A 115,343-nucleotide genomic window follows, 5' to 3' on the forward strand; every position below is an offset into this window, starting at 1 on the left:
TTTGAAACATCAAGAGCTAGTCCAAGAATTTCCCGGAATAGATACACTTTTTGCGGAGTTGAAAAAACAACATGTGGAAATTGGCATGGTGACTTCTAAAACACGGTATGGTTGGAAGACACAAGTTGCACAATATAAATTTGCCAACCAGAGTGATAAAGTAGTTGTTGCGGAGGATACCGAGAAACATAAGCCTAATCCCGATCCAATCTTGGCTGGGATGCGTAAGTTCCCCGGAATTTCTAAAAGCCAGTTTTTGTACATTGGGGATGCACCCTATGATATGCAAGCAGCACATGCAGCTGGGATTGATTTTGGAAATGCAAAGTGGGGATCAATTCCAGGTGCCAATTTTAAAGATGCAGAATATATTTTTGAATCACCGTTAGAGGTTTTAAAAGTTTTAAAAAAGAAGTAAATGCATAATATGAGATGGAGGAAGTATTGATGATCAAACAAGAGATGACTAAGGAAGATGAGATTAAGATTCAAGTTGCAAAAGAGTTAGTGGAGTTCCGACTTCGTAAAGGTTACACACAGACCCAATTGGCAGAAAAGGCCGGGAAACGCCAATCCCAGATTGCCAGAATGGAAAGTGGTCGGGCAAACGTTTCGTTTAAAACGTTAGATGAAATCGTGGGCCGTGCAGGTGGAAAAATTACATTGAAGATTGTGGACTGATAACGTCTAAAGGCGCCAACTAAATTTCATAAAATCAAATAATACATAAAAACCAGCAAACAGGTAAAAGAAATTTCACCTTGTTTGCTGGTTTTTTATTTTTGTACTAATGATTTAAATCAGTCTTTGATAACTCTTCAACTTGAGTTTCAATGTCTGGAATTTTTTCGACTAAGAAATCGGCAACCGTTGAAGTTAGTTCCTTACCTTCAGGAGTTAGATTCAACCAATGGACTCGGCGATCATGTGAATCTGCATGATCAACAATATAGTGTAAATTAAATAAAACCCGGATTTTGCGAGAAATAGCAGGTGAACTGGATCCGAAATGATTGCCAACTTCGCTAACGGTGGCTTCTTGTTGCTTAAGAGATAAGATGTAGGCCATGATTCGATACTGTTCAAAGCTAATTGAGTATGTAGATTTTAAATGACTATCAGTTTGTAGAAACAAACGATACATTTTGGAAAAATTGGCAAATTCCATTGGGTTTGACTTCAACATCATATTTCCTCTTCCTTTATAATGATTGCACGGTAAAAAAGTTATTGTCTAATAATATTCAAGGCCGTTAATGTAATTGAAACACAACTATATGTTTTTTGGCAACCCCAGAAAGGCTTAATTAGTAAGAAATATTCATAGTTTTTAAAAGATATAACCGCTAAACGGGAAAAAGTTAATAATTGCAAGGCAAATTTACAAAGAATACCCATAAAAATAGACTGGCACGTTGTATTTTTACAACAATGCCAGTCAAAGTGTGATAACTAAAACTGTTATATTAAATCTGTCATATTTTTTGAAAGGGTAGCAATTATCTGTTTTTCGATCTCTGGCAGATGATCATCAACGAATTCCTTTAGTTCATTAATTGTGGAGATTCCTTTGGGAGTCAGCGTTATCCAATGCGTTCGACGATCATCTCCGGAAACATGGTCTTTAATTAAATTTTGTTTGTACAGCGTACTTACTTTTCGAGAAGTGGCAGAAGTATTTGAGCGAAATTCTTTTGCGAGAATGCTTACAGTTGTTTCCTTTGGCTGGATGCTGGAAATAAAGTGTAAAATACGAAATTGTTCAAAACTAACAGCAAATTTAATTTGTAAGTCATTATCTATATTTTGAATCATCGCATAGACTTTTGAAATCACTTCATAATCGGGATGGACAGTAGCCATCATGATTCCTCCTTTATGTCGCAGATTGTTACGGCACGAATTATTCTAATCACTATATATATTAACATTGTTAAATGAATTAGTGGTTATTTTTTGATATTTGAGCTAGCGCCTTATTACCTACACTACGCCGCAAGTTAGAAACACACTGGCGCGAAACGTGATGTTTGGCTGCTATTTCATTATTTTTAAGATGCAGGACATAGCAATCTTTTAAGAAATTCTGTTCAGCAAGTGTGCAGCATTGGTAGAGTTCTTGAAATAGTTGATCGGTATAAATGGCGTCAAAAGCTAAATCACCTGATGATTGTGGTTGTGCATCTAAAGTTTCTTGATCAAATTGAATTTTTTCTGCTACTCGAGAAGTCTGTCGAATTAAGTCTAGTAAACGCCAATAAACGGCCTGATAAGCAAATACGCGAAACTTCTGGGGATCATCGGCAACTAAAGAAGGGTAACGGGCGTATGCCTGAACGAAGGCTAAATAGCCTTCTTGAATAAAATCATCGTAATTGGTTTGGACTGGTGAAATGTGTAACCGTTTGGCCGCTCCAAATATAATTTTTTCGTTGTCGTCTTGTAATAAAAAATTAAAACCTGCTTGAATCGTTTGTTTTTCCAATTCTTGAATCTCCTTGTAAGCTAAGATCCAAGGGCCCTTGGTCATTAATTAGAATATAAAAAAATTAATTAGTTTAAAACGATAGAAAGTGCGTAACGACCAGGTAAAATTTATTTGAGAATGCTTTATAGTAAAAACGATGTAAATTTCACGTAATGGTATATACCTATAATAAAACAAGAAATAAAAAGCAGATTTAAATGAAAACAATTAAATATTACACATAATTGGACAAAATACTCATGAAAGGGTTTACAACTTGTAACTCACATCTTATACTGAGATTGTAATTAAATTATGGGAGGGTGATTATTTTGAAGAAATTTATGGATTGGATTCAAAATGTTCTAATGCCACCTTTAGCAAAGGTCGGAAATAATAAGTATCTGGTTTCGATTCGTAACGGGTTAGTTATGACTTTGCCAGCGGTTATTAGTGGATCAGTATTTTTAATTATTGGAAACATCCCTATTCCAGCATGGACAGCGTTTATGAAGCCGTATATGGGAGCCATTGGCGTGGCGGTGAATGGATCGTTTGGGATTATTTCATTATTATCTGTTATCGGAATTGGATACGAGTTATCTAAAAATCTTGATCTTGATGCCATCAATGGAGCTGGATTGGCGACGATGGCATTCATAATCGTTTCTTTTAATAATAAAAATGTGTTGGACACAGCCAACTTTGCCTCAACTGGATTATTTACTGCTATTATTTGTGCTTTTGTATCTGTTTTGATTTTGAACTTTTTTGTTAAACGAAATCTTGTTATCAAGCTACCAGCTGGTGTACCTGATGCTGTGAGCCACTCATTTGTTTCGTTAGTACCAGGATTTGTTATTTTACTTTTGTTTTGGACAATTCGAGTACCACTTCACTTTGATATAAATGTTTTTATTCAAGATATTTTCCATCCATTGTTGTTTGCAATGAATAGTTTACCCGGAATTATGTTCTATACTTTATTAGTAAGTCTGCTTTGGGTCGGCGGTATTCATGGTGATATGACTCTTGAAGGAATTGCGGATCCAATTTTTCTCCAATTTGTAACAGCAAATGGTGTAGCTTGGGCTCATCATCAGGCAATTCCTTACATTACGTCATCTGGATTCTCCAGTTTGTTTGTAAATGTCGGAGGTACTGGCGCCACGATAATGTTGGTCTTTTGGATGCTTTTTTCTAAAAGTAAAACATATCGCGAATTAGGAAAAGTTGCGTTTCCGAGTGCGCTATTTGAAATTAATGAACCGGTTATCTTTGGATTTCCAGTTGTTATGAATCCCATTACCTTAATTCCGTTTGTCCTTCTTCCTCAAGTTCTAACTGTAGGAACCTATGGATTAATGGCCTTACATTTGTTACGACCTGCAGTCACTATGGTGCCATGGACAATGCCACCAATTATTGGCCCATTAATGGCAACTGGATGGGACTGGCGTGCCGGTGTTTGGTCAGCAGTTGAATTGGTCATTGCTGGAGCCGCATATTATCCATTCTTTAAAGTAGCCGAAAAACAAATGCTAGAAAAAGAAACGGCTAGTGATGCAGCATAACTGTGCTAGTATAGAAGGAAAATGAATTATGAAACCAGGAAAAATTATTTTATTAGGCATTATTGGAGCAATTGTAATCGGTACGTTAGCAGTGTTTACTACGTTGTTACCAGCTACTTTTATTTCACAGCAAAACCTGATTGATATTATCGGGATTGTGATGTTTGCCGGATTCGGCTTTTACATTGCAAAAAAGCGGGATAAAGCAAAAAAATAAAAGGTGGTGTTGGATATGAATGAAATCGTAAAATTAAATGAAAAAGATTTAGATGAATTCTATCATCTGTACCTATATGCATTTAATAATCAAGATAGTGAGGAACGCCGAGCTTTTTTCGATGACCGTTATAATCATTCACAGGTGTATGGAATTCGCCATCGTGATAAATTAAGTAGTGGGATGTTGAGCATTCCGTTGCAGGTTAATTTTCATGGAGTTACCTATAAGATGAATGGAATTGGTGATGTAATGAGCTACCCAGAATTTGGCGGGCATGGTGCCATTACTGATTTAATGCGTCAGGCTTTTTCAGACATGCGTGATGATGGCGTTTCTCTTTCCTATCTAGCACCTTTTTCCTATGACTTTTATCGTAGGTTTGGCTATGAAGAGGTATTTGATCGGGCAGTTTATCAGATTAAAAATACTGATTTGCCACGAGTTAAACTATCTGAAGAACGAGGAACGTTTTTAAGACTGTCATTAAGTGAAGCAATCTCTTTAATTGATGAAGTCTACGAGAACAATGAACAAAGTCGTAATGGTGGATTGAAACGTGAACCCTGGTGGTGGCAATATTTGAGCTTAAAGCATCCTCAGTGGCAAGTAGGTGTATATTTGGAGAATGATAAAAGTGCTTCTGGTTATGTTATCTATGAAGCTGCGGGAGATACTTTTAAGATTCAGGAGCTTATGTATACTAATCAACTAAGTTATCAGTATTTACAGCGGTTTATATGTCAACACGAGTCCATGTTTGCTAAATTTGAGTATGCAGATGGTGATCCCAAAGGGTATCCGGACGTAATGGCTGATCCTTATACAGTGGATGTCCATATTCGCCCTTATATGATGGCTCGGATTATTGATTTACAGAAATTTGTGAATGATTATCCGTTTATTCAAAAAGTGAAAACAGTGCGATTAGCTGTCAAAGATGATTTGATCCCGCAAAATAATGGAATTTGGCGTCTGAAGGTCAATGTAAATGGCACAAGTTTTGAAAAACTTAGTGATAATGAACAGAATATGGCCGATATCCATCTAGATATTCAAAACCTAACAAAAGCATTTATGGGTTATCGTCGATTAGGCCATTTAAAACGCGTTGGGGCTATTAATGGAAATTTTGATTCGATTCATAATTTAGAAGGTGCTTTAACTGCAGAGTCACCCATGCTGTGGGATTATTTTTAATAAAATACGATATTTACAAGCAAAAAGCTGGGAAATTTCCAATAATTCCCAGTTTTTTGCTATTTTTGATGTAATTTTATGATTCTATAGGTTTAATGTTCATGAAGGTTGCAACGCTTTCTATTTTGGTTGAATTACAGAATATTTCAAAAACGGGTAAAATCGATATCTCTCTGAAATATGTTTGTAAAAAACGGAAGGTAGTATTAAACACATAAATTAAACAACCAAAAAACTTACACACAAACGAGGAGTCTATACATGACATTAAGAAGCAAAATTACAAAATTTTCCGTAGCATTATTATCAACTGTAACCTTGGGTTCAACTTTAGTAACTGCAGCAGCAAGTGCTGATTCAGTTTACACAGTTAAATCTGGCGACACACTTTCACAAATTGCTTACGACTTAAACAAGAGTAGTGATTATTCAGCATTAGCAACAAACAACAAAATCAAGAACGTTAACTTGATCTATGTTGGCCAAAAATTGTTGCTTAAGAGCGATGGTGAAGTTAAGGTTGCAACAAAGAATGAAGTTAAATCAACACCTGCAGTTAAGAGCGTTACAGCAACAAAATCAACTGCAAGTTCATCAACAAACAAGCAGAGCTCAAACACATCAAGTTCTAAGACTTCTACAAATTCATCAAGTTCCACTAGTTATACTGGTAGCAACATGAAGGAATACGTTTTAAGCCAAATGGAATCAAGAACCGGTGTTTCTTCTTCTACTTGGAACATGATCATTACACGTGAATCAAATTGGCAACCAACTGTTCGTAACAGTACTAGCGGTGCTTATGGTTTATTCCAAAACATGCACATTAGTAGTGGTTCCGTTGAACAACAAGTAAATGCTGCTGTTAGCTTGTACAAAGCACAAGGCATGGCTGCTTGGGCCCTTTAATCTAAAACTGAATGTCGAACAGCTTCAAGATTTCTCTAATGGAAATTTTGAGGCTGTTTTTTTGTTGGATCAAGAGTTAAAAGTAAAGCAAAAATACAATTAAAGTGATGATAAATAGGAGAATTCGAAAAAAATCGAGTTTTTTTGTTATTTTTAAATCATTTTTGTCATTTTACTAAATCGATAACCATGGGATCCGTGGCTGGTTTCGGCCCTGCTAGTTACAAAACATTTCAGAAATACCCTAAATCGATATCTCCTTGAAATATGTTTGTAAAAAATAGAGGGTAGTATAAGCACATAAATTAAATAGCAAACAAAAACTTACAAACAAACGAGGAGCTTATACATGACATTAAGAAGCAAAATTACAAAATTTTCCGTAGCATTATTATCAACTGTAACCTTGGGTTCAACTTTAGTAACTGCAGCCGCAAATGCTGACTCAGTTTACACAGTTAAATCAGGCGATACGCTTTCAGGGATTGCATACAGTTTAAATAAAAACAATGACTATTCAGCATTGGCAGCAAACAACAAAATCAAAAATGTTAACTTGATCTATGTTGGCCAAAAATTGTTGCTTAAGAGTGATGGTGAAGTTAAGGTCGCAACAAAGACTGAAGTTCAATCAACACCTGCAGTTAAGAGTGTTGCCGCAACTACCCAAACAAGTTCATCAACTGCTAACTCTAACTCATCAGCAAACACACAAAGTGCAAGCACAAAGAGTACAGCTACTACTAGCACCACATCAACAACAAGTGGTAGTGATTCATCAGCTAAGGCATGGATTGCTAACAAAGAATCAGGCGGTTCATACACAGCTACTAACGGCCAATACATTGGTAAATATCAATTGAGTTCATCATACTTAAATGGTGATTACTCAGCTGCTAACCAAGAAAAGGTTGCTAATTCATACGTATCTTCACGTTACGGCTCATGGACTGCTGCTAAATCATTCTGGCAAGCAAATGGTTGGTACTAAAATTAAATTTAAACTTTCAAGTTTCGCTAAAAACAACCCGTCTAGGGTTGTTTTTTTGCTTAAATATAGCACTCTAAGTCGCTTTGAAAAGGCGTTAACTGCGCGATGGTAAACGCTTTTCATTGAAATAAGGTTACAGAAAATTACAAGAATCTCAAAACAGATATATTTGTGAAACCTGTCTGAAAACTGCAGTCTGTAAGATAGCAAACGTTGGTTAATAAAAAGGCATAAAAATAAGAGGAGAGTTTTATTTATATGAAGTTAAATAAATTCACAAAATTTTCAGTAGCATTTCTATCAACTATTACATTAGGTACACTTGCTTTAACAACTGCAGCAAGTGCAGATGAAACTTATACAGTTAAATCTGGTGATACACTTTCTGGAATTGAATACAATTTCAAAAAAGATGCAAATTATCAAGGATTGGCAAATGACAATAACATTTCAAATGTTAACTTGATCTACGTGGGCCAAAAGTTAGTAATTAAGAGCGACAGCGCAAGTACAACATCTACAACTCCAGCTGCTAGTTCACAAAGCACACAAACTAATCAGAATACTCAAAGTAGCGCACAAAGCTCACAGAACAATGCACAAAGTTCTTCTGCTTCAACGCAACAATCAGCTCAAACTACTCAAAGCACTACACAGAGTCAGTCAGCTAACACACAAAGCACAAATACAAAGAGTTCAGCTTCTACTAGCACCACATCAACAACAAGTGGTAGTGACTCATCAGCTAAAGCATGGATCGCTAACAAAGAATCAGGCGGTTCATACACAGCTACTAACGGCCAATACATTGGTAAATATCAATTGAGTTCATCATACTTAAATGGTGATTACTCAGCTGCTAACCAAGAAAAGGTTGCTAATTCATACGTATCTTCACGTTACGGCTCATGGACTGCTGCTAAAGCGTTCTGGCAAGCAAACGGCTGGTACTAAACAGAAAAATCTGTTTTTCGTGCATAACAAACAATAAAAATTCGTTCAATAATCTAGAGATAATCTCTTAGATCGTTGAACGAATTTTTTTGTTTTAAAAACTAAATTTTAAGCAATGGCTAATATCGTAAAGTTGAGGATAAAGAGAGCTGAGACAATCCAGATAAGGGGATGAACCTCTTTTGCTTTTCCAGTAACCAGTTTGACAATACAGTAGAAGATAAAGCCTGCGGCGATTCCGTATGTGATATTGTAACAAAACGCCATAAAGATAGATGCCATAAATGCAGGAACGGCTTCTTCAAAACTATTCCAATTAATTTCTTGAAATGAGCTCATCATCATAATCCCGACAATGATCAATGCAGGAGCGATTGCGGCATTAGGGATGACTGAGAGTAATGGAGAGGCAAAGCTGCTTAGTAAGAAGAGGACGGCTACTGTGACGCTTGTTAAACCAGTTCGTCCACCAGCACCGATCCCAGCAGAACTTTCTACGTAGGTTGTGATGTTAGAAGTTCCGAATAATGACCCGACCCCAGTCGCAATTGAATCGGCAAACAGCGCCCGATCTAGTTTAGAAGAAAGACCCGGATTTGATTCGAGGTCCTTTTCATCCTCCGCGGAAAAAATCCCAGTGCGACGGCCAGTACCAATGAAGGTACCAAGTGAATCAAAAATATCAGATAAACTAAAAGAAAGGATGGTCATAAAGACTAAGATTAATCGGTGACTATCATTAAATAGCGAGCCCATTCCTTTAGATGAAAAGGCCGCTAAGAAAGTTGTTTTCAAAGCTTCAATTGAGTTTACTAAGGAATTCGCGTCAGAAATATGTAAATTCGTCACACCCATGGGGATGCCAATGATGGTTGTGACAATAATCCCGATTAAAATACTTGCGGGAACTTTTTTAATTTGTAAAATGATCGTGAGGGTAATCCCGATAAGAGCTAGAATCACACTGGGGTTGTTGAACATAGACATTGATGGCGTAATTCCACCACCTGTGACCACGCTCGTAACACCGTGGCTGAAATGGGTAACGGCGGAATTATAAGCCTGACCGTTAATGGAGACAATACTACTAGAATCACTAGAAAATTGAATAATATTAGCATTTTTTAAACCTAGGTAAGCAATGAAGACACCAATTCCACCACTAATTGCTAGTTGGATGGTGTTGGGAATGGCTGTAATCAGCATTTTTCGGAGTTTGGTAATGGTGATCACAATGTTTATAACACCACAAAAGAAAACAAGTGCTAGTCCTTCTTGCCATGTAAAGCCAAGTGACATAACGACTGTATATGTAAAGAAAGCTTGCAGCCCAACTCCAGGAGCTAACGCATAAGGCACGTTGGCAAAGAGCCCCATGATTAGAGTTCCTGTAACAGAGGCAATAATCATGGCTAAAAATACGGCTTGAGCCGGCATCCCGGTTTGACTAAGGATTTGCGGGTTCAGGAATAAAATATATGACATCGCGAAGAAAGTCGTGATTCCGGCGGTAATTTCTGTTGAAACAGTAGTCCCATTCTTCTTTAGTTCAAAAAAATTTGACATGATTTTCCTCTTTTCTTATGATGTATGTTTATCATAAACGATTTCAAAAGATAAATCCACACAAAACACGTAATAAAATGCATTAATTTATTTAGATAGTTCGTATATTAATTTAATCATTGTGGAATACTAGTTAAAAATTCCATTTAAAACCCTAAAATACGATTTAAAAAGTCGTGAAATTAGCTTGTGCAGATAAAAATCATGGTTTTATTCATTGTAATTAGTACTCAACAAGTTATAATATAAACTTAACTAATAACTATAGAAATCGGTTTCATATCTGAAATGGCGGTTTTTGAGGAGGCTTCATACATGGAACATTCGCTAACTAAGGGCAGTCCAATTAAAGGAATTATTTTTTTTAGTATTCCATTATTTTGGGGGAATATCTTTCAACAGATTTATACGCTGTCAGATACCTTAATTGTCGGGCGAGCGGTTGGTGTAAATGCCTTGGCTGCCGTTGGGGCAACGGCTGGTTTAAGCGGACTGATCATTGGGTTTGCACAAGGAATGACGGTTGGTCTCTCAATTTTAACCGCGCAAGAGTTTGGGACTGGCGACTTAAGAAGCGTAAAAAAAAGCTTTGCGAATAGTATTTGGATTTGTATTGCAGTGAGCGTAATTCTTACCATCATTGGTGTTGGACTGGCGCGACCATTGCTAGTCTTGATGCAAACGCCTAAGGTTCTTTTAGACGGGGCAGAAACTTTTATCGGAATTATGTTCATGGGATTAGCAGTTACCGTATTTTATAATTTATTTGCAAATATGTTGCGAGCCTTGGGAAATAGTCGGACTCCCCTCATTTTCTTAATTATTGCTGCCATCACCAACGTTATTTTAGATATTGTATTGGTAATCGGTCTAAACATGGGCATTGCAGGAGCAGTAATTGCAACTGTGACTGCTGAACTATTTTCGTGTTTGCTATGCGTTTGGTACATCAGACGTCATATTCCTGAATTAAGTTTAAGACTTTCAGATATGAAAATTGATCGTGATATGATTAAACAAGAACTGAAACTTGGCTTGCCAATGGGATTTCAGGCTTCCATAATTTCGATTGGGTCCATCATTTTACAGGTCTCTTTAAACCAATTAGGGGCACAATCGATCGCGGCCTATACAGCTGCTGGGAAAATTGACTCATTAGCTACGCAACCAATGGTGTCATTAGGAATTACCATGGCGACTTTTACGGCTCAAAACTTTGGGGCAAAGAATTACGAGCGAATTTTAGTCGGAATTAAGCAATGTTTGATTGCGACCGTCACCTTCAGCTTTATTATTGCGGTTGTCATTATTTTGAACAGTAATGCGCTGGTCAATCTCTTTATTGGAAACTCAGCGCCTGAAGTTACGAGGCTGGCTCACACCTATTTCTTGGTTGTCAGCACGAGTTACTTCTTACTCTCGATTCTTTTTGTGGTACGATATGCATTACAGGGACTTGGACGGAGTTTTGCACCAACAATGGCTGGTGTGGCGGAATTGGTTTCACGGATTTTTGTCGGAATTGTGTTGGTACCTCAGTTCGGCTTTATCGCAGCTTGTTTCGCAAGTCCCTTGGCCTGGTTAGCTTCCGTTGCAGTTTTGATTGTGTCATTTATGAGAACGATGCGAAACTTACGTCGTGTGGATGGTCTACATGAAAATGTGACGCTAGATAATGAAAATGAGTAGGGTAAGAGGAGAGCGTTATGAAGTTTTCAACAGTTATTTTATTAATTTTAGATGGTTTAATTGTGCTTGGACTAATTGGGGTTGTCATTAATCAAATCCGGCAAGGAGACTTTTCTGACAAGTTCTGGATTGGCATTGTTGGAGCAGTGGCCTTTGGTTATTGTGGGAATTATTTATTAAAAGTTTCGAAAAATACCAAAAAATAAAAAGTGACAAACTGAGATTATTCGGTGAGTTTCGAAAATATCAGTTTGTCACTTTTTTAATTTGTACTCGTTAGATTTTTAACAGATTTAGCAATCGCTAATTCTTCATTAGTAGGAATCATTAATACTTTAACGGAGGAATCATCCGCACTAATAACGCGTGGTCCCTTGCCGTTTTCATTGCGTTCTTCATCAAGTTTAATCCCCAGAACTGCTAAACGGTCAATAACATCAGTCCGTAGAGAAGCTTGATGTTCGCCAATGCCTGCGGTGAAGGTGATCACATCCAAACCACCCATTTCAGTAAAGTAACCGCCAATATGTTTAACCGCCGAATTAATAAACATGTCGTAGGCTAGTTTGGCACGGGGATTTGTGGATGAATTTGAAACAATATCGCGCATGTCGGCTGAAATTCCGGAAACGCCTAGTAAGCCAGATTTTTTGTTAAAGATGTCGATAATTTGGTCGGCGTCAACATGGAGTTCATTCATCAAGAAAGGCACGACGGCGGGGTCGACAGAACCCGAACGAGTGCCCATTGGCAGACCTTCGAGGGGAGTAAATCCCATTGAGGTATCGAAAGGTTTACCATTTTGACTAGCCGTGATTGAAGCACCACCACCAAGATGAAGTGTGACCAATTTTAGATCATGATAGTCCTTTTTTAAAAAGTTGGCAGTTTCATGTAAGACATATTCATGACTAATGCCGTGTTCGCCGTATTTACGAATTTGGTACTTGGTTGAATACTCATAAGGAATTGCATAAAGGGCAGTTTCTTCGGGCATGTCCAGATAGAACTGACTGTCAAAAACGGCAATCTGTGGTGTACTGTCAGGAAGGACATCCATAAGCGTTTCGATACATTCTACTTGGACCGGATTATGCAACGGTGCGTATTTGTTGAGAGCTTTTAGCTGAGCAATGTTGTCCGAAGTGATTTGTGTAGGATGTTTGAAGCTTGTCGCTCCGGCAACTACACGGTGTCCAACAGCGGCAATTTCAGAAACATCACTAATCAAATGGAGATGTTTAAGCTGGTCAAACAACAGCTCGACACCTTGTTTGTAAGTTAAGTTGCTGATTTGCTGTGTGAAGTCCTCGCCATTGCGGACAATTGTGAAAATGGCTTCAGGAGTGTTCATCCGTTCCATAACGCCTTTATTAATGAGAGAAAGGTTGTCGATGCTGAATAACTGCCATTTAAGTGAGGAACTTCCAGCGTTGATAACTAATATTTTTTTCAAAATTAAATTTCGCTTCTTTCAATAATGATTTTTTTAATATATCCAAATTAAATTAATGAAGGCCAAACGTATAAAGTTACCTATCGTTGGGCCTCTAAAAAGTGTAGCACATTTTTGAGAACGATAGGCAGTAGTTAAGGTAAAGAAAATGAAAGTAAAGGTTTTCTTAAAATAATGTGGGCTTCGAAAGGGCTTACTTGGTATAATAAAAATATGAGTAGAAATTATTGGGGGAGAGATGTTCAATGGCAACTTTAAATGATGTCGCAAAAATAGCTAACGTTTCAAAAATGACGGTCTCTCGTGTGATCAACCATCCAGATAAAGTTACAGAAGATTTGAAACAACTTGTTTATCAGGCCATGCGTGAAGTAGATTATCATCCAAATACCGCAGCAAAGGCGCTGGTAAATAATAGTACCCAAATTATTAAGTTCTGCGTATTGGAAGATATTGATACAACGGAACCCTATTATATGAACTTGATGATTGGGATCGCCCGTGCGCTAGACGCTCAACAGTATTCTTTACAACTGGTCACACGGCGGAATTTTGATATTGGAAATTGTGATGGCTATGTCGTGACTGGCATGCGAAAAAAGGATTTTGATTGGATCGGGGATTTAAAAAAGCCATTGGTAATCTTTGGTGAAAATCGGTTTGGATTTGATTTCGTGGATACGAATAATAAGGCCGGGACATTTATGATTTCTGATTTGGCCGTTAAACGTGGATATAAACGATTAATTTTTATTGGGATGGATAGCCATGAATCGTTTGAATACTCACGCGAAGCTGGTTATTTACAATTGATTCAAGAAAATCAAATGGTTTCAGAAATTCATCGATTCGATAATCATAGCCATCTTTCCCAACAGTTTGTGATCGACAATTGGGATAGTTTTGGCCCTGATACGTGTTTTATTTGTGCCTCAGATCGACTTGCTTTGGGTGCAGAACGGGGCATTGAAAGTTGTGGAGGTTTAATTCCAGTAGATTATGGTGTGACTGGATTTGATGGTGTATTTTTAAATCAAGTTGCCTTTCCACAAATTACGACTGTTAAACAAGCAATTGTTGAAATGGGGATGGCGTGCGGTGAAAAGTTGCTTGATAAGATTACAAATCATATTGAGAGCGATGGTTCGTTAATGTTTGAACCGAAAATTAGTATGGGCGGCACTATTCGCGAGCTTTCAAAATAATGTTATCGGTAACATTGCCAATAGGCCTTGCAATTAGCAGGCTTATTTTTTATGCTTTCAATGAAAAGGTTTTCAAAGAGGAGCGTTTGTGATGGGTGCATGGTATAAAAAAGCAGTGATTTATCAGATTTATCCGAAAAGCTTTAAAGATTCTAACAACGATGGGGTGGGTGATCTGGCTGGAATTACTGAAAAGCTAGATTACGTTCAGCAACTGGGAGCAAACACAATTTGGTTGAATCCAATTTTTGTTTCGCCACAAGTTGATAATGGCTACGATGTTTCAAATTATTTTGCGATTGATCCGATCCTTGGCACGATGGATGATTTTACCAAGCTGGTCACTGAGATGCATAAGCGAAAAATGTATTTGTTGTTGGATTTACCCATCAATGATACGTCGGATCAACATCCATGGTTTCAAGATGCAATAAAAAACAAAGATAGTATTTTTCGCGAATATTATATTTGGGGTGAAAATAATGGTGAGCGCCCGAATAATTGGGGATCATTTTTTGGCGGCAGCGCCTGGGAAAAAGATCCGAACGGAGGAGCGCAGTATTACTGTCACTTATTTGACAAACGGATGCCTGATTTGAATTGGCAGAACCCTGAAGTCCGTAAATCAATGGCAGATATTGCCAAGTTTTGGATTGATAAGGGTGTAGATGGTTTTCGTTTGGACGCGTTCATTCATATTGCGAAAGCTAATCTTCAGCAAAACATTTTGAATCAAGACACCGAGTTCCCAATGGACTCGTCACCTTATGCCAATTTACCAAACGTCAAAACTTATTTGCAGAATTTTATCAAGCTTGTTAAGGATGACAATCCGGAGGTGTTTTTCCTCGGAGAAGCGTCGTCGGCTGACGCCTATCAAGCGGCTGAGTATACACGACCTAATCAGTTTGGCTGCGATATGGTGGTTAGTTCTGATAATTATGGTGAAATTTATCCATTTAAAGATCCCAATATTCCTAAATTTTTTCAACCACGGCAGCTAGATTCTACTCATTTGAAGGAAACATTTTCCGTGTGGGAAGCAGTTCTTGAAAACCTAAATTGTCAAATTAAGTTAGAAAGAAGTTAATACCTCATTTGTGATATGTTTCATAAAAATTTCAATAGGCGTTTTATAGCCTAAAGACTTACGTGGAATATGATTTCTTCTTGTACTGATTTGTTGAACAAATTTGTCAGGTAAATTACGAAAATCTAACGATTTTTTAAGGCCATCTTTTCGAAGAAGACCATTATTATTTTCATTAAGTCCTCGCTGATTAGGTGCACCAACTTGGGCAAAGTATGTGCTAATATCGTGTTTGTTGGAAATTTCTTGCCAATTAGCGAATTCTTTACCATTATCAAAAGTAATGGATTTAAAAAGATGTTTGGGTAAATTTGAAAGCCAATGGTCCAAACACAAGGTCACATTTTCTGCATCCTTATGATGAGAATTTAGTACAATGGCCAGTTTGGAAATGCGTTCTACTAGGGTAACAACCGCCCCTTTATGATTTTTACCTTGAACTGTGTCACCTTCCAGGTGACCAAACTCTTTCGTATAGCTAGGGTAATCTTGATATCTCTGATAAATATCACGGCCCAATTGTCCTGCTTTACCACGCCGTTCCACATATCCATTAGGATGACGTTTACCTTTCATTGGTAACTGATGGACATCAAAATAACCACGTTTGAACATTCTGTAAAGTGTTCGAGTATTACAGCTAATCTGGTGTTCTGAACGACCGATGATCGTGTCAGGTGTCCAACCATCTTTTATGCGTTCGTTAATGTAGTCAGTCTCGTCAACGGGCAAAATAATACGCTTACGCCCACATTTGGCCTTGTTTTTGATGTAGCGTTCCTGATAATCAACAACGCTTAGGCCATCTTCTAAAGCGTGATAAACATGATAAATTGTTTGTTTTGAGCGCCTAAGGTGCTGAGATACTTTATAAGCTTTTTCACCATTTTTCCAGAATGCATATATAGTTGTGAGTTCAGTTGTGCTAAGATGTTTGTAGGTCATTTGTGGTCATCACTTTCTATTTTATTAGCGTAGAATGAAAGCTTACCACAAATGGCTTTTTTGTTTTTTCTAACTTAATTTTACAAACGGCGAAATATTAGTTTACCAGCCTTAACGTGGGGAAATCACGATATTAGTCGTGTTTTGAATCGCTTGAACGTGAACGCGGGAGATGAAGATTTTCCTAAAGCCTTAGCGGTTTGTATGTATTTGCAACGGGGAATTCCAATTATTTATTATGGCGAAGAGATCGGGATGCGTAATCTGAATTATAAAAAATTAAAGGATTTTCACGATCAACGGGCGATGGACTTAATTCAATTATTGCAAGGGCTTGGTTATGCGGATGACGATATTATTCAATTGCTTAACCAACAAGACGAAATGACTGCTCGTGGACCATTCCAATGGAAAAACGAGAAATATGTCGGTTTTTCACAACATCATCCTTGGAATTGGGCAGATCATAATACAGTGACTGCAGAAGATGCTGAATCAGATAGTGAGGGCCTGTTAGCCTTTTACCGGGCGGTTTTGAAGATTAAGAACACACCATTGTTTTCTGAGGGAAGCTATGTGTTATTGAATACAAAGACAAATATTTATGCATATGAACGCGAACTGAATGGTCAAAAAGGATTTGTGGTGGTTAATTTAGGGAAGCAGCCCGAAAATTACCGAATTCCAACGATCAAAATTATTCACACCATTTTGGCAAACAAAGCAAATTCATTAGTGGATAACGTAGTGACAATGGCAGCGGGTGGCAGCATTGTGGTCATGGAAGAATAAAAATCAGAAAACTTAAAATAGGGGGATTTACTAATGGCAGATGACACAAATATCGAATTACGCAAAACACAAATTTACAGTGTTTTTGTGAGGAATCACACGCAAGAGGGAACACTAAAAGCTTTGGAGAAGGATCTTCCAAGAATTAAAGATTTGGGAACAGACTTTGTTTGGTTATTACCCATTAATCCGATTGGTAAGGTAGATCGAAAAGGTAACTTGGGTTCACCATATGCCATTCAAGACTATCGTAAAATCGATCCTACGATAGGGACTTGGGATGATCTCATTCACTTGGCACATCAGATTCATCAATTAGGGATGAAACTGATGATTGATATTGTGTATAACCATACATCAAGAGATTCTGTTTTGTTGAAAGAACACCCTGAATGGTTTTTACATGATGAAGCAGGGCATTTGTATAACAAGAATCCTGAATGGTCTGATGTGGCGGAGCTTGACTACAGCAACAAAGGATTGTGGGACTATCAAATTGAAACTTTGAAACAGTATGCAGAGGTTGCGGATGGCTTTCGCTGCGATGTTGCTCCACAAGTACCGCTGCCATTTTGGTTAGCGGCTCGTAAAGAAGTTGGTGAAGTTAAGTCCGATCTCGTTTGGTTAGCGGAATCAACGGGAGGAGATTACATTCGCGAGATTCGTAGCAAAGGGTTCTGGATTTCTTCAGATGGTGAAATTTATCGTGCTTTTGATATGGCGTATGATTATGATATCGATCAAGATTGGCATGATTATTTGGCCGGGAAGACAACTTTAGCTGATTATGTAAAAGTATTGAATCGACAGGACTTAACTTATCCGGCCAACTATATTAAAATGCGGAATCTTGAGAATCATGATAATTTGAGAGCACATAATATCATTCCAAATGAGAATGATTTAGTTAATTGGACTGCTTTTTCCGAGTTTCAGAAGGGTGCCACGCTGGTATACGCGGGGCAAGAGCACGGATTGGTGCATACACCATCTCTATTCGAAGAAGACAAACTTCAGTGGAATACTGATATGGATTTATCAAATCTAATAAAAAAGATGCATGAATTAAAACAAGATGATGTACAAATTGACGGTAAATATAAATTAATAAGTGAACAAAATGATATCGTGCAAGTACAATTCGCTAATAAAAATAAAACTAGAATTGGAATCTTTTCCCTACGAAGTAAGAATGGTATAGCTAAAGTACAACTTAAAAGTGGCTTGTACCGTAATCTAATAGATGATTCGGACATAAGAGTAAATCGAGGGATTATTAAAGTGGCTCAGAACCCTATCGTTATTGAAAATGAATAAAATTGTTAACGGTAACATCAAGAAAGCGGTTGCAACTGTTACTCAGACGTATAACAATAAAGGTGTTCAAAAAAATGTTTGATTGACTTATTTAGGGGAGGCATTTTATAAAAGAAAAGAGTTTTCGAGTGAATGTAGGGTAGTAAATATCGTTTTAGTTAAGCAACGAAAAATATAGCAAAGAAGGAAAATAAAATGAAGAAGAGTACAAAATTATTAGTCGGTTTGACGAGCATGTTGTCATTATCATTGTTACTTGGCGGATGTGGTAATTCATCTTCCAAGTCGACAACAATTCAATTTTTTTCAACCAAAACAGAAAATGCCGGAACGTATAAACAATTAATTTCTCAATTTGAAAAGAAAAATCCAAATATTAAAGTGCAATTATCATCACCAAGTAACGCAGGAACAGTTTTAAAGTCTGACTTGGCCAAAAATTCAATTCCTGATGTTATGGCAGTTGGTGGAGATGTAAATTATCAGCAAGTACAAAGAGCTGGTGTTTTGGAAGATTTAAGTGGTGAATCGTTTACGAAGACGACGATGCCTGCGTACCAAAAAATGATTACATCAATTTCCAAGGGAAGCAAGCTAGATGCAGTACCTTATGCAACTAATGCATCTGGTATCGTTTATAATAAAACATTATTTGCTAAGGCTGGAATCACTAAAACTCCAACTACATGGAATGAATTAATTGCTGATGCAAAGACCTTAAAAGCACATGGTATTACACCATTTGAATTACCTTTCCAGGATAGTTGGACCACAATGGGAGTCTTCAACCAGCTGGATTCAAACATGATTAATGGTTCATGGATCAATAAACGACTGGCTAATAAAACAACATACTTGAGTTCACATAAGGCGGTTGTGCAAAAATATTTAACTCTTAGTAAGTATGCACAATCTGATTACATGGGTACTTCGTACAACGATGGGACAAAAGCTTTAGCTGAAGGAAAAGCAGCCATGATGATCAATGGTAACTTTGTAATTCCACAAGCTAAGCAATTAAAGAAGAATGTCAAATTAGACATGTTTAAGATGCCTGTTAATAATGATAGCAGTAAAAATAAAGTTACATCAGGTATTGATGTTGCGTTTGCTATCTCTAAAAAATCAAAGAATCAAGCAGCTGATAAGAAGTTCGTTAAATTTTTGATGAGTAAAAAGAGTTCGCAATTATATAATAAACAGCAATTCTCTTTCTCAGCAATTAAGGGCGTTGCACAGAAAGATGCTTCACTTGAAGGAATTTCTTCTTACCTGACTAAAGGTGATGTTGTAAATTATCCAGATCACTATTATCCAGATGGCTTTGATATGACTGCAGTTCTTACACAAACAGGTGTAAATCAAACTAAAGGCATGAGCGATTCTAAAAATATTACAGCAACTTTAAAAAAAGCTGATAAAGCGTTTGATTCGGCAAATGTAAAGGATTAGTGATGAAATAATGAAAAGTAGGAAAAAAGGGAAAAAGATACCGTTCACTTATTATATGATGGTTGTGCCAATTGGTATTCTATTTTTCATTTTCCACACGGTTCCATTTCTTCGTGGAGTGTTTTATAGCTTTACTAACTGGACCGGCTATGGTTCATGGAAGTTTGTTGGACTAAAAAATTATTTATATATGTTTGGAAATGGCAATATTACAGACGCGTATTGGTTCACCTTCAAGTTTGCCTTGTTTGCAACCGTGTTAGTTAATGCAATTGCGCTTGCTATTGCTATTGGATTGAACAGTAAAATTAAGTTTCAAAATTTCTTAAAAGCAGTTTATTTTTTGCCTTACATGTTAGGAAGTTTAATTGTAGGATTCGTGTTCAAGTTTATTTTTGGAAATTTGATTCCACAATTTGGACATTTTATGCATTTTCCCGCTTTATACAACAACATATTAGGTACGACGCATGCTTGGATTGGAATTTTGATTGTTACTATTTGGCAAGGCCTAGCATTTAACACATTAATTTATTTGGCAGGTTTACAGTCTGTAGATCCGGAAATATATGAAGCTGCATCACTAGATGGAGTTGGACCATGGCAGAAGTTCAGGAACATTACATTTCCACTGATTGCCCCATTCTTTACTATTAATTTAGTGCTGTCAGTAAAAGGTTATCTGATGGTATTTGATCAAATTATGGCAATGACTAACGGTGGACCCGGAAATAGTACGACCTCCATTTCAGTTGAAATATATACTCAAGGTTTTCAAGGATCACAGTTTGCTATTCAATCTGCCAATGCAGTGGTGCTATTCTTGGTAGTTCTTGTAATATCACTGATTCAGTTAAGAATCTTAAATAAACGAGAGGAGAAATTAAGCTAATGCAAGCAAATGTAGAAGTGAACAATAATGCGCCTCGACCAAAGAAACATGCAAAAAATAAACACATTAACTGGACGCTTACGAGTGTTTTAATGGTCATTGCGATATTTGCAATACTCGGTCCAATCTATATAACAATAGTAATTGCATTAAAGGATCCTTCACAAATGACAAATATCCTTTCTTTGCCTAAAAAACTACATTGGGAAAACTTTGCTAATGCCTGGTCAATGACCAATTTTCCCCGAATGTTTTTTAACACCTTATTTATTACCGTGGTAAATATTATATTTACGATCTTTACTAACTCAATGGCAGCTTATGTAATTACTAGATACAGGTTAAAAAATAAATTTTTTAATATGATGTACTACTATTTTATAAGTGCCATGTTTATTCCATTTAATGTAATCATGCTTCCTTTGGTAAAAGAGGTAAGTGCATTTCATATGGATAATATCATTGGAATTACTTTTCTATATATTGTGTTCGGGTTACCACAAAATATCTTCCTTTATTCAGGTTTTGTAAAAGGAATTCCGACAGCTTTGGAAGAAGCTGCAATTATGGATGGTGCAAAGCCGTATCAAGTATTCTTTAAAGTGATTTTTCCATTGATGAAGCCAATGCATGCAACCGTAGCAATTCTTTCGTTTATGTGGACCTGGAATGATTTCTTAATGCCACTGGTATTATTGAGTGATCCGCATCAGCAAACTTTGCAATTGGCGCAATATGTTTTTCAAGGGCAATTTGCTACACAATATAACTTAGCGTTTGCTTCGTATGTATTGGTGTTATTACCAGTGTTACTAATGTATGTCTTCTTCCAGAAATATATTATTGCTGGTGTAACGAGTGGTTCTGTTAAATAAATATCAACATAGGGACGAGGAGAATGTTGTGAAAAGTGAAAGTAATGAACATTGGTGGCAATCAACAGTTGTTTACCAAATATATCCAAGAAGTTTTCAAGATTCCAATGGTGATGGAATTGGTGATATACAAGGAATTATTAGCCGATTAGATTATTTGAAAGAACTTGGAATTGGAGCAATTTGGTTAAGTCCGGTTTACAAATCTCCAAATGCAGATAATGGTTATGATATTTCAGATTATCAAGATATTATGTCCGAGTTCGGAACTATGCAAGATATGAACAAATTGATTAATGAGGCAAAAACCCGACAAATTAGAATTGTGATGGATTTGGTTGTGAATCACACTTCTGACGAGCACAAATGGTTTGTTGAGGCAAAAAAGTCAAAGGAAAATCCGTATAGAGATTTTTACATTTGGCGAGATCCAGTGAATGGTAAAGAACCCAATGGTCTAAAAGCTTCTTTTGGTGGAAGTGCATGGAGTTTTGACAAAAAATCCGGTCAATATTATTTTCACCTGTTTAGTGAAAAACAACCAGATCTTAACTGGGAGAATAGTCAAGTGAGAGATTCGATTTGGAAAATGATGAATTTCTGGATTGAAAAAGGAATTGGCGGATTTAGAATGGATGTTATTGATTTAATTGGCAAACAACCAGATCAGTTAATTACTGAAAATGGTCCAAGACTCCACGATTATCTTCAGGAAATGAACTCTAATACGTTTTCTGGAAAAGATATGCTTACGGTTGGTGAAACGTGGGGAGCAACTCCTGAAAATGCTGAATTGTATTCTGACCCAAGTCGGCATGAGCTTTCAATGGTGTTTCAGTTTGAACACAGTATGTTAGATCAAAAGAAGAATGGAGAAAAATGGGATTTAAGAGCACTTCAAGTGAAGGATCTAAAAAAGGTGCTATATAAGTGGCAAACGTCTTTGCAACACGGGTGGAACAGCTTGTTTTGGAATAATCATGATTTACCAAGAATTGTTTCCCGGTGGGGTAACGACTCTAAAGAGTATCGGGTAAGAAGTGCTAAAATGTTTGGAATTATCTTGCATATGATGAAAGGTACACCTTATGTTTATCAGGGCGAAGAAATTGGTATGACAAATTACCCTATAAAGAATATTTCTGAAGTGGATGACATTGAAAGCATCAATATGTATAAAGAACGAGAAGCTAGGGGATATAAGAAAGATACGATTATTCGAGCTATTAACAAAAAAGGTCGCGATAATGCCAGAACACCGATGCAGTGGAATAATACAAAAGAAGCTGGATTTACAACTGGTGTTCCTTGGTTACATGTGAACCCAAATTATAGTGAAATAAATGTTGAACAAGCATTAGAAGATCCCAAATCAGTTTTTTATACTTATAGAAAATTAATTAACTTGAGAAAGCATTACAAAACAATTGTTTGGGGTAATTTTATAGAAATTAAAGAGGTTCCGGAAAACGTATTTGCATATGTAAGAGAAGACAAGGATCACAAATTTATAGTAATTGCGAATTTTGATCAGCAAAAAAATCTGATTAAGCTACCAAAGTATGGTATCCAAAAAAATATAATTCTTGGAAATTATGACGAAGAGATGGTTGATTTAACCAGTTATGAATTGAGACCATATGAATCCTTTGTGATTAAAGTTAAATAGGATCTCTTGAAATTTTATAACAATTTAATGATAGACAATTACCAAATTAAAATCTAAAGGGGATGTCATAATGGTTGAGATTAATTTAAAGCATATTTATAAAGAGTATGATGGGAATTCATCATATTCAGTAAGTGATTTTAACTTAGACATTAAAGATAAAGAATTTATTGTTTTTGTTGGTCCTTCTGGTTGTGGAAAATCCACAACTTTGCGAATGATAGCTGGGTTGGAGGACATTACTGATGGTGATTTGGTAATGGACGGAAAAGTTATGAACGATGTAGCTCCCAAGGATCGAGACATTGCAATGGTTTTCCAAAATTATGCATTATATCCAAATATGACGGTATTCGATAATATGGGTTTTGGATTAAAAATTCAAAAGATGCCTAAAGAAGAAATTCAAAAAAAAGTTGAGAACGCAGCTGAGATTCTTGGATTAACTGAATTCTTACAGCGAAAACCGGCTGCACTATCAGGTGGTCAGCGACAACGAGTTGCATTGGGAAGAGCGATTGTGCGAAATGCAAAATTATTTCTTTTAGATGAACCTTTGTCAAACTTGGATGCAAAGTTGCGTGTCCAGATGAGAACGCAGATTGCACAACTACATCAAAGATTACAAACAAACATGATTTATGTTACTCATGATCAGGTTGAGGCCATGACTATGGCTGATAGGATTGTAATTATGAATGAAGGTAAAATTCAGCAAGTAGGAACTCCTGCACAGCTTTACAATGAGCCAGTCAATAAATTTGTGGCAGGTTTTATGGGATCACCCGCAATGAATTTCTTTGATGCAACTTTACGTGATGGTCATGTTATTAATGATAAAGGCTTAAACGTTGTTGTTCCGGAGGGACGATTAAAGAAATTAGTTGATCAAGGATATAATAATAAAAAATTAGTTGTCGGTATTCGGCCTGAGGACATTCATACGGAACAAGTTGCAATTCAGTCTATGCCTGATTCGGTAGTAGACGCGACTGTTGTGGTTTCTGAGTTATTGGGGGTAGACTCAATGCTCTATTCTAAGACAGGAGATACAGAGTTTGTTGCGCAGGTTAATGCTAGAGATTATCATGAGCCTGGTGAAAATGTAGAAATGGCTTTTGAAATGAGTAAAGCACATTTCTTTGATATGGATACAGAAGCAACTATTGAATAAACATTATAAAAGGGATCGGGCGTAAGTCTTGCCTGATCTCTTTTTAATAGAGGAGGAGCCAGTTCGACTAGCCAAGCTTGGCATAGATCGGATGGGAGTCTGTTTCCAAGAATAATATTTTGCGAGAAAAAAATTATAGGATGAGGAGGAGTAGCACTCATGCAACGAACTTTTGAAATCGATCCATGGAAAATTGTTACGCATGACCTTGATAAAAAGAATAAACGGCTTCAGGAGTCCATGACCAGTATTGGCAATGGTTATATGGGGATGCGGGGGATGTTTGAAGAAGACTATTCTGCTGATACACACTCCGGAATTTATATTGGTGGAGTTTGGTATCCTGATAAAACAGTTGTTGGTTGGTGGAAAAATGGTTATCCAAAGTATTTTGGGAAAGTTATTAACGCGGTGAATTTTGACAAGGTAAATGTTTGGTTAGATGATCTAAAAGTTGATTTAGAAAAGATTGTGATTAAAGATTTTGAATTATCTTTGGATATGAAAACCGGAATCTTAACTCGTCGATTTACGGTAACTGAACAAAATAAAAACGTGCGTTTTACTATTCAACGTTTTGTAAGCGTTACCCAAAAAGAGCTTTTTGATGTCAATTATCGAATTGAAAATTTAGGCGATCAGCCTGTCACAGTCAAGGTTGTTTCTGAAATTGACGCTGATGTTTTCAATGAAGATGCGAATTATGATGAAAAATTCTGGAATTTACAGACAAAAGAACAAACTTCTAATGCTGGCTATTTAATTGCAGAAACAAAGCCTAACAACTTTGGCACGCCACAATTTACGGTTGGCATGGAAATGACCCATAAAACAGATCTCAAATCTGTTGAGCAACCAGATGCTGACCAGAAGGTAGTCAATGAGTTTACAGGTAAACTTGAAGCCAAACAGGCGGTTGCGTTTGAAAAACGAGTGGTTGTCGTCACATCTCGTGATTATGATGATGAGGCTACTTTAAAGGCTGGAATGCAGGTTTTAACAAATAAAGTTTCTGATGAGCCCTATCAAAAACTTGTGGAAGATCAGTCGCAGGCCTGGGCAAAACGCTGGGAAAAAGCAGATGTGCAAATTACTGGCGATGATGCCGCTCAACAAGGCATTCGGTTTAACCTATTTCAATTATTTTCAACATTTTATGGTGAAGATAAGCGCCTGAACATTGGGCCTAAAGGATTTACTGGTGAGAAATATGGCGGTGCTACTTATTGGGATACCGAAGGATTTGCTATTCCATTATATCTGTCGCTAGCGGATAAAAAAGTGTCGGAAAATTTACTGGAATATCGCTATAATCAATTGGCAGAAGCATTTCACAATGCCCGTGAACAAGGCCTTAAGGGTGCGTTATATCCGATGGTAACGTTCAATGGGATTGAGAATCATAACGAATGGGAAATCACGTTTGAAGAAATTCATCGAAACGGCACAATTGCCTATGCCATTTATAATTACACGCGCTATACCGGTGATGAAACATACTTAAAAACTAAGGGCATTGATGTTTTAACGGCCATTTCACGATTCTGGGCTGATCGGGTTCACTGGTCAAAACGGAATGGTGTTTACATGATTCATGGCGTTACAGGACCCAATGAGTATGAAAATAATGTGAACAATAACTGGTACACTAACTTGTTGGCACAGTGGACTTTGAAGTATACATTGGCATCACTGAAAAAAGTGAGTTCTGAAAAGCTAGGTGAACTTGATGTTTCTGAAACCGAAAAGGCACAGTGGCAAGATATTATTGATAAGATAGATCTTCCTGAAGATAAGAAGCTAGGAATCTTTGTTCAAAACGACTGTTTCTTAGATAAAGATTTAGCACCCGTTTCGTCGATTCCAAAGGATCAATTACCAATTAATCAGCACTGGTCTTGGGACAAAATTTTACGGTCTCCATACATTAAACAGGCAGATGTGCTCCAAGGAATTTGGTATTTCATTGATCAGTTTCCTGAAGATGTTAAGAAACGGAACTTTGATTTCTATGAACCACTAACGGTACATGAATCCAGTCTTTCCGCTTCTGTTCATGCCATTTTGGCGGCTGACTTACATTATGAAGACAAAGCAGTTGAAATGTATGGCCGGACAGCTCGGTTAGATTTGGATAATTATAATAATGATACCGTAGATGGCCTCCATATCACTTCGATGACTGGTAGTTGGTTAGCAATTGTTCAAGGATTCGCAGGAATGCGGGTCAAAGACGATACCTTGTCCTTTAAACCATTCTTACCGAAAAAATGGACTTCCTATCAATTCCGGATAAACTTCAGAGAGCGATTAATTGAAGTTCAAGTAAATCAATCTGGAACTAAGATTCATTTATTGAAGGGTGACCCATTAGGTGTGAAATTAAATGGGAAAGCTTTGAATTTAGTGGGAGGTCAATAGTATGCAAGGTGTTTTGTTTGATTTAGATGGGGTTATTACAGATACCGCAAAATTTCATTTCAAAGCTTGGAGCCGTTTGGCTAAAGAAAAATTAGGAGTGGTCCTACCAGCTAGTTTTGAAAGTGACCTTAAAGGAATTAGCCGAATTGACTCCATGAACCGAATCTTGAAATTTGCCAAAATGGCAGACAAATATTCGGCAGCCGAGGTTGATACAATGGCCCAGTATAAAAATGACTTGTATCTAAAAGAGATTGGCAAACTGACCCAGGCCGATATTTTACCTGGCATCGAGAATCTTTTAGATGAATTGGCAGCAAACAAAGTAAAATTGTCAGTTGCCTCAGCAAGTAAAAATGCGCCATTCATTTTAGAAAAGCTAGGGTTGCGTCAGCAATTTGATGCAATTGCAGATCCAGCCAAGGTAGCGCACGGAAAACCGGCTCCAGACATTTTTCTTGAAGCGGCGGCCAAAATCAATGCAGATCCAACACAGTGCGTGGGGATTGAAGATGCAAAAGCTGGCGTGCAAGCAATTAAGGCTGCAGGAGCAATTGCAGTGGGTGTTGGTAATCCGAGCGATTTGGCCGAAGCTGATACGGTGGTTTCCAGTACTGAAGAATTAACGTATTCAGTGTTAGCACTGGCTTTTCAAAAATAGACATTAAAAAATCCTGCAACTTTTTAAAAGTGCAGGATTTTTTAATGGAATCAGTTGAAGGTATACGTATTTTGATAAATCAAAGGATCTCCGGGTTTAATAACAATGTTACCAAAGTCTGGGTGATTGGGTGCGTCTGGTAACATCTGAGGTTCTATCGCTAAGCCTAACTGTGACGTCATTTTTCGATTGCCATCAACCAAAAAGTCGCCTTCAAAACCGGTTGTGGAAAATAGAATCATGGCATTAGAATTGGTGTGAATCGCAACCCGGCGACCAGATTGGGGATCAAACAATTCTAACTGGGGATGACCATCTGTGATTTGATTTAGTTTAAAAGGGGTGTCTAATCCATTTGGGAGTTTTGCGAGTTGTTTACCCAAAGCACCAGTTTTTCGGAAGTCATAAGGTGTATCAGCTACTTGAAGAAATTTTCCGGTTGGCACTTTATTTGTATCTGTTTCGGCAATAGCATCTGCCTGTAGGGTTAATTGGTGATTATCGATTCGGTCTTGGGCATTCCCTGACAAATTAAAGTAGATATGGGTTGTTGGATTGAATAAGGTTGTCGCATCAGTCTCGCCAAAATAAGTAATTGTGAATTTATTAGTTTTATCCAAAACAAACATGGCAAAAATTGTCAGTCGTCCTGGGTAACCATTTTCACCGGCTGGACTTACATAACGCAAAACGACACCCACTTGTGTTTCTGTCTTAATGAGTTTAATCAGACCCCAATACGAGTAGCTAATGGAGGGGTGAGCACCACCATGGATATGATTGGGATCACTATTTTTATCCAACTGATGGCCTTCCCAAGTAGCATTGCCTAAACGTCCGGCAACTCGCGCAATGCTTGCGCCAAAATAGTCATGGTGCTTCGCATAGTCATGAGAATGCATGAATCCCAAAGTAATGTTGGCGACATGACCGTCTTTGTCAGGGGTATTAATGGCAATGACAGTGGCTCCAAAGTCGCTAATAATGACTGAAATATTATGGTCATTGGTTAAAGTGAACCAAGTGGATTGATTATGAATTTGTTGGGAAATTTTCATTGTAGCGCCTCCGAAAGTATCTTTTTAAATATTTGAAATTATAGCCTAATTCAAGAATACCGCAATCGCTTACAATAGTGAAGGGATAGGGATAATTAAGAAAATCAAATTTGGGAGTTGCGTTTGCGGACGGTAACGCCTAAACTAAAACCAACATTAGAACATATCGGGGGCATTTTGATGACAATTAATTGGAAACAAATTTTCTTTAATTTTTTGAAATTTATTGGGATGTTTTTTATTTATCAAATTGGGACCATCCCGCTTCAAATGGCTTCTGAGTTGCCAAATAATCATTTTTTTGTGCTGGTTGCTTTTGTGATGTATTTAATTACGACAGCCTTTATGTTAGTTCTGTTTATTCAGATGTATACAACGCAACTTAAAACAAAAAATCGCGGGCAGTTTGGTCGCACGAAGCCTACGAAAAAAATTGTGGGTTTTATGATAATAATTGTGATTGTGTGGGTTTTATTTATTGCTTTTCAAATCTGGTTGAACCGAGCTAATGCTTTACCACAATCAGAGAACCAGCAAACGGTTATCGCTTTTGCGCAAGCTGTTCCTTGGTGGATGGCGCTGGATGCCATCGTTTTCGCACCGATCATTGAAGAAATTTTGTTTCGAGGTTTTTTCTTTAATTGGTTTTTTAATTCATCTGACAAAAAAATTCAGTTTATTGGCGTATTTTTAAGTGGGGCCGTTTTTGGCGCTGTGCATGATATTAGTAGCATCCTCGGATGGCTAATCTATGCAATGATGGGATGGTTATTGGCAATTACGTATGCCTATACTAAAGATATTCGCTATAATATTGGGCTGCATATGTTTAATAACCTAATTTCAATGATTTAAAAGATAATCGGGATAATTGAAACCGATTCCGATGAAAGCCATAATGGATGTAAGACAGGTTTCAAAATTTATAATATGAGGGAGTTTTGTTCATGGAAAAACACTGGTGGCAAGAAGCAGTCGTCTATCAAGTTTATCCGCGAAGTTTTCAGGACACAAATGATGATGGAATTGGTGATTTGAACGGCGTAACTGAACATCTCGACTACATTAAAAAATTAGGGGCCGACGTGATTTGGCTGAATCCAATTTATCAATCACCGAATGATGACAATGGCTATGATATCGCAAATTATGAAAAAATTATGACTGAGTTTGGCACGATGGCCGATTTTGATCGGCTATTGAAGGTAGCTCACGACAAAAAACTAAAAATTATGATGGATTTGGTGGTTAATCATACTTCTGATGAACATCATTGGTTTATGGAAAGTCGTAAGAGCAGAACCAATGACTTTCGGGACTATTATATTTGGCGTGATCCTAAAAATGATGCTGAGCCTAATAATTGGCAAAGTGCCTTTAGTGGCTCTGCTTGGCAATTTGATGAGCAAACGGGGCAATATTATCTGCACTTGTTCTCAAAAAAGCAACCTGATTTGAATTGGGATAATTCAGATGTTCGAAAATCGGTATTTGAAATGATGCGCTTTTGGCTTGATAAAGGGGTCGACGGTTTTCGAATGGATGTAATTAACCTGATTTCAAAGCCGGAAGGATTACCTGATGTGAAAACAGAAGGACAAGCGAATTTAGCAGCTAATGGGCCTCACGTGCATGATTACTTAAAAGAAATGAATGAGCAAGTTCTGTCAAACTATGATGTGATGACAGTGGGGGAAACTCCGAATGCCACAACGAGGGATGCAATTCGTTATACTGGTTTTGACAGCCACGAGCTAGAGATGGTTTTCCAGTTTGAACATATGGGTTTGGATGGTAATGAAAATCCAGCCTTGGGAAAATGGAGCACAAACTCCGTTAAGCTTACGGATTTAAAACAAGTTATGTCGAAATGGCAAATTGATTTAAATGGTAAGGCATGGAATTCGTTGTATTGGAATAACCATGATCAGCCTCGTGTGGTTTCTAGATTTGGAAACGATCAAGCCAAGTATCGGGTGTTATCGGCCAAAATGTTGGGCGCAACGCTGCATTTTATGCAAGGAACTCCCTATATTTATCAAGGAGAGGAACTTGGAATGACCAATGCCAAGTTTAAGAATTTGGACCAATATCAAGATATTGAAAGCTTAAATGCGTATCATGAATTCGTTGATCAGAAACAATTAACCACGGCTACCGAGATGTTGAAGTATTTACAGCATTCTTCTCGTGACAATGCACGAACACCGATGCAATGGGATGAAACCGAAAATGCGGGCTTTACCAAAGGCACACCATGGTTGGCTGTCAATGCTAATTTCACAAAAATTAATGCCGCTCAAGCTGTCAATGACGAGCAATCTGTGTTTAATTTTTATCGAAAAATGAATCAGTTACGTAAACAGTATGACATCATTGTCTATGGCGATTATCAATTGTTAGACCCGGATGATGACCAAGTTTGGGCGTATACTCGTCGCCTAGAGGATCAGGATCTCCTAGTGATTAGTAACTTTACAGAACGGACAGTGAAACGCTGGTATGACCTGAGTCAACAAAGTAATAAAGTTGAGTTAATTGGTAATTATTCAGATGATCAAAACGAAACGTTGCGGCCATATGAATGTAAGGTTTATCTCATTCAATAGTTTTTTTGACTTTTCGCATGCATTTTGAATAATTAGTTGTATAATGATACTTTATGAAATGAAATCGCTGAGAAATCAGTGTAGGAGGTTTGAAATGCTTTACCAATACCCAACATTAGCAAAAATTAATGAAACAGGACAATCAATTGAAGTGAGCAGTCAAAGTGTGATTCAGAGCCTGCCAAATTTGGCCGGTGTAGATTATTTTGTGAAAGATAAGAATCGTCATGATTACTATGTCTTTATTGATTGTGGTGAGCAGGGTGGAGCAGTTGTTCATACCGATAACTACAGTGATTTAGGGTTTGTTTTGATTGAGACACCACTATCCGATTTTTATCTAGATATCGATCCTAAGACAAATCTAAACGAAATGTATGATGGGGCTGGAATCGTAACTGATTTTACTGATGCAGTGGAAGAAGACGAAATAAAAGCGGTGTTGACCAAATATCAAAATGCCTCTGATGAAGAGTTGGAAGCAAGTGACGTTTATCGGGAATTGGATAAATACGTCAGCAAGTACCTAGAACTGGATGAAGAGACTGAAAAGAAAATTAATCTTTCGATTATGCGAGTAGCAATTCTGAAACTCACGCAAAGTGGTGTGGAAGAGTAATCTAAAAAACAACAAAAGCGATCAATTCAGAAAATCTGAGTTGATCGCTTTTTATTTTGGAAAATTATTAGTCGTTTATGTTATCTTCGGTGGTGTCTGTAGATGATTCATCATTTTGAAAATCAGGAATTAAATCTTTGTCGTTTAACTGAAGAAGCAAATTGTAGAGCGCCCCATAAAGATTAGCATCACTCTTAAAGTTAGCAGTTAAAATTTCCGGAGCATCTAAGGTTTTTCTTAATAAGGTATTTTCATCGCGTAGTAGTTGTAATTGATGCTTAATTTCTGGAACCAGAATGCTCTCACTACTGATTCCGCCACCAATCACATAGCGGCTCAGGTCCAAAACTGCTTGGGTATTTATTATAATATAGGCAATTCTTCTGCAATATTGTTCGAAAATTTGGCGCGCCTGTTCTTCTCCATTTTGAATTGCCTTAAAGACCCGCATGCCGTCTGTACGATCACCAAAATCAAGGGCAGTGGCAATCTCATCAATCATCTGGACTGCGGAACCTGCAGTAAACATTAAATTGTTGGGATCGTCGGTAGTTCCATTAATTTGCGAAAGCATAAAGCTAAGTTCGCCACCTTGAGCGTTTGCCCCGTGCCAAAGCTTGCCATTTAAAACAATGCCACCTTCTACGGAAGTACCTAAAATAATAGCAGCTCCGTTTTGGATATCTTTCAGATTTCCCAGCCATAATTCTGCCAACGCTGCTGATTTACCGCTATTTTCCATACTGACAGGTAATTTATAGCGTCGGGTGATAATTTTTCCTAAGCTCAAGCCATGCAGCATTGGAAGAGCTCCGCCATGGTAAATGATTTGTTCTTTTTGGTCGATTCTACCAGGCACACTAAAAGCTACTCCTTTAATGTTAGGAAGCACTTCATTAATGACTTCGTAGATTTTTTTCAAGAAACTGTCCACACTATCGCGGGGCGTATTAAATTTGGATTTTACCTTTAAACTACCACTATGATCGATTAACGCATATTTGGTGTAAGTTGCACCAACATCGATGCTGAGGTAATCCTTTTCTGGTTTGTAATTCATTAATAATTGCTCCTTCTTTAACTCATAATGCTATTATAGCGCAATTGGTAGCGATGTCACAATTAACGGTGGATATTACATAATAGTATGTAGTGCGGGTAGTTGATCTAGTTATTTTCTTACAGAACGATCCAATTTTTGCCTTACGTGCCTTAAATTAGCAGCGTGACATATTTTGAAATTTAACGGGATTTTATTTGCTATTCTGGTGTAACCCTTTATACTAATAAGTAACTAAATGCGTAATTAAATAGTAGGGAGAAATGTATGAAAACAGCAATTGTAACGGATAGTTCGGCTTATCTTACTGATCAGCAGGTTCGTGAAAATGACGTTATCGTCGTCCCAATTACGGTAATTTTTGGTCAAGAGATGCTCTTAGAAAATATTGATATTGATGATCAGCTGTTCCATGAAAAGCTTCAAACTTCAGGACTGATGCCTTCAACAACTCAAATTACTTTGGGGCAGATGCAAGAAGTGTTTGATAAGTTAATTGCAGAGAATTATGATGAAGTAATTTGTATTCATTTATCTAGTGGAATCACAAGTTTTATTGAGAATTTAACCGAATATGCTAAAAGTATTACGGAAATTAAAGTGTTACCATTTGACTCGCGAATGACCAGTCAAGGGGAGGCCAATATGGTGCTATTGGCTGCTAAGTTACGACGAGAAGGAAAAACAGGGGAAGAAATCATTCCCTTTTTGAAGCATCTTCGAGAGACGACAAAAGTTGACTTTATGGTGGATAATTTAAGCTTTTTGATGCGGTCTGGGAGGATTACCAACCGATCCGCAATTATGGGCAACCTGTTACGCATTAAGCCAATTTTGGATATGAATGAAAAAGGTCAGATTGTGATTCAAAGCAAGGAGCGTACGCGGAAACGCGCTCTCCAAAAAGTTTTGGAAAACTTACATTCAGATTTAGATCGAGGCGCTGAAGATTTTCGAGTTTCTATCATTTATGGTGTGGATCATGAATTGAGTGCTAAATGGGAAGAAACCATCCAGCAAGAATTTCCCGCTGCTCAATTTGAGAGCAATCAATTGGGACCAGTAATTATGTCACACACAGGCGAAGAAATTGTTGGTGTGATCTGGGGTAAAGACTGGAAGAAAATGGGTAATGAGGATTAAATAAAAGAATTGGCAAAACTCATCTCGAGTTTTGCCAATTCTTTTTGCTTACAATTTAAAATTCTTCATACACCGCAGGGTCTTGATTTTTATTGCGGCCATCTGGACGATCCAGATTAGTAATTGCTTCCATTTCTTCTTCAGTCAATTCAAAGTTAAAGATATGGAGGTTTTCCCGTTGGCGTACGCTAGAACTAGACTTTGGAATTGGCAGAACGCCTAATTGAATTTCCCAACGGAGAATTACTTGTCCCACAGTTTTATGATGGGTGTCGGCAATTTTTTGAATGACCGGGTCCTCTAAAACTGAACTTGCGCGTCCAAGAGGACTCCAGGCTTCAGTAATAATGTGATGATCAGCGTCGTATTCTCGTTGTGGTCCTTGGGAGAAATAGGGATGGAGTTCAATTTGGTTTACAGCTGGGGTGACACCTGTTTCATCAATTAAGCGATCAATATGTTCTGGTAAAAAGTTAGAAACGCCAATTGAGCGAATTAGGCCCCATTTTTTGGCATCTATTAAAGCCTTCCAAGCCTCTACGTAGTGATCCTCCTTTGGATTTGGCCAATGAATGAGGTACAAGTCAAAGTATTTTAAGCCGGTTTGATAAAGAGATTCCTGAATAGTTTCTAGAGCTTCATCATACTTGTGATGACGGCCTGGTAGTTTAGAAGTAATCATAATTTGTGAGCGGGGAATATCACTTTGACGAATAGCTTCACCAACTGCGCCATGATTTTCATAGTTGTAGGCTGAGTCTAATGCGCGATAACCATTGTCTAAAGCGCTCCGAAAGGCATTGACACCAGGAGCTCCGTTTAATTTGTAAGTACCAAAGCCGATCTGGGGAAAAACAGCCCCGTCGTTTAGTTTGAGTTGTGGAATTGCATGGCTCATAGTTAACATCTCCTAAATTTAGAATAATTGATTAATGAAAACGCTCTATAGTTTATAGCATAAGCCAAATTAAGGATGCATGCAAAAGATAGTCTCGAAAGTTTACTTGCCTATGCTAAAAGAGGTAGCAGAATTTTACCAGATATCATATTTAATATAAGCAATAATAAATGATGATCATAAGCAGTTCTCTTGAAACGAGCAATGGAAATTTGCTATGCTAACCTTGTAGATAAATCCCATCTTGGATGGTGAAAAGTCTATGTTGGCAACTAAGTGATCACTAGTTGAAATTGTTGGTATCTAGACAAAAAATAAAGGAGTGAACAGCGATGTTTGGATGGCTATGGGCTTTAATTATTGGTGGAATTATCGGAGCAATTGCCGGTGCACTTACAAGTAGAGATTTACCAGCAGGGTGGATCGGAAATATTGTCGGTGGATTGGTCGGAGCATGGTTAGGCCAGTCCTTGTTAGGTACATGGGGACCCCAATTAGCAGGAATGGCACTGGTTCCTTCTATAATCGGTGCAATTGTTGTTGTATTAATCGTTTCTGCAATTTTTGGGATGAGAAAGACAAAATAAAAGTAAACGAAGTTGGTCTACTAATCAGGAATTTTTTTGAAAATTACGAGGAGTCCAGCAACCGAAATTTATTTACAGTCTTGCTCAAAATTTTATGTTTTAAATCACAAAAAAACGTCCTTCAGCGGTTGCTGAAAGGGCGTTTTTTAGGGTCTCTGTCAAACTGTATTGGTAGAGATTTTTGAAGGCATGTTCACTTCGGTGAATGTGCTTTTTGTTTACTCATGAATTAAACTGATACGAATGAAGAAGCTATGAATATTTCGAAAACCAAAACAGCTACGCTTTAATACCTTGATTTTACGATTAAGTCCTTCAATAGGACCGTTAGAATACGGATAACGACAACTGTTGAGCACTGCTGAGCCGTTCTTAACGAAGGTTGAAATGGTGACGTCCATTTGATTACCAGCTACTTGGTAGTTGGTAATCAAATTTTTAAATTCCGTGGCATCCTTTTGGTGAATAGCGGTTAGAATGCCTTGATAAGTTTGATACACAGTTTTGAATTCTGGAAATTCATCTAAGGCAAGGTCGATGGCGTTCTGTTGGGTCATATACTCGTTAATGCCTCGTAAATAGATAAGCTTAGTGTCATTGATTTTCTCTTCTGCCAAATGAAATAAACGCCATTGAGATTTAAGGATGCGGTAAATGCGTGAATGCTTATCTTGAAAAGTACGGATAATACGTGTACGTTCATTGTCTAGTGCACGACCAGCAAGCTGAATAATGTGGAAACGGTCAATAATCGTGACAGCATTCGGGAATAAACGATGAATAAAGCTAGCATATTCGGCGTTCATATCAATAGTAATTGTTTGAACTTTCGCACGTTCTTGAACTGAATAACGAGCTTCAAAGTAATCAATGATATCCTTACTGAGACGATCTTTGAGGGTCACAATGCGGCGATGACTAACGGCATCGCAACAGTTAAAGGACATTAGATGATTACAGGAACGAAATTCATCGAAACAAAGATTTGGCGGAAGTTGCTTAACACGGTAAGCCAAGTGAATATTTGCATTTAAAATACGTTGAACACTACTTGGTGAAATGCCACAAATTTTAGCGATTTCTTTACTGGTCAGCATGTCACGAGCTAGCACAATGACCTGATGTTTAACATTGTGGGTAAAAGTTTCATTACGTCTAACGAGGTTAGTTTTAGCTCCACAGGTTTTTAAACAATGTTGGCATTGATATCTTTGTCGTCTTAGCTGCATTTCATAACGTCCGCCTGATAAGGTTCCCAACCTTAGATGACTAACGTGGGTACCGTTTTTAATTAGACTTTTATGGCCACAATGGGGACATTTCACAAGCTGATAAGAAAGGTTGGCGTGAACGACATGAATTCGTTGTCCATTCGGGCAACGTTTCTTGGTAACACCAGTTACGGTTATATTTGGGTCTGTCATTTCAAACAAGCTTAAGATAGAATTAGTTAGGGACATCTGTTTTTCCTCTTTTCGATTTTGTTTGGCGATTAAATCGTAGCACAAAGAGGACAGATGTCCTTTTAATTTTCAAAATAAAAACTGGTATCAGTTATTCACCAATACCAGAAAGTGTAGACCCGTTTTTTAGTTGTTTAAGCATGTGCGTGTGACACGTCGGCAGCTGTTTCTTCGCCGTAATTTGTTTCTTCTTTAATAAGACGAGCACGTTCTTTTTTGTTATACCATGGAGATGTTGTAAATGCCAAAACATCATTGATCAAGTAGATTGAGCTATTTACAAACATGGCAAGTGTTGCTGATCCTTGACGGAATGAAATGAACCAGAGAACCATTTGAGCAAGTCCTGAAGCAACCCACCAGAAGTATTGGTTGTTGAAACGTAGGAAGCAAATCACACCAGCTGTTAAACTGATCGAGAAGCTAATTGCATCAACCCAAGGACGAGGATCGTTGGTGAAGGTTCCAATTAAGTATCCTGAAACAAAGTAAACAACGATGGTTGAAGCAATTGCGACAAACCAAGTTTTACCAGTGAACTTACGAATCTTAGAAACCATGTTGACGTTCCAGCTTGAACTCAATAAAACAGGTAAATCAAGGGTGACAACATAAGCCAATTGTTCAGCCATACTTAGGTAGTTTTTGGCGGCTAAACCAGTTACAATAAAACAAATTGCTGATAAAATTCCTAACCAACCGTTAACAGATTTAGCAGCGTTAATTGCTAAAATACATAAAACACCTAAAGTTGTTCCGATGAAAGTTGTGATGGTTAAAGCTGTGATTGGGGCACTGACTAGAGTCATAATCTGACAGCCAAGACTGAAGAAAAATAGATAGTAGTTTTGTTGAGGCCACCCCTTCAATTGATGTGCCAAAAAGTGTAAATAATTAGACATTTGCTTCTCTTCCTCTCTTGTTTCTATGTATATGGCCATATACTATATGTTCTGATTTAAAAATCAATCAACACTATATATTGTATTACGAAATAAATTAAATGAAAGACTTGAATTTAATTTTTTTTTGGTGTAAGGGAAACAAAACGATAAAAGATGAATAAGTTTTAAACTTTTCTTTTGGTTAAATTCCTTCTAAAATGAAGATAGAGAAGTGAGGTGAAGAGGATGAATTTCAGCTATTGGGGCAGTATTTGTTTAGCTGTTTTTGTGACATTATGGTTAACTGATCGACGTCGTTTTTTAAATGGCTATTTTTTTACTGCTAGTGTGATATGCTTTTTCTTTGCCGGTTGGCAGTGGCTTGAAGCAACACAAGCTCCCTGGATGCAAGTGTTATTAATGATTAGCAGCTTGGCGTTTACAATAATTATTCCGATTGCTCTGGCTCTTTTTGCGTTAGCTTGTATTATTTATAGTCGGCGATTAATCCAAGAAGTTGGCGTTCATCCGGGATATCGATTGTTGGAAATGGTTGGTTTTATTATTTTAGCAATGTTTTTTCTTACCTTACTTAATTTATTTATGTTTCATAGTTCACTGCTTTGGGTTTTATTGGGGATATTTTATTTATGGACAGCGTATTTCATGATTGGTTTTATTTCATACGCAGTAGCTTCCGTTCTCGATGAATTGCCAGTTCGTTATGCAGTGGATTTTATCGTCATTTTGGGGGCGGGCTTGTTGCCTGATGGAACTGTTTCTAAAATTCTGCAAAAACGCCTTGATAAGGGAATTGCTATTTATCGAAAACAACTAAAACGTGGTGGTCATCCTCAATTTGTGGTTTCTGGTGGTCAGGGGACTGATGAGATTATATCTGAAAGCCAGGCGATGAGAGATTATTTGATCGAAGCTGGAATTTCAAATTCGAAAATTATTCAAGAGGACCGATCTACATCTACTTATGAAAACTTGCGATTTTCGCAAATCTTGATGACAAAGGAAAAGGTCTTTCACCGAGCCGTTTTTGTAACCAATAGTTTTCATGTCTTTCGCGCGGGTTTAATTGCTAAACAGTTGAATTCTACGATGACGGGAATCAGCGCACCTACAACCATGCACTATTTGCCGTTTGCAGCATTTCGAGAATATTTGGCTTTAATCGTTATGTTTAAATGGATTAATGTTTTGGCATTGATTATGACAACTCTGTGTTATTTAACCTACTTGTTAATAACGCATTAGGGGGAACATGGTATAATGTAGCCAAGGAGGAGAAAATCATGACCTTACAATTAAAAATAAAAAAAAGCCTAGTTGGCGTAGTTGCAGTGCTGATGTTAGTTTCCTTAGCCGCATGTAGCAGCACCAGTAAACAAAGTGGAAATGCACACAGTTCTTCTACATCATCTAAGTCCGAAAAAACTAACCAACAAAAAGCCGCCGTTTTATATATGAAAGCTCAAAAACAAATTGAGGATGGCAAAACCGATAATGCGTTGGCAACGTTGAAGTCCGCCCAGAAACTTGATGAAACAAACGGAAAAGTTAGTGAGCTGTTATCGAATGTCCAAAATTATCTTGCTGCTAAAGAGGCGTTGAACAATGGCGATACAACGTCAGCAAATTCTAGTTTAGCCAAGATTACCTCTGAGCAAGCGAATAGCTCAACGTTAAAATCACAAGCCAAAAGTTTGGGAGATCAAGCGACTCAATTACAGAATGCCAAAAAATATTATCAAAATGCCTATGACGCCGTTTCTAACGGGTATTACGAGACCGCAACTGCAGATCTTGCCTTACTTAATAATTTGTCATCAAGTATCAGTGGGGTAAAAGCCTTACAGGATCAAGGGAAAGCTTTAACTAGTCAGATTAATTCAGCAACTAGTAATTCGTCTGCTAGTCAAAACTCAAGTTCCAGCACAACAACCAGTTCATCTTCAGAACCAATTGGCAATTTAACGGATAAGGAAACAGATTCGGTTATTTCTTCGTTCCAGAGTGCCGCCGGAATTGCAAATCAGGCGGGTCTCTCATATGGAGTAAACCAGATTGGCACTAATTATTACCAGATTGAAGTGCGTCAAAATAATTCATCTAATACAGTTGGAAGTTTGACTGGCATGTATCGATATAATGCCCAGACCGGCAGTGTTTCTAAATTGAATACGATCAGTGGCGTTTATGAAAAATAGTTTATTTAACTAACCTGTACTATCTTAACCAGACATAATCTGTGTGGTTGGAATAGTCAGGTTTTTTATTTTGATAATTTTTATAGTCCAAAACAGAAAAGTTCATTATTTTCAATATTTTTCTAGAAGATTGGTCAAGTTGATCAATCTTTTTTTGCAAACGATTTACTTTGAAATACATAACAGCCTTATTGTATTTATAAGAGAATAATGAGCATTTATCTTCCATTGGTCCTTTTTTTTCGATATGCTTAAATTATCAAACAGAGAAGGAAGTGAAGCTAATGGAACCGGATTTGAAGGATCCTCGTTATTTATACCATGAGGATGGTTTTGAAAAGCAGAACCAAGAAACACCTGCTCTTCAAGCCGAAATGAAGCCAATTCCTGATTGTGGTGAAAACAGTTATCGTGGAAATCACAAGTTAGAAAATCGGCGTGCCTTAGTTACAGGTGGTGATTCTGGAATTGGACGGGCCGCAGCAATTGCACTAGCCCGTGAAGGCGCTGATGTAGCAATCCAGTACTTTCCTGGAGAAGAACGTGATGCACAAGAAGTTGCTCATTACATTGAAGAAACAGGGCGTAAATCATTGTTGCTGCCAGCTGATCTTCGCCAAGATGATGTTCCCGCAGAAATTGTGCGAAAAGTGTTGGCAGAGTTTGGTGGACTAGATACCTTAATTTTAAACGCTGGTCAGCAAATCTCCCAACCTTCAATTGAAGAGCTCCCGATTAAACAAGTTCAGGATACTTTCCAGGTGAATATTGTCTCGATGTTTGCCCTAGTTCAGGAGGCTTTACCACATTTGCCGCCAGGCAGCAGTATTGTGACGACAACTTCGATTCAGGCTTTTAATCCCAGCGCGCATTTAATGGATTATGCCGCAACCAAGGCAGCCATTGCTAATTTTACAGTCACTCTTGCCAAGCAACTGGCTGACAAGGGGATTCGAGTTAACGGTGTAGCGCCTGGCCCAATTTGGACACCTATTCAGCTAGATCAGGGGCAACCCAAAGCTGCCCTTCCAAAATTTGGTCAGGATTCATTATTAAAGCGGGCTGGACAACCAGTGGAGTTAGCGCCAGTTTATGTTTTCTTAGCTTCGAATGAGGCTAGTTATGTGACTGCCCAAATCTACGGGGTGACAGGTGGAGAAGCCATTAATCTATAGGAGGACAAAGTTATGAACAAATGGTCCAAAACGTTATTTATTATTTGTTCGCTAGTGCTTCTGCTGCTTTGTTTGGTGGTTATCTCTTTAACATGGCCGTGGGGATCTAGCTCGATGTTTTTAAACGCAATTAGAGAATTCTTCTTTACCAATTACTATGCCCATAGCGCGCTTTTCTGGTTGGCATTAGTGATTGCGGGTCTTTCTCTAATTATGCTGATCGTCGTTGTATTTTTACCACACAACAAGACAACGTTTAAACTAAAAGATGACCGAGGAAAATTAACTCTTCATAAGAAAGCCATTGATGGTATTGTGCGATCAATGCTTAACGAAAAAGATTTTATCGGTGATCCGAAAGTAAATACGACGGCGACTAATCGGCGGATTCAAATTAATGTTAGGGGCAATATCAAACGCACCTCAGACTTGGTAGATCACACACAAGAGTGGTCAAATCGGGTAGAGGAGCGTGTGCAGAATTTAGTTGGCTCTAATCATAAAGTTAAAGTGAAGGTGAAGCTGGAACGTTACCAAACAAGAGGAACTGCTACATCTTCCGGCCAGCCCCGCGTAGAGTAGGAGGACTTACATGCAAGAACTCATTGATAAATACAAACTTTCCATTATCGGTGGCATTATTGGTTTGATTTTGGCGGTATTATTGGTCACAATCGGATTTTTCCAAACTCTTTTGCTAGTTATTTTAGTAGTTTTGGGTGTTGCCGTCGGGATGTATGTAGATAAAACAAAGCTATTGGAAAAATACTTGAACAACAAAAACTAGGAGGAATTTAATCATGAAGGAAAAAGACGTAATGCAACCAAACAGTAAGAACGGTATTCCTAATGGAAATAACGTAAAAAACTCAGGGCGACCAACTTCATCACAATCAAATAATGATCATCAAAATGATGTGTCAGTAAAAGGTGAGTTAACTTATGAAGATAAAGTAGTGCAAAAGATTATTGGCATTGCTTTAGAAGAAATTGATGGTTTATTAACCGTTGATGGGGGCTTCTTCTCTAACGTCAAAGACAAACTGGTTAATAACGACGATGTGCGTGCCGGAATTAATACAGAGGTCGGTAAGAAACAAGTAGCCGTGGATATGGATATTGTGGCGGAATACGGTACAGATATTGAAGATATCTTTGAACAAATGAAAAAAGTGATTACGCGCGAAGTAAAAGAAATGACTCATCTTGAAGTCATTGAAGTAAATGTGAACGTGGTGGATGTCAAAACGCGTGAAGAGTACGAAAATGACAGTGAAACCGTTCAAGATAAAGTAAAAAGTGCGGCAGACACGACAGGTGATTTTGCCTCCAGAAAAACGAATGATGCCAAACGGGCGATGAATCAAGGTCGTCATAAAATGGACGAAAAAAGAGAACCACGAGTAGAATAAAAGTAAGTGAATAGGGCTTGGAAGACAAACGCTGGTTTGTTTTCCAAGCCCTTTTTCTGTGCATACGCAATGGAGATGACAAAATGGTCACAAAAGGATTACTAATGAAAGCAATACCAAAATTTTAGGCTCTTTGTCAAATCCTGTTGATAGATGAATTTGGGACACTGTTAGAAGTTATGCAACTTCTAACAGTGTCTTTTTGTTTGGTTTGGTTCTCATTTGTTGTAATTTAACTCTTGAAACTAAGTGGTGATAATTTTGGAAACCGAAGGCAGTTCTTTGAATTTGCTTAATCATTCTATTGATCCCTTCAATTGGACCATTAGAATACTTTGATTCACTGGCATTGAGGACTATTTCAAGATTCTTTTTAAATGTGGTTAAAACATCTTTCATTTGCGAGCTAAGCTTATCGTTGTTATATAAATATTGAACAAGACCATCTTTGTCGTGATTTTTAAGACATATCATAATGCCTTGCATGGCGTTATAAGTATTTAACAGTCTTTCATCAACATCTAGACCTAACTGAACTCTTTCGAGTTGAGTTACTTGTTTCCTAAGGTGTCGATCGAAAAATGTTTTTTTAATCTCAAGCTCATCGAAGTGTTTTAAATAAAGTTTCCAGGAGAATTTAAGCATCCGATATTCCTTGGATTGTTTCTTGTATTCTTTCATAATTTGAACGCGACTTTGGTTAAAAGATCTAGTCATCATCGCAACAATATGAAAACGATCGACAATTATTTTGGCATTTGGAAATACCAATCTGGCGATATCTTGATAGTAACTATTAAGGTCCAGAGAAACTGTCTTTACTTGCTTTCTAGCGGTGCTGTCAAACTTATTAAAGTAATCAATAATAGTTTGTTTAAAGCGATCCGGTAGGATCTGTTGAATTTCATGATCACCATCACCGTTAATACAAAGAAAGTGGAAATCGCCGCCAACACCACGAAATTCATCCATAGATAAGTGCTCAGGTAAAGAATGATAATTTCTCCGAAATAGATCATCATAGTTGTCTAAATAGCGACAAACGGTACTGGGAGAAACACTATTGTCTAAAGCAATACTAGTCTGAGTACGATCATCCTGAAGATGCATGAATATTTTTTGTCTGGTAGCTTTGGAAATATTACAATACTTATTGACGAGGTCTGTTGTTGCCATTACCGAGTTTCCACAATTTTTACAGATTAATCGTTCTTTATGAAGTTCAAGATAGACGGGCTCACTAGCGTTGGCCGACGGATATGAAACGCGTGACACATAGTGTCCGTTATGACTAAAGTTTTCAAAACCACATTGAGGACACCTTGTATAAGTGGCTTTTACATTGGCAACATAGACTTTAGCAGGTTTTGATTTTATGAATTGATGCTTATAACTGAAAAAAATAACATTTGGGTCTTTAATACTGAGTGAAAATTTTATATTATTATCTATAGGGTTCATGGTTTCTCACATCCTTTGATGATGCTGTAGTGGGTGGATTTTTTTGTGTGTGGGGACCTGTGGGCCTCTTTTTTTTTCAAAAAAATCCTGTTAATAGATTACCACATTGGTAGTTCATCAACAGGAAAAAGTATAGAGCCAAATTTTATGGTAAGGTAGAAGGTGAAAGTAAGAGACAGAACGCAAAAAAGGTTGAGGTGAGAACGGAAATTATGTATAAGGCGGATTTATTAGAAAAAACGCAGCAAATCTTATTCAAAATAATAGAAACACTTTACTTAAATGATGGTCCCGTTTCAAAACAAACTTTGACGCAAAGCTTCAAATTATCGCCAGCTACTTTAAAACGTTATTTAGAGGATTTGCAAACTGATGTACAGCCCTTAATTGATGAAAAAAAGGTTTTATTTACGATCGGAACTAACACAGCAGAGTTTGAGTTGATTCAAAATTTTGCCTTAGATGACTGGGTTTTTAAACGTTATTTAAAGGAATCACCTAAATTTCAAATTCTGATGACTTTATATGAACACGGAAATGTCACAAACTTTCGATTACAAAATGAGCTGAGTATGAGTGAGGCCTCTTTGTATCGCGCGGTAAAGCAACTGAACAAGATTCTGAAAGAATTCGAATTATCTATTCATAATGGGCGTGTTCAAGGTAGTGAATTACAAATTCGGTTTTGCTACTATACATTATTTCAACTAACAAATTATTTCCCACCCAAAATGAGTTTTGATATCGATAAATTTATCGATGAGCTTCAAGAAGGTCTCCATTTCTATTTTCATTCAGAGGCGGTTCATCGGGTTGATTCATGGTTAATCATTTCACAACATCGCCTCGAGTCTCAATCTGAAATGAATGTTGAAATTCCCAGACGTGTTAAAGAACTATATAAGAAAAATGAGTTATATCAACAAGTTCGTAGCTGCTATCATGAAGCCTTTCATATGCGATCGGCTGAAAAAGAGCAATTTGAGGCGGAAGCTTTGTGTGTGCTGTTAATTAGTATGTCCATTTTTAACAGTAAAACCAATGTGGCGCGGCGCTTCTATGATATTTATAGTTCTCAAAAAACGCAATTAGCGGATTTTGTGGAGGAGATGAATCACACCATTACCGGTACTTTGAAAGTAAGTCGAAGCCAGTGGCCCTTTGAATTAATGAAATTAGTATTTGATATTTGCGCACGACCATTCTGTTTTAAGGGGAATCTAGAATATATGGATGAAATTTACGCGAAGTACTATGTCCATAATTTCTTTACTCAAGAAGCTAGAACGGTTGTTAAGGAACTTATGCAAATTTTTAAAACGCATGCCTCCGTTTCGCTTCGTTCCTTGATTAAACAAAATGAGGTTTACTTTCAGCGCCGCTTATTATTTGTTATTCGTGATTTTCGATATCAACAAAAAAAAGATATAGATATCGGGGTGGATACAACATTTGACTACTATATTAGCCAATTAATTATCGATTCTGTACGTCAAATTTTCAAAAAAGAAATTCGGGTAAAAGTGACCTATTGCAATAATCCCTTTATGGTTGTCAGATGAAATAATATAATTCATCTGATTATCATGGAGGGCTTTTTCTATGCCTAGATCTAAATACACAGCGGCTGAAAAATTAGCGATATTGACGGAATTTAAACAGTCAAACTTATCTTTAGGTAACTTTGCCAAACACAATAAGGTTGCAACCCAAACTGTGAAAGATTGGCAAGTAAAGTATCAAAGTGGCGGGACCGAAGAGCTTTCCGAAGCCCATCATAACAAGCATTACTCTAAGGAGTTAAAACGGGAAGCCATTAGTGATTTTTTGAATGGTGAAGGCACGTATCGTGAAATAGCTATAAAGTATGGATTACGATCAACGACTCAGATACTCAATTGGGTTTCCAGGTATAATAGGGATAAACAAATAACGGCCTCGCCGTTTAGAAAGCAGGTCCCTATTATGAGTCGTAAAACCACCTTTAAGGAACGTATTGAGGTTGTCGAATATGTGACAAGACACAAACATAGTTATGCTGAAGCAGCCGAACATTTCGCTGTTTCTTATCAGCAAGCACGCTCATGGGTACTTAAAACAAAACAAGCTGGCTATGAAGCTCTGATTGATAATCGTGGACATCATAAACAACTAAGTGAACTAACTGATTTAGAAAAAGCTAATTTGCGAATCCGACAACTAGAATCAGAGTTGAAAGATAAAGAACTTATGGAAGCCTTCATAAAAAAATTTCAAGAAATTCAGCGCAGGGAGTGAATAAACAGCATCGACTGGCATATCAGGCCATAAGTGAAGTCAGTCAGGGGAAACAAGGAGCGGTCACCAAACTACTTAAAGTTGTCGGCGTAAGCCGTCAAGCTTATTACAAAGGAATTAATCGCCAAATAACATCTTGGGAAAGACAAGATAAAGTACTTAAGGAGCGTGTCCAATACTGGTTTGATTTTCATTTTCAAGGAATAGGAGCTGGGAATCTTCTTACTAACCTAGAAAAAGATAACCAAGTCACTTTTGCTGTGACACTTAAACAAGTGAAACGAATTATGCGTGAACTCGGATTACGCTGTGAAATCAAGGTTAAGAAACATAATCGGGTTAAACAGTCTGATCAATATATCCTGGATAACACTTTAAATCAAAGCTTCAAAGTTACGGCACCTAATCAAGTTTGGTTATCAGACTCAACTGAATTAACCTACGGTGTAAATGGTGAGCACAAGGTACGTTTAAGTGGTGTCTTAGATTTATACGGGCGAAAACTGTTAGCCTACAATCTAAGCCTGACGGAGACTAGTGCAGCCGAAATTCAAGTATTTCAGCGAGCTTTCAATCAATTTAGTAATGCTCATCCATTAATTCACACAGATCGAGGATCTGCTTATACTTCTGGAGCTTTCAATAATTATTTGGCTCGTTATAACGTGACACGTAGCATGTCAAGACCAGGCACTCCATACGACAACGCTCCGATGGAACGTTGGTGGAATGAATTTAAACTTCGTTGGATGGCTCGCCATCCGTTGGCAAAAACTTATGAAGAACTAGTAAAACTTGTAGAAGATGGAATATATTATTTTAACCACCATAACCGTTCAGCAATAAGAAATGGCCTCACTCCAGATGAATACTGGAATGAAGCCATTTAGAAACAAACTTAAATTTATATTATTTCATCTGTCAACTTGACAGGGCCTAGTGCATATTATCAACCTGGGAATGCTTATGACTTAGTTTTAACAAATTATCATAAGGAACCATATGATGATACAGACTATACATATTGGTTGACAAACCTAGGTACCAAGCATGATTTGGAGCTAATAAAAAAGATTGTAGAAACCAATTTTTATGCACAAACACCGGTGCATCATTTGATGTTAAAATAACTAAATAAACTTATAAAACCAAAAAGTGCTAATTATCGAAGCTGATAGTTAGCACTTTTTCTGTATTTTAGGTATTAATACGCATGTTTATTATTGTTGTCAGTTCCATTTACTATCAAAAATAATTAGTTAACTAAAAAAAATTGAAATCGCTGTCATAGATATCCTGTTATGATTATCTTGTAAAAAGGAAGTGGAATTCTACAAAGAGAGGTGATGGTTGTGAAAAGAATTCTTAAGTCATTACTTGTATTTGTTACTTTGGCTAGTATTTTTGGATTCTATAGTCATCGGAACACTTATGCAGAAGAAGCCGATCCAATGTTTAGTCTCACCGTTGCAAAATCCTCAGTGAATGTTGGGGATACGGTCGAGGTCAAGGCTACTCAGCTACGAGAATTGACAGCGGATTCGGAGAACTTTACTTTAGTGGTGCCAACGGGGATGAAACTTGACCAAACAGCGCTTAAGCAGAATGGTCAAGCAGCAAGTTTTCAGTCACACCAGGAATCAGACAAGTTGATTCTGACAGTAACAGGTCAAACAGCTAAAAGTTTTACAATTCCGCTAGTTGCGGAAACAGCCGGAACATTTTCAATGAGTGTTTTGAGTGCAGATCAATTAGTTACAAGCAACGTGGTGCAAACAACTGCGATAGCTGCACCAGTGGAATCATCAAGTTCCTCTGCATCAGATACGCAGGCCGATTCGACAAGCTCTTCAGCAATTTCCGAGAGTTCATCAACCGCTTCCAGTAATGCAGAACAAACAGAGAGTAACTCAAGCGCCGACGTCGTTTCGGAAAGTAGTTCTTCAGAAACAAACGCAGAATCTTCATCAAGCTCAGCAGAGAAAAAAGAATCTGCAGTCAGTTCCAGTTCTGAATCAAAGAAGAAAATTTCGGGGAGATCATTAACAACTGCGTCTATTGCTTTGGATCAAAGTAATAATATAGTTCAGCTTTCTTATCTTTATTATTACAACCAGAGTACAGGACAACCAATAAGCGGCTCTATAAAGGATTCTGATAAAGAAGCTATTAAAGTGACTTATAAGGTAGTAAAACAGTCAGGTAATGGACCTGAAGCCCCAAATTCTAATGTTGAGCAAAGCTTTGGTACGATTAATACAAGCGGTGGCGGTAAATCAGACAAATTTAGTTATATGATTCCTGCTAAAAATCTACCAACATATAGTAGTTCAATAGTAGGCTCGGTTTACAGATTAGTTGTTACATTTACAGATCCTGCAAAGAATATTCGTAACGCCAATTTTCGAATTGTATATATTGCTGGTGAGTTAACCCTCACTGCTCCAAGCAACATTAGTTTTGGAACAGATCTAGACGCTGCGGCTACAGGAACAAAAGTATATATGCCAAAATCAGTCACCGGAAATGCCTTGGCGGTAAAGGATACACGGACCATTCCATCAGGGGTAATAATGAACGGGTGGAGCGTAACAGCCACATTGTCTAAGCAAATGACAAGTACAACAAGTGGTGGTGTTCTCACAAATAGTCTCCATTATATCAATGACGGAACTGATTATACGTTAGGAACAGCAGCAGCTCCGGTAAAAAGTTTGGCAAAAGCCGAGCCGAATACCACGACCAATATTTCTGGTGCTTGGGATAGCAAAAACGGGCTAGCTTTTGAACCCACAGCCGGGCAACCAGTAGCTGGAGAATCTTATGCTGGCGCGGTTACTTGGACTTTGCAAGATACGCCAGGAAATTAGCAAAGGAGATGAGGTCACGTGAAAAGAGGTTTGCTACTCACAATATTGACGATTACGTCAATGTGTTTGATAAATTCACCGATTCGCGGTGATACCCATGTCTCAGAGGTTACGTCGGAAGGGCGCGTGGGTTTTACAAAAGTTGATCCACCAGCACCGGTGCCAGTTGATCCAACAGATCCACCAAGCAAAGTACCAGCAGAAAATTTAGTACCCGCCAAAAAGGTGCCAACAAACAATGGATCAGATACAGAGATTCAGTCAACGGTTCCAGTTTCAACAGCAAAGAAGCAACAATTCTTACCGCAAACTGATGAACAATCAGATGGAATTTTACAAGTGTTTGGTAGTTTAGGATTTGTCGTAATTGGTTGGTATTGGATGAAGAAAAGATCAGGTAAGCAGGCACGGTTTTAAAAAATAATGTGATGTAAGTTGATAATAGGATTTTGCTGAAAGCACAATAAGTATTGAAAATGAAAAGGAGCCAGTCCGACTAGCCGCTTTAGCGGTGTAGCGAGGATGGACATCCGTGTTGATAGTAGGATTTTGCGAAAGCAAAATAGACATTGAAAAATGAAAAGGAGCCAGTCCGACTAGCCGCTATAGCGGTGTAGCGAGGATGGACATCCGTGTTGATAATAGGATTTTGCTGAAAGCAAAATAGACATTGGAAAATGAAAAGGAGCGATACTCATGATTAACAAAAAATTATTACTCTCAGTTCTTAGCGTTGGTACTCTTGTTTTAGGAGCGGTTGCCCCGGTTACAGTTTTGGCAGCAGAAAGCCGAGTAGAAAATTCTACAGCAACAGCTACTTTTACAGAAGATAACACAAATCCAGTTGACCCAGTTGATCCAGGAAATCCAACAGATCCAACAGACCCAGAAATCCCCGGAACCGGTGAAACCGGACCATTAACAATTGATTATGTTTCTAACTTTGACTTTGGGACACACCCAATTCCAACTTCAGATACAACTTATACAGCAAAGGATTCTACAAAAGCCGATGGGACCGAATTTGCGAACTATGTGCAAGTCAGTGATCGTCGCGCTGGAACCCCTAAAGGTTGGAGTTTAACGGTTAGTGAAAATGCACAATTTAAAGACACTACAGGTAGTGAATTGAGTGGTGCTGCACTGAGTCTTGGAGTAGGTACAGACAAAACAGCTTCTACTCAATATCCAGCATCAAATGATACAGTTGATTCAACAACAACCACAACGGCATTAGCTCCAGATGGCTCAACAACAAGTGTTATGGATGCTGACGCAGGTGGTGGTTCTGGAACATGGCTTGATGTTTTCGGAGAAAAAGGTGCTTCAACAGTTAAACTAATGGTTCCAGCCGCAGCTCATCCAAATGCAGATAGCTACAGCACAACATTAACTTGGAGCTTAGCAGATACACCAACAAATTCTTAATCTAAACTGGTAAGGGGGTCGTCACTGTGAAACGCAAAAATTTATTCTTGATTTTAATGACAATGGTATTGGGGATATTACTAACTATCCCAGTCTCTGCAAGTGAACTAACTTTTGGGGTAGAAGCCAATCTACCAAAAAATCAAGTAGATAAAAGTGTTACGTACTTTGATTTAAATTTAAAGCCTGGAGCTACACAAACTGTGACAGTAACAGTAACTAACAGTTCTAAAAAACAGGTTAAAATTGAACCCGAGGTCAACACAGCGACGACCAACTTGAACGGGACAGTTGAGTACCAAAGGGTTGCCAAGAAAAATTTTGATACAAGTTTAAAATATTCTTTGGCAGACTATGTCAAACCAGTGGAAAAAACAGTTGTTTTAAATGCTAAACAATCTAAAAAGATTCACCTAAAAATTACAATGCCCAAAGAAAAATTCAATGGTGTTATGGCAGGGGGATTGCGGCTTCAGGATAAAAATTCAGCAATTACCAAAAAAACGAAAAAAAGCAAAGGGACAACGGTTCAAAATGAGTATGCTTATCTCATTGGAGTAGTGTTACAACAGAATTCTAAAAAGGTACAGCCAGACATGAAATTGGCAAGTGTCAAACCTGGACAAGTTAACTTACGGAATGTGATAAATTCCAAGCTGCGAAACGTGAAATCTACGTACCTCAACAAGTTATCCGTAAATGCGAAGGTGACAAAAGATGGCAGCTCGAAAGTGCTCTATCATCAAAAAACGGCAAACATGCAAATGGCTCCCAATTCTGTATTCAGTTACGGTCTCCAATTAAATGGGCAAAAGCTAAAAGCGGGAAAATACGTGATGGACATCACGGCTAAATCTAAAAAACAGACTTGGCATTTCAAGAAGACGTTCACCATTACCCGTGAAAAAGCAGCTAAATTGAATGCTAAAGATGTATCGATTAAAGAAGATTACACCTGGATCTACATTCTCATCGGCGTACTCATCATCCTTATCCTAATTGCCATCGTATTTTGGCTAATTAGAAGAAAGCTAAAAGCTAAAGAAGCCGAAAATGAAGCTCTTCGGCAACAGCTAAATAAGCACGAAGAAGATGAATAAGTTTGCAAAGAACCATAATTAAAAAACAGCCTACGTAGGCAAGTTATAAAACTACGTAGGCTGTTTTTTTGATTTAAAAAGTTACATAGTTTACTATATAAAAAGTTTATATAGCAAACAATTTTGAAATATCCATTGTAGATAGCTTTATGATAGCGCTAACCTTTGATATACTATAGGCAATTAAATGAAATTGTGATAATTTCTTCGAAAAACGATAAAATTTGTTTATTTTTAACCTATACCAATCAAACCGAATGATTAATAAATCGGACAATGTTTGACTGAAAACATGGAAAAGGACAGATATGGGAAATACAGAGTTGAATAAAATTCAAAAAGAATTACTAAAAATTTCTAAATGGACGGCGTTAGTTTATATCATTGCTGTTTATTTAATTTCGGCAACGGCTAAGTATGTTTTTTTTATGGATAAGATAACGAACTGGCTTTACTTAGGGTTATTCTTTTTAACTATGATTATTCAACTCGCGTTTGTTTTTAGTCTGCTTCGGTTTAGAATTGAAGCTATCATTTTGATGCAATTAATTATATTAATGGGCTCGTATGTGTTTATTGGACGTGGAATTCCGATTGTAATGGGGATGGCACCCGTAATTTTATTGGAAATTTGGAACTTTTCAAAAGGGAAAGAACGTATGGCAATGTTGGTGCCAGTAGTTTTGATCTTTTCGGCTATGTATTTTGAAAATATTTTTAAGAATTTTAGTATAGGGCATACAATCATTTTATTAGAACTGGGAGCTTTTGTTACTGTGGCCGCCTTATACACGCAAACTACCTTCACGAGGCAGTTTATTGAATTAAAAAAAAGTCAGAAATTGTATGCACAATTAGAGAGCGTTTATGATCAGGTCGAACAAACGACGATTGAAGTGGAACGGGATCGAATTGCGCGTGATTTTCACGATTCAATTATTCAACAGATTATTGGAAATTTATTGAATTTGGAAGCAACAGCAAATGAAATGAAAAAGGGTGGGAGTCGTGAAAAAAGTTTAGCTGAAATAGAACACGTGATTGATCAGTCACGTGAAATGGTCATTAATTCTCGAGCGATCGTTAAAAATTTGAAGACTAATCGAGATTTAAATCTGGAAACTAGAATTAATATTTTAAGCAGCACTTTTAAAAAGAACTATCATTTAGATGTTCAGAGCACAATTAAAGGACATCCGGATTTTTCTTCGGAAGTATTTTACCAACTTGAAATGATCATTCATGAATGTCTGATCAATGTCAGTAAACATAGCAATGTGCATAGTGCTATTGTTCTTGGAGAGCCTAATGGTGATAAGTATTGCGTACGAATTATTGATTTTGGAAAAGGGTTTGATGTGAAAAATGTCCCTAAAGGTGGATTGAATTTTGGCTTAAAAAATATTTCTGAACGTGCAAAATCGATTAATGGGAGTTTTGAAATTAATTCAGTAAAAGGCGAAGGCACCACCATTATAGTTAATGTGCCACTTGGAGGATCAAAATGATAAAAATAATGATCGTTGATAATCACCCAGTGTTTCGAGAAGGCTTAAAATCCGTGTTTGATAGTAATCCAGATATTAAAGTTGTTTCTGAAGCGGAAAATGGGAAAATAGCGCTCGATTTATTAGATACCGTTAATATTGACGTGATGCTATTGGACATTCGGATGCCAGTTTTAAACGGCACCTCTACATTAAGTCGGGTTAAAAGCCAATTTCCAGAAGTCAAAGTTATTATTCTTACAACATATGAGGATATCGGTGTTTTTAGTAAAGCGATGGCATTAAAGGCCGACGGGTACTTGCTAAAATATGCAACGACGGAAATAATTTTTCAAACAATTAATGATGTCATGAATGGAAAAGTGATTGTTTCGCCTGAAATGTTACAGAACACGACGGATTATCGAAACGTAAAATATGAATTATCCGAAGAAGATTTGGACTTACTTACAAGAATTGCTAGAGGCGAGCATAGTTCCAAGATTGCCAAAGATCTTCATTTTAGCGAAAGGACTATCAAAGGTCGCTTGACCAGTATTTATAGTAAATTAGGAGTAGACAGTCGGGCAGCAGCCGTTGCAAAAGTGATGCAACTAGAATTGATTAGGCTATAGAATGGGCAAATCTTTAGAATAAAAGTGTGATTTAGATGAGAATTCTAAATCACACTTTTTTTGTAGACCAATTTATAAATATATTTAATCGAACAATAAAGAATAGATGAAAATAGTTTTGAAAAACGAAGGGGCAGGGAGAAATCCCCAAAAAATAAATAGTGAGGTTTCCCGTTCGGAAAGTTATGTTGTCCCAAACGGACGTTGAGAATCTATTGCTTAGAATATATGATTAAACGCAACTGGTAGATATATGGGAACGTTCTCATTTACCATTAAGCTTTTTTGAATTATTAGGCGGTAGGAAAACTCAAAATGAGTGTAGTTGCTTTTTTATAAGGAGGAGTAATGATAATGGGTAAAAATAATCGACTTGGACAAGCGAGTAAAGTTTCTGAACATTTCAAGATGTATAAGGATGGAAAAACGTGGGTATTCGCAGGATTAGCGATGCTTTCATTAGGGATTGGGTTAGCAAATCCAGCAAAAGATGTTCATGCGGATGAAAACACACCCCCAGTGACCAATGCCGCCTCAGTAAACAGCAGTGCGGATAGTAAGGAAGAAGTCTCGGCAGTCAGCGGTACAAGCTCAGAAGCAGATGTTAATTCAAGTGCAGATCCCGCTACAAAGACGGCAGTTAGTTCCGAGGCCACGAGCTCTGTTTCAGAAAGCGCGACAGTATCTAGTGCTACAGAAAAAAGTTCAGCATCAAGTTCTACTGCCCCAAGTGCAACAGCACAGAGTTCAGCATCAAATTTTGCTGCCCCAAGTGCAACAGTACAGAGTTCAGCGGCATCAAACTCAGTAGCAACCGTTTCAGACGCCGTTAGTTCAGGTACTGCAAATAAAAAGGCTGATGCAAACGTAACTAATTTAGTAAATCCAACCAGTACCGAACTTAACAATACCAAATCAGAGGCAGAATCTACCTATCTTGCAACGGGGCAAGCGCAAGTAGTTACTGCAACTAAGGCTACTGTGCCTATAGACACAAATAGCCAAAGTTATAAAAATGGTTATGCTCAAGCTAGCTACGACATTGTTGAAAAAAAAAGATTAGCTTCTACAGCAAATAATGTTGGTGTGGCAGGGTCAATAACCCTTGTACCCGGTGGTTATACAACTTTACGGAATTTATATGGGTTAGGCAAAGTATATGAGGCGGGGCGGATTGCCAATGGTGTTGACACGTCAAAGGATGTTCATTTAGATATATCACCTGAGACCGTGGGAAACAGTGTTTTACTTCCTTATCCACAAGTACATGTTGATATTTCAAAAATAACAAAAACGGACATCCCTTATGGTATTGACATCAGTGATCCAAAGGCGTGGTGGGTCGATAGTGTCGATGTTGACAATAATTTTCTTGGTTTTGGTGGTACTGACAATGCACCAGATCATCTTGATGATGTCAATTATCAGGCTGGGTATCAAGCATATATTAAATTATGGGCCAAAGCGCAAGATGCATATTTTGAGGCGTTAGGTGCTGGCTTAAAGGACAATCTTGCTTTATATGCAAACTCCATTGCCTATAATAAGGACGCTGTGTCTGGTAGCAATATGCCAGCAGATGTTCTGGGCATTGCATCTAATGCATTTAATTCTGCTCTTGCTTCTAATGATAAAAAGAATATTTGGACAATCTATCAGAATGCAGCTACTGCAGCTATGAAAACAGTACAGGATGTGAATTCGCCAAATTACGTTGCTGGTGACGCTAATTCAAATGCAGTTAAAGCAATTAGTGATACATTATGGCAGCTAAATCAGGCCTTTGCCGCTTATATTCCGATGTTCCAGCCAGCTATTCAGTCTTATATGGAAAAAGCAATTCTGGGTAATCCGGTATCATTGGGTGGTCAAAATGACTGGGACGTCCAATTTCTAAATGATGGTACCACGTTTGCGGATATCACTTACACTATTATGAATGGATATGCATATCAGGATCTTGGAGCGCTTGCCACTCAAATTGGTGACGTCCCATTTGCATCCATTTTCTTTTCACAATATATAACTAATATTTATACCTCTATCCGTAACACCATCGAAAGAGCTGATTATATTGCTGGGATCGATGGTGAAAATGATTATTTACACGATTTGCTGCAAAATAAGACAGCATTTGATCCAAGCACATCTCTAACTAACCTGAAGACAACTATTGTCGAAGGAAAAGATTTACTTTCAGATCACAATGGTGGCAAATTAGCACTATTCACTGACAATCATGATGCAAAAGATACCACGAAGTTAGCCCATGATGGTTTTTATATGACAACGGCTACGTACCTTAACAACAGTACTGAAAATATTAAACAGGCCGCGTTCCAAGCAGCTATTAGTGGTAAAACGCAAGATGTCAGTCAATTTTTGCTAACTAAAACGAACACCATGGTTAAAAATCTAAATTCTGCTGGGAAATCACAATCGGCAACAGTTGTCCTAGACAATAAAGGTAATGAATACTCTGACTATTCTGATAACCTGACTGACACAAATGCTTTAATTAAATCAGTTTACGATGCCGAATATCAAGCAGTTCAAAAAGCGATGGCTGATTACAAAGCTGATCCAACTACCGCTGGTAAGAAGAGTTATAAAATCGTATATACCCAATATTCTGATAATTCATATTCATCAAAGTGGGTATTGGATACTGATTCAACTGTAGCGCCAGGCACATTCACATGGACCAGCCCGGTTTCTATGAATGACACTAAAAACTGGTATACGCCGCATATTGGTGAATCCACTATCAGTTCTTATAACAGTCCAGGTAAAAATGATACTGGCGGCAGTATTTATACTTCGTATTCGTTAGACGTATCTGATTATAATAATATGTTTAACTATTTGGTGGCCACTACACCAGCTTCAGCAACCATTACCTATGTAACTAAGGATGGTAAAACTGTTGATAGTCCAAAATCTATTTTTGGCCAGATAAGTGATTCCGCTGTTAAATATGTTATCGCTGCACCAAGTGGTTTTGAAGTTGATGATCCTAATTACCCTAACTACAAAGTTGGGGATACTATCTCAATTTCATTGACGGATGATGATACTGACAACCGGACAATTCAAGTTGTGGCAATCATCTACTCACCAAATAATCCAGGTGATATTACTGGTACCGGCGTAACCTACTTAACTGGTAAAGCTGACGAAAAAATCACTTACGCTGCAGGTAACGGCGCAACAGAAAATGATTTACCAGTTAACACCTCAGTAGCTACGACCGATCCACTTTATGGTACACATACATTTGCAACTGCCAGTGCCAACATTTACCGAACTGCTCATTTAGACAATGACGGTACTGTGGTTTATGCAAATTGGACAACTAATGCTAGCGGTACTGCAACTGCCAATGATGTGGTTGCTGATAGTGCGGTGATTGCTGCATACAAACCAGCAGCTAAACCTGGTTATTCACAACTTGTTACCGGTACGACAGTCAATGACGTAGCCGCAGTGGAACCCAATGCTGATATTACTGCTGCATCGTTTGGAAACGAGCGGGCTACAAATCCTGTTGATAATAACCCAGTACCTGGTGATGATAATGAATATTTAGGTAAAGAAACTGAAGAGCTATTTAATATTGTGCGAACGATTGCGCTAAGTACTGACAGAATTGTTCAAAATGAAGATGTCAAAGTAAGTCAGACGATTCATTATACTGGAGCAGGTACTGCAACACCGGGAGATTTTCCGCAAACGGTTACGTACCAAGTTGTGACCAATGAAACAACTGGTAAAGTATCGTGGACTCCACAGGGTGGCTATGGGGCTGTCACAAGTCCAAAAGTTTTAGGGTATTCACCTGATCAAGTAACAGTGAAGTCTGTTAGTCCTAACGCTGTTATATTAAACATTGGTGAAGCACCTAAAAACACTGTCATTACAGTTACTTACACTGAAAATGAAACGGTTACGGTTGAGCCAACTAATCCCAAAAATCCGAATACACCAATTGACCCGGGCAATCCGGACGGTCCAAAGTATCCGGAAGGAGTGACTGGAGAAGATCTGAACAAGACCGTCAGTCGAACGATCACATACAGCGTAGTTGTTGATCCTGTCTTACCAACAGTAACAACACCAGGAATGGTTACCCAGACAGGTGATTATACCCGAAATGCAATCGTTGATGCCAAAACTGGTGAGTTCTTACGTTATGGTGAATGGATGCTAAGCGTTAATAATGACACTAACAATAATAATGATGGTTTTACAGCTGTTATCAGTCCAAAATTGGCAGGTTACACGGCCGATAAAAACGCAGGTGTCGTGTCATTAACTGATACTCAAGTGGACAAATTTGTGGCAGCATCGCAAGACGTCAAAGTTGTATACAGTAGTAACGGTGGTACTATTGTTCAACCAACTGATCCAAAAGATCCAACTCAACCAATTGACCCGAATAATCCAGACGGACCAAAGTATCCCGAAGGTGTGATAGAAAGTGATTTGAACAAGACAATCAGTCGCGAGATCGCGTACAACGTGGTTGTCGATTCAGATCTACCAAGTGTCACGACTCCGGAACCGATTAAACAAACCGGTAAGTATGTGCGAACAGCGATTGTGGATAGTAAAACTGGTGAGTTATTAGGCTATGGTGACTGGACTCTCAGTGAAAATAGTGATGAGGACCAGACGAATGATGGCTTTACTGCCGTAACCAGTCCCAAATTAACTGGGTATAGTGCAGATAAGAACGCAACGGCTGTTACATTAAGTAATGCGGAAGTGGACAAATTTGTCGCAGCATCACAAGATGTTCAAGTTCAATACACTAGCAATGGCACAGTTATCGTCGAACCAAGTGATCCGAAGGATCCCACGGATCCCACGGATCCAGTAGATCCAACCGATCCGGAAGGACCGAAGTATCTAGAAGGCGTGACGGAAAGTGATTTGAACAAGACAATCAGTCGCGAGATCGCGTACAACGTGGTTGTCGATTCAGATCTACCAAGTGTCACGACTCCGGAACCGATTAAACAAACCGGTAAGTATGTGCGAACAGCGATTGTGGATAGTAAAACTGGTGAGTTATTAGGCTATGGTGACTGGACTCTCAGTGAAAATAGTGATGAAGACCAGACAAATGATGGTTTTACAGCCGTAACTAGTCCCAAATTAACCGGGTATAGCGCAGATAAGAACGTTGCGGCCGTCGCATTAAGTAATGCGGAAGTGGACAAATTTGTCGCAGCATCACAAGATGTTCAGGTTCAATACACTAGCAATGGCACAGTTATCGTCGAACCAAGTGATCCGAAGGATCCCACGGATCCAGTAGATCCAACCGATCCGGAAGGACCAAAGTATCCCGAAGGTGTGACAGAGAGCGATTTGAACAAGACTGTTAGCCGGACGATCACGTACAAAGTGGTTGTGGATCCCGACCTACCAAGTGTCACAACACCAAGAACGGTTACCCAAACCGGTAAATATACGCGGACTGCAACCGTTGATGGTAAAACTGGTGAACTACTAGGATATAGTGCATGGGTCTTAACGGCTAATAGTGATGATAATCACAACAATGACGGTTTGATCGCTGTTACTAATCCAAAGATTTCAGGCTATACAGCTGATAAGACAGTGAACGACATTAAGTTAACAGATAGTGATATTACTGGTTTTAAGGCAGCTTCACAAGATGTCTTAGTGACTTACACAAGTAACGGCGGCGTAATCGTTGAACCTACCGATCCAAAAGATCCGACAACACCAATTGATCCGACTGATCCTGAGGGGCCTAAATATCCCGAAGGTGTAGATGAAAAAGATCTGAACAAAATGGTTAGTCGTGAAATCATTTACAAAGGTGCTGGAAGTGCTACTCCAAAGGCTGTTACTCAAACTGCAAGTTATGGACGTACAGCAGTAGTTGATAGTAAGACAGGTGAGTTATTAGGTTATGGCGATTGGGTATTATCAACAAACAATGATGGTAATGACAATAATGATGGCTTTAAGGCTGTTACGAGTCCTAAGGTTTATGGATATGTGGCTGATAAAAATGCCTCTGCTATTGATTTAACCGATGAGGACGTTTCAAACTTCAAGGCTAATTCAGATGATGTGGTAGTAACATACACTCGTGATGGGGATCTTGAGATCACTGAGCCTACAGATCCAACTCAACCAGTTGATCCAAATAACCCAGAAGGTCCTAAGTTGCCGGTAATCACTGCTGATGATTTGAACCAAACAGTTACCCGAACAATCACTTACACTATCAAATCAAGTAACGATCCTAATGCGCCAGCTGCGCCTGAAAAAGTTATTCAGTCAACAAAATACAAGCGAAGTGCCTTAGTTGATAAGGTGACTGGAGAACTTCTTGGATACACTGAATGGACTGTAAACGGTGTAAATGGGTTTGCTGGAGTTGATAGTCCAAAAATTCAGAATTATCTGGCAAGTTTAGCAAGCATTTCTGCAATCGAGTTATCGAGTGGAGAAGTTGAAGCAATTCATACCAATGGTAATGGACTGAATGAGTTAGTTACCTATACCTTTACAGGAACTTCAACTCCACCTAAGGATCCAAATGGTGGCGTAAAAGAACCAGAAGGCAATCAAAATGTTGATGGCGACGGTAATGATGAGCAGCCAGTGAGTGGCAATGATACAAGTAGTCATATCGGAGACAATGCTAATACTGGTAATGTGTCAATTGTAAAAACATCAACTGTTAAAGGTGATGTTACGAAGCAAAATACAAATTCTAATAAACAGAAGTTACCACAAACAGATGAAAGCTCTGATTCATTCTTGTACACGATCGGAATGCTTATTCTTGGACTTACTGGTTTGTTAGGAATTGGTCGGAAACGGCGTCATGAAGACGAAAAGTAATTAAATGAAAGGAGCTTTAGAAACAGTATAAATAAAGAAGTATCAAAACTACATTGAGTTTTGATACTTTTTTGTGCACACGGCCTGATAGTGAAATATCCTTATTTGAATAATATGTTTTGGAGTAAGGATAATTTTACGATAGCATTTTATTTGAGAAAGCCAGATCCTTGTCGTTTGCGTAACCATCCAGAGCTAATAAAAGAATTTCATCATCATTGTTAGGATCGAGTTTGATGCTACTTGCATCAAAGTAACTAGAAAGACTATAAACACCGAAATTCATGCCATCAAAAAAGACATTTACCGGCTGAGTTTGGATGGTTCCCAACATTTCTTTATCTCTGATTGTTGAAGGATAAATCTCTTCGGTGGCTAAAATTTCTTTCCATAGAGAATATCCGGTCCCGTTTCTGGAATGAGTTTGGTCGGTGTAATCACCACGTAAGGAGAACTTACTTCTGGGCTGCCAAGTCCCAAACTGAACTGTTTTGGGAGTGGACTGTTCAAAGTCATTAAAGAGTTCAAATTCAAAATTACGGCGGTTAAAATCTTTGGTGTAATTTCCCTGAACGGAAAACTTGATTTGAGCCATCGTATTTTCACCGTTTGCTCGTCTAATTGTGACGCTGGATTTTTTCGACTTCGCTTTTGTACGTACCGCAGTATCACCGCCAATAAATAACGTGGTTAACGGTTTTCCCATCTTGGTTACTGTCTGCGAGCTTACCCAAAGACTTGAACCATTTGTAAAAATTTGTGTAAATTCTTGGCCATCACTGCGTGTAGCATGCGCCATTACCAGAATCGTTTGACCAGCTAGTTTATCTTTGTTGATGTAGCCAATTGGAATGTGACTAAACTTTTTAGTTTGTGGAATTTCTTTGAAATAAGGATAATCGATGTTTGTTTTAATCAATGTTGCTAATTGATTAGTTAAATTGATTTTTGCGTCAAACAATGGTGGAATGATGCCTTCTTTAGGAATCCAGACGTCATTTCCCTGCCATTTAAATTCAACAAAAGTCATGCCAGTATTTAAGGTTGCTTCTCGTTTAACACGGATATCAGTCCCGTGTAATGGCCGGGCATCACGATTCCCTGCAACTTCGCCATGATTGTATGGCCAAATCATACCCTTGTAAAGTCCGTCGAACCGGGCAGTTTGATCGATAGTTGCCTCGTAATCCACTTCTAACATACTTTTTACATACACATCGTAATTACTGTCTGACATAAGCTCACCTCAACTAATATATTCTAAGTTAATTTTACCATTAATTAATCAGATAGATTACTATTTTTAATATTTTCAATGAATAAGGTACGCAAGAAGTTATCGACAGACGACCTAATGATTGCTTATTATTTTTATAAGCGATAGTGCCGTGATAAACTGAAAGAAAACGGATCCATGGAGGTCGGCCATGCTAAGAAAATTTCGAAGAACATCTTTTTTTGAATTTGCTACCATTTTTCTACGTCGGTATAAAAAAGGAAACATCTCGAATAATGGAATTGTGTTAGCCTACTATACGTTGCTGTCCTTTTTTCCTTTGTTGCTGTTAATTGGCAATGTATTACCTCTATTAGATTTACCGGTCAACACCGTTTTAAAATACATTAATCGAATTATGCCGGAAAACATTTATAAAATTTTGAGTCCGTTAGTTAAACAACTGTTAACTACCAACAGTGGTGGAGTGCTTTCGATCGGAGTGGTGGTGGCTCTCTGGTCGGCCAGTAAGGGGGTCAACGCTTTTCAACAAGCTCTAAATGCGACTTATGACATGGAAAATACGACGAATGCGATATTGACGCGCATTTTATCCTTTCTGATTGTTTTATTGTTCATGGTCGCGTTAATTGTGATTGTTTTATCTTTCTCATTTGGGCAGGTTCTATTATCATATCTGGCGCCGATTCTTCAGTTGCCACCAGATTTTGTTAGCTTTCTGGAAATTATCAAATGGCCCGTTACGATCCTCGGGGTTGGGTTCATTTTGACGGTTCTTTATATGATTGTTCCAATAGCTAAAGTGCGCTGGCGGTACGTTTGGGTGGGAGCGCTGTTTGCGATGAGTGGACTTGTTATTTTAACCCAATTTTTCACCTTATATTTACGTTATTTTGGTGGTGAAGTAACCACCTATAAAACGATCGGCACCTTCATTGTCATCATGTTGTGGTTGGATTTGTTGGCAGAAATTATGTTAATTGGCGGGGTTATTAACGCCGCCTTACAAGAACAAAAAATGGGCTTACCGTTTAAACCCAAACTGAGCCGGCTAAAAAGAACCCACGAAGATGTCCATTAACTGGTATAATACAAACATAATTCAAGTTAAAGGTGTGACAATTACGGAATATATAAAAAAGCACAAATCCATAACCAGTGAGGCCATAATTGTGGTGTTAATGCTAATCGACTGGGTATTTGTTAGAAATATAATCGTCGTCAGCAATCATTTTTTTATGGCAGGATTATTACTTTTATTGATTGGTATTTTCTTTGTTTTGGAACGTGGTCATCTGTTTACAGGCTGGTTTAGACGGTCAGCTAAAGGCGAAGATGAAGCGGATCGCAAGAAGATTGATGTGCATAAAGTCGGTCGGGAGAAAAATAGTCCAATTGTGATTACAAAACCAGCGCATTATTTTTTGAATATTGGTGGCTTTACGATTGTCGTCAGTGTTTTAATTTCATTGTTTTAAATTAAAAAGGGCACGCTGTTTAAAAAGCAGCGTGTCCTTATTTTGATGATTAAAAAGCAAATTTTTGAATGGCCTTGGCCACTCCATCTTCTTCATTCGTACTGGTAACAAACGAGGCAAGTTCCTTAGCTTCAGGGATGGCATTTCCCATGGCAACCGCTGTATCAGCAAATTGCAGCATGGATAAGTCGTTTCCTTGATCGCCAATCGCCATGGCATTTTCAGGAAGCAAATCAAGACGTTTAGTTAAATCTCTCAATGCGTTACCTTTGCTGGCGGATTTGTTGAGAGCTTCAAGAAAATAAGGCTCGCTTTGGACAAAAGTATATTTATCCAAAAAAGTTTGGGGAAGTTTCTTTCGAAGAGTCGTAATTTTTTCTGGGGGATCAATGAACATCGCCTTAGAAATCTTTAAACTAGTTGGCATATCATTGACATCGCGATAGCGAATCCCCATTCGGACGTAAAAACTTTCGCCAATCGTGTACGGGCTAATGTTTTTATTGGCAGTATAAATATGATTTTCTGTTTCAACATGGAAATGATTGTGCAATTTGCGACTTAAGGCCTCTAAATCAACATAGTCATTATAATTTAAGGTATGGTGAATTAACACTCGCCCCTCGATTGTCTGGACTAAAGCGCCGTTGAAAGTGATGACGTATTGATCGTCACCTGAAAGCCCTAGGGTGCGCAAATGCTCAGCAACACCGGTAAGTGGGCGACCGGTACACAAAACAACTTTAATGCCAGCTTGACTAGCCTTTTTGATCACAGCGACTGTTTTGGCGGTAATGTGTTTGTCATCCGTGAGGAGTGTGCCATCTAAATCAATGGCAATTATTTTAATCATGAAAGATGGTCTCCTTTTGCGTCTAATAAAACGCCATTTTTAATGTAAGCTTGGAATTCTTTATAGATTGGGTGAAAAAGTTCGCCGTCGTCTTGAGACAACATTTTTTTCGGGAAGAAGAAACGTTGATCTCCAGAAACACGGCCGGTGATGGCAGCCACCAGAGCACTAACGGTCGATAGTTCCACTAAACTGCCATCGTGTTGCATGAGCTCGATTTGCGTTCGTGGTTTGCTGGTACTAGGGTCATAAGCGTCATAAGGTAAGTCATAACTATCGTTGATGGCCGTATAATACGTACTATTAAAACCAGCTTTTTCGATCAACTGACGTAATTCTGGCAGTAAGTATTCTGTTTCATGGGTGAAACGCATAGATTTAAGTGGAATTCGATTTAAAAAGCGATTGGATAGGTCGTTTAAAACGGGATCTTTGTCATCTTCCCACTGTTGAAAATACGTATTTAAAACGCCGTCGTCTAAACGTAGGTAATCTGCGACAGTTGCCGTGTGATTAAAAAACGGAATTAGGAAATAGGGGATGAATTCGCGTTGTTGTTCAGCCTCATTTTGATTATTGCCATAAATTTCGTTGGCTCGTTGCAGCAAGTGGCTTAAAATCATTTCCATCGAACGAGAAACAGGATGAAAGTATACCTGTAAGTACATTTGAAAACGACTAACGATAAAATCTTCTACGGCATGAATGCCACTAATTGAAAAGGCGATGCCACCTTTGTAGGGACGCATGACCCGTAAAATCCGCGTTAAATCAAATGTGCCATAATTAGTGCCAGTATAGTAAGAATCACGAAGTAAATAGTCCATCCGGTCGGCATCAATTTGACTAGAAATCATTTGGACAACCTGGGGATTGGGATATTTGTGTGAAATGACGCTAGCCACTTCGTCAGGAAATTTAGGTGACACTTGGCGCAAAACTTGATTGACTTCAGTTTCAGGATTGGTAATGATTTGTTCTGTATAGCTTTCATGATCGGTGTGAAAAATATGCTCGAAAGTATGAGAATAGGCACCATGACCGATATCATGTAGAAGAGCGGCACAAAGGGTAACTAGCCGTTCTGAATTATCCCAGAGACCATCATCTGGTGTTTGTGACGGATAGTTGCGTTCAAAATTATCACAAATTCTGCGGGCAACTTCGTAACAGCCTAATGAATGAGAAAAGCGGGTGTGTTCAGCACCGTGGAAAACAAGTGAAGTCGTGCCCAGTTGATGAATACGACGTAACCGTTGAAATTCTTTTGTATTAATCAAATCTAAAATGACCTGATTTTGGACGTAGACATAATCATGAACTGGATCTCGAAACACTTTTTCCATTGGTAACAATTTATTGCGATAATCCATGAAACAAGCTTCCCTTCATTTAAACTATTTATTAATAGTATAACAAAGTTTTAGCGATTGGTGATTTAAAGCCAAAACACTATGATGAACGAGACATTTTGGTTTATACTATAAGCCTTGTGGTAATAAGTCAAGTATGTAAAAAGCTTTGTTTTTATTATTTAATCAGTTCTTGAGAGTATAGCTTCCCCAGCCCACTAAAACAGTTAATTTAGCGGGTTAAGAAGGGACTCAGTATCGTAAACTCGAAAGCTATACCACTTTGGGTGGTATATAAAATTGATGGTTTCTAAGCAAGACTTCCACCAATCTTACAAGCTTTCGTGCCGTCAAGACAATAGCTCGACGATGACGATACTTGGGTACCTCTTCATATTTTTTGTGGTAATAGCGTTGGTAAGTAACATCATAACGTCTTATCGAGTTGGCAGCTTCAACTAGATAATAACGAAGATATTGATTACCCTTACGAGTTCGTGGTGTAGCTTGACGAACGCTTGTGCCTGATTCATGTGGTAACCAAGCCAGGCCAGCATACTTGGCAATATGACTTTCATCGGGAAAACGTTCAATTTGACCAATTTCTGCCACAATACCAGCCGCATAAACTGGGCCAATACCGGGAACACTAGTTAAACAATTGATATCTGTGATTTGAGTAGATATCTGTGTAATTGTTTTATCCAAAACTTGGATTTGTTTTTTTAACATCCGAATTTCATTCGCATAGACCGCCAAAATTTCATCAACAGAATCTGTTACGACTTTTGATAGGCGATAAGAAGAACGGGTTGCTTTCTTAATAGCTTTAGCAACGGCTTCGGCATCACCAAACTTACCGTGAGCTAACTGTTGAAGATGGGTGACTAATTCATCAAGAGGTAGCGCCGCTGCCTCGTCCAAGGTTAACTCTTCATCAGTAATTAGGGTCATCATAGTTGAACCAAAAACGGATGTTGGCAGCTCCCGTTCTAACGTATTACAACGATAATAAAGATTATTCAAAAAATGATTTTTAGAATCAGTCATTTGTTTAACCAAGTGATAACGTTCCCGTGTTAGACGTTGCAAAGCCACATAGTTTTCTTGGCGAGCAACTGAAGTTCCCAGTGGTTTGATCCGTAACAAATCAGCTAATTGTTTGGCATCAATCGCATCCGTCTTACCATCATCAAATAACTGGCTAAAATGATGTGACGTATAGGGGTTAATGGTGATAACCGATAAGCCTAAGGCTTGTAACTCGCTATCTTCGGCGAAAAAAGTCATCGGATGAAAATTATAGACCGAGGTGGCTTCCATACCAACAGTTATCTTTTCATAATGGTGGGTTTTAGTCTCAGTTAAGATTACCTGTTTAATTTTAACGGCACCATTAAGATCATTAGTAGTTTCATCTTGAAAACGGCAATGTTGATCAGAATCTAAAGCACAAAAGTCTAATTTATTTTTACCAACATCAATACCTAAATATAAATTCATAGGATAGGACCTCCTTTCACTTTGAATTAATTGGATAAGCTTAGGTGCTGCGTGATGTTCCCTAATTCCAACTCTAACGGGCATCCTCGCAATATAAGAAGACTAGATTAAAAGATTCAGCTGCGTGTCACGCGAGTGAACACGAATCAAATTAATCGCTACAGCTTGTGGTTTGCGGTGTTTCGAATTGTCTGGGCGGCGCGCTTATAACGTAGATAATCTACAGGAGATGAAAGCCTATACCAGTTGGACCTAAATCCAATGAACAATTAGAGAATATCACGCAACATCTAAGTAGGGAATAGTAAATAACAAAGTTTCAAATTATATAATACGAGGAAGATGTTTTTTTGAAAAGGGGTGCCAACTTTTATGGATGAACTAGATACTGGTGTGCCAATTGCCATCCATTTAGATACGTTTATTACTCAAGAGGGCGAACAATCACATTTTGCTTTTGACGAAGATGGCCAATTATTTCAAATGGGCGATTCAGTTTATTTACGTTATCAAGAAACAGATGAGCATACAAAAGACGAAATACCAGTAACAATGAAAATTGACGAAGACGGGGATGTGTTGTTAACACGAGCTGGCGAGAATAAATTACGTTTGCGTTTTAGTGATGGCAAACGAATTCAGGCGCGTTATCGAACACCGTATGGAATTTTACCAGTGGACACACTGACGCCGTTTTTAGAGATTCGCATGCGTGATCGACCAATTTCTGGAACCGTAAAAGTTGATTACCAATTGTTTGCCGGTGAAAGTTTATTAGGAGACTACAAAATTAGATTGCAATTTACAGCTTAAGTAATGTATTATAGGGAGTAGACTGTTGAAAGGACGTGCAACATTTTGGACTTGAAAATTTTTGATGGACAAGACAAAACAGAACTTTCATTAATCGAGGTTGCACATGCAATTCTTGCGCAACACGGTGATTCCATGGCTTTCGTGGATCTCGCTAATGAAGTTCAACAGTATCTTGGCAAAACCGATGAAGAATTCCGTGAACGTTTGTCACAATTCTATACAGATTTAAATACTGATGGTAGCTTTATTTCTTTGGGTGATAACAGTTGGGGCCTACGAACATGGTATCCCTTCGAATCCATTGATGAAGCCATTATTCATACTGAAGAAGACGAAGATGATACGCGTCCTAAGCATAAGAAACGTAAGAAGGTTAATGCTTTCTTAGTTGATGCTGCTGACGATGATGATGTAATTGATTATGACGCTGATGATCCAGAAGATGATGATGTTGTTGCCGGAAACGATGATGACGATTTTGATGCTGATTCAAGTAATGATGATTACACAGATTCCTCAAAAGACGATGACAGTGACGATTTACCTGATGATGATTTACCAGATGGGATTGAAGGGCAACTTTCAGAACTTGACGATGATGACTCTGACGATGATGAATAAGACCTTTTTCGAGGCTTGACATTATCTTTGTTACCTTGTATTATCTTTATTGGGCGCTTTGCTGTGTGCAAAGCCAACAGTACGGATTTTAAATTGTGCTCCCTATTCCAAATGAATAGGGAGCATTTTTATTATTTCTTGATTGTCCCTTAAAAAAACCTCAAAGGAGTTAGAAAATGACTAAATATATTTTTGTCACTGGCGGTGTTGTTTCTTCACTTGGAAAAGGAATCGTTGCAGCTTCTCTCGGACGTTTGCTTAAAAATCGCGGTTTGAAAGTGACCATCCAGAAGTTTGATCCATACATTAATGTGGATCCCGGAACGATGAGCCCATATCAACATGGGGAAGTTTTTGTTACAGATGATGGGACGGAAACAGATCTTGATTTGGGTCACTATGAACGATTCATCGATAATGATTTAAATAAGTATTCCAATGTGACAACGGGAAAAATTTATTCTGAGGTTTTAAAAAAGGAACGCCATGGTGACTATTTAGGTGCCACGGTTCAAGTAATTCCACATATTACAGACACTATTAAAGAAAAAATCATGCGTGCCGGCACGATCACCGACTCAGACATCGTGATTACTGAAATCGGGGGAACGGTTGGTGATATCGAATCATTACCATTCTTAGAAGCTTTACGTCAAATGAAGAGCGAAGTGGGTTCTGAAAATGTGGTTTATATCCACACAACTTTGATTCCTTACTTGCGAGCAGCTGGCGAAATGAAAACTAAGCCAACGCAACATAGTGTCAAGGAATTGCGTGGGGTTGGGATTCAACCAAACATTTTGGTTGTCCGAACTGAGCAACCAATTACCCAATCAATGCGAAACAAAATTGCGTTATTCTGTGACGTTGATCCAGAAGCTGTGATTGAATCACGCGATGTGGATAATCTTTACCAAATTCCTTTAAACCTTCAGGCTCAAGGAATGGACCAAATTATTATGGACCATTTTGGTTTGAAAACCCCACAGGCTGACATGGAAGATTGGCGTCAAATGACGGAACATGTCCGTAATGGACTCGATCATACTCTGAAGATTGCCTTGGTTGGTAAATATGTTGCCTTGCAAGATGCTTATATTTCTGTTTCTGAGGCCTTGAAACATGCCGGTTATCCGGTTAATGCCAAAATCGAAATTAAAAAAGTTGATTCCGAACAAATTACACCAGAAAATGTGGGTGAAGTTTTGGGCGACGTTGACGGGTTAATTGTCCCTGGAGGTTTTGGGGATCGTGGGATTGAAGGCATGATTACAGCTATTCAATACGCACGAGAGAGCGATTTGCCATTCTTAGGAATTTGTTTAGGGATGCAGATGGCTTCTGTTGAATTTGCCCGCAATGTCCTTGGACTCAAGGATGCCAATTCCACTGAAATGAATAAAGACACAAAACATAACATTATTGATTTAATGGCTGATCAAGAAGACGTTCAGGACATGGGCGGTACCCAACGTTTGGGACTTTACCCATGCAAGTTGAAACCCGGTTCTGTAGCTGCAAAAGCTTATGAAGATCAGGATGTCATTCAAGAACGTCATCGTCATCGGTTTGAATTTAACAATGAATATCGGGATGCCATGCAAGAACATGGACTAGTGTTCTCTGGAACATCACCTGATAATCATTTGGTTGAAGTTATTGAATTGCCCGAGAAGAAATTCTTCGTGGCTTCTCAATATCATCCAGAATTTTTATCACGTCCACAGCGTCCAGAAGGATTATTTAAAGCCTTCATTGAAGCTGCTAACGCATAATCAATAAAATTAAGAGTAGTGGCTGAATTTTTTAAATTCATCCGCTATTTTTTTATTTTAGAGCCTAAAAATTAAAAATAAATTAATCAGGAATAAGTTATTAAGATAAAATAACCCTTACACGGGTTCAGATGGGAATTTCTTTAAATTTATGGTTGTTTTTTTGATATAGATTATTTATGATTAGAATTGACTGTACAATTATTAGGATGTTTATAAGTGAGGAAAGTACACATGAAAAAAATGGTAATCCGAGGCGGACAACAACTTTCCGGTGAAATAACAATTGGCGGTGCAAAAAACAGCACAGTGGCATTAATTCCAGCCGCAATTTTAGCCGACACCCCTGTCCGCCTAGACTCTGTTCCTGACATTTTAGATGTTCATAATCTAATGATCATCCTTGAATCTATGAATGTACATTCTACGTTTAAAGATGGTGTCATGGAAATTGATCCAACTAACATAATTGAAAGTGCCTTACCTAGTAAGGCAATAAAAAGTTTGCGTGCTTCCTACTACTTTATGGGAGCATTGCTTGGTCGTTTCAAACGGGCAACTGTAAGTTTTCCTGGTGGTGATAATATTGGGCCTCGTCCAATCGATCAACACATTAAGGGATTCAAAGCTTTGGGAGCTACGGTTAACGAACAAAATGATTCTGTCTACATTACAACTGATACGCATGAACTCCATGGGGCACATATCTTTTTAGATGTCGTGTCAGTTGGAGCGACAATCAATGTGATTTTGGCAGCTGTTAAAGCTCATGGCCAAACAACCATTGAGAATGCAGCTCGTGAGCCTGAGATCATCGATTTAGTGTCCTTTTTGAATAGTATGGGCGCCAAGATTCGGGGCGCTGGGACTGATGTGATTCGGATTGAGGGTGTAGATAGCTTAGGCAGTAATGCAACGCATACAATTATTCCAGATCGCATTGAAGCTGGGACTTATTTGTCATTGGCAGCTTCAATTGGTGACGGGATTCAAATAAATAATATTATTCCGGAACATTTGGAGTCTTTTAACTCAAAACTGATTGAATTGGGCGTAGACCTGCAAGTTGGAGAAGACAGTATTTATGTGCCTAAGACGACTAATTTGCATGCCATTGAAATCAAAACGAATCCGTTTCCTGGGTTTGCGACTGATTTGCAACAGCCAATTACGCCTGCGTTAATGAAAGCAAGCGGCAGCAGTTTGGTGATTGATAGCATCTATCCTAAACGCATTAAACATATTTCACAGCTTCAAAAGATGGGCGCTGACATTCGCGTTGAAAATGATATTATCATCGTTAATCACACGGATGAGCTGCATGGCGCCACGGTTGAAGCCGGTGAAATCCGTGCAGGAGCGGCGTTAATGATTGCCGGACTTATGGCACACGGAACGACGACGATTCGGAAAGCAGAGAATATTCTTCGTGGGTATGATCGAATTGTCTATAAATTACAGCAATTAGGTGCCGATATTGAAATTGTGAGTGATGAAGCAGAAGTAGTGAAATAGGGGTATTTATGAGTGATTTTCTAACGATGGCGGAATTACAAAATATGACGCTCAAACAAATCTATAGTTTTGCGCGGCAATTTAAGATTCCTTATTATGGACAAATGAACAAAGCGGAATTGTCGCTGGCCCTGGTTCGTGCACAGGCAAAAGAACAAGATTTTGTGGAAATGGAAGGCGTCTTGGATATTGTGTCTCAAGAAGGCTTCGGTTTTTTACGACCAATTAATTACGGGCCCTCTCAAGAAGATATTTACATTTCAGCTTCGCAGATTACCAGGTTTGGTCTTCGTAATGGGGATCTTGTTACAGGTAAGGCAAGACATCCCAAACCTTCCGAGCGCTATTATGGACTTATGCACGTTGATCGGGTTAATGGTAAAAATCCAGAAGACGCCAAGCAGCGGCCTCATTTTCCAGCATTGACCCCGATTTATCCCAAACAACAAATTAAGTTAGAAACCACCTCAACAGCTTTAGCGACCAGATTGGTTGACGTTTTTACTCCAATTGGTTTTGGACAACGGGGACTAATTGTGGCTCCACCAAAAGCCGGGAAAACAACGCTTTTAAAAGCAATCGCTAACGGAATTACAACCAACTATCCCAAAGTTAAACTCATTGTTTTGCTAATTGATGAGCGGCCTGAAGAAGTAACTGATTTGGAACGTTCGATCAAAGGCGAAGTTGTGTCATCAACGTTTGATAAAGAACCAAAGAACCATATTCGCGTTTCTGAATTGGTTTTAGAACGGGCACTTCGTTTGGTTGAGGATAAAGAAGATGTTGTGATCCTATTAGACTCCATTACCCGTTTGACCCGGGCGTACAACTTGGTGATTCCACCGAGTGGGCGCACCCTTTCTGGAGGGATTGATCCAGCGGCCTTCTATAAACCCAAAAAGTTTTTTGGGGCAGCTCGAAATATTGAAGAGGGCGGCAGCTTAACGATCCTGGGCACAACCCTAGTGGACACGGGAAGTCGGTTAGATGATGTCATCTATGAAGAATTTAAAGGAACGGGTAATTCAGAATTAGTTTTGTCGCGTGAACTTGCAGAACGGCGGGTTTTCCCTGCTTTGGATATTAAACAATCAGGAACCAGAAAAGAAGAGCTTTTGTTGCCTCAAGGGACCTTAGATGAAGTGTGGCGAATTCGCCGTGCAATGACCGGAGATTCGCTTGATACAACGGAGCAACTATTACAATTTTTAAAAAATACAAAAAATGATCAAGAGTTTATCCATGATATTGAAAACGTCAAGTTCAAATCAACAGGGCGAAAACGACCATCTCGCTAAAAAGTGGTTTGCGTCTAACAGATATTCATGATATTATAGTGGTCGTTGATTAATAATGAAAAATAACTATGTCTCAGTAAATGACTCATGGCAAAGGAGTGTACTAACATGAAAAAAGGAATTCATCCAGATTATCACGAAGTCGTATTTCAGGATTCAACAACTGGTTTTAAATTTATTTCCGGTTCAACGAAGACAACCGACGAAACAATCACAATGGACGATGGTAAAGAATACCCATTAGTTCGTGTTGAAATTTCATCTGACTCACACCCATTCTACACAGGTCGTCAGAAGTTCAACCAAGTCGATGGTACTGTCGATCGTTTCAACAAGAAATACGGTCTTACAGACGACAACAAATAAGTTTTTTAAAAAGTTTGATCCGCAGCAATGCCGGGTTGAACTTTTTTATTATCTAAAATAAAAGCCAGTCTATCTAGAAGCCACCAAAATTTTGGTGGTTAAAAGATAAACTGGTTTTTTAGTTTGTCCTTGCATGTCGATCGGAATGGGTATTTATTTGAACTAAGATAAAATTTAAGGCGACTAGCACAGAAGTTGAGATAAACACTGATCTGTAATCGAAAGCGCCAGAAACAGCGGAGCCAATTAGTGGACCGGACATGTTGCCAAGAGCCTGAAAGGATTGGTTCCAGCTGAAAACGCGGCCGGTTACTTCAGCGGGAGATCGTTTAGAAAGAATGGCTTGAACAGCTGGTAACATTGCACCGTCAGAGATTCCCACCATAAAGCGGAAGAAAGCTAACAACCAAACGGTGTGCACAAACGCCATGGGGATATACATACAAATCGCAAAAATAAAGCCAATTGATAAAATCTTTTCAGTTCCGATTCGATCTCCAATTTCGCCCAAACGAGGTGCAGAGAATAAGGTCGCGATGCCGGGAATGGCTGCTACCACGCCGGCAATTAACGTAACCGGGCCGATGTTATGCATTAATTGGCGGACATACAAACTTAAAATGGGAGTAATCGAATTATTGGATGCTTGAATGATCATGGTGGTTATAAACATGCCAAATACGATTTTAGGATTTTGTAATTTACCAATGACTTCCCTGGTAGACAACGCTTTGGCACGTTGTACCGGATGGAAGTGTTCATGGACAAAAAAATAACTGAGAAAAAAGACAATTAGTAAAAGACCACCTGTAATAAAGAAGGTTACTCTGTACGAGAAAAACTCAGCTAAGGCACCACCAAGCAGCGGACCAATCAGGTTTCCACTGACATAGCCAGTCGAAAGGGTTCCTAGTGCTAGGCCACTTTTTTCTTTCGGAGTTTCCGTGGCAAGAAGTGCATTGGAGTTACTAATATATCCGGAAAAAACACCTTGAAGCATCCGCAACGCAATCAATTGCCAGATATTTTGCACAAGGCCCATTGCACCGAGGACGATTGCCATTCCTAAGGAGGCCCGGAGGATCATTAGCTTTCGTCCCTTAGAATCGGCTAACCTTCCCCAGATTGGTGAAACTAAAGCGGTAACTAAATAAGTTGCAGAATATGTAATACCACTGTAAAATGTAAGTTGTTGCTTACTAAATTGGCCAAGAGTGTCGACATATAATGACAGGAAGGGCATAACTTCACTAAAAGCCATTCCGGCCATAAAGGTGCCAAACCAAAGGACAATTAGATTTTGTTCCCATGGCGCACGCTTTTTTGAAAAGAAACCTTGTATTTTGGAAATCAAAATCAGACGACCTTTCTAAAATTAAATTAGACCAATAAAAACTATATTTATTAGAATACCACTATTTGATTGATGAGGAGACGCACATGTCTAAAAAGAATAACAGAGTAAAAAAATGGTTAGCCACAATCCTAGTTCTTCTTTTATTAGTTTTGAGTTTGGCATTGATTTTTAATGCGCAAATTAAAAATTGGTTGGTTGGTTCGTATAAGCCCCAGGTTACCCAACAAACAATTGTGAAAAATAAAAAGAAGAAAGCCAGCTATGATTTTCAAAGTGTTAAGTCGCTGGACTTTCAAACGGTAGCTAAGGCACGCGCTAATGCTTCAAAATTGGACGTAGTGGGCGAAATAAGTATTCCCCAGGTAAAACTAAACCTACCCATAACAAATGGTGTAACGAACGAAAATTTAGCATTAACAGCGGCTACCTTAAAAGCCAACATGAAAATGGGGCAAGGCAACTATGCGTTAGCTGGGCACCATATGGTTCGTAAGGATGTTTTATTTAGTCCTTTGTATTGGAAGATGCGGCCCGGGATGATGATTTATGTGACAGATCTTAAACGGATTTATAGTTATAAAGCCACTGAACGAAAGTTTATTGCGGCCACGCGGGTGGATGTCATTGAAGATGTCCCAAACAAAAAATTGATTACCCTCATTACCTGTGATGCTACTGGGGCCAATCGATTGATGATCCGCGGTAAATACGAAGGTTCCGTTGCATACAAAAAAGCTCCGAAAAAAATTCAACAGAGCTTTGCAAAAAACTTCAATAACAAGTAAATTTCTTCAAATCTAACCAAAAAAGATCCGACAAATGTCGGGTCTTTTATTTATTTTGGTTGGTTAAAAAAGTGACCCACTGATCAATACCTGCAGAGATTTGTTGATAAGCCGCTTCAAATTTATGCGTATACCAGGGATCTGGGACATCAGAATCTTTGTTTTGGGAAGCAACAGACATGAACAGGTTAATCTTTGCGTGGGATGCGGCAGGTGCCAAAGTCTTAAGATCTGAAACATTTTGATGATCCATGCCAATGATCAGATCGAATTTTTGAAAATCACTAGCAGAAACTGGACGAGAAACCAAATTCTCGGTGGGAATGTGATGCTTTTTCAAGACCGCCAGAGTTTGCGGGTGGGGACGATTACCTTCTTCCCAATCGCTTGTGCCTGCCGAATCGACGAGAAACTGTTCATTTAAGTTGGCCTGGATAATTCTTTGGCGAAATAGTGCTTCAGCCATGGGTGAACGGCAAATATTACCAAGACAAACAAATAAAATTTTTTTCATAAAATCACCTAATCCTAAAAGTTTTTAAATTACTTACCTAATGCTTTATAAAGCGGCGGCGGTCTGGTATCATCAAGGTATCAAATTGTAGAGGAGAATTCACATGACAGGGATAACAATCGCAGTCGTTGTGGTCCTTTTAATTGGATTGTATATTTTATTATATAACAATCTGGTAAAGGCCAGAACTTATACACAAGAATCATGGAGCCAAATTAATGTCCAACTTAAACGACGGAATGATCTGATTCCCAATTTAGTTTCAACTGTTCAAGGGTATGCTTCATATGAAAAAAGCACCTTTACGAAAGTGGTTGAATTACGTAATCAATTGGTGGCTGCAACAGACAAGCCACAAACAACGGATGCAGAACGACTACAAACCATGCAGTTGTCTGATCAATTGAGCGGTCAGTTAAAGAGTGTGTTCGCCTTATCTGAAAATTATCCAGATTTGAAGGCAAGTGCCGAGTTTACAAAGTTAATGGAAGAATTGACGAATACAGAAAATAAGATCGCTTATTCACGGCAATTGTTCAATTCAAGCGTGGCTAGTTACAACATGAAGCTACAAACTTTCCCAAGTAATTTGGTTGCTGGAATGACAAGTTTTAAAGCTGCCACATACTTACAAGTGCCTGAGGAAGAAACCAAGACACCAGATGTATCGTTTAAAAAGTACGAAGATTTATAGAATCTGTAGGCTGACAGGGAGTGATTAACAATGCTGTTTCAACAAATTGCACGTAATAAGCGGCGAACCGTTTATGTCATGGTGGGATTTAGTTTATTGGTCCTCTTAATTGGTGGTGCATTGGGGTATGTATTTTTTAATAGTGCTACCTCAGGCCTAATCATGGCGGCCGTGATTGCAATCGTTTATATGGGACTCATGATTTCACAATCAACGTCAGTCGTCATGCGGATGAATCACGCCCACGAGGTTAGCGAAGATGAGCAACCGGAACTTTGGCACATTGTTGAAGATATGGCTTTAGTTGGTAAAGTTCCAATGCCAAAAGTTTATATAATTGATGATGCAAGTCCGAATGCTTTTGCAACTGGTAACGATCCTAAACATGCTGCGGTTGCGGTGACAAGCGGCATTATGCAGCGGTTAAACCGAGAAGAAATGGAAGGCGTTTTAGGCCACGAAATTTCTCATATTCGAAATTATGACATTCGGTTACAAACCATTGCATTGGCACTATCTGCAGCCATTTCGATGCTGGTAAATATTGGGATGCATTCGTTTTGGTGGGGTGGTGGCAACCGGCGACGAAGCAATAACAACAATTCAGAAGGTGGCAACATGCAGATTGTGTTACTAATTGTTTCAATATTGTTGATTATTTTGGGACCGTTAGCTGCGTCGATTGCCCAGATGGCATTGTCCCGGAATCGGGAATATTTAGCCGATGCTTCAAGCGTGGAACTTACGCGAAATCCGCAAGGCCTGATTACAGCATTAGAAAAAATTTCTTCAAGTGATCCCATGAAAGAAGCAGACCCGACTAGCGCGGCTTTGTACATTTCGGATCCTTTAAAGAAGAAAAAGGGTTTCTCTCATTTGTTTGATACGCATCCACCAATTGAGGAACGAATTGAAAGACTTGAAAATATGTAAGTTCTTTAACAAATTTGGGCGTATAATAATAACTTGAACAGATAATTTAGTGAAAGTGAGCTATTAAGATCATGCGGGATGATTTCGTATATATCCACTTGGAGCCTATCGCAAACTTGATATATTCAAGAGGACTAAGTGTTGAAGACTTCTTACGTGGCATTCCAAGAATACCAACGCATATTTTGGTGTTAAACACGCCAATTAACGATAATTTAAGTATTGATCCGCATACCCAACTAAATACAGTTAGCGGGACTTTTAATATCCGCAAATATCTAACTAACCCTAAAGCAGAGCATATTAGTTGGCTAGATTATTCTCGTTCAGATGGATTAGACGAATTACTACCAGAAGAAATTGCGGAGTTGCTGTTTTTGGGACATATGCATACCCATTACACCACACCATTTTCTTATAAATTGCAGAATGATTTTGCTTTTCTTTCGTTGGGAAGTAAACATCTAAAGGTTTACTATCGAAAACTGAAGAGCTTTTATCCTGTCCTCAATGGATCATTAATTCGGCATACACGGCAAGCATTTAACGAACGTAGGATGTTTAGAAGGTTTGATAACTTTGCGGATATCCCTCAATCAATGTTGCGGCAGTTGACCCCAATTCTAAGTAGCGGAATTATTTTTGCGTTTGACCAAGCTTTTGAGCAAGAAAAACAATATCGGGTGCCAATTTTGATGGCTGAAGAAAACGGCCAATCACCAATTTATCGCAGTCGGACTTCGCTATATAATAAGGCAAAACAAGTGGCGGTCCTTCGCTATAATATGGTGAGTGGGCATTGGCATTTAGTCATTACCGATTCACACGCATTTGAGGATGATCAATTTTATTAAAGATTGACTTAATGTCTGTGTTTTAAAATAAATTTACAACTTCGGATTAAGATGCGAGCCTGGATAACAGACTTGTTGTCTTAATTCTTTTTATTAAAATGAGCAAGAAAATAGCCAAAAAACGGTATGTGGTATAATTTAAAGGTTCTAAATTTAAAAACAATTAGGAGTATGGATAAAATGAAAATGCAGTTGACAGAGATTGCCAATGCGATTGGAATTGAAGATGTACCTGAAACTTGGGCGGCAATTACGATTGCAAACGTAGAGTTTGATAGCCGCAAGGTACGGCCAAATTCACTATTTATTCCATTACAGGGTCAGCGTGACGGTCATGAATTTGTGGATACTGCCATAAAAAATGGGTCGGTTGCGACATTATGGGCTAAAGATCATGAAGATGTACCTAGCGATTATCCAGCTTTAGTTGTGGACGATCCACTAACGGCATTACAAAAATTAGCAGTTTATTATTTGAAAAAAATTAATCCAAAAGTCGTGGCAATTACTGGAAGCAATGGAAAAACTACGACAAAAGACATGACCGCGTCTCTATTAGAAACTGAGTATAATGTGGTTAAAACACAGGCTAACTTTAACAATGGGATTGGGGTTCCGATCACGTTATTAAATATGAATGCCAATACAGAAGTTGTGGTTGTTGAAATGGGTATGGATCATCCTGGACAATTAGACTTCTTAAGCAAAATGGTTCAGCCCGATACAGTTGTGATTACAATGATCGGGGAGGCGCATATTGAATTTTTTGGCACCCGCGATAAAATTGCTGATGCGAAACTAGAAATTACTGATGGCTTAAAAGAAGACGGTTTGTTTATTTACAATGGTGACGAGCCTCTTTTAAGAGAACGTAGTAAGCAAGTGGAGCAGCAACAATATACGTTTGGAGAAAGTGCGGCTGATGATCTTTTTGCTAGCAATATTCAGTGGGCAAAGGATCATACAGACTTTGAGATTAATTTAGTGCCAGGGAAAACGTATCGAATTCCAATGATTGGTAAGTATAACGTGATGAATGCTTTGGCGGCCATCGCGGTAGCTAAGGCTTACCATGTGGATCCATCTAAAATTGGGGATGCGTTAAGTAATTTTCAAATTACGCATAACCGGACTGAATGGGTTCAAGGCAGTGCTGGCGAAGCAATTTTGAGTGATGTGTATAATTCTAATCCTACAGCCGCTAAGGAAGTTTTAGATTCTTTCAGCCGTACGGAAACATCAGGTTCACGGATGGCTGTTTTGGGAGATATGTTGGAATTAGGCGAACAATCTGATGCCATGCATATTAGTTTATCTGATCATTTGGATCCTAAACTAATTTCTCAGGTTTACTTGGTGGGAAACCACATGAAGGCTTTGGAGAAAGTCTTAAAAGCTAAGTATCCAAATGAGCAGATTCATTGGTACTCAGTTGAACAAGAAGATCAGTTAATTGCGGATCTGCATGCAAAATTAACCAATAAAGATGAAATCCTGATAAAAGGGAGCCACGGGATTCATCTTGAGAAAGTCTTGGCAGGCTTGAGGGACTCATAAAGGAAGCGGTATAAGCAAATCAGAGCAATTGGTCTGGTTTGCTTATTTATATGCGCGGGTGTATGATATTAGGGTTATGTTTATAAGTTTATAGTAGCGACTTCGCAGAATTGCAAGATAAAAGAACGGATTTTCTTTTGGATTCTGACAGAAGCGCTTCACGATATCACTAGGAGGAAATTTATTTGAAGTTTACAGATTTTGAGTTATCGGATGAGTTGCAAAAAACCATCGCAGAAAGTGGTTTTACGGAACCAACCCCGATTCAAGCTCAGACAATTCCCCATGTTTTAGCTGGCAAAGATATTATTGGTCAGGCTCAAACAGGAACGGGAAAAACAGCCGCATTTGGCTTACCTATTTTAGAGCACGTTGATGTGAATAACCCTAATGTGCAAGCATTAGTGGTTTCACCAACTCGTGAACTTGCCATTCAAACACAAGAAGAACTTTACCGTTTAGGTAGAGAAAAACATGTTAAAGTGCAAGTTGTATATGGTGGTGCCGATATTCGTCGTCAAATCAAGAATTTGAAGAGTCATCCTCAAATTATTGTTGGGACACCTGGTCGTTTGTTAGATCATATTCGTCGTCACACAATTAAGTTGGAAAATGTTCAAACATTAGTTTTGGATGAAGCTGATGATATGTTAGATATGGGATTCTTGCCTGATATCGAATCTATCATTTCAGAAACACCATCTAGTCGTCAGACTTTATTGTTCTCAGCAACAATGCCACCAGCTATGAAAAAAATTGGTGTGAAGTTCATGACAGATCCAGAGCAAATCACAGTTAAATCAAAAGAATTAACTACTGATTTAGTGGATCAATACTATATTAAATCAAAAGAATTTGAAAAATTTGATATGTTGACTCGCATTTTGGATGTTCAAACACCCAAATTAGCTTTGGTGTTTGGACGTACAAAGCGTCGTGTTGATGAAGTTTCCCGTGGATTAGAAGCTCGTGGCTACAATGCTGCCGGGATTCATGGTGATCTTACTCAACAACGTCGTTCAAGTATTTTACAAAAATTCCGAAATGGTCAAGTTAGCATTTTAGTTGCTACTGATGTTGCAGCTCGTGGACTTGATATTTCTGGAGTTACCCATGTTTATAACTATGATATTCCACAAGATCCTGACAGTTATGTCCATCGAATTGGCCGTACAGGTCGTGCTGGAGCACATGGTGTTTCCGTTACATTTGTAACCCCATGGGAAATGGATTATCTTCGTGATGTTGAAAAGCTTACTAAGAAGCGTTTGCTTCCTCTTAAGCCGCCAACAGATGCTGAAGCTTTCCAAGGTCGTGTGACAATTGCTGAAAAAGCTATTGATGATCTTGTTAAGGGCACAAAAGAAGACCAATTCAGTGACCAAACAAAGGAATTACTTGAAAAGTACACTCCTGAACAATTAGCTGCAGCCTTACTTAACAGTGAGACTAAGACTGATTCAAGCCAAGTTAAGGTGAAAATCACTCCTGAACGACCATTGCCAAACCATAAGGGCGGCAAGGGTCATAATGGTGGCGGTCATCGTGGCGGTGGTTACCGTGGTAACAATAAGCGTCGCAGCAATAGCAGTAGTAGCTATCGTGGCGGACGTGGTGATAGCCGCGACAGCCGTGGCAAGTCATCTGATCGTGGTCACAGTAACTACAAGAAGAATAATAGTAGCAGTAATGGTAGCAATAACGGTGGAAATCGTCATTCTTCATCGAATCGCAAATTTACCATTCGCGAACATAATTAGAAATTAATAAAAGAGACGATTGCTTAGACATTTGGTCACAAATGTTTGGTAATCGTCTTTTTTGCTATAATCTAAAAGGTCAAAATGAAAAAAACTCATCTTATTTTGAGAAAGATGAGTTTTACTTTCTATGGTTTCCGCCTTACACTTAAAAAGGTTTAATATTACGGAAGAATGAAAACTTTTGTGGATGGAAAGTTTTCTGTTAACATGTAGTAAACTTCACCTTGGAGATGAGCCTATGATCTATGGAACGGGAATTGACCTAACTGAAATTGACCGTGTGATAAAAGTTCAGACGCAGCACCCCAAATTTGCCAAACGTGTATTAACACCCAAAGAACAAAAAATCTATCAAAAATATTCTGGTGTTCGTGCCCATGAATTTTTGGCAGGTCGTTTTTCAGCCAAGGAATCATACAGTAAAGCTTTTGGCACGGGCCTTGGTTCGGGAGTTGGTTTTCAAGATATTGAGATCCTGGATGAACCTTCTGGGCGTCCTAGAGTAACTGAACAACCCTTTAATGGCATTGCGCATGTTTCCATTACGCATACAAAACAATATGTAATGACCCAGGTAATCTTAGAAAAGGAAGGATAATCGTTCTTATGAATGCAGGCACACATCGACCAACAATTATTGAAGTGGACGCACAAGCCATTCGCGAAAATATTCATCACGAAATAAAACGTCTGCATCAAGGTAACGACTTGTTTGCGGTAATCAAGGCCAATGGTTATGGACATGGCTTGATTGAAGTTGCTCATTTTGTAGTAGAAGCTGGTGCAACAGGTTTTTGTGTCGCTATTTTAGATGAAGCATTGGAATTGAGATCAGCCGGATTTTCACAACCGATTTTGATATTAGGAATTGTGGAGCCACAATACGCCCAGCTATTAGCTGATAATAAAATATCAGTAGCTGTGGGCAGTTTGGCCTGGCTTGAAGAGGCAACAAAAGTTTTGCAAAGTGATCAGCCGCTCCGGGTTCATCTAGCATTGGACACGGGAATGGGCAGAATCGGATTTCAAGATCGAGACGAATTAAAACCCGCAATTGATTATCTACAGGCACATTCAGAGCAGCTTTTGTTTGAAGGAATCTTTACCCATTTTTCAACGGCTGATGAGTTAGACGACCGCTATTTCAAACTGCAACTTTCACGGTTCAACGAGTTTATGTCCGTTGTCCCTAAGCGCCCACGTTATGTGCATGTGGCTAATTCTGCGACGAGTTTATGGCATCAGGTTTGCGAAGGCAATATGATTCGGTTTGGGATTGCGCTTTATGGGCTAAACCCATCTGGAGAAGCGATTCCGTCACCTTACGTATTAAAACCAGCGATGGCTGTCAGTTCGGAGCTAGTGTTTACTAAGCGGTTAAAAAAAGGCCGGTCAGTTGGATATGGTGCTACTTACACTGCTCAAGAAGATGAATGGATTGGCACAGTTCCGATTGGATATGCTGATGGTTATCCACGTAATCTGCAAGGGTTCCATGTTCTGGTTGATGGTCAATTCTGTGAAATTGTTGGCCGGGTTTGTATGGATCAACTGATGATTCGGTTGCCCCGTGAATATGCGGTGGGTAGCAAGGTTGTGTTAGTTGGTAAAAGTGGAGATCAAGAAATTAAAATGGAAGAAGTTGCGGAAGCTGCCCATACCATTAGTTATGAGATTGTGTGTGGATTTTCTGCACGAATTCCACGAATCTATCTTCATAATCAAAAATCTTAACAAATTTGTTACCATTTACCATCAAAACGTGATATAGTAATGGTAATTCACGGATAAAGACGGGAGTTTTGATCATGGAAAATAATCTGCAAAAAATGGTTGTAACTAATAATGATGTAACAGTGAGTCACTTACAAGCTTATTGTGATTTATTTGGTGTGAGTCAGGATGAAGTTTCCGATGAAATGGTAAAAAGTTATTTTACAAATCACCAATTTGATCTTATTCAACAGCTAATTGAAGGCTATGCAACGATGGCTAATTTGAATGAGCAGATTGTACAAGATTTTCAAGCTTGTGATGACGAGTGCTCTAACGAATTTTTGAGAAATTAAATAGGGGTGACAAACGTAATGAGTGAAGCCAACGTTAAACGTGGCGACATTTTTTATGCTGACTTGTCTCCTGTAGTTGGGTCTGAACAGGGTGGCATGCGCCCTGTTCTAATTGTTCAAAACAATATCGGTAATCACTATAGTCCTACTGTGATTGTGGCAGCTATTACTGCTAAAATACAAAAACCAAAAATGCCAACTCATGTTGGAATTACAGCTGCAGAGACAGGCGTTGAACGAAATTCAGTTATTTTGCTGGAACAGATTCGGACAATTGATAAACAACGGCTTAAGGATCAAGTCGGACAATTGACCACCAGCAAAATGCTAGAGGTAGATGCAGCCTTAAAGGTTAGTGTCGGACTAGCCGAAAACGTTCAACATACATAGGAATTGTTGAAATAGCACATAATAAGAAAAGGGCAGCGCCGATTAGTCGGTGGTTGCCTTTTTCTTTTGGAGGAATTTGATGATGCAAATCAAGTTGGAAAGAATTTATACCAAACCGGCAGATTTAGGTGGCTATCGGGTGCTGGTAGATCGGCTGTGGCCAAGAGGAATTTCTAAAGTTAACGCTCAGTTAGATTGGTGGGTAAAAGAAATAGGACCAAGTACCGACCTGAGGAAATGGTTCGGACATGATCCCGAAAAGTTTACTGAATTCACAAAAAAATATGTAGCGGAACTCAACAGTTCCGAATTTACTAGGGGATTTCTGGATAAGATCAAGGAACAACTGAAAACTCAAGACGTTATTTTTCTTTATGGGGCTAAAGATGAAACGCACAACCAAGCAATCGTGTTAAAGGCCTACATTGAAGAAAAATTTCAGGTTTAGTCGAAAAAATAAGCCATTTGGTAGTCAGCTACAAAAATACCATTAATGAAAAATTCGTCTTTTAGGATTCCCTCTGTTTCAAAACCATGTTTTTGATAAAAATGGATTGCACCAGGATTAGTTCCTAACGCTCTGAGATGGATTTTATGAACGCCAGATTTCTGGGCAAACTTTTTGAAATGCTCCAGTAATTGACTACCAATACCATCTGATTGATAGTCTGGTGATACGCCGATTCCGAAAGTCCAGGTATATTTGGATGCGGGTTTTGAAGTGGCAGGATGATATTCAATCGAACCAACTGGCAGGTCATTAACGAGTGCCACAATGGTATTTTCACTGGAATGATCCTGCAAATAACTTTGAGGAGTTGGATAGTCAATTACGACGGGGGTATTATTTGAATTCCAAATTTTGTTTTCAATTTTATAAAGTGATTCGGCATCAGATTGACAAAATGGCCGGATCATCAGTGCGTTTTTCATAGGAGCCTCCTGATTTAGTGATGATTTTATGATATCATAAAAAGGTTCGTGGTTCGCAATTATCCCACACAAAAAAACTAAGGAGGTATTTCTATTGAGTAATCATCAAACGAAATCCTGGATTATCAATGCGATGGTAGCTGCATTGTATATTGTTTTATCGCTACTAGTTGGTGTTTTTGGATTAGCTTCTAATGCAATTCAATTTCGGATTTCTGAAGGCTTGAATCATTTAGTAGTCTTTAACAAGAAATATATTTGGGGAATCGTGGCAGGAGTATTGTTGTTTAATGCATTTGGTCCCGGAAATTCAATTCCAAATGTTATTTTTGGAACAGGCCAAACATTACTAGCTTTGTTGATTGTGGCGTATCTGAGCCCCAAATTACCAAAGACTTGGCAAAAGATGGCTTTAAATACTGTCTTATTCACGGTTTCGATGTGCTTAGTCGCATTGGAGTTAAAGCTGACACTAAACCTACCGTTTTGGTGGACTTACTTCACAACGGCTGTTTCAGAGCTCATCATCATGACCATTACAGCTCCAATTATGTATTATCTAGATAAATTCGTGCATTTTAGTCAACGGATTGAGGATAAATAAGCGCAAAAAAAACGGGTCTCTGTCAAACTGTATTGGTAGAGATTTTTGAAGGCATGTTCACTTCGGTGAATGTGCTTTTTGTTTACTCATGAATTAAACTGATACGAATGAAGAAGTTATGAATATTTCGAAAACCAAAACAGCTACGCTTTAATACCTTGATTTTGCGATTAAGTCCTTCAATAGGACCGTTAGAATACGGATAACGACAACTGTTGAGCACTGCTGAGCCGTTCTTAACGAAGGTTGAAATGGTGACGTCCATTTGATTACCAGCTACTTGGTAGTTGGTAATCAAATTTTTAAATCCCGTGGCATTCTTTTGGTGGATAGCAGTTAGAATGCCTTGATAAGTTTGATACACAGTTTTGAATTCTGGAAATTCATCTAAGGCAAGGTCGATGGCGTTCTGTTGGGTCATATACTCGTTAATGCCTCGTAAATAGATAAGCTTAGTGTCATTGATTTTCTCTTCTGCCAAATGAAATAAACGCCATTGAGATTTAAGGATGCGGTAAATGCGTGAATGCTTATCTTGAAAAGTACGGATAATGCGTGTACGTACATTGTCTAGTGCACGACCAGCAAGCTGAATAATGTGGAAACGGTCAATAATCGTGACAGCGTTCGGGAATAAACGATGAATAAAGCTGGCATATTCGGCGTTCATATCAATAGTAATTGTTTGAACTTTCGCACGTTCTTGAACTGAATAACGAGCTTCAAAGTAATCAATGATATCCTTACTGAGACGATCTTCGAGGGTCACAATGCGGCGATGACTAACGGCATCGCAACAGTTAAAGGACATTAGATGATTACAGGAACGAAATTCATCGAAACAAAGATTTGGTGGAAGTTGCTTAACACGGTAAGCCAAGTGAATATTTGCATTTAAAATACGTTGCACACTACTTGGTGAAATGCCACAAATTTTAGCGATTTCTTTACTGGTCAGCATGTCACGAGCTAGCACAATGACCTGATGTTTAACATTGTGGGTAAAAGTTTCATTACGTCTAACGAGGTTAGTTTTAGCTCCACAGGTTTTTAAACAATGTTGGCATTGATATCTTTGTCTTCTTAGCTGCAGTTCATAACGTCCGCCTGATAAGGTTCCCAACCTTAGATGACTAACGTGGGTACCGTTTTTAATTAGACTTTTATGGCCACAATGGGGACATTTCACAAGCTGATAAGAAAGGTTGGCGTGAACGACATGAATTCGTTGTCCATTCGGGCAACGTTTCTTGGTAACACCAGTTACGGTTATATTTGGGTCTGTCATTTCAAACAAGCTTAAGATAGAATTAGTTAGGGACATCTGTTTTTCCTCTTTTCGATTTTGTTTGGCGATTAAATCGTAGCACAAAGAGGACAGATGTCCTTTTAATTTTCAAAATAAAAACTGGTATCAGTTATTCACCAATACCAGAAAGTGTAGACCCAAAAAAACGATGGCCTTTAACTGGCGATCGTTTTTTTAAACCCTTAGATATGATCATAGGATTGTAAATCTTCAATTTCAGGGACTCGGAATTCTTTACGTTCAAGATTATCCACGATCCGATCGAGCTTCTTCTTACCAACATCAGAAGGGAGCGTAAAGAGGGTCCGATGAACCAGCTCACCACCCTGAGCGTCCAATGACATTACACTGGAGATTGACGTATATTTAGTGATGATTTTAGCCATTGAGGCTAAGTCGCCACGTTCACCAATTGAAACTACGGTCAAGACGTAACTACCGACATTTACGTTCCATGATTGAGATAACATGTCTAATAGTCGCGCATGGGTCAAAATACCGTAGAAATGATTGTTATCATCTAAAACAGTAATATATGGTAAATCTTTAATGGAGAAGAAAACGTTAAAAAATGCTGAGTTAACGGAAATAAATTTCGTAGCATTTTTTAATAAGGTTGTCACGGGAAGGCTCATATCACCACCTCGTGATTTATGACGATAAATGTGCATTTTGTAAATGTTTCCGCGGAATAACTGACCTGTTTCATCTAAGATAGGTACACAACGAAAGCCAGAATCCTCAAGAATTTTTAATGCTTCTTCCAAAGTCGCGTCTTCACGCACGGTGGTTAAACGTTCCTTTGGTTTAACAAGTGATTTTAAGAGCATATAACATCCCTCCAACTGAATAAAAGTAGTCTTCACAAACTTAATAATAGCATGTTTTCAAAAAGAGTGCGATAAAATAATGAGAACTCTCATTAATCTATCGCATTCTTTGTAATTATTCAATTAAAAGACGATGACTGGTGTTCCCAGTGCAACGAGTTTATAAACTTTTGGCATCACAGATGGGGGTGTATTAATACAGCCATTTGAACCATGAGTTTTATACCAGGTTCCCCCAAAAGTTGGTTGCCATGAGGCATCGTGAATCCCAATTCCGGTATCATCAATTGGCATCCAGTAGCTAACTTTAGTTGCATACGATGAGCCGTCAAGTTCGTTACCTTTTAGAGTGGCATTTCGTTTCTTCGCCCAAACGGACCAAACACCGGTTGTGGTAGTTTGCTTTGGTGGCAAGCCTGTTACAACGTTTGTTTTTAGTTTGAGTTTGCCGTCAACGTAGATAAACATTTTTTGATTGGTTTTATCAACTTCAACATAGGTGTTTCCGATAATCTGTTTCTTAGTGTTATAGCCAGTTCCTTGAATCACAGGAGTCCGTTCAAAATTCTTACCCTTGAGAATTTCTTTTGTGAGGGCAGCTGTTTCATCGTCTAGCTTGATACTCCAGCCAAAGAGACCACCACTGACTTTCACGGTCCCCCGAAGCGTACTCTTAAATGTTTTTGTTTTTCCATAAGTTTTGTATTTATTATCAAGTTTTGTGACATATGCTTTTACAAGCGATTGATTCAGAGAAACCTGATTATTGTTATAGGTGATCCATTTTGCAAGCTCGGTTTTAGGAATCGTAACCGTATAACCACCAATGTGATAGACCGCCTTTTCGTTAGCGATTGCCTGAGCCAACTTAGCGTCGCTAGCAACTTTGGTTGAAGAACTAGTTGGTTCAGTCTTGTAGACTGTGGAGTTAAGATTCAAGCTAATTTTTCCATTATTGAGAGCTTTTTTGAGGCTGGCTGCTAACTTAGTTGCATCAATTTGGTTACCTTGAGTGGCTTTTGTGGTGGTTACCTTACCGTTACGCAACTTAAGCGTGGCCGGTTTGGCAGCCGTTCGATTTTGATTTAGTTTAGCAGCTTCGGTTGCAACCAATTTATTAAACTCGCTGCTATTTGTCGTCGTGTTGGTAAATTTTGTTGTTTTGTTGGCTTCCACGCTACCTACAAGGTGGAGGGGCCAAGCCCAACTATTTTGGTTCTTTAAGGCTGACTTTAGGGAAGGAGATTGAAACTTGAGTCCCGTTTGATTTGTGTTAAAACTGGTTAAAGTCTTACCGTTTTGGGTAATGGAAAATTTCCGGTTGGTCAGCTTGTTAGTGATTAGTGAAGTTGCTTGCTTGGTCGTTTTATTTCCTACATTGACGCCCGCAATCTTGGTGTTTGGTAGGAAACGATTATTGCTGGCGAAGTGGTAACTGCCAATGCCATAAATGATGGCCAATAAAACAACGAAAAGGCCAAGAAAACGCCATGAATGTTTTGCTTGATGTCTCATTCTATTCTCCTCATTTCTAATTTATACATACATAACTCAAGATACCAAAAAAGTGATAAGACCGCAATAGCTATTTTAAACTGCCAAAGCTCTCAGCTGAAATTTTTTGGAAACAAAAAAAATCGACAATTCGCTAAAAGAAACTTCGCGAATTGTCGATTTTCGGATTTAATGTTAAGTCTAACTTTATTTCTCTAAGTTAGCCAAACCATCTGTCAAAACTTGTTTCAAAGTCTTAGCAGAATCTGCCATCTTTTGTTTTTCATCAGCGTTTAATGGTGATTCGATAACACGTACCAAACCAGAACCATTAATAACAGCTGGTGTACCGATGTAAATGTCTTTCAAACCATCATATTGGCCGTCCATGTAAGCACCAACAGGGAGAACAGCATTTTCATCACGTAAGATTGCTTTTGAGATCCGTGTTAAAGCAGTTGCAACACCATAGAATGTTGCGCCTTTTTTGTTGATGATTTCGTAAGCTTTGTTACGAACATCGTCTTCAATTTTAGCAAGATCGTCGGCTGTAACGCCTTCTTCTTTAGCAATTTCAAGCAATGGTTTTGTACCGATTGTAGCAGCTGAGTAACCAGCAAATTCGGAATCACCATGTTCGCCTAAGATGTAAGCATCAACGGAAGCAGGTGAAACATCGAATTTCTTACCAAGAGCCACGCGTAAACGAGCGGTATCCAATGAAATTCCTGAGCCGATAACCTTTTCCTTAGGGAATCCTGAGAATTTCCATGTAGCGTAAGTTAAGATATCAACTGGGTTAGCAGCAACCAAGAAAATACCATCGAAACCTGAGTCAACAACTGGTTTAACGATTGTTGATAAGATCTTCAAGTTCTTGTTTACAAGGTCTAAACGAGTTTCGCCAGGTTTTTGAGGTGCGCCGGCTGTGATAACAACTAAGTCAGCATCCTTGCAATCTGAGTATTCGCCAGAATAGATCTTCTTTGGTGAAGTAAATGGGGTTGCGTCTTCAAGGTCAAGTGCATCTCCTTGAGTACGATCCTTAATTACATCCACAATGACAAATTCTTCGGCAATTCCTTGTTGAGCCATAGCAAATGCAAAACTAGAACCAACAGCGCCGTCGCCGACTAAAACAACTTTTTGATGATTTGGTGTATTAGACAATATAGTAACATCCTTTCAATTTATGATTTCAGCTACCAGTATACCACGTTACCCTTTAACTTCGCATTGCCTAATTTAAATTTTTATAAAAACATTGAGAATTGATTGGGTTTCAATTTTTTGATTTAAAAATTTATTTTGGAATTTTTAACTGATATTAAGAAGCCAAAACTGCAACGGATAGGGGAATATGCTACAATTGGGTAATTGTTAAACGGAAAGCTGAACAGATTAATTCTGTTCGGCCATTTTGCATGTTTCAGGCAAAAATAATGGGAGAGTAAATACAAGATGAAAATGATTGTTGGTTTGGGAAATATTGGCACAAAATATGATGGCACACGACATAATACTGGGTTTATGGTTGTGGACGAGTTTGCCCGGATTCACCAGGCACCCTTTTCTAAGCATCAAATGGAAGCAAGCCTTGCAACTACTGTCATTAATGGGGAAAAAGTTTTATTAGTTAAACCTTCAACTTATATGAATGACTCTGGAAGAGCTGTTCGGCCTTTACTGGATTATTATAAAATTGACATTGCTGATTTGATTGTTGTTTACGATGATATGGATTTGCCAGTCGGTAAAATTCGGTTTCGAAAAAAGGGAGCAGCTGGCGGCCATAATGGCATAAAAAGTTTAATTTCTCATTTAAAGACTCAAGATTTTGATCGCCTAAAAGTTGGGACAGATCATCCCCAAAAAACAACGGTTGTGAATTATGTGCTGAGCAAATTTACGGCTACCCAGCAACCCTTGTTTGATGAAAGTGTTGATCACAGTATTAGCGGCTTAGAAGACTGGGTAAACGGCATGTCGATTGCAGATTTAATGAACAAATATAATTAAGGCGTAAAAGGAGACTATTATGAACATTCAGAATTTCTTTGCTCAAAGTCAAGAAGTTCAACAGGTTCTGACTGCTACAATTCCGAATAGTCGTCAATTGGTTACAGGACTAGTTGGGTCCGCAAAAACGCTTTTGCTAAGCGAGTTACTTAGTGCCAAAGAAGCGCCAATTTTAACAATTTCAGATAATTTGTATCACGCTCAGCAATTAACTGATGATTTACAGAATATCCTTGATGACGCACAAGTTCATTTATTTCCGGTTGAAGAAACTTTAGCGGCTTCAGCGGCAACTAGTGCGCCAATTTATCGTGGGCAACGAACCGAATTTTTACACGCGCTGATTACCAATGAACCGGGAGTTTATGTGACCTCTGTTTCGGGATTGCGCCGGTTCCTCCCTCAAAAAAAGATTATGCAACAAGCTGTTCTTGAAGTGAAGGTTGGCAAAGAATTTGAGCTGACCGATCTTGAAGATCAATTGGTTGATATGGGATTTGTGCGGGAAGAAATGGTTGTGCGCCCAGGAGACTTTGCGGTGCGTGGGTCAATTGTTGATATTTATCCGCTAAACGCCGACTATCCAGTGCGAATTGATTTTTTTGATACGGAAGTTGATTCTTTACGCTATTTTGATTCAGAAAACCAACGTAGTGTGAAAAATATTGAGACGGTGACCATTTTGCCGGCCACCGACTTTATTGTGACAAAAGCGATGCTACAAAAAGGGATTGAAAATTATCAAAAGGCGGTTGAAAAAGAAAAAAAGCGTTTAAAAACCGATAATGACATTCAGATGTTAGATACCCAGGCGGAGAATATTTTGGCCCGCTGGCAAGACCGAAATGTGCAACCTGAAGATATTGTCCTTGCAGATTACCTTTATGATAAAAAAGATGGCCTGCTGGATTATATGGACGATTCTGGTGTTCTTGTTTTTGATGACTATTCTCGAATCCTAGAAGCCGAACGTGATCTTCAAGATGACGATGCCGAGTGGGTTGCTGATAAATTAAAAAAACATCAAGTTATCTCAACGGAAAAATTTGGGTTTGAAGTTCGTAAGTTAATGAAGGATCATGAACAGCCACAGATTTTATTATCGCTATTCCAAAAGGGTCTTGGAAGATTAAGACTAGACCAGTTGGTAGATCTTAGAACACGCGCAATGCAAGAGTTTTATGGGCAAATGCCGGTTTTAAAAACCGAAATGGACCGCTGGCAAAAACAAGTCCAAACCATCGTGGTCCTTATTCAAAAAAAGGATCGCCTGGATAAAGTTAGCTCAACGCTTCGAGATTTTGAAATTTCAGCGGTTGTCGCACGTGATCAAGAGGTTCAACCAAGGGCCGTTACCATCATCCAAGGACAACTAACGAGTGGTTTCGAATATCCTGATGCTAATTTAGTTGTGATTACAGAGCATGAATTATTTGCGAAAATCCCTAAAAAACGGCCTAAACGGCAAAAAATGGAAAACGCGCAACGACTTAAGAGTTACACGGAACTAAAGCCCGGAGACTTCGTTGTGCATGTGAATCACGGAATTGGCCGCTACACTGGCATGACCACAATGTTTGTAGATGGCGTCCATCAAGACTATATCACCATTCAATATGCCGGCAGTGGGAAACTATTTATTCCGGTTACACAACTAAATTTAGTTCAAAAATACGTTGCTTCTGAAGGAAAGCACCCTAGATTAAGCAAGCTTGGCGGAAGCGACTGGGCTAAAACTAAACGTAAAGTAGCTGCAAAAATTGAAGATATTGCTGACGAGTTGGTGGATCTGTATGCCCAACGAGAAGCAGAAAAAGGATTCGCCTTTTCAAAAGATGACGATTACCAGCGCCAGTTTGAAGACGATTTCGCGTACACCGAGACTCCCGATCAATTGCGCAGTGTCACGGAAATTAAACGAGATATGGAACGGGCAAAGCCGATGGACCGCTTATTAGTTGGGGATGTCGGTTACGGTAAAACGGAAGTTGCTTTGCGGGCGGCATTTAAAGCAATTGAAGATGGAAAACAAGTTGCCTTTTTAGTGCCCACAACCATTTTGGCGCAACAACATTATGAAACCATGATCAATCGATTTAGTGGTTATCCGGTTTCAGCAGGGGTGTTGTCCCGATTCCGGACGAAACCACAAATAAAAGAAACTTTAGCGGGCTTACAAAATGGCACGGTTGATATTGTGGTGGGAACTCATCGGTTATTGTCCAAGGATGTGAAGTTTCAAGATTTAGGATTACTGATTATTGATGAAGAGCAACGATTTGGTGTGAAACATAAGGAAAAAATTAAGAGCCTTAAGTCCCAAGTTGATGTTTTGACTTTAACGGCAACGCCAATTCCGCGGACGCTTAACATGTCGATGATTGGGGTCCGTGATTTGTCCGTGATTGAAACACCACCAACCAATCGTTATCCAATTCAGACTTATGTAATGGAAGAAAACGCTGGTGCAATTCGCGATGGGATTCACCGCGAGCTGCAACGAGGCGGACAGGTTTTCTATTTGCATAACCGGGTGGAAGATATTGAAGAGACGGTAAGCCAGGTCGAAGCGCTAGTGCCGGAAGCTAGTGTGACGTACATTCATGGGCAAATGTCTGAAAAACAAATGGAAGACGTTTTGTATGACTTTGTCCAAGGAGAATACGATGTGTTAGTGACCACAACGATCATTGAAACTGGTGTAGATATACCCAATGTGAACACCTTGTTCGTTGAAAACGCTGATCACATGGGCTTGTCTCAGCTGTACCAGTTGAGAGGCCGCATCGGGCGAAGTAGTCGGGTGGCGTATGCCTACTTTACGTACAAACCTAATAAGGTGTTGACCGAAGTTAGTGAGAAACGTTTGGAAGCTATCAAGGATTTTACGGAACTTGGTTCAGGTTTCAAAATTGCTATGCGTGATTTATCCATTCGTGGTGCCGGAAACTTACTCGGCAAGCAACAACATGGATTTATCGATTCAGTTGGGTATGATTTATATACGCAGATGTTGACAGATGCGGTAAATCAAAAACAAGGTAAAAAAGCCAAGGTCACAACTGATGCAGAAGTTGAATTGGGTGTTGAAGCTTATTTACCAAGCACGTACATTGAAGATCAACGACAAAAGATTGAACTGTATAAACGTATTCGGCAAATTGAAAATCAGGATCAGTATGTTGAAATCCAAGAAGATTTAATTGACCGATTTGGAGAATATCCAGTAGAGGTTACTAACCTCCTTGCCATTGGCCAAATTAAGATGTTGGCCGATGAGGCGTTAATAGAAAAAATTCAGCGACATGAAGATGCAATTCAAGTCACGCTCTCTCCTCGAGCAACTGGAAAATTACAACAAGCTGATATTTTTGAAGCCTTGTCTGCAACCAAGTTGAAAGCTATGGTGAATGTCGACGGTGGAAAAATGCAGATTAAGTTAGTGATTCAGCCGAAAATGGAAGAAAAAGATTGGTTAAAGCAATTAAAAGAGTTTGTTGAAGCGTTGATCAAAAAAGTGGCGTAGCTGAATAGGAGGGGTACTCCCGTGCAAAATAACAAGATGAAAAATGCGATGCAAGGAGCATTTATTTTAACCCTCGCGTCATTAGTTGCTAAAGTTTTAAGCGCTATTTATCGAATTCCACTTCAAAATTTAGTGGGCAACACCGGATTTTACGTTTATCAACAAATTTATCCCATCTATGGGATTGGGATTACGTTTGCCTTGAGTGGCTTTCCTGTCTTTGTGTCCAAATTAGTTGCAGAACAAGAGACTGAAAGTCAAAAAATCAAAGTTGCTCAAAAAGCGTTTGTTATCCTAAGTGTCATTTCATTGGTGATTGTTGTTTCATTATTAAGTTTTGCCCCAGAAATTGCTCATGGTATGGGGGATGTTGGGTTGACACCTCTTATCCGCTGCGTTTCACTGATGTTTATTTTTATGCCCTTTTTGGCAGTTGGTCGGGGTTATTATCAAGGAATCTTTCAAATGATTCCAACAGCGCGATCACAAGTGATGGAGCAAGTTGTTCGGGTAGTAATTATTATTGGCGTGGCATACACAGCTGTTAATCAGGACTGGAATGTCTACCGGATGGGAACCTGGGCAATGTCCGGATCCGTTGTGGCTGCGATTGTGAGCACACTATATTTTTTACGATTGTTTAAAAAGAAAATATTTCGGCCACTACCGACGCAAACGGGGCCGATTGCTAGTTATAAGAAATTAAGCAAGCGGTTTTTAATTGAAGGTGGCACAATCTGTTTATTTGCAGCAATTATCATTTTATTGCAATTAATTGATTCCTTTACTGTTAAGAATGGGTTAGTTGCGAGCGGAGTTTCTAACAAGGCAGCTAAATCTTTAAAAGGAATTTATGATCGAGGGCAACCCTTAGTTCAATTAGGATTAGTGGTGGCAACTTCATTTTCAACAACTTTACTGCCGTCGCTAACCAAAGCGGTACAAAAACATAATCGTTATGAGTTTAAACGAACTGTCCAATCAATGTTACACATTAGTTTGGCAATTTCGGTGGCTGCAACGGTAGGGATGATGACCTTAATGCCCCAGATTAACCGCTTGTTATTTGGAAATACCGAGGGAACGTCAGCAATTATGATTTATGTGGTGGCCATCGTTTTGGCCGCTTTAATTGCCACATATAATAGCGTTCTTCAAAGTGTGAATGTGTTCAAACCAGCTATTGTAGCTTTCTTTGTCGGTTTGGGTGTCAAACTTTTATTAAATAGAGTTGCTGTACAGCAATATGGGATCAATGGTGCAAGCTTGGTAACCGTTTTGAGCTTAGCTGTGATTTTAGTGTTCATGCAACTTGGTAGCTCAGATTCCTTAAAAGGTAATCTCAGATTGGATATCGGCTTTTTCGGAAAGTTGATCCTTACAAGCGGAAGTATGGTACTTGTGGTGAATTGGAGTAAAATGGTGTTACTATCACTTTTTTCTAACTCGGGACGCATAGAATTAGGAATCATGATTGTGGTGGTTGTTTTATTAGGCGGTTTAACTTTTAGTGGCGTAGCGATTGGATTGCGATTGTTTACCATTCGAGAATGGCTAACGATCCCTTATGGGAAAAAATTACTCAAAAAAATATTAGATAACAAGAAATGAGGAAAAAGATGCGATTAGATAAATTTTTAAAAATATCTAGAATTATTAAACGGCGTTCAATTGCCAAAGAAATTGCAGATCAAGGACGAATCACGATTAATGATCGGGTAGCAAAATCATCATCCAATGTCGTGGTTGATGACAAATTAGTAATCAAATTCGGGAATAAAACCCTCACCATTCGAGTGGATGAACTCCTGGAAACGACTAAAAAGGATGATGCCGAGCGCATGTTTACAATTTTGGCAGAAGATTACGAAAAAGATTACCGAAAATAAAAAATTAAAAAAATTCCCACAGTTACCTGTAGAATTGAATTATTTGGGGTCATCTTTCCACTTTGTTGGTAAGCTGACCTTTTTTTAGTGTTTAGGAAACCACTTACAAAAATTAATGAATTCTTTGCTGCAAAGCCATGGACAGGCTCATGGGACCTTGTTATAATTGCAGGTAGAGATGGTGAAATTTTAGAAGTGGGGTTATAAAATGGTAAGTAATATGAATAATACAAAAAAACATAGCACAACAGCTACTGAAAAAATAAGTAACATTCGTACTGCTCGCCTGCATCGCTTCTATACTATTATGGGAATTTTTATTGTTTTTGTTGGGATTTTTTCTTTTCAGCTTATACATACGCATTATCAAAGGTCGGCAGTCGATCAACAGATTCAAACAAGTAAGAAAAGTTACGCATCGGCCAAGAGCCAAAATGAAACCCTAAATACTCAGGTTAAACAACTAAATAACGATAATTATTTACAAAAACTACTTAGAGAGAAGTATTATTACAGCAAGGCTGGTGAAATTATTTATAGTTTACCTTCTGATCATTCTTCAGATGTAAGTCAAAACTAGCGTTAAGAAATTTAAAAAAGAGACTAATTTTATTGAAGCCGGTTACTTCAAGTTCAAATTGGTCTCTTTTATTGTAAAAGCATACCTATGATTTACTCGCACTCAACTGTATGTGGTGCTATACTAATTACACATAGTCTAAGGAGGAAGTACTTTTTTATGGCAATTGAAGTTGGGTCAAAAGTATCTGGCAAGGTTTCGGGAATCACTAATTTTGGTGCGTTTATTGATTTGGGTGATCATAAAACTGGATTAGTCCACATCAGTGAAGTTTCCAATGGATTTGTGAAGGATATTCATGATGTTTTAACTGTAGGTGATACGGTCACAGTAAAAGTGCTAACGGTCGGCGATGATGGAAAAATAGGGTTATCAATTCGTAAAGCTGAGGAACAACCGGCACAAGAGCAGCATAGTAATTCGACGCATTCAAATCATGCTGGACATACCACTAGTTCACATCATTCTTCAAAACCAAGCTCTCATTATCAGGGACATAGCAATAATAGTCATCATGAAGAACCAAAAGATTTTGACTCATTGTTGTCTGGATTTCTGAAGGACAGTGAAGTACGTCTGACAACCTTAAAACACAATACTGAAGGCAAACGTGGTGGCCGTGGCGGTCGTCGTAGCTAAAAAGGTTTGTCCTATATAACAAAATAGAATATGAGGTCCGATGCAAAACTGTCGTTTTGGTCGGGCTTTTTTTAAAAGGGTAGAAGGTGAGTGCACATTGAAAGGTCGGTTATCAAATAAATTCAATTTAGTCATTCGTGATTACGAGCTAACTCCGAAAACAACGGTTGTTGTGGGAGTTTCTACAGGTGTGGATTCAATGGTACTTCTTACTTTGTTAGAGAACCTTCCCCGTTCAAAACGGCCCCAAATTGTGATTGCCCATGTGAACCATAAGTTGAGGAAGCAAAGCGAAGAAGAGCAAGCTTTTATTGAAGCCTATGCAAAAGAACATCACTTAAAATTAGAAATCGAAGTTTGGCCGGTAGCTAAACATCCCAAAACAGGGATTGAAAATGCGGCTCGCAAAGTACGCTACAATTTTTTTACGCGCATTGCCAAGCAAACAGGAGCGCGATTCCTGTTTACGGCCCATCATGCAGATGATCAAGCTGAAACTTTTTTACTGAAATTAGTGCGTGGGGGCTCCTTACAACAACTAAAAGGGATTGGCGCACGTCAATTAACTGAGCAGACGCAAATTCAACGTCCACTCCTAAATTTTTCCAAAATCCAGATTCGGGAATTTGCAACTTTAAATCATGTAAAGTGGTATGAAGATCAAACCAATGCGGATCAAAATCTCGCGAGAAATCGCATGCGACAAGAGATTGTGCCAAGACTCAAACAAGAAAATCCACAGCTTTTGGCACATATTCAAAGTTACGAAAATCAGCTCCAAATTTTAATGCGGGCTACCAGGCAACATGCGCAAGAACTTGTGCAACAATTAATTGAAAAAGACGGATTTAAGACAACCCTTTTTTTGAAATTCAGTCTGGAGTGGCAAGATTTAGTTTTACAAGAGATTGCTACAAAAAAATTGGGTGCAGGACAGCTGACGGATGCACAACGGTACGAGATTTTACAACTCTTACATAATAAGCAGAAGCCAACGGGGAACATTCAGATTTCCCATCAGTTAGTATTTATGAAGAACTATCAACAATTTGGATTTTATCTGGCAAACGAATTGCAGAAAAAAAGCCTTGAAACGCCGGATTCTATGTTAAAATTAAATCAATGGCATGAAATTTCCGGGTACGGTAAGGTGGGTGTGTTTGAAGCGGATGAACTACCCCAAAACTTGCTGGATACTAGTCAAGTCATGAAATTAAGTGAAAATCAAATTGAAGAGCCTTTTAGCGTTGAAAAATCGTCACCAGATGAGAATCTGCGTTTGAAGGCTGGCGGACATAAAGTTGTTCGGCGCGTATTGATGGATGCTAAAGTGCCAATCGCACAACGAGAGAGTTGGCCAGTCCTAGTGGATGCTAATCACCAACCAATTTGGTTATTGGGGATTCGCAAAAGTTGGCTGAAAGAGCCATTTGATGATCAGCAGAAACCGTACTTTATAATCTGGAAAACAAATAATCTGGAGGAATTGAATTGATGAATAATGATATTGAGCGCATTCTGTATAGTCAAGAAGAGATTGCCACAGCATGTGAACGGTTGGGAAAAGAAATAACAAACGACTATCAGGACAAAACGCCAGTTGTAGTTAGTGTGTTGTCCGGAGCTGTTTTCATTACCACAGATGTTTTGCGCCAAATGGACGTGTACACGCAGTTAGCCTTTATTGATGTTTCCAGCTATAACGGCGGTACAGCGTCTTCTGGAAAAGTTCGGCTAGTGACAGATATCACCCAAGATGTTGCCGATCGTGATGTTTTGATTATTGAAGACATTGTCGATACTGGAAGAACTTTGAAGTATATTATTGATCTTTTAAAACAGCGCCATGCTAAAAGCGTTCGAGTTTGTACTTTATTAGATAAGCCAACCGGACGGGTTTTGGAAGTTAAAGCAGATTATGTTGGTTTTGAAGTTCCTGATGAATTTGTTGTCGGCTACGGTCTCGATTATAAAGGTGAGTATCGTAACCTGCCATACGTCGGTGTTTTGAAGCCTAAAATTTATCTGGATAAATAATTGGTCAAAATTGGTCAAGTGTGATATTATCTATCTATCGAAGGTAAAGCAGAGGATTGCTCTCCATTCGTAAAACCGTTATCAAGGAGGATTCAAATGAATAAAAAAGGGAATAACAACGGACTTTTAAAAAACAGTTTGTTTTATATCGTTATTTTCTTGGCTATTGTAGGAATTATTTATTTCTTCACTGGACAAGGCACTTCTACACAAACCAAGACGATTTCGTCGAGCGATTTTGTGTCGCAATTGCAAAAGAATAAAGTTAAGAGCTTTGACGTGCAACCTACGAACGGGGTTTATAAAATTACCGGTAAGTATCGTACTGCACAAAAGGGTTCTACACAATCTGGTTTATTCCCAGCGTCAAGTTCGAGTACAAAAGTAGATAGTTTTACTACAACAGTTTTGCAGAATGATTCTACGACTGCACAAATTACGCGAGCCGCACAAAAGGAAAATGTTAAAATGAACACAAAACCAGAAGCTTCTAATAGCTTCTGGGTACAGTTATTAATCACTGGGTTACCACTTCTTATCTTTATCGTCTTCTTCTATATGATGATGAGCCAAGCCGGCCAAGGTGGCGGTGGCGGTAGCAAAGGTGTTATGAACTTTGGTAAGTCAAAGGTTAAACCGGCTGATAAAAAAGCCAATAAAGTTCGTTTCTCTGATGTTGCTGGTGAAGAAGAAGAAAAACAAGAACTAGTTGAAGTTGTTGAGTTCTTGAAGGATCCTCGTAAGTTTTCTTCGTTAGGTGCCCGCATACCGGCCGGTGTCCTTTTGGAGGGGCCTCCTGGTACTGGTAAAACTTTATTAGCAAAAGCAGTTGCTGGTGAAGCTGGTGTACCGTTCTACTCAATTTCTGGTTCAGACTTCGTTGAAATGTTTGTCGGAGTTGGTGCTAGTCGAGTACGTGACCTATTTGATCAAGCTAAGAAGAATTCACCTTCGATCATTTTCATTGATGAAATTGATGCGGTTGGTCGTCAACGTGGTAGTGGCGTTGGCGGTGGCCATGATGAACGTGAACAAACTTTGAACCAATTGCTGGTTGAAATGGATGGATTCACGGGTAATGAAGGTGTGATTGTCATGGCGGCTACTAACCGTTCTGATGTCTTAGATCCCGCCTTACTCCGTCCTGGCCGATTTGATCGAAAGATCTTAGTTGGTCGTCCAGATGTTCGTGGCCGTGAAGCAATTTTGAAAGTTCATGCTAAAAACAAGCCTTTAGATAAAGATGTCGATTTAAATGAGATCGCAAAACAGACTCCAGGGTTTGTTGGTGCAGATCTTGAAAACTTGCTGAATGAAGCCGCATTACTTGCAGCACGACGTAATAAGAAGGTTATTGATGCTTCTGATTTGGATGAAGCCGAAGATCGAGTTATTGCTGGTCCAGCTAAGAAGAATGCCGTTGTTAGTCCTGTTGAACGTAAGACAGTGGCTTATCATGAAGCCGGTCATACAATTGTTGGGTTAGTTTTGAATGACGCTCGAGTTGTTCATAAAGTTACAATTGTCCCTCGAGGTCGTGCTGGTGGTTATGCCATCATGCTTCCTCGTGAAGATCAAAACTTGATGTCTAAAAAAGACGCCATGGAGCAGATTGCTGGTTTAATGGGTGGTCGTGCTGCTGAAGAGACGATCTTTAATTCTAAATCTTCTGGTGCTTCTAATGATTTTGAACAAGCCACTGGAATTGCTCGAGCAATGGTTACTCAGTACGGGATGAGCGACAAGATTGGTCAAGTTGAGTTGTCAGCGCCTGGACAATCATACTATGGCGAAAACGGTCCTGCTTATTCTGAAAAGACGGCCGGTGTCATCGATGATGAAATTCGTCGTCTTACTGATGAAGGCCATCAGACTGCATTAGATATCATTGCTTCACATCGTGAACAGCATAAGATCATTGCTGAAGCCTTGTTGAAGTATGAAACTTTGGATGAAAAGCAAATTTTAAGCTTGTTTAAGACCGGAAAGATGCCTGAAAGTGGGGCAGCATCTGATTTTCCAAGTGAAAAAGCTGCTACATTCGAAGAATCCAAACGTGAATTAGAGCGTAAAGAAGCTGAACGTCATGCGGATGATGATAACAAGGATGATTCGGATACAACTCTGAATACACCAAGTGAACATGATTCGGATGCATCTGGCAGTGATCATCGTTTGCCAAATTCTCACGATCAAAATTCTGGTGATTCTTCAAAGGATTCACAAGATGATCATTCAGATGATGACACAAATCTTTAAATTCAAACTATAGAACAGTAAACTTTTGGGAAAATTCCAAAGTTTACTGTTTTTTGTATCATTGGGTTGGTTTCGGCAACAAAATGTGTGAAAATATAAGACGGTGAAAAGAAAAGCTGAGGAGAAAACATGAAAGACTATTTAATAAAAAGTATCATTAACGATGGGATGTTTCGGGCCTATGTGATTAATGGCACCAATCTGGTTCAAGAAGCTCAAAAGCGGCACGATACATGGAGTGCTGCCACCGCTGCGCTAGGTCGCTCACTAGTGGGTACGATCATGTTAGCTGGATCGTTACTAAAGGGCGACGATAAAATGACCGTTAGAATTAATGGTGGCGGCCCGGTTGGCGGAATTGTCGTTGATGGTAATGCTAATGGGACGGTGAAAGGATATCTACAGCATCCGCATGTCTCATTACCGTTGAACAAGCAGCATCATATCGATGTGGGCAAGGCTGTTGGTAATCAAGGAACATTATCGGTTACTAAGGATATGGGTTTAAAGGATCCATTTACCGGTAACGTTGGATTAGCTTCCGGTGAAATCGGTGATGATTTCACATATTACTTGGCCCAATCAGAACAAATCCCGTCTTCAGTTGGAGTATCTGTTTTTGTGAATCCAGATGAGAGTGTTGAAGTTGCTGGAGGATTCATGATTCAAGTGATGCCCGGGGCAAGCGATAAGGCCATCAATCGGTTACAAACCACCTTATCCAATTTACCCCTTGTGTCAGATTTATTGAGACAAGGAAAAACACCTGAAGATATTTTGAAGTTGTTATTTAGTGATGACAAAATAAAAGTTTTGGATAAAATGCCCGTTTCTTTTGTCTGCGATTGTTCCAAAGAACGGTTTGCAGCTGCAATGGCAAGTTTGCCTGCCAAAGAAATTGAAGCGATGATTCAAGAGGACCATGGTGCAGAAGCTAATTGTCGTTTTTGCGGAAATAAATATCAATTTGACGAAACTGAACTGAAGGCTATTTTACTTCAAGCTCAGAATTGAGTTTTGTTTGGTAGGATATCAGTTGTGTGCTATGATAAATCTCATAATGTCAGTAAACGAGAGATTGTATCCCAATGAACTGATTTAATTAACGTAACTTAGACCACTTTTTATGAGGTGAAAAATATGGAATGGCAAATTGGTGATGTAACAATTCCCAATCAGCTTGTTGTGGCACCGATGGCCGGTGTAACGAATTCTGCCTTTCGTCTAATTTGTAAAAAATTTGGCGCAGGACTAGTTGTTTGTGAAATGATTTCTGATCGAGGAATCATGTATAAAAATAAGAAAACTTTGAGTATGATGAATGTGGATCCTCATGAGCATCCAATGAGTATTCAAATTTTTGGGGGCACTAAAGAAACTTTGGTAGAAGCTGCTAAGTTTGTGGATCAGCATACTGAAGCCGATATTATTGATATTAATATGGGTTGTCCCGTCAATAAAGTTGTCAAAACAGAAGCTGGCGCACGTTGGCTTCTAGATCCCAACAAAGTTTATGAGATGGTTTCTTATGTAACAGACGCTGTTAAGAAGCCAGTGACTGTTAAAATGAGAACTGGCTGGGATTCCGATCATATTTTTGCGGTTGAAAATGCATTGGCTGCAGAGCGTGCTGGTGCTTCGGCATTAGCTATGCACGGTCGAACACGAAAACAAATGTATACAGGACACGCCGACTGGAACATTTTAAAAGAAGTTTCAGATCAACTCACAATTCCATTTATGGGAAATGGGGATGTCCGGACTGCTGAAGATGCAAAACGGATGTTGGACGAAGTTGGTTCGACGGCAGTGATGATCGGTCGGGCAGTTTTAGGAAATCCTTGGATGCTGAACCGAGTTTCCAAGTATCTTGAAACTGGTGAACTGGTGGACGAGCCAGAACCAGCCGAAAAGATCAGAATTGCGAAGGAACATTTACATGGTTTGGTAGAGCTAAAAGGCGATTATGTTGGCCCTCGGGAATTTAGAACGCAGGCTGCATACTACCTTAAGGGAATTTCCCATTCTGCAAGAACTAAGGTTGCGTTGAATAATGCGGAATCTGAAAAAGAGATGGATGACATCTTTGACCAGTTTGCAGAGAAGCAACAAGAGCGAGAAATTAAACGTCAACAAATGGCAAGGTGATTATCCACTTGCTTTTTTGGTGCAAAATAGGCATCATAGATACGTGAGACTAATGGTAGAGGAGGATTTTTAAGTGGCACAAAAAGAGCAAGATATGAACGATCAGTTGAAAGTTCGGCGTCAAAAAATGCAGGATTTACGTGATAAGGGGATCGATCCCTTTGGACATGCATTTAAACGGACCCATTTAACTAATCAACTTCATGAACAATACAGTGATCTAGATAAAGAAGAATTAGAGGAAAAGAATGTTCAGGCAACGATTGCCGGAAGAATGATGTCTAAACGTGGTAAAGGTAAAGTAGGCTTTGCAGATCTTAAAGATCGCAAAGGTACGATGCAAATTTACGTACGTAAAGATACGGTCGGTGAAGATGAATATGCACTTTTCAAACAAGCTGATTTAGGTGACTTTATCGGTATTACTGGACAAGTGATGAAAACGGATATGGGAGAATTAACGGTTAAGGCAACAGACTTAACTTTTCTTACAAAGGCCCTGCGTCCACTTCCTGATAAATATCACGGTTTGCAAAACGTGGAACAAATCTATCGTCAACGCTATTTGGATCTTATTTCTAATGATGACAGTTTTGCACGTTTCATCAAGAGAACCAAGATTATTAGTGCAGTTCGTAAATACTTGGACAACTTGGATTATTCCGAAGTTGAGACGCCAGTTTTGCATGGTCAAGCCGGTGGTGCAAATGCACGTCCGTTTGTTACCCATCATAATGCGTTAGATATTGACCTGTATCTCCGAATTGCTTTGGAGCTTCATTTAAAACGACTGATTGTCGGCGGAATGGAACGAGTCTATGAAATTGGGCGTGTTTTCCGGAATGAAGGGATGGATACGCGTCATAATCCTGAGTTCACAATGCTAGAAACTTATACTGCTTATTTTGATTTTCATGATGTGATGAATGAAACAGAAGGAATCTTTAAAGCAGCCGTTAAAGCAGTTTCGCCAGATGGTAAAATCACTTATCAGGGAACTGATCTAGATTTAGGCAAAGATTTTGATCGCATGCACATGGTTGATGCAATTAAAAAGTATACTGGGGTTGATTTCTGGCCTAAGATGTCTTTGGAAGATGCTCGCAAATTAGCTGATGAACATAAGATTCACTATGAAGAATGGTGGCAAGTTGGTCATATTATTAATGAATTCTTCGAACAGTTAGTTCAAGATAAATTAACGCAACCGGTCTTTATTTATGGTCATCCTGTAGAAATTTCGCCTTTGGCTAAGAAAAACCCTGACGATGTTCGATTCACAGATCGTTTTGAGCTCTACATCAAGGGTAATGAATTTGCTAATGCTTTTACCGAATTAAACGATCCGATTGACCAGCGTGAACGTTTTGAAGCACAAGTTGCTGAACGTGAGCAAGGAAATGATGAAGCCGAAGGTATTGATGAAGATTTTATCGAAGCTTTGGAATACGGAATGCCGCCAACTGGTGGACTTGGAATTGGAATTGATCGGTTAGTTATGCTTTTAACAGATGCACCTTCAATTCGTGATGTGTTATTATTCCCAACAATGCGTCCAGATAAATAGAGATAAAATAAACTATTTGCATTTTTTTGCAAATGGTTTATTTTTTTGTTTTGCAGATAGTAATATATTGAAAATGATAAAATTGATCTATGAATGAGATAAATAGAAATAAAAAGGTGCCAAATGATATAATCGTTCGTGTTTTTAAGATTTTATAAGATTCATATCAATATGATATGAAATTATGATGAAATTGGGTATTGACCAATGGACGCTTTTTTGGTTATACTAGTACTCGTTGCTTAAGAGATGTGGTGTTGAGGCAAAAGAGTTATTTCAAATTCTTCTTGACACAATTAATTGCTGATGCTATTATTATATAGCTGTCAAAATTAGTTAACATCTTTTAACAGCGTCCTAGTAGACCTTTGAAAACTGAACAAAGTTTCGACAAAGTAAAATGTGTAGGGTCTTCAAATGAAAATTTTGAAGCAAACATTTGCGAAGTCAATTCGTTTTAAACAATGAAACAACAAATGAGCTTGTAAAAACTCAAGTATAATATGAGAGTTTGATCTTGGCTCAGGATGAACGCTGGCGGCGTGCCTAATACATGCAAGTCGGACGCACTTTCGTTGAATGATTTAGAGATGCTTGCATCGAAGATGATTTTAACTATAAAGTGAGTGGCGAACGGGTGAGTAACACGTGGGTAACCTGCCCAGAAGTGGGGGATAACACCTGGAAACAGATGCTAATACCGCATAATAAAGAAAACCGCATGGTTTTCTTTTAAAAGATGGCTTCGGCTATCACTTCTGGATGGACCCGCGGCGTATTAGCTAGTTGGTGAGATAAAGGCCCACCAAGGCTGTGATACGTAGCCGACCTGAGAGGGTAATCGGCCACATTGGGACTGAGACACGGCCCAGACTCCTACGGGAGGCAGCAGTAGGGAATCTTCCACAATGGACGAAAGTCTGATGGAGCAACGCCGCGTGAGTGATGAAGGCTTTAGGGTCGTAAAACTCTGTTGTTGGAGAAGAACGTGTGTGAGAGTAACTGCTCATGCAGTGACGGTATCCAACCAGAAAGCCACGGCTAACTACGTGCCAGCAGCCGCGGTAATACGTAGGTGGCAAGCGTTATCCGGATTTATTGGGCGTAAAGCGAGCGCAGGCGGTTTCTTAAGTCTAATGTGAAAGCCTTCGGCTTAACCGAAGAAGTGCATTGGAAACTGGGAAACTTGAGTGCAGAAGAGGACAGTGGAACTCCATGTGTAGCGGTGAAATGCGTAGATATATGGAAGAACACCAGTGGCGAAGGCGGCTGTCTGGTCTGTAACTGACGCTGAGGCTCGAAAGCATGGGTAGCGAACAGGATTAGATACCCTGGTAGTCCATGCCGTAAACGATGAATGCTAAGTGTTGGAGGGTTTCCGCCCTTCAGTGCTGCAGCTAACGCATTAAGCATTCCGCCTGGGGAGTACGACCGCAAGGTTGAAACTCAAAAGAATTGACGGGGGCCCGCACAAGCGGTGGAGCATGTGGTTTAATTCGAAGCTACGCGAAGAACCTTACCAGGTCTTGACATCTTCTGCTAACCTAAGAGATTAGGCGTTCCCTTCGGGGACAGAATGACAGGTGGTGCATGGTTGTCGTCAGCTCGTGTCGTGAGATGTTGGGTTAAGTCCCGCAACGAGCGCAACCCCTATTATTAGTTGCCAGCATTAAGTTGGGCACTCTAGTGAGACTGCCGGTGATAAACCGGAGGAAGGTGGGGACGACGTCAAATCATCATGCCCCTTATGACCTGGGCTACACACGTGCTACAATGGACGGTACAACGAGTTGCGAGACCGCGAGGTTAAGCTAATCTCTTAAAACCGTTCTCAGTTCGGACTGCAGGCTGCAACTCGCCTGCACGAAGTTGGAATCGCTAGTAATCGCGGATCAGCATGCCGCGGTGAATACGTTCCCGGGCCTTGTACACACCGCCCGTCACACCATGAGAGTTTGTAACACCCAAAGCCGGTGGAGTAACCTTCGGGAGCTAGCCGTCTAAGGTGGGACAGATGATTGGGGTGAAGTCGTAACAAGGTAGCCGTAGGAGAACCTGCGGCTGGATCACCTCCTTTCTAAGGATATTTAGAAACGGAAACCTACACATATGTCGAAACTTTGTTTAGTTTTGAGAGGTCTACTCTCAAATGTATACCGCGCGAAACGGGCCTATAGCTCAGCTGGTTTAGAGCGCACGCCTGATAAGCGTGAGGTCGATGGTTCAAGTCCATTTAGGCCCATTGATACATTTTTGGGGAATTAGCTCAGCTGGGAGAGCGCCTGCCTTGCACGCAGGAGGTCAGCGGTTCGATCCCGCTATTCTCCATTGACGGCTTAGCCGTCAAATTTGTTCTTTGAAAACTAAATAATATCGAAAAATTTTCTAATTTTAATTATCAGATAATTAAACCGAGAACATTGCGTTTTATAGAGTTTTACAACAAGATTAGTTCTTAAAATAATCGCTAAACTCAAAACCACTTTATCTTCGATAAAGTTAGGTTAAGTTATAAAGGGCGCATGGTGAATGCCTTGGCACTAGGAGCCGATGAAGGACGGGACTAACACCGATATGCTTCGGGGAGCTGTAAGTAAGCTTTGATCCGGAGATTTCCGAATGGGGAAACCCAACAACATTAATCCGTTGTTACCACTACGTGAATTCATAGCGTGGCTGGAGGTAGACGTGGGGAACTGAAACATCTCAGTACCCACAGGAAGAGAAAGAAAAATCGATTCCCTGAGTAGCGGCGAGCGAAAGGGGAACAGCCCAAACCAGGAAGCTTGCTTCCTGGGGTTGTAGGACTGAACATTTGAGTTACCAAAGATTTTCATAGCCGAACAGTCTGGGAAGACTGGCCAGAGCGGGTGATAGCCCCGTAGGCAAAATGAAGATCCCTCAGTTCAGGATCCTGAGTACGGCGGAACACGTGTAACTCCGTCGGAATCCGGGAGGACCATCTCCCAAGGCTAAATACTCCCTAGTGACCGATAGTGAACCAGTACCGTGAGGGAAAGGTGAAAAGCACCCCGGAAGGGGAGTGAAACAGTTCTTGAAACCATGTGCCTACAAGAAGTCAGAGCCCGTTAATGGGTGATGGCGTGCCTTTTGTAGAATGAACCGGCGAGTTACGTTTGCATGCCAGGTTAAGTTGAAGAAACGGAGCCGTAGCGAAAGCGAGTCTGAATAGGGCGACTGAGTATGCAGATGTAGACCCGAAACCAAGTGACCTACCCATGTCCAGGTTGAAGGTGCGGTAAAACGCACTGGAGGACCGAACTCGTGTACGTTGAAAAGTGCTGAGATGAGGTGTGGGTAGCGGTGAAATTCCAAACGAACTTGGAGATAGCTGGTTCTCTCCGAAATAGCTTTAGGGCTAGCCTCGGACTTAGGATCATGGAGGTAGAGCCACTGTTTGGACTAGGGGCCCATCTAGGGTTACTGAATTCAGATAAACTCCGAATGCCATTGATTTATGTCCGGGAGTCAGACGGTGAGTGATAAGATCCATCGTCGAAAGGGGAACAGCCCAGACCACCAGTTAAGGTCCCTAAATATATGTTAAGTGGAAAAGGATGTGGAGTTGCATAGACAACTAGGATGTTGGCTCAGAAGCAGCCATCATTTAAAGAGTGCGTAATAGCTCACTAGTCGAGTGATTCTGCGCCGAAAATGTACCGGGGCTTAAACATATTACCGAGACTGTGGATGCCACCGTAAGGTGGCGTGATAGGAGAGCGTTCTAAGTGCGATGAAGGCAGACCGTGAGGACTGTTGGAGCGCTTAGAAGTGAGAATGCCGGTATGAGTAGCGAAAGACAGGTGAGAATCCTGTCCACCGAATGACTAAGGTTTCCTGGGGAAGGCTCGTCCTCCCAGGGTTAGTCGGGACCTAAGTCGAGGCCGAGAGGCGTAGACGATGGATAACAGGTTGAGATTCCTGTACTAGTTAAACTTGTTTGAACAATGGAGGGACGCAGTAGGCTAAGGAAAGCACACAGTTGGATAAGTGTGCCCAAGCAACAAGTCTTAGATAGAGTCAAATGCTTTATCTTTTAAGGACAAGTTGTGATGGGGAGCGAAATTTAAGTAGCGAAGTTCCTGATGTCACACTGCCGAGAAAAGCTTCTAGTTAGAGTTTAACTACCCGTACCGCAAACCGACACAGGTAGTCGAGGAGAGTATCCTAAGGTGTGCGAGAGAACTCTCGTTAAGGAACTCGGCAAAATGACCCCGTAACTTCGGAAGAAGGGGTGCTGATCGCAAGATCAGCCGCAGTGAATAGGCCCAGGCGACTGTTTATCAAAAACACAGGTTTCTGCAAAATCGTAAGATGACGTATAGGGGCTGACACCTGCCCGGTGCTGGAAGGTTAAGTGAATGAGTTAGCTTCGGCGAAGCTTTGAAATGAAGCCCCAGTAAACGGCGGCCGTAACTATAACGGTCCTAAGGTAGCGAAATTCCTTGTCGGGTAAGTTCCGACCCGCACGAAAGGTGTAACGATCTGGGCACTGTCTCAACGAGAGACTCGGTGAAATTATAATACCCGTGAAGATGCGGGTTACCCGCGACAGGACGGAAAGACCCCATGGAGCTTTACTGTAGCTTGATATTGAGTGTTTGTACAACTTGTACAGGATAGGTAGGAGCCGTAGATATCGGAACGCTAGTTTCGGTGGAGGCGTTGGTGGGATACTACCCTCGTTGTGTGAACCCTCTAACCCGCGCCACTAAGCGTGGCGGGAGACAGTGTCAGGTGGGCAGTTTGACTGGGGCGGTCGCCTCCTAAAGAGTAACGGAGGCGCCCAAAGGTTCCCTCAGAATGGTTGGAAATCATTCGCAGAGTGTAAAGGCACAAGGGAGCTTGACTGCGAGACAGACAGGTCGAGCAGGGACGAAAGTCGGGCTTAGTGATCCGGTGGTACCGTATGGAAGGGCCATCGCTCAACGGATAAAAGCTACCCTGGGGATAACAGGCTTATCTCCCCCAAGAGTTCACATCGACGGGGAGGTTTGGCACCTCGATGTCGGCTCATCGCATCCTGGGGCTGTAGTCGGTCCCAAGGGTTGGGCTGTTCGCCCATTAAAGCGGTACGCGAGCTGGGTTCAGAACGTCGTGAGACAGTTCGGTCCCTATCCGTCGCGGGCGTAGGAAATTTGAGAGGATCTGTCCTTAGTACGAGAGGACCGGGATGGACATACCGCTGGTGTACCAGTTGTTCCGCCAGGAGCATCGCTGGGTAGCTACGTATGGATGAGATAAACGCTGAAAGCATCTAAGTGTGAAACTCGCCTCGAGATGAGATTTCCCATTCCATTTATGGAAGTAAGACCCCTGAGAGATGATCAGGTAGATAGGTTGGGAGTGGAAGTGTAGTGATACATGGAGCGGACCAATACTAATCGGTCGAGGACTTAACCACAAAGTGATGTTCTCAAAGAGAAGATTTCGATATTATTTAGTTTTGAGAGAATAAATTTCTTTCACACGAGCCGCGGAAGTGGATCGGAGAAGTGTGGTGACGATAGTGAGAAGGATACACCTGTTCCCATGCCGAACACAGAAGTTAAGCTTCTTAACGCCGAGAGTAGTTGGGGGATCGCTCCCTGCGAGGGTAGGACGTTGCCATGCGAATATTCCGGCATAGCTCAGTTGGTAGAGCCCCTGACTGTTAATCAGGTTGTCGACGGTTCGAGTCCGCCTGCCGGAGTAGTGATAGATGTTAACCTTCTGAATTGAAAGTTAGCATCTTTTTCTATAATGCCGGCTTAGCTCAGTTGGTAGAGCATCGGTATCGTAAACCGAGGGTCGGGTGTTCAAGTCGCCTAGCCGGCATTGTAAGACACCTCAAAAGGTGTCTTTTGTTGTTTTTAGGAGAATTTGGGAAGCAATACTGCTAGAAACAATCAGTTTTAATTACCAAGAGATGTTTGGAGGAAGAAATAAATTGAATAACAAAAGCGACGTAAGCAATGATAAGTCCTTCTTTGGACAACCAAGAGGGCTATCAACATTGTTCTTTACGGAAATGTGGGAGCGTTTCAGTTACTATGGAATGCGTGCCATTCTACTTTTCTATATGTATTACGCAATATCCAAGGGTGGTTTAGGTTTTAGTCAGGTAACAGCTGCTTCGGTTATGTCCATTTATGGTTCATTAGTTTACCTTACAAGTGTGATCGGTGGATTTGTGAGTGACCGAATTCTTGGACCAAGAAGAACCGTATTTTTAGGCGGAATCTTCATTATGTTTGGACACATTGCTCTTGCGTTACCATTTGGGGCTCCCGGGTTATTTATTTCAATTGGTTTAATTGTAATTGGGACTGGGTTGCTAAAACCTAATGTTTCTGAAATGGTTGGTGGCCTGTATACAGAGGATGATATTCGTCGTGATTCTGGATTTAGTATTTTTGTTTTCGGAATTAATTTAGGAGCCTTGATTGCACCATTATTAGTTGGTTGGGTTGGTGCACAAGTTAACTTTCATGCAGGCTTTTCTCTTGCAGCCATCGGAATGTTTTTTGGGTTACTACAGTATTACTTGGGTGGTAAAAAATACTTAAGTAAAGATAGTTTGTACCCATCAGATCCGATTGAACCTAAAGATGCCCGCAAGATTGAGCGGTCTGTTGCAATTGGTGTAGTGATTTTTGCATTAGTTCTGGTTGCAATGAAACTTGCTAACATTATGAACATTGATAATGTAGTCTTATTGCTGAGTGTAATTGCTGTTGCAACCCCGATTGTCTATTTTGTTTTAATGTTTTCTAGTAATAAAGTTACTAAAATCGAACGTTCAAGACTTTTGGCTTATATTCCCTTATTCATTGCGGCTGTCATTTTTTGGGCTATTGAAGAACAAGGGTCAGTTGTTCTTGCCTTATTTGCGGCTCAAAGAACTCAGTTACATTTGGGCTTCATAACGTTATCCGCTTCGCAATTTCAATCTTTAAATCCGCTATTCATTATGCTTTACACACCATTCTTTGCATGGATGTGGATTAAAATGGGTAATAAACAACCTTCATCACCACGAAAGTTTGCTTATGGACTTGGTTTTGCAGGACTATCATATTTATTCATTGCCCTTCCAGGAATGTTATTTGGAACGGCTGGAAAAATTAATCCACTTTGGTTGGTTGGTAGTTGGGCAATTGTAGAAATTGGGGAAATGTTGATTTCACCAATTGGATTGTCAGTAACGACTAAACTCGCGCCAAGAGCATTTAGTTCTCAGATGATGAGTATGTGGTTTTTAGCTGATGCTGCAGGACAGGCCATTAATTCGCAGATTGTGCGTTTTTACACCAGTGCCACAGAAGTTCCTTACTTCTTAATTGTTGGGGCTGTGAGCATCGTTGTAGGCTTTTTGTTGCTACTTATGTCGCGATGGATCTCTTCAAAGATGGTTGGAATTAATTAAATTTTAAAAAAGCTAGATCAGTTTCTGTTTTACAGGACTGGTCTTTTTTATTTGGCAAGGTCTTTTAGGGGATTTTAGTTAAAATTAAGCGTAAAATTAAATATTAATCAGTTTTTGAAAAGCACAGGTGAAATTATGAAAATTGCAGTTACTAGTGACAACCATTTTGATGTGAATCGGCTTGATGTGAGTGAAACAATCAAAGCACAGGCTGACTATTTGGCCAATGAAAATGTTGAAATTTACTTGATTGCTGGAGATTTGTTTAATGATTTTGGCAAAAGCCTAGCCTACGTGCGACGTTTGCAGGCGGAATTGGGATCACAGACTTTAGTAAAATTTATTGCTGGCAATCACGATATGGTTCAAGGAGTTACTTTTGCTGAACTTGAAAGTACAATAGATGTTAGCTATATGCATAATCAATTTTTAGATATTCCTGGCACAAATTGGCGTCTGATCGGGAATAATGGCTGGTATGATTATGGATTTGCTGATAATCTTCCAGATAAAACCATCGCCAATTTTGAAACTTGGAAACGAGCGTACTGGATAGATGGTGCTATTCAGCAAACAATGACCGATGGTGAACGAATGGACTTGGTTTTGGATGAGAGTACCAAACAGCTTAAAATGGCTGAGAAGGCTCATAAACGGGTTTTATACTATACACATTTTGTTCCGCGGCGTGACTATATTCGGTATGCCCCAGAGGGAAATATTTGGAACATGGCTAATGCGTATATGGGTAGCGCACGATTAGGGAAGTTATTGGAAAAATTCAAGACTGAAATTGTGGTATTTGGGCATATGCATATTCATCCTAAGCCAAAGAAATTTTCGGAAACGGTGTACTATGACCAAGCAGTGGGGTATCATAATAAGAGGATCAACGAATGGCAGCATAATACGTTTTTAGAAGAGTGGCAAGCACGATTAGCTTACTTTGAATTATGATTTTTGAAGATTTTTTAAACGAATTTGCTAAAAAGACTTGATATTTGTCTGGATTTTCGGTATTATATTTTAGTCGGATGCGTTTCAAACGTTGAAGCAATTCATAGGGAAGGGTAGCGAAGTCTGGCTAAACGCGGCGGACTGTAAATCCGCTCCTTCGGGTTCGGTGGTTCGAATCCACTCCCTTCCATTTTATGAATGGGCTATAGCCAAGCGGTAAGGCATCGGGTTTTGATCCCGAGATGCGATGGTTCGATCCCATCTAGCCCAATAAATTAATAAAAACTGCTATATGACATTAGATTAGTCATATAGCAGTTTTTTTATACAGAGATTTGTAGAAAGTGGTTTAATATATGTAAGCGGATAAATAGGATTAGGTGGTCTAAAATTGTGAATAGGTCACTTATATGAAAGGTAAAAATATGGCAAGTTGGATCTGGTATCATGGAGATTTTGAAATCTATCAAGCAATGAAACAAAACTTTGATCGTGAAGAGCGGGGGATGAATTGGCCCGCTTACTGGTATACTTCGGGTTGGAATCATAACGTTTATTTTTGGAAAGAATTCCAGTTTGATCACGCACAAACGTTTTC

Annotated in this window: 100 protein-coding genes, 6 tRNA genes, 3 rRNA genes and 1 riboswitch (2 of these 110 running past the window's edge); of the genes, 86 read left to right on the top strand and 23 right to left on the bottom strand. The window is 39.1% G+C overall.

Annotated elements, in window-relative coordinates:
• Positions 1-418, top strand: the 3' portion of a protein-coding gene (locus tag ACLHK8_RS08350) for an HAD family hydrolase (protein ID WP_063698028.1). 212 nt of this gene lie to the left of the window's left edge; 418 of the gene's 630 nt are visible here — the last part of the coding sequence; its start codon lies off the left edge, out of view; it ends in the stop codon at positions 416-418.
• A 29-nt stretch (positions 419-447) separates the two neighbouring features.
• On the top strand, positions 448-681 hold the full coding sequence (locus ACLHK8_RS08355) for a helix-turn-helix domain-containing protein (RefSeq protein WP_057775477.1): 234 nt from the start codon (positions 448-450) through the stop codon (positions 679-681).
• A gap of 106 nt (positions 682-787) precedes the next feature.
• Here ACLHK8_RS08355 and ACLHK8_RS08360 read toward each other — a convergent pair whose 3' ends face one another.
• The 3 genes from ACLHK8_RS08360 to ACLHK8_RS08370 all read right to left on the bottom strand — a co-directional run bounded on the left by ACLHK8_RS08360 (position 788) and on the right by ACLHK8_RS08370 (position 2,485).
• Positions 788-1,186: a MarR family winged helix-turn-helix transcriptional regulator gene (locus tag ACLHK8_RS08360; protein ID WP_063698024.1), complete on the bottom strand. Its 399-nt coding sequence runs from the start codon at positions 1,184-1,186 to the stop codon at positions 788-790.
• A gap of 275 nt (positions 1,187-1,461) precedes the next feature.
• Positions 1,462-1,863, bottom strand: coding sequence for a MarR family winged helix-turn-helix transcriptional regulator (locus ACLHK8_RS08365; RefSeq protein ID WP_063698021.1), 402 nt, complete (start codon positions 1,861-1,863; stop codon positions 1,462-1,464).
• A gap of 79 nt (positions 1,864-1,942) precedes the next feature.
• Complete coding sequence (locus ACLHK8_RS08370; protein WP_082854870.1) at positions 1,943-2,485, bottom strand: sigma-70 family RNA polymerase sigma factor; 543 nt, start codon at positions 2,483-2,485, stop codon at positions 1,943-1,945.
• 305 nt (positions 2,486-2,790) lie between these two features.
• Here ACLHK8_RS08370 and ACLHK8_RS08375 point away from each other — a divergent pair, with 305 nt between their 5' ends.
• The 6 genes from ACLHK8_RS08375 to ACLHK8_RS08400 all read left to right on the top strand — a co-directional run bounded on the left by ACLHK8_RS08375 (position 2,791) and on the right by ACLHK8_RS08400 (position 8,312).
• Complete coding sequence (locus ACLHK8_RS08375; RefSeq protein WP_231908608.1) at positions 2,791-4,041, top strand: PTS sugar transporter subunit IIC; 1,251 nt, start codon at positions 2,791-2,793, stop codon at positions 4,039-4,041.
• A 28-nt stretch (positions 4,042-4,069) separates the two neighbouring features.
• Entirely contained in the window at positions 4,070-4,258 is a 189-nt protein-coding gene (locus ACLHK8_RS08380; protein WP_063698015.1) for a hypothetical protein, read from the top strand.
• A gap of 15 nt (positions 4,259-4,273) precedes the next feature.
• Positions 4,274-5,458 (top strand): GNAT family N-acetyltransferase, encoded by a 1,185-nt coding sequence (locus tag ACLHK8_RS08385; protein WP_063698013.1) that lies wholly within the window; start codon positions 4,274-4,276, stop codon positions 5,456-5,458.
• A 261-nt stretch (positions 5,459-5,719) separates the two neighbouring features.
• The gene (locus ACLHK8_RS08390; protein ID WP_063698009.1) at positions 5,720-6,367 is read left to right on the top strand and encodes a LysM peptidoglycan-binding domain-containing protein; all 648 of its coding nucleotides are present in this window, start codon (positions 5,720-5,722) and stop codon (positions 6,365-6,367) included.
• A gap of 349 nt (positions 6,368-6,716) precedes the next feature.
• A complete protein-coding gene (locus tag ACLHK8_RS08395) occupies positions 6,717-7,358 on the top strand; it encodes a LysM peptidoglycan-binding domain-containing protein (protein WP_063698007.1) in 642 nt (213 codons plus the stop codon).
• Between the two features lie 258 nt (positions 7,359-7,616).
• Entirely contained in the window at positions 7,617-8,312 is a 696-nt protein-coding gene (locus tag ACLHK8_RS08400) for a LysM peptidoglycan-binding domain-containing protein (RefSeq protein WP_057773171.1), read from the top strand.
• Between the two features lie 108 nt (positions 8,313-8,420).
• Here the strand turns inward: ACLHK8_RS08400 and ACLHK8_RS08405 are convergent, their stop codons facing one another.
• Entirely contained in the window at positions 8,421-9,878 is a 1,458-nt protein-coding gene (locus tag ACLHK8_RS08405; protein WP_057773173.1) for an NCS2 family permease, read from the bottom strand.
• A gap of 315 nt (positions 9,879-10,193) precedes the next feature.
• Between ACLHK8_RS08405 and ACLHK8_RS08410 the strand changes: the two genes are divergently transcribed.
• Entirely contained in the window at positions 10,194-11,567 is a 1,374-nt protein-coding gene (locus tag ACLHK8_RS08410; protein WP_434520298.1) for an MATE family efflux transporter, read from the top strand.
• 17 nt (positions 11,568-11,584) lie between these two features.
• Positions 11,585-11,773: a hypothetical protein gene (locus ACLHK8_RS08415; RefSeq protein WP_063698003.1), complete on the top strand. Its 189-nt coding sequence runs from the start codon at positions 11,585-11,587 to the stop codon at positions 11,771-11,773.
• Between the two features lie 56 nt (positions 11,774-11,829).
• Here ACLHK8_RS08415 and ACLHK8_RS08420 read toward each other — a convergent pair whose 3' ends face one another.
• On the bottom strand, positions 11,830-13,023 hold the full coding sequence (locus ACLHK8_RS08420) for an acetate/propionate family kinase (protein WP_063698001.1): 1,194 nt from the start codon (positions 13,021-13,023) through the stop codon (positions 11,830-11,832).
• A 245-nt stretch (positions 13,024-13,268) separates the two neighbouring features.
• Here ACLHK8_RS08420 and ACLHK8_RS08425 point away from each other — a divergent pair, with 245 nt between their 5' ends.
• Positions 13,269-14,228, top strand: coding sequence for a LacI family DNA-binding transcriptional regulator (locus tag ACLHK8_RS08425; RefSeq protein ID WP_057773180.1), 960 nt, complete (start codon positions 13,269-13,271; stop codon positions 14,226-14,228).
• A gap of 91 nt (positions 14,229-14,319) precedes the next feature.
• Positions 14,320-15,318, top strand: coding sequence for an alpha-amylase family glycosyl hydrolase (locus tag ACLHK8_RS08430; RefSeq protein WP_434520299.1), 999 nt, complete (start codon positions 14,320-14,322; stop codon positions 15,316-15,318).
• Here ACLHK8_RS08430 and ACLHK8_RS08435 read toward each other — a convergent pair.
• On the bottom strand, positions 15,304-16,263 hold the full coding sequence (locus ACLHK8_RS08435; RefSeq protein ID WP_320531808.1) for an IS30 family transposase: 960 nt from the start codon (positions 16,261-16,263) through the stop codon (positions 15,304-15,306). The genes ACLHK8_RS08430 and ACLHK8_RS08435 overlap by 15 nt on opposite strands.
• Positions 16,264-16,359: 96 nt before the next feature.
• Here ACLHK8_RS08435 and ACLHK8_RS08440 point away from each other — a divergent pair, with 96 nt between their 5' ends.
• The 9 genes from ACLHK8_RS08440 to pgmB all read left to right on the top strand — a co-directional run bounded on the left by ACLHK8_RS08440 (position 16,360) and on the right by pgmB (position 27,516).
• Positions 16,360-17,055, top strand: coding sequence for an alpha-amylase family glycosyl hydrolase (locus ACLHK8_RS08440; RefSeq protein ID WP_434520494.1), 696 nt, complete (start codon positions 16,360-16,362; stop codon positions 17,053-17,055).
• A gap of 33 nt (positions 17,056-17,088) precedes the next feature.
• Positions 17,089-18,372, top strand: a complete 1,284-nt coding sequence (locus ACLHK8_RS08445) for an alpha-amylase family glycosyl hydrolase (protein ID WP_063697997.1) — start codon at positions 17,089-17,091, stop codon at positions 18,370-18,372.
• A 195-nt stretch (positions 18,373-18,567) separates the two neighbouring features.
• Positions 18,568-19,824 (top strand): ABC transporter substrate-binding protein, encoded by a 1,257-nt coding sequence (locus ACLHK8_RS08450; protein ID WP_063697995.1) that lies wholly within the window; start codon positions 18,568-18,570, stop codon positions 19,822-19,824.
• 10 nt (positions 19,825-19,834) lie between these two features.
• Positions 19,835-20,716 carry a carbohydrate ABC transporter permease gene (locus tag ACLHK8_RS08455; protein WP_057773188.1) on the top strand — a complete coding sequence of 294 codons (882 nt, stop codon included), beginning with the start codon at positions 19,835-19,837 and terminating at the stop codon, positions 20,714-20,716.
• Entirely contained in the window at positions 20,716-21,591 is an 876-nt protein-coding gene (locus ACLHK8_RS08460; RefSeq protein ID WP_082854869.1) for a carbohydrate ABC transporter permease, read from the top strand. Before ACLHK8_RS08455 ends, ACLHK8_RS08460 begins: the two co-directional genes overlap by 1 nt.
• Before the next feature lie 28 nt (positions 21,592-21,619).
• Positions 21,620-23,260: a glycoside hydrolase family 13 protein gene (locus ACLHK8_RS08465; protein ID WP_434520300.1), complete on the top strand. Its 1,641-nt coding sequence runs from the start codon at positions 21,620-21,622 to the stop codon at positions 23,258-23,260.
• A gap of 70 nt (positions 23,261-23,330) precedes the next feature.
• Positions 23,331-24,434, top strand: a complete 1,104-nt coding sequence (locus ACLHK8_RS08470) for an ABC transporter ATP-binding protein (protein WP_063697991.1) — start codon at positions 23,331-23,333, stop codon at positions 24,432-24,434.
• Positions 24,435-24,593: 159 nt separating this feature from the next.
• Positions 24,594-26,855, top strand: coding sequence for a glycoside hydrolase family 65 protein (locus tag ACLHK8_RS08475; RefSeq protein WP_434520301.1), 2,262 nt, complete (start codon positions 24,594-24,596; stop codon positions 26,853-26,855).
• Position 26,856: 1 nt separating this feature from the next.
• A complete protein-coding gene (pgmB, locus tag ACLHK8_RS08480; protein ID WP_434520302.1) occupies positions 26,857-27,516 on the top strand; it encodes a beta-phosphoglucomutase in 660 nt (219 codons plus the stop codon).
• A gap of 50 nt (positions 27,517-27,566) precedes the next feature.
• Here pgmB and ACLHK8_RS08485 read toward each other — a convergent pair whose 3' ends face one another.
• A complete protein-coding gene (locus tag ACLHK8_RS08485) occupies positions 27,567-28,574 on the bottom strand; it encodes an aldose epimerase family protein (protein WP_063697984.1) in 1,008 nt (335 codons plus the stop codon).
• A 180-nt stretch (positions 28,575-28,754) separates the two neighbouring features.
• On the opposite strand from ACLHK8_RS08485, the gene ACLHK8_RS08490 reads away from it, so the two are divergent.
• The 3 genes from ACLHK8_RS08490 (at position 28,755) to ACLHK8_RS08500 (ending at position 31,802) form a co-directional block, all read left to right on the top strand.
• Positions 28,755-29,429 (top strand): CPBP family intramembrane glutamic endopeptidase, encoded by a 675-nt coding sequence (locus ACLHK8_RS08490; protein ID WP_156486343.1) that lies wholly within the window; start codon positions 28,755-28,757, stop codon positions 29,427-29,429.
• A gap of 92 nt (positions 29,430-29,521) precedes the next feature.
• Positions 29,522-31,183, top strand: a complete 1,662-nt coding sequence (locus tag ACLHK8_RS08495; RefSeq protein ID WP_063697979.1) for a glycoside hydrolase family 13 protein — start codon at positions 29,522-29,524, stop codon at positions 31,181-31,183.
• 94 nt (positions 31,184-31,277) lie between these two features.
• A complete protein-coding gene (locus tag ACLHK8_RS08500; RefSeq protein WP_063697977.1) occupies positions 31,278-31,802 on the top strand; it encodes a hypothetical protein in 525 nt (174 codons plus the stop codon).
• A gap of 67 nt (positions 31,803-31,869) precedes the next feature.
• On the opposite strand, the gene ACLHK8_RS08505 is transcribed toward ACLHK8_RS08500, so the two are convergent.
• Entirely contained in the window at positions 31,870-32,862 is a 993-nt protein-coding gene (locus tag ACLHK8_RS08505; RefSeq protein ID WP_063697975.1) for an ROK family protein, read from the bottom strand.
• Positions 32,863-33,129: 267 nt separating this feature from the next.
• Here ACLHK8_RS08505 and ACLHK8_RS08510 point away from each other — a divergent pair, with 267 nt between their 5' ends.
• Positions 33,130-34,005 (top strand): DegV family protein, encoded by an 876-nt coding sequence (locus ACLHK8_RS08510; protein WP_057773206.1) that lies wholly within the window; start codon positions 33,130-33,132, stop codon positions 34,003-34,005.
• A gap of 55 nt (positions 34,006-34,060) precedes the next feature.
• Here ACLHK8_RS08510 and ACLHK8_RS08515 read toward each other — a convergent pair whose 3' ends face one another.
• Positions 34,061-34,903, bottom strand: a complete 843-nt coding sequence (locus tag ACLHK8_RS08515) for an aldo/keto reductase (protein WP_063697973.1) — start codon at positions 34,901-34,903, stop codon at positions 34,061-34,063.
• Positions 34,904-35,235: 332 nt separating this feature from the next.
• Here ACLHK8_RS08515 and ACLHK8_RS08520 point away from each other — a divergent pair, with 332 nt between their 5' ends.
• Positions 35,236-35,490: a GlsB/YeaQ/YmgE family stress response membrane protein gene (locus tag ACLHK8_RS08520; RefSeq protein ID WP_057773210.1), complete on the top strand. Its 255-nt coding sequence runs from the start codon at positions 35,236-35,238 to the stop codon at positions 35,488-35,490.
• 218 nt (positions 35,491-35,708) lie between these two features.
• On the opposite strand, the gene ACLHK8_RS08525 is transcribed toward ACLHK8_RS08520, so the two are convergent.
• Complete coding sequence (locus tag ACLHK8_RS08525) at positions 35,709-36,998, bottom strand: ISL3 family transposase (protein ID WP_320531992.1); 1,290 nt, start codon at positions 36,996-36,998, stop codon at positions 35,709-35,711.
• A gap of 89 nt (positions 36,999-37,087) precedes the next feature.
• A complete protein-coding gene (gene pnuC / locus ACLHK8_RS08530) occupies positions 37,088-37,855 on the bottom strand; it encodes a nicotinamide riboside transporter PnuC (RefSeq protein ID WP_057773211.1) in 768 nt (255 codons plus the stop codon).
• 228 nt (positions 37,856-38,083) lie between these two features.
• On the opposite strand from pnuC, the gene ACLHK8_RS08535 reads away from it, so the two are divergent.
• The 6 genes from ACLHK8_RS08535 to ACLHK8_RS08560 all read left to right on the top strand — a co-directional run bounded on the left by ACLHK8_RS08535 (position 38,084) and on the right by ACLHK8_RS08560 (position 42,643).
• Positions 38,084-39,103, top strand: coding sequence for a YdcF family protein (locus tag ACLHK8_RS08535; RefSeq protein ID WP_063698699.1), 1,020 nt, complete (start codon positions 38,084-38,086; stop codon positions 39,101-39,103).
• 38 nt (positions 39,104-39,141) lie between these two features.
• The gene (locus tag ACLHK8_RS08540; protein ID WP_057773216.1) at positions 39,142-40,056 is read left to right on the top strand and encodes a hypothetical protein; all 915 of its coding nucleotides are present in this window, start codon (positions 39,142-39,144) and stop codon (positions 40,054-40,056) included.
• A gap of 284 nt (positions 40,057-40,340) precedes the next feature.
• Positions 40,341-41,231 (top strand): SDR family oxidoreductase, encoded by an 891-nt coding sequence (locus ACLHK8_RS08545; RefSeq protein WP_057773218.1) that lies wholly within the window; start codon positions 40,341-40,343, stop codon positions 41,229-41,231.
• 12 nt (positions 41,232-41,243) lie between these two features.
• Entirely contained in the window at positions 41,244-41,813 is a 570-nt protein-coding gene (gene amaP, locus ACLHK8_RS08550) for an alkaline shock response membrane anchor protein AmaP (RefSeq protein ID WP_063698697.1), read from the top strand.
• Between the two features lie 10 nt (positions 41,814-41,823).
• On the top strand, positions 41,824-42,018 hold the full coding sequence (locus tag ACLHK8_RS08555; RefSeq protein ID WP_063698695.1) for a DUF2273 domain-containing protein: 195 nt from the start codon (positions 41,824-41,826) through the stop codon (positions 42,016-42,018).
• A gap of 13 nt (positions 42,019-42,031) precedes the next feature.
• On the top strand, positions 42,032-42,643 hold the full coding sequence (locus tag ACLHK8_RS08560; RefSeq protein ID WP_231908633.1) for an Asp23/Gls24 family envelope stress response protein: 612 nt from the start codon (positions 42,032-42,034) through the stop codon (positions 42,641-42,643).
• Positions 42,644-42,820: 177 nt separating this feature from the next.
• On the opposite strand, the gene ACLHK8_RS08565 is transcribed toward ACLHK8_RS08560, so the two are convergent.
• Positions 42,821-44,104: an ISL3 family transposase gene (locus tag ACLHK8_RS08565; protein WP_320531993.1), complete on the bottom strand. Its 1,284-nt coding sequence runs from the start codon at positions 44,102-44,104 to the stop codon at positions 42,821-42,823.
• Positions 44,105-44,316: 212 nt separating this feature from the next.
• Here ACLHK8_RS08565 and ACLHK8_RS08570 point away from each other — a divergent pair, with 212 nt between their 5' ends.
• The 10 genes from ACLHK8_RS08570 to ACLHK8_RS08615 all read left to right on the top strand — a co-directional run bounded on the left by ACLHK8_RS08570 (position 44,317) and on the right by ACLHK8_RS08615 (position 60,792).
• Entirely contained in the window at positions 44,317-45,666 is a 1,350-nt protein-coding gene (locus tag ACLHK8_RS08570) for a helix-turn-helix domain-containing protein (protein WP_434520303.1), read from the top strand.
• Between the two features lie 40 nt (positions 45,667-45,706).
• On the top strand, positions 45,707-46,381 hold the full coding sequence (locus tag ACLHK8_RS08575; protein ID WP_434520304.1) for a transposase: 675 nt from the start codon (positions 45,707-45,709) through the stop codon (positions 46,379-46,381).
• Positions 46,378-47,271 (top strand): IS3 family transposase, encoded by an 894-nt coding sequence (locus ACLHK8_RS08580; protein ID WP_063696711.1) that lies wholly within the window; start codon positions 46,378-46,380, stop codon positions 47,269-47,271. Before ACLHK8_RS08575 ends, ACLHK8_RS08580 begins: the two co-directional genes overlap by 4 nt.
• Positions 47,272-47,733: 462 nt before the next feature.
• Positions 47,734-49,251, top strand: coding sequence for a hypothetical protein (locus tag ACLHK8_RS08585; RefSeq protein WP_434520305.1), 1,518 nt, complete (start codon positions 47,734-47,736; stop codon positions 49,249-49,251).
• Between the two features lie 18 nt (positions 49,252-49,269).
• Positions 49,270-49,668 (top strand): LPXTG cell wall anchor domain-containing protein, encoded by a 399-nt coding sequence (locus ACLHK8_RS08590; RefSeq protein WP_156486353.1) that lies wholly within the window; start codon positions 49,270-49,272, stop codon positions 49,666-49,668.
• 279 nt (positions 49,669-49,947) lie between these two features.
• A complete protein-coding gene (locus ACLHK8_RS08595; RefSeq protein WP_063698465.1) occupies positions 49,948-50,679 on the top strand; it encodes a WxL domain-containing protein in 732 nt (243 codons plus the stop codon).
• Positions 50,680-50,705: 26 nt separating this feature from the next.
• Positions 50,706-51,779, top strand: coding sequence for a DUF916 and DUF3324 domain-containing protein (locus tag ACLHK8_RS08600; RefSeq protein ID WP_320531994.1), 1,074 nt, complete (start codon positions 50,706-50,708; stop codon positions 51,777-51,779).
• Positions 51,780-52,087: 308 nt separating this feature from the next.
• Positions 52,088-53,287 carry a sensor histidine kinase gene (locus tag ACLHK8_RS08605; RefSeq protein ID WP_063698463.1) on the top strand — a complete coding sequence of 400 codons (1,200 nt, stop codon included), beginning with the start codon at positions 52,088-52,090 and terminating at the stop codon, positions 53,285-53,287.
• Positions 53,284-53,901 (top strand): response regulator transcription factor, encoded by a 618-nt coding sequence (locus ACLHK8_RS08610; protein ID WP_063698461.1) that lies wholly within the window; start codon positions 53,284-53,286, stop codon positions 53,899-53,901. The genes ACLHK8_RS08605 and ACLHK8_RS08610 overlap by 4 nt, the downstream gene beginning before the upstream one ends.
• A 354-nt stretch (positions 53,902-54,255) precedes the next feature.
• Entirely contained in the window at positions 54,256-60,792 is a 6,537-nt protein-coding gene (locus ACLHK8_RS08615) for a mucin-binding protein (protein WP_434520306.1), read from the top strand.
• Positions 60,793-60,928: 136 nt separating this feature from the next.
• On the opposite strand, the gene ACLHK8_RS08620 is transcribed toward ACLHK8_RS08615, so the two are convergent.
• Positions 60,929-62,029, bottom strand: coding sequence for a GW dipeptide domain-containing protein (locus ACLHK8_RS08620; RefSeq protein WP_323714833.1), 1,101 nt, complete (start codon positions 62,027-62,029; stop codon positions 60,929-60,931).
• Between the two features lie 190 nt (positions 62,030-62,219).
• Here ACLHK8_RS08620 and ACLHK8_RS08625 point away from each other — a divergent pair, with 190 nt between their 5' ends.
• The gene (locus tag ACLHK8_RS08625) at positions 62,220-63,110 is read left to right on the top strand and encodes a YihY/virulence factor BrkB family protein (RefSeq protein ID WP_320531995.1); all 891 of its coding nucleotides are present in this window, start codon (positions 62,220-62,222) and stop codon (positions 63,108-63,110) included.
• Positions 63,100-63,507, top strand: a complete 408-nt coding sequence (locus tag ACLHK8_RS08630; protein ID WP_434520307.1) for a DUF3899 domain-containing protein — start codon at positions 63,100-63,102, stop codon at positions 63,505-63,507. Before ACLHK8_RS08625 ends, ACLHK8_RS08630 begins: the two co-directional genes overlap by 11 nt.
• A gap of 49 nt (positions 63,508-63,556) precedes the next feature.
• Here ACLHK8_RS08630 and yidA read toward each other — a convergent pair whose 3' ends face one another.
• The 3 genes from yidA to ACLHK8_RS08645 form a co-directional block, all read right to left on the bottom strand.
• Positions 63,557-64,360 carry a sugar-phosphatase gene (yidA, locus tag ACLHK8_RS08635; protein ID WP_320531996.1) on the bottom strand — a complete coding sequence of 268 codons (804 nt, stop codon included), beginning with the start codon at positions 64,358-64,360 and terminating at the stop codon, positions 63,557-63,559.
• Positions 64,357-65,733, bottom strand: a complete 1,377-nt coding sequence (locus ACLHK8_RS08640) for an HD domain-containing protein (protein ID WP_323709013.1) — start codon at positions 65,731-65,733, stop codon at positions 64,357-64,359. Before ACLHK8_RS08640 ends, yidA begins: the two co-directional genes overlap by 4 nt.
• Positions 65,734-65,985: 252 nt before the next feature.
• The gene (locus ACLHK8_RS08645; protein WP_057775612.1) at positions 65,986-67,215 is read right to left on the bottom strand and encodes an IS110 family transposase; all 1,230 of its coding nucleotides are present in this window, start codon (positions 67,213-67,215) and stop codon (positions 65,986-65,988) included.
• A 372-nt stretch (positions 67,216-67,587) separates the two neighbouring features.
• Here ACLHK8_RS08645 and ACLHK8_RS08650 point away from each other — a divergent pair, with 372 nt between their 5' ends.
• The 6 genes from ACLHK8_RS08650 to ACLHK8_RS08675 all read left to right on the top strand — a co-directional run bounded on the left by ACLHK8_RS08650 (position 67,588) and on the right by ACLHK8_RS08675 (position 73,609).
• Entirely contained in the window at positions 67,588-68,028 is a 441-nt protein-coding gene (locus tag ACLHK8_RS08650) for a DUF1934 domain-containing protein (RefSeq protein ID WP_320531998.1), read from the top strand.
• 45 nt (positions 68,029-68,073) lie between these two features.
• Entirely contained in the window at positions 68,074-68,652 is a 579-nt protein-coding gene (rpoE, locus tag ACLHK8_RS08655) for a DNA-directed RNA polymerase subunit delta (RefSeq protein WP_057773244.1), read from the top strand.
• 176 nt (positions 68,653-68,828) lie between these two features.
• Complete coding sequence (locus tag ACLHK8_RS08660) at positions 68,829-70,427, top strand: CTP synthase (protein ID WP_323714835.1); 1,599 nt, start codon at positions 68,829-68,831, stop codon at positions 70,425-70,427.
• Between the two features lie 234 nt (positions 70,428-70,661).
• Positions 70,662-71,942, top strand: a complete 1,281-nt coding sequence (locus ACLHK8_RS08665) for a UDP-N-acetylglucosamine 1-carboxyvinyltransferase (protein WP_057773249.1) — start codon at positions 70,662-70,664, stop codon at positions 71,940-71,942.
• Between the two features lie 8 nt (positions 71,943-71,950).
• The gene (rho, locus tag ACLHK8_RS08670; protein WP_057773251.1) at positions 71,951-73,243 is read left to right on the top strand and encodes a transcription termination factor Rho; all 1,293 of its coding nucleotides are present in this window, start codon (positions 71,951-71,953) and stop codon (positions 73,241-73,243) included.
• A 108-nt stretch (positions 73,244-73,351) separates the two neighbouring features.
• Entirely contained in the window at positions 73,352-73,609 is a 258-nt protein-coding gene (locus tag ACLHK8_RS08675; protein WP_057773253.1) for a type B 50S ribosomal protein L31, read from the top strand.
• A gap of 118 nt (positions 73,610-73,727) precedes the next feature.
• On the opposite strand, the gene ACLHK8_RS08680 is transcribed toward ACLHK8_RS08675, so the two are convergent.
• Complete coding sequence (locus ACLHK8_RS08680; protein ID WP_406827454.1) at positions 73,728-74,960, bottom strand: multidrug efflux MFS transporter; 1,233 nt, start codon at positions 74,958-74,960, stop codon at positions 73,728-73,730.
• 89 nt (positions 74,961-75,049) lie between these two features.
• On the opposite strand from ACLHK8_RS08680, the gene ACLHK8_RS08685 reads away from it, so the two are divergent.
• Entirely contained in the window at positions 75,050-75,751 is a 702-nt protein-coding gene (locus ACLHK8_RS08685) for a class A sortase (protein WP_063698435.1), read from the top strand.
• A 46-nt stretch (positions 75,752-75,797) separates the two neighbouring features.
• On the opposite strand, the gene ACLHK8_RS08690 is transcribed toward ACLHK8_RS08685, so the two are convergent.
• Complete coding sequence (locus ACLHK8_RS08690) at positions 75,798-76,265, bottom strand: low molecular weight protein-tyrosine-phosphatase (protein ID WP_063698432.1); 468 nt, start codon at positions 76,263-76,265, stop codon at positions 75,798-75,800.
• A gap of 103 nt (positions 76,266-76,368) precedes the next feature.
• Between ACLHK8_RS08690 and ACLHK8_RS08695 the strand changes: the two genes are divergently transcribed.
• From ACLHK8_RS08695 to ACLHK8_RS08740, 10 genes are all read left to right on the top strand, one after another.
• The gene (locus ACLHK8_RS08695; RefSeq protein WP_063698430.1) at positions 76,369-76,959 is read left to right on the top strand and encodes a LemA family protein; all 591 of its coding nucleotides are present in this window, start codon (positions 76,369-76,371) and stop codon (positions 76,957-76,959) included.
• Positions 76,960-76,989: 30 nt separating this feature from the next.
• Complete coding sequence (gene htpX / locus ACLHK8_RS08700; RefSeq protein WP_063698428.1) at positions 76,990-77,892, top strand: zinc metalloprotease HtpX; 903 nt, start codon at positions 76,990-76,992, stop codon at positions 77,890-77,892.
• A 116-nt stretch (positions 77,893-78,008) separates the two neighbouring features.
• Positions 78,009-78,746 carry a hypothetical protein gene (locus tag ACLHK8_RS08705; RefSeq protein ID WP_231908617.1) on the top strand — a complete coding sequence of 246 codons (738 nt, stop codon included), beginning with the start codon at positions 78,009-78,011 and terminating at the stop codon, positions 78,744-78,746.
• A 180-nt stretch (positions 78,747-78,926) separates the two neighbouring features.
• Positions 78,927-80,303 (top strand): UDP-N-acetylmuramoyl-tripeptide--D-alanyl-D-alanine ligase, encoded by a 1,377-nt coding sequence (locus tag ACLHK8_RS08710; protein ID WP_063698426.1) that lies wholly within the window; start codon positions 78,927-78,929, stop codon positions 80,301-80,303.
• Positions 80,304-80,488: 185 nt separating this feature from the next.
• On the top strand, positions 80,489-82,063 hold the full coding sequence (locus ACLHK8_RS08715; protein ID WP_057775407.1) for a DEAD/DEAH box helicase: 1,575 nt from the start codon (positions 80,489-80,491) through the stop codon (positions 82,061-82,063).
• A 241-nt stretch (positions 82,064-82,304) separates the two neighbouring features.
• On the top strand, positions 82,305-82,664 hold the full coding sequence (gene acpS, locus ACLHK8_RS08720) for a holo-ACP synthase (protein WP_063698424.1): 360 nt from the start codon (positions 82,305-82,307) through the stop codon (positions 82,662-82,664).
• Positions 82,665-82,672: 8 nt separating this feature from the next.
• Positions 82,673-83,800 (top strand): alanine racemase, encoded by a 1,128-nt coding sequence (gene alr, locus ACLHK8_RS08725; protein ID WP_063698422.1) that lies wholly within the window; start codon positions 82,673-82,675, stop codon positions 83,798-83,800.
• Between the two features lie 74 nt (positions 83,801-83,874).
• On the top strand, positions 83,875-84,135 hold the full coding sequence (locus ACLHK8_RS08730) for a hypothetical protein (RefSeq protein ID WP_057774308.1): 261 nt from the start codon (positions 83,875-83,877) through the stop codon (positions 84,133-84,135).
• Between the two features lie 18 nt (positions 84,136-84,153).
• Positions 84,154-84,525, top strand: a complete 372-nt coding sequence (locus ACLHK8_RS08735; protein WP_063698420.1) for a type II toxin-antitoxin system PemK/MazF family toxin — start codon at positions 84,154-84,156, stop codon at positions 84,523-84,525.
• 82 nt (positions 84,526-84,607) lie between these two features.
• The gene (locus ACLHK8_RS08740; protein WP_434520495.1) at positions 84,608-84,973 is read left to right on the top strand and encodes a DUF488 domain-containing protein; all 366 of its coding nucleotides are present in this window, start codon (positions 84,608-84,610) and stop codon (positions 84,971-84,973) included.
• Here the strand turns inward: ACLHK8_RS08740 and ACLHK8_RS08745 are convergent.
• On the bottom strand, positions 84,970-85,458 hold the full coding sequence (locus tag ACLHK8_RS08745; RefSeq protein ID WP_057774314.1) for a GNAT family N-acetyltransferase: 489 nt from the start codon (positions 85,456-85,458) through the stop codon (positions 84,970-84,972). The genes ACLHK8_RS08740 and ACLHK8_RS08745 overlap by 4 nt on opposite strands.
• 42 nt (positions 85,459-85,500) lie before the next feature.
• Positions 85,501-85,545: riboswitch (PreQ1 riboswitch) on the top strand.
• 7 nt (positions 85,546-85,552) lie between these two features.
• Between ACLHK8_RS08745 and ACLHK8_RS08750 the strand changes: the two genes are divergently transcribed.
• On the top strand, positions 85,553-86,062 hold the full coding sequence (locus tag ACLHK8_RS08750; RefSeq protein ID WP_434520308.1) for a QueT transporter family protein: 510 nt from the start codon (positions 85,553-85,555) through the stop codon (positions 86,060-86,062).
• Between the two features lie 82 nt (positions 86,063-86,144).
• Here ACLHK8_RS08750 and ACLHK8_RS08755 read toward each other — a convergent pair whose 3' ends face one another.
• The 4 genes from ACLHK8_RS08755 to ACLHK8_RS08770 form a co-directional block, all read right to left on the bottom strand.
• Positions 86,145-87,434 carry an ISL3 family transposase gene (locus ACLHK8_RS08755; protein ID WP_434520309.1) on the bottom strand — a complete coding sequence of 430 codons (1,290 nt, stop codon included), beginning with the start codon at positions 87,432-87,434 and terminating at the stop codon, positions 86,145-86,147.
• 119 nt (positions 87,435-87,553) lie between these two features.
• Positions 87,554-88,201: a cyclic di-AMP binding protein CbpA gene (gene cbpA / locus ACLHK8_RS08760; protein ID WP_063698415.1), complete on the bottom strand. Its 648-nt coding sequence runs from the start codon at positions 88,199-88,201 to the stop codon at positions 87,554-87,556.
• Between the two features lie 123 nt (positions 88,202-88,324).
• Positions 88,325-89,716, bottom strand: coding sequence for a L,D-transpeptidase family protein (locus ACLHK8_RS08765; protein WP_434520310.1), 1,392 nt, complete (start codon positions 89,714-89,716; stop codon positions 88,325-88,327).
• A gap of 186 nt (positions 89,717-89,902) precedes the next feature.
• A complete protein-coding gene (locus ACLHK8_RS08770) occupies positions 89,903-90,865 on the bottom strand; it encodes an L-lactate dehydrogenase (RefSeq protein WP_057774324.1) in 963 nt (320 codons plus the stop codon).
• A gap of 291 nt (positions 90,866-91,156) precedes the next feature.
• On the opposite strand from ACLHK8_RS08770, the gene pth reads away from it, so the two are divergent.
• The 24 genes from pth to ACLHK8_RS08890 form a co-directional block, all read left to right on the top strand.
• Positions 91,157-91,714, top strand: a complete 558-nt coding sequence (gene pth / locus ACLHK8_RS08775) for an aminoacyl-tRNA hydrolase (protein ID WP_434520311.1) — start codon at positions 91,157-91,159, stop codon at positions 91,712-91,714.
• A 19-nt stretch (positions 91,715-91,733) separates the two neighbouring features.
• Positions 91,734-95,240 carry a transcription-repair coupling factor gene (mfd, locus tag ACLHK8_RS08780; protein WP_063698409.1) on the top strand — a complete coding sequence of 1,169 codons (3,507 nt, stop codon included), beginning with the start codon at positions 91,734-91,736 and terminating at the stop codon, positions 95,238-95,240.
• A gap of 21 nt (positions 95,241-95,261) precedes the next feature.
• Positions 95,262-96,851 carry a putative polysaccharide biosynthesis protein gene (locus tag ACLHK8_RS08785; protein WP_434520312.1) on the top strand — a complete coding sequence of 530 codons (1,590 nt, stop codon included), beginning with the start codon at positions 95,262-95,264 and terminating at the stop codon, positions 96,849-96,851.
• 8 nt (positions 96,852-96,859) lie between these two features.
• Positions 96,860-97,129 carry an RNA-binding S4 domain-containing protein gene (locus ACLHK8_RS08790; protein WP_057774335.1) on the top strand — a complete coding sequence of 90 codons (270 nt, stop codon included), beginning with the start codon at positions 96,860-96,862 and terminating at the stop codon, positions 97,127-97,129.
• 208 nt (positions 97,130-97,337) lie between these two features.
• A complete protein-coding gene (locus tag ACLHK8_RS08795; RefSeq protein ID WP_063698405.1) occupies positions 97,338-97,709 on the top strand; it encodes an FtsB family cell division protein in 372 nt (123 codons plus the stop codon).
• A 159-nt stretch (positions 97,710-97,868) separates the two neighbouring features.
• Positions 97,869-98,348, top strand: coding sequence for a S1 domain-containing RNA-binding protein (locus ACLHK8_RS08800; protein ID WP_057774341.1), 480 nt, complete (start codon positions 97,869-97,871; stop codon positions 98,346-98,348).
• 97 nt (positions 98,349-98,445) lie between these two features.
• Positions 98,446-99,843, top strand: coding sequence for a tRNA lysidine(34) synthetase TilS (gene tilS / locus ACLHK8_RS08805; RefSeq protein WP_197460043.1), 1,398 nt, complete (start codon positions 98,446-98,448; stop codon positions 99,841-99,843).
• A complete protein-coding gene (gene hpt / locus ACLHK8_RS08810) occupies positions 99,843-100,385 on the top strand; it encodes a hypoxanthine phosphoribosyltransferase (RefSeq protein ID WP_057774345.1) in 543 nt (180 codons plus the stop codon). The genes tilS and hpt overlap by 1 nt, the downstream gene beginning before the upstream one ends.
• A gap of 96 nt (positions 100,386-100,481) precedes the next feature.
• Entirely contained in the window at positions 100,482-102,644 is a 2,163-nt protein-coding gene (gene ftsH, locus ACLHK8_RS08815) for an ATP-dependent zinc metalloprotease FtsH (protein ID WP_063698403.1), read from the top strand.
• Between the two features lie 129 nt (positions 102,645-102,773).
• Entirely contained in the window at positions 102,774-103,658 is an 885-nt protein-coding gene (gene hslO, locus ACLHK8_RS08820) for an Hsp33 family molecular chaperone HslO (RefSeq protein WP_063698401.1), read from the top strand.
• Positions 103,659-103,784: 126 nt separating this feature from the next.
• On the top strand, positions 103,785-104,792 hold the full coding sequence (gene dusB / locus ACLHK8_RS08825; RefSeq protein ID WP_057774353.1) for a tRNA dihydrouridine synthase DusB: 1,008 nt from the start codon (positions 103,785-103,787) through the stop codon (positions 104,790-104,792).
• A 94-nt stretch (positions 104,793-104,886) separates the two neighbouring features.
• Positions 104,887-106,359, top strand: a complete 1,473-nt coding sequence (gene lysS / locus ACLHK8_RS08830; RefSeq protein ID WP_156486352.1) for a lysine--tRNA ligase — start codon at positions 104,887-104,889, stop codon at positions 106,357-106,359.
• A gap of 499 nt (positions 106,360-106,858) precedes the next feature.
• Positions 106,859-108,436: ribosomal RNA gene (locus ACLHK8_RS08835) — 16S ribosomal RNA — on the top strand.
• A gap of 90 nt (positions 108,437-108,526) precedes the next feature.
• Positions 108,527-108,601: transfer RNA gene (locus ACLHK8_RS08840), tRNA-Ile, on the top strand.
• Positions 108,602-108,614: 13 nt separating this feature from the next.
• Positions 108,615-108,687: transfer RNA gene (locus ACLHK8_RS08845), tRNA-Ala, on the top strand.
• A gap of 174 nt (positions 108,688-108,861) precedes the next feature.
• A 23S ribosomal RNA gene (locus tag ACLHK8_RS08850) occupies positions 108,862-111,784 on the top strand.
• Between the two features lie 92 nt (positions 111,785-111,876).
• Positions 111,877-111,993, top strand: a 5S ribosomal RNA gene (gene rrf / locus ACLHK8_RS08855).
• Together the 16S, 23S and 5S rRNA genes with 4 tRNA genes alongside form the textbook arrangement of a ribosomal RNA operon.
• A gap of 6 nt (positions 111,994-111,999) precedes the next feature.
• Positions 112,000-112,072, top strand: a tRNA-Asn gene (locus ACLHK8_RS08860).
• A 52-nt stretch (positions 112,073-112,124) separates the two neighbouring features.
• Positions 112,125-112,197: transfer RNA gene (locus ACLHK8_RS08865), tRNA-Thr, on the top strand.
• A 91-nt stretch (positions 112,198-112,288) separates the two neighbouring features.
• The gene (locus tag ACLHK8_RS08870; RefSeq protein ID WP_063698397.1) at positions 112,289-113,788 is read left to right on the top strand and encodes a peptide MFS transporter; all 1,500 of its coding nucleotides are present in this window, start codon (positions 112,289-112,291) and stop codon (positions 113,786-113,788) included.
• A gap of 135 nt (positions 113,789-113,923) precedes the next feature.
• Positions 113,924-114,745, top strand: a complete 822-nt coding sequence (locus tag ACLHK8_RS08875; protein ID WP_063698395.1) for a metallophosphoesterase — start codon at positions 113,924-113,926, stop codon at positions 114,743-114,745.
• A gap of 107 nt (positions 114,746-114,852) precedes the next feature.
• Positions 114,853-114,935, top strand: a tRNA-Tyr gene (locus ACLHK8_RS08880).
• Between the two features lie 9 nt (positions 114,936-114,944).
• Positions 114,945-115,016, top strand: a tRNA-Gln gene (locus ACLHK8_RS08885).
• A gap of 139 nt (positions 115,017-115,155) precedes the next feature.
• Positions 115,156-115,343, top strand: the 5' portion of a protein-coding gene (locus ACLHK8_RS08890; protein ID WP_063698392.1) for an amylo-alpha-1,6-glucosidase. Its footprint extends 1,861 nt past the window's final position; only the first 188 of its 2,049 coding nucleotides appear in the window; the start codon lies at positions 115,156-115,158; its stop codon lies beyond the right edge, outside the window.

It is taken from the genome of Pediococcus sp. M21F004 (assembly GCF_051122535.1).
GTDB classification, from domain to species: Bacteria; Bacillota; Bacilli; order Lactobacillales; family Lactobacillaceae; genus Pediococcus; species Pediococcus inopinatus.

Bases quoted from the DNA above. Each gene is read 5' to 3' on its own strand.
- ACLHK8_RS08735 (WP_063698420.1), top strand. From the start codon at position 84,154: ATGAGTGAAGCCAACGTTAAACGTGGCGACATTTTTTATGCTGACTTG.
- dusB (WP_057774353.1), top strand. From the start codon at position 103,785: ATGGAATGGCAAATTGGTGATGTAACAATTCCCAATCAGCTTGTTGTG.
- ACLHK8_RS08790 (WP_057774335.1), top strand. From the start codon at position 96,860: ATGCGATTAGATAAATTTTTAAAAATATCTAGAATTATTAAACGGCGT.
- hpt (WP_057774345.1), top strand. From the start codon at position 99,843: ATGAATAATGATATTGAGCGCATTCTGTATAGTCAAGAAGAGATTGCC.
- ACLHK8_RS08355 (WP_057775477.1), top strand. From the start codon at position 448: ATGATCAAACAAGAGATGACTAAGGAAGATGAGATTAAGATTCAAGTT.
- ACLHK8_RS08640 (WP_323709013.1), bottom strand. From the start codon at position 65,733: ATGGATTATCGCAATAAATTGTTACCAATGGAAAAAGTGTTTCGAGAT.
- ACLHK8_RS08475 (WP_434520301.1), top strand. From the start codon at position 24,594: ATGCAACGAACTTTTGAAATCGATCCATGGAAAATTGTTACGCATGAC.
- ACLHK8_RS08500 (WP_063697977.1), top strand. From the start codon at position 31,278: ATGCTTTACCAATACCCAACATTAGCAAAAATTAATGAAACAGGACAA.
- ACLHK8_RS08795 (WP_063698405.1), top strand. From the start codon at position 97,338: ATGGTAAGTAATATGAATAATACAAAAAAACATAGCACAACAGCTACT.
- pth (WP_434520311.1), top strand. From the start codon at position 91,157: ATGAAAATGATTGTTGGTTTGGGAAATATTGGCACAAAATATGATGGC.
- cbpA (WP_063698415.1), bottom strand. From the start codon at position 88,201: ATGCTCTTAAAATCACTTGTTAAACCAAAGGAACGTTTAACCACCGTG.
- amaP (WP_063698697.1), top strand. From the start codon at position 41,244: ATGAACAAATGGTCCAAAACGTTATTTATTATTTGTTCGCTAGTGCTT.
- ACLHK8_RS08455 (WP_057773188.1), top strand. From the start codon at position 19,835: ATGAAAAGTAGGAAAAAAGGGAAAAAGATACCGTTCACTTATTATATG.
- ACLHK8_RS08520 (WP_057773210.1), top strand. From the start codon at position 35,236: ATGTTTGGATGGCTATGGGCTTTAATTATTGGTGGAATTATCGGAGCA.
- lysS (WP_156486352.1), top strand. From the start codon at position 104,887: ATGAACGATCAGTTGAAAGTTCGGCGTCAAAAAATGCAGGATTTACGT.
- acpS (WP_063698424.1), top strand. From the start codon at position 82,305: ATGATCTATGGAACGGGAATTGACCTAACTGAAATTGACCGTGTGATA.
- ACLHK8_RS08470 (WP_063697991.1), top strand. From the start codon at position 23,331: ATGGTTGAGATTAATTTAAAGCATATTTATAAAGAGTATGATGGGAAT.
- ACLHK8_RS08425 (WP_057773180.1), top strand. From the start codon at position 13,269: ATGGCAACTTTAAATGATGTCGCAAAAATAGCTAACGTTTCAAAAATG.
- ACLHK8_RS08415 (WP_063698003.1), top strand. From the start codon at position 11,585: ATGAAGTTTTCAACAGTTATTTTATTAATTTTAGATGGTTTAATTGTG.
- ACLHK8_RS08390 (WP_063698009.1), top strand. From the start codon at position 5,720: ATGACATTAAGAAGCAAAATTACAAAATTTTCCGTAGCATTATTATCA.
- mfd (WP_063698409.1), top strand. From the start codon at position 91,734: ATGAACATTCAGAATTTCTTTGCTCAAAGTCAAGAAGTTCAACAGGTT.
- ACLHK8_RS08360 (WP_063698024.1), bottom strand. From the start codon at position 1,186: ATGTTGAAGTCAAACCCAATGGAATTTGCCAATTTTTCCAAAATGTAT.
- ACLHK8_RS08765 (WP_434520310.1), bottom strand. From the start codon at position 89,716: ATGAGACATCAAGCAAAACATTCATGGCGTTTTCTTGGCCTTTTCGTT.
- ACLHK8_RS08445 (WP_063697997.1), top strand. From the start codon at position 17,089: ATGGCAGATGACACAAATATCGAATTACGCAAAACACAAATTTACAGT.
- ACLHK8_RS08710 (WP_063698426.1), top strand. From the start codon at position 78,927: ATGAAAATGCAGTTGACAGAGATTGCCAATGCGATTGGAATTGAAGAT.
- ACLHK8_RS08740 (WP_434520495.1), top strand. From the start codon at position 84,608: ATGCAAATCAAGTTGGAAAGAATTTATACCAAACCGGCAGATTTAGGT.
- yidA (WP_320531996.1), bottom strand. From the start codon at position 64,360: ATGATTAAAATAATTGCCATTGATTTAGATGGCACACTCCTCACGGAT.
- ACLHK8_RS08875 (WP_063698395.1), top strand. From the start codon at position 113,924: ATGAAAATTGCAGTTACTAGTGACAACCATTTTGATGTGAATCGGCTT.
- ACLHK8_RS08665 (WP_057773249.1), top strand. From the start codon at position 70,662: ATGAAAAAAATGGTAATCCGAGGCGGACAACAACTTTCCGGTGAAATA.
- ACLHK8_RS08685 (WP_063698435.1), top strand. From the start codon at position 75,050: ATGTCTAAAAAGAATAACAGAGTAAAAAAATGGTTAGCCACAATCCTA.
- ACLHK8_RS08575 (WP_434520304.1), top strand. From the start codon at position 45,707: ATGCCTAGATCTAAATACACAGCGGCTGAAAAATTAGCGATATTGACG.
- ACLHK8_RS08450 (WP_063697995.1), top strand. From the start codon at position 18,568: ATGAAGAAGAGTACAAAATTATTAGTCGGTTTGACGAGCATGTTGTCA.
- ACLHK8_RS08570 (WP_434520303.1), top strand. From the start codon at position 44,317: ATGTATAAGGCGGATTTATTAGAAAAAACGCAGCAAATCTTATTCAAA.
- pnuC (WP_057773211.1), bottom strand. From the start codon at position 37,855: ATGTCTAATTATTTACACTTTTTGGCACATCAATTGAAGGGGTGGCCT.
- ACLHK8_RS08625 (WP_320531995.1), top strand. From the start codon at position 62,220: ATGCTAAGAAAATTTCGAAGAACATCTTTTTTTGAATTTGCTACCATT.
- ACLHK8_RS08505 (WP_063697975.1), bottom strand. From the start codon at position 32,862: ATGAATTACAAACCAGAAAAGGATTACCTCAGCATCGATGTTGGTGCA.
- ACLHK8_RS08365 (WP_063698021.1), bottom strand. From the start codon at position 1,863: ATGGCTACTGTCCATCCCGATTATGAAGTGATTTCAAAAGTCTATGCG.
- ACLHK8_RS08435 (WP_320531808.1), bottom strand. From the start codon at position 16,263: ATGACCTACAAACATCTTAGCACAACTGAACTCACAACTATATATGCA.
- ACLHK8_RS08630 (WP_434520307.1), top strand. From the start codon at position 63,100: ATGTCCATTAACTGGTATAATACAAACATAATTCAAGTTAAAGGTGTG.
- ACLHK8_RS08495 (WP_063697979.1), top strand. From the start codon at position 29,522: ATGGAAAAACACTGGTGGCAAGAAGCAGTCGTCTATCAAGTTTATCCG.
- ACLHK8_RS08430 (WP_434520299.1), top strand. From the start codon at position 14,320: ATGGGTGCATGGTATAAAAAAGCAGTGATTTATCAGATTTATCCGAAA.
- ACLHK8_RS08460 (WP_082854869.1), top strand. From the start codon at position 20,716: ATGCAAGCAAATGTAGAAGTGAACAATAATGCGCCTCGACCAAAGAAA.
- ACLHK8_RS08510 (WP_057773206.1), top strand. From the start codon at position 33,130: ATGAAAACAGCAATTGTAACGGATAGTTCGGCTTATCTTACTGATCAG.
- alr (WP_063698422.1), top strand. From the start codon at position 82,673: ATGAATGCAGGCACACATCGACCAACAATTATTGAAGTGGACGCACAA.
- ACLHK8_RS08605 (WP_063698463.1), top strand. From the start codon at position 52,088: ATGGGAAATACAGAGTTGAATAAAATTCAAAAAGAATTACTAAAAATT.
- ACLHK8_RS08485 (WP_063697984.1), bottom strand. From the start codon at position 28,574: ATGAAAATTTCCCAACAAATTCATAATCAATCCACTTGGTTCACTTTA.
- ACLHK8_RS08645 (WP_057775612.1), bottom strand. From the start codon at position 67,215: ATGAATTTATATTTAGGTATTGATGTTGGTAAAAATAAATTAGACTTT.
- ACLHK8_RS08660 (WP_323714835.1), top strand. From the start codon at position 68,829: ATGACTAAATATATTTTTGTCACTGGCGGTGTTGTTTCTTCACTTGGA.
- ACLHK8_RS08555 (WP_063698695.1), top strand. From the start codon at position 41,824: ATGCAAGAACTCATTGATAAATACAAACTTTCCATTATCGGTGGCATT.
- ACLHK8_RS08675 (WP_057773253.1), top strand. From the start codon at position 73,352: ATGAAAAAAGGAATTCATCCAGATTATCACGAAGTCGTATTTCAGGAT.
- ACLHK8_RS08565 (WP_320531993.1), bottom strand. From the start codon at position 44,104: ATGAACCCTATAGATAATAATATAAAATTTTCACTCAGTATTAAAGAC.
- ACLHK8_RS08615 (WP_434520306.1), top strand. From the start codon at position 54,256: ATGGGTAAAAATAATCGACTTGGACAAGCGAGTAAAGTTTCTGAACAT.
- hslO (WP_063698401.1), top strand. From the start codon at position 102,774: ATGAAAGACTATTTAATAAAAAGTATCATTAACGATGGGATGTTTCGG.
- ACLHK8_RS08515 (WP_063697973.1), bottom strand. From the start codon at position 34,903: ATGAGCCATGCAATTCCACAACTCAAACTAAACGACGGGGCTGTTTTT.
- ACLHK8_RS08385 (WP_063698013.1), top strand. From the start codon at position 4,274: ATGAATGAAATCGTAAAATTAAATGAAAAAGATTTAGATGAATTCTAT.
- ACLHK8_RS08650 (WP_320531998.1), top strand. From the start codon at position 67,588: ATGGATGAACTAGATACTGGTGTGCCAATTGCCATCCATTTAGATACG.
- ACLHK8_RS08545 (WP_057773218.1), top strand. From the start codon at position 40,341: ATGGAACCGGATTTGAAGGATCCTCGTTATTTATACCATGAGGATGGT.
- ACLHK8_RS08410 (WP_434520298.1), top strand. From the start codon at position 10,194: ATGGAACATTCGCTAACTAAGGGCAGTCCAATTAAAGGAATTATTTTT.
- ACLHK8_RS08490 (WP_156486343.1), top strand. From the start codon at position 28,755: ATGACAATTAATTGGAAACAAATTTTCTTTAATTTTTTGAAATTTATT.
- ACLHK8_RS08560 (WP_231908633.1), top strand. From the start codon at position 42,032: ATGAAGGAAAAAGACGTAATGCAACCAAACAGTAAGAACGGTATTCCT.
- ACLHK8_RS08690 (WP_063698432.1), bottom strand. From the start codon at position 76,265: ATGAAAAAAATTTTATTTGTTTGTCTTGGTAATATTTGCCGTTCACCC.
- ACLHK8_RS08745 (WP_057774314.1), bottom strand. From the start codon at position 85,458: ATGAAAAACGCACTGATGATCCGGCCATTTTGTCAATCTGATGCCGAA.
- ACLHK8_RS08540 (WP_057773216.1), top strand. From the start codon at position 39,142: ATGACCTTACAATTAAAAATAAAAAAAAGCCTAGTTGGCGTAGTTGCA.
- ACLHK8_RS08405 (WP_057773173.1), bottom strand. From the start codon at position 9,878: ATGTCAAATTTTTTTGAACTAAAGAAGAATGGGACTACTGTTTCAACA.
- ACLHK8_RS08800 (WP_057774341.1), top strand. From the start codon at position 97,869: ATGGCAATTGAAGTTGGGTCAAAAGTATCTGGCAAGGTTTCGGGAATC.
- rho (WP_057773251.1), top strand. From the start codon at position 71,951: ATGAGTGATTTTCTAACGATGGCGGAATTACAAAATATGACGCTCAAA.
- ACLHK8_RS08595 (WP_063698465.1), top strand. From the start codon at position 49,948: ATGATTAACAAAAAATTATTACTCTCAGTTCTTAGCGTTGGTACTCTT.
- ACLHK8_RS08610 (WP_063698461.1), top strand. From the start codon at position 53,284: ATGATAAAAATAATGATCGTTGATAATCACCCAGTGTTTCGAGAAGGC.
- ftsH (WP_063698403.1), top strand. From the start codon at position 100,482: ATGAATAAAAAAGGGAATAACAACGGACTTTTAAAAAACAGTTTGTTT.
- ACLHK8_RS08395 (WP_063698007.1), top strand. From the start codon at position 6,717: ATGACATTAAGAAGCAAAATTACAAAATTTTCCGTAGCATTATTATCA.
- htpX (WP_063698428.1), top strand. From the start codon at position 76,990: ATGCTGTTTCAACAAATTGCACGTAATAAGCGGCGAACCGTTTATGTC.
- ACLHK8_RS08400 (WP_057773171.1), top strand. From the start codon at position 7,617: ATGAAGTTAAATAAATTCACAAAATTTTCAGTAGCATTTCTATCAACT.
- ACLHK8_RS08620 (WP_323714833.1), bottom strand. From the start codon at position 62,029: ATGTCAGACAGTAATTACGATGTGTATGTAAAAAGTATGTTAGAAGTG.
- ACLHK8_RS08535 (WP_063698699.1), top strand. From the start codon at position 38,084: ATGAATTTCAGCTATTGGGGCAGTATTTGTTTAGCTGTTTTTGTGACA.
- ACLHK8_RS08870 (WP_063698397.1), top strand. From the start codon at position 112,289: ATGTTTGGAGGAAGAAATAAATTGAATAACAAAAGCGACGTAAGCAAT.
- pgmB (WP_434520302.1), top strand. From the start codon at position 26,857: ATGCAAGGTGTTTTGTTTGATTTAGATGGGGTTATTACAGATACCGCA.
- ACLHK8_RS08730 (WP_057774308.1), top strand. From the start codon at position 83,875: ATGGAAAATAATCTGCAAAAAATGGTTGTAACTAATAATGATGTAACA.
- ACLHK8_RS08695 (WP_063698430.1), top strand. From the start codon at position 76,369: ATGACAGGGATAACAATCGCAGTCGTTGTGGTCCTTTTAATTGGATTG.
- ACLHK8_RS08380 (WP_063698015.1), top strand. From the start codon at position 4,070: ATGAAACCAGGAAAAATTATTTTATTAGGCATTATTGGAGCAATTGTA.